Below are 114689 nucleotides of genomic sequence, written 5' to 3' on the forward strand. Positions count from 1 at the left end.
CGCCTCTTCGTGTTCCGAGGGATCAATCAGGGAACAGCGGAGATCCGGACCGGCGCCGCGCTGCGCGCCACCGCCTGCTCGCGCGCCGTGGCGATCGCGCGCCGGGCCTCGGCCTGGCAGCGCAGCGATTCCGGCGCGGGATTGATGAAGCCGGGGCGCACCTTGCCGCAGACTTCGTCGAGCGCGCGGGCAATCCGGCGGTCGAGCGCCTTGCGGTCGGCGGCACGGGAAAGGTCGAGATCGGCGTAGCTGACACGCGCGATATTGGTGCGGTCCTGCGCCTTCGCGGCCAGCGGGATCAGCGCCGGGGAAAGGATCAGGGCGAGGGGGATGAGCATCTTCAGCATGGCTTGGTTCCTTTGGATGCGCGCCATGTTCGGCACCCCCTCCATCTGCGCCCGAAGCCGCGCCGGGACCAACTAATCCTTGGCTAACAGGCATAAGCTGTGCTTGTATATGGAAATGCGCCGCCTTCCGCCTCTCGCCGCCGTTCGCGTCTTCGAAGCCGCCGCGCGCCACGGCAATTACACGCGCGCCGCCGAGGAACTGGGCATGACCCAGGCTGCAGTGAGCTATCAGATGAAGCTGCTCGAGGAGCGGCTGGGCGTGGCGCTGTTCGCACGCAGCGGCCGCGGCATCGCGCTCACCGAGGTCGGACAGCGGATCGCGCCCCAGCTCACCGGCGCGTTCGATGCGATGGGCAAGGCCTTCGCATCGATCCATGCCGAGACCGAGAGCGTGATCAGCATCACCGCGCCGCGCACGCTCGCCACCAACTGGCTGGCGAGCCGCCTGGGCTCGTTCCAGCTCGCCCGGCCCGACCTGGCGGTGCGCCTCCATGTCGGCGACGAGATGATCGACCTGCTCGCCGGCGAGGCGGATATCGCGCTGCGCGGCGCGCCCGGGCCGATGCCGGGCCATTGCTGCCACTTCCTGATGCGGATGCCGGTCACGCCGATGGCCAGCCCGGCTTTCCTGGCCAAGCATCCGCCGGTGCGCACGCCGCAGGACCTGCTCGAGCTGCCGCGGCTTACCTATCGCGACGATTGGTGGGACTTGTGGTTCGCGGCCGCGCTGGGCGAGGCGCCCGATACCAGCCAGATGCCCGGGCTGCGCTTCGATTCGCAGATCCTTGACGGCAATGCCGCGATCGCGGGGCACGGCTTCGCGATCCTCAGCCCGCCTTTATGGCAGCCGGCGATCGATGCCGGCCAGCTCGTCCAGCCGCTGCCGCAGGTGGCGCATTACCGCAATGCCTTCTGGCTGATGTATGCCGAGAGCAAGCGCAACCAGCCCAAGATCCGCGCCTTTCGCGACTGGCTGCTGGCCGAAGTGAAGCTCTCGCTGCGCGACGATCGCTGGGGGGCGGGGGTGCCGCCCGAGGGGGTGCAGGCCTGACGCTTTCAGTTCCCCGGGCGAAGGCCGGGGAACCGCTTGCTGACGGAACAGGGGGACGGGGACAAGCCGTCCCCCTGCCGGCGTCACGCCTTAGAAGCGCACGCCGATGCCGGTGAGCAGCTGGTGGCGATCGTTCTTGAGGTTCCCGACATCGCTGTAGCTGGTGTAGCGATATTCGGCCTTGGCATAGACGTTCGAGGTGAGCTTCTGCTCGAGGCCTGCGCCGAGCCGCAGTCCGTCGGACTTCCTGTCGAAGGACGGGCCGGCGCTGCTCGCGATATTGTAGCTCTGGCTGGCCCAGCCGACCTTGCCGTAGATCAGCGTCTTCGGGCTCAGCGCATAACCAAGGCGGCCGGAGACATCGATGTCGCGGCCGGCGCTGACCTTGTAGCTGTTGGGGTCGCCGGGCGGGAAGGGGCCGACCTTGGTGTTGCCGGCGACCATCCAGCCGATACCGGCTTCCACGCCGAGCGTGACACGCTTGCCGACCGCTACGTCGAATCCCGCGGCGCCGCCGGCACGCATGCCGGTCAGTTCCTGGCCGGCAATAGCGTCGTCGCCGCTCTGGTCGAGGCCGATCGTTGCTTCGACGCGCGGGCCGGCAAAGGCCTTGGCCGGCGCCTGTTCGGTTTCCTGAGCAAAGGCAGTGTTCGCGCCGGCGAGGCAAGTCGCGGCGGCGAGTATCAGGATCGAGTTACGCATGTTGCTCACTTTCGTTCAAATTCCCCTGTGTTTCGGGGACGGAACGACGATGATGATCCCGCAATGATCCGTGAGAATTTGTAATGCTGCGGTGAGATTTTGCGAGAAAATGCGAAATGCGGCAGGGTTCGTGTTTTAATACTGACTCTATTGTGGCGATTTTAGGATTTTATGGCGGATTTGCCTTTTTTATTGCTGCGGCGGAGGGCGATTTATGCAGCCGCCCTCCGCCGGGTATTGCGCTAGAAGCGGACGCCCAGGCCGGTGAGCAGCTGGTGGCGGCTCGTGCCCGATGCGTTGCCCAGCGGGTCATAGCGAGAGTAGCGATATTCGGCCTTGGCGTAGATGTGCTTGCCCAGCATCTGCTCGACGCCGGCGCCCAGGCGAAAGCCGTTGTCGGTACTGCCATGGCCGGTCGCAGGGGTCGGCGAATAGACGATGTAGCGATAGGTCGCGTCGGCCCAGCCGGCCTTGCCATAGACGAGTGTACCCTTGCCGACCCTGGCGCCGAGGCGGACCGAAGCGTCGATATCGCGTCCGGTGCTCAGCTGGAATTCGAAGAGCTGGCCATTGGGGAAGCCGTACCCCATCCGCTCCTTCCCGGCGGCCACGCCCCAGCCGATGCCGGCCTCTACGCCAAGCGTCAGGGTTTTGCCGATCGCGAAGTCATAGCCGATCGCGCCGCCGACGCGCGCGCCCCGGATATCCATCCCGAGCTCTTCCTCGTTGGTCTGGTCATAGCCGATCGTGGCTTCGATGCGGGGGCCGGTGAAGGGATTCCGGCCGGTGTCCCGGGGTTCGGCGCTGTCCTGGGCGGCGGCGGTGGAGGCGCCGAAGGCAGTGAGGGCGAGGGCAGTGAGCAGGAGGGGCTTGCGCATGGAGTATCCTTGTTCTGGAACGACGTCTCGCGTCTGGCCCGAACACGGAGGTGCTTCCGGTCGCCCGCAGAAACCTGCGACCAGGGTCGACCGGCATGCGACCGGGGCCGCCCGCGCCTGGTGCATGCGGAGCGAAATAGATTGTGCCGCGGGCTGGAAAAGTTGGAAATGTTCTGCTTTGGTTCCGGAATGCCTGTCTGCTCCGAACCCTGGCTTCGATCATCGGCTTCGTTGCCGCTCCCGCGTGTGCGTGGGGATTCAAGGGATTCAACATTTTTTGGCGAGGGATTCGGCAAAAGCGTGGAAAATTCGTGGTTTAGGGATTCAACCAATCGGTTGAGCATCGAAATGCCCGACGACATGGTTGAATGTCGCCGCCACCCGGCTTGGCGCTTTGGCTTTGCTGCTGCTATCCGGGGTGGGAAATGAGCCTAGACACCGATCTCCAAGACCCCGGCGCGCCTTCCGATGTCCCCTTCGACAGCGCGCTTTCCGAGCGCTACCTGGTCTATGCGCTCTCTACGATCACCGCGCGCTCGCTGCCCGATGTCCGCGACGGGCTGAAGCCGGTCCACCGCCGCCTGCTCTGGGCGATGCGGCTGCTGCGGCTCGATCCCGCGAGCGGCTACAAGAAGTGCGCCCGCGTCGTCGGCGACGTGATCGGTAAATACCATCCGCACGGCGATCAGTCGGTCTATGACGCGATGGTCCGCCTCGCCCAGACCTTTGCTCTCAGATACCCGCTGGTCGACGGCCAGGGCAATTTCGGCAATATCGACGGCGATAACGCTGCGGCCTATCGCTACACCGAGGCACGGCTCACCCAGGTCGCCATCGACCTGATGGACGGGCTCGACGAGAATGCCGTCGATTTCCGCCCCACGTACAACGGGGAAGACGAGGAGCCGGAGCTTTTCCCGGGCCTGTTCCCGAACCTGCTCGCCAATGGCGCGGCCGGTATCGCGGTGGGCATGGCGACGAGCATCCCGCCGCACAACGCCGCCGAGCTGATGAACGCCGCGGTGGCGCTGATCGACAATCCCCAGGCCAATGTCCTCGACTATGTCCAGGGTCCGGATTTCCCGACCGGCGGCATCATCGTCGACAGCCCGGCGGCGATCGCCGAGGCCTATAGTACCGGCCGTGGCGGCTTCCGGGTGCGGGCGAAGATCGAGAAGGTCACCGAGAAGGGCGGGGGCTGGCACCTTGTCGTCTCGGAGATCCCCTACGGCGTCCAGAAGGGCAAGCTGATCGAGGGGATCGCCGATCTCATCAACGAGAAGAAGCTGCCGATCCTTGGCGATGTCCGCGACGAGAGTGCCGAGGATATCCGCATCGTGCTCGAGCCGCGCAGCCGCACGGTGGTGGCCGAGGACCTGATCAACAGCCTCTACCGCCTCTCGGACCTCGAGACGCGCGTGCCGCTCAACCTCAACGTGCTCGACAAGCACCGCACGCCGCGGGTTATGAGCCTGCAGGAAGCGTTGCTCGGCTGGATCGAGCACCAGTTCGTGGTGCTGCGCCGCAAGTCCGAGCACCGCGTGGCGAAGATCACCGACCGGCTGGAGCTGGTCGGCGGCTATATCATCGCCTTCCTCAACCTCGACCGGGTGATCGAGATCATCCGCACCGAGGATGAGCCCAAGCCGGTGATGATGGCCGAGTTCGAGCTGACCGACCGCCAGGCCGAAGCGATCCTCAACATGCGTCTGCGCTCCTTGCGCAAGCTCGAGGAGATGGAGCTCAAGCGCGAGCGTGACGCGCTGGAGAAGGAAAAGGCCGATCTGGAGACGCTGCTCTCCTCCGATGCGCGCCAGCGCACCCGGATGAAGCGCGACCTTGCCAAGATGATCGAGCGCTACGGGCCGGAGACGGTGCTCGGCAAGCGCCGCACCGTGGTCGAGGAAGCGGCGCCGGCGCGCGAGATCCCGCTGGAAGCAATGATCGAGCGCGAGCCGATCACGGTGATCCTGTCGGCGCGCGGCTGGATCCGCGCGATGAAGGGGCATGTCGAGGATCTGTCGGGCGACGCGCTGAAGTTCAAGGAAGGCGATGCTGCCTATCTCGCCTTCCACGCCCAGACCACCGACAAGCTGCTCCTCGCCGCCGATAATGGCCGTTTCTACACGCTGGGCGCGGACAAGCTGCCCGGCGGGCGCGGATTCGGCGAACCGGTGCGCCTGATGATCGACCTGGAAGGCGAGCGGAACATCGTTGCGCTGCTGCCGTCCAGCCTCGCACCGAAGCTGCTGGTCGCCGCCGATGACGGGCGCGGCTTCGTCGTGAAGGTCGAGGATGTGATCGCCGAGACCCGCAAGGGCAAGCAGGTCGTGACGCCGCGTGCGGGCGCGCATCTCAAGCTGGTCCGGCCGATCGGGGCCGAGGACGATGCGGTGGCGGCGGTTGGCGACAATCGCAAGCTGCTGGTCTTCCCGCTCTCCGAAGTGGCGGAGCTTGGGCGCGGCCAGGGCGTTCAGTTGCAGCGCTACCGCGACGGTGGCCTGAGCGACGTGCGGACGTTCAGGATGGTCGATGGCCTGAGCTGGGCGATGGGCGGCGAGAGCGGCCGGACGCGGACGGAAAGCGACCTCTCGCCCTGGCGCGCTACACGCGGCGCGGCGGGGCGGATGGCGCCCAATGGCTTCCCGCGGGACAATCGTTTCTGACCCGCGGATAAAAGTCTGTTGTTTCAGGTGGTTTTAACCAATCGGGGCTAGGCCGGTCACGATGGTGTTCGCCAGAGCAAAGAAGAAACGAGTCGAGGCACCGCTGCCCCCGCCGCAGCCGGCGGACCCGCTTGTCTTCGGCCCGGGCGTCTCCGCGATGATGCTGGACATGCTGCCCGTGCCCGCGGCGATCATCGAATTGCAGGAAGACGGCTTCGTCTTCGACGCGGTCAACCGCCCGTTCCGCCTCGCCGGGCTCGGCACCATCGCCAGCGAGTCGCCGCTGATTCGGCTGCTCGGTCCGCGGCTCAAGAAGTTCGTCGAATCGAACGAGATGCAGTGCGAGATCGGCTGGCAGTTCGGCGACGAAGTCGATGCCCGCCACTTCCGGGTCATCATGGCCAAGCGTGCCGACCGTCGCTCCGCGCCGCGCTGCATGGTCACGCTGATCGACCACACTTCGGAACTGCGCACCGAATACAGCCTGCGCCGCGAGATGGCGACGGACAGCCTGACCGGCCTGCCCAACCGCGCTGGTTTCTCCGATGCGCTCGAGCATGCGATCACGCCGGAGAATGCCCGGGATTTCGCGGTGCTGGTGGTCAATCTCGACCGGTTCAGCCGCGTCAACGCCTGCATGGGCGGCCTGGCCGGCGACGAGCTGCTCATCACCGTGGCACGCCGGGTCAAGGGCGCGCTGCGCAGCCGCGACACGCTGGCCCGGATGGGCGGCGACGAGTTCGGCGTGCTGCTGACCCTCGACGAGGGGCCGGGCGACGCGCTCCATGTCGCCAAGCGCATCCAGGCGGCGCTGGCCAACCCGTTCCGCCTCTCCGACTTCGAGATCCGGGTCGATTGCTCGATCGGCATCGCGCTCGGCGCCGACAATGACGGCGATCCCGAGGATCTGGTGCGCAACGCCCAGTTCGCGGTGAAGCGCGCCAAGAAGAGCGGCCGCACCGAGATCTACCAGACCCACACCTTCGACATCGCCCGCGAGCAGTTCGGCATCGAGACCGAGCTGCGCCGGGCGATCGAGAACGGGCAGATGACACTGTGCTACCAGCCGATCTGCGACCTCGCGAGCGGCCGGATCACGTCGTTCGAGGCGCTGGCCCGCTGGACGACCGAGGACGGCGTCCGCCTGTCGCCCAATGATTTCATCCCCGTCGCCGAGGAATCGGGCCTGATCATCCCGCTCGGCCGCTGGGCGATGGAAGAGGCGGCGCAGACCATCGCGGCCTGGGACCGTACCGCGGGCGGCGATTGCGGCGTCAAGGTCGCGGTCAACCTCTCGGCGATCCAGCTCCAGCGCGATCACATCCCGGCAATGGTCAAGAACGCGCTCGACCGGCACGGCGTCGACGGCAGGCGCCTGACGCTGGAGCTTACCGAGAGCGCGATCGTCACCGATCCGGACCGCATCGCCCAGACGATGAACGCGCTGAAGGACCTCGGCGCCACGCTGGCGATGGACGATTTCGGTACCGGCTATTCGAACCTCGCCTATCTCCAGAAGCTGCCGATCGACCTGCTCAAGATCGACCGCAGCTTCGTCTCCGGGATGCTGGCCGATCGCGACAAGGTCGCCATCGTCCGCGCGATCCTCAGCCTTGCCCAGGCCCTGGGCATGCAGACCACGGCCGAGGGCATCGAGACCAACGAACTGGCCCAGACGCTGGCGGCGCTGGGCTGCACCTATGGCCAGGGCTTCCTCTATTCGCGCGCGCTCGAGCGCGACGATGCCTATCAGTTGCTGACCGAACGCAACGCCTGAGCCACGGCTTCATCGGCCAGCGCCGATACGCGCTGCTCGTCCGGAAAGCCCTCGTCTATCCAGCGCCGCTCAACTTCCTTCATCAGCCGCGCCACTTCCGGCCCGGCCTTCACCCCCCGTGAGACGATCGCACCGCCGCCCAGCGGGAAACGGGGCGGCTGCCAGTCGCGGATTCCCAGCGCATCGGCGAGGGGACGATCGGACAGCAGCAACTGGTCGAGCGCCGTCACGACGCCGGTACGATAGGCCAGGGGGCGGGGCTCGTCTTCTGGCGCAATCACTGCCGCGGCCAGGCGCTTGCGCTGGACGTTGGACAGCTTGAGCCGGGCAGCGATCAGTTCGGCAAGCATGGGGTCGGCCGGGATCAGCGATGCCAGGCGTCGGATCGCGCTTGGTGCGACTCCAGCTTCGGTCTCGCGCGCGGCGAGGTGGGCGAAACGATTGGCGGACGTGATTTCCGGCAGCACCGACAGGAAGATGCCGCGCTCGATCATCAGCGCCACGACACGGACCGCGTCCCTGGCGACGAGCAGCTTGAGCAGCTCATCGGCGATGCGTTCGCGGCTGAGCGCCATCAGGTCGTTGGCGCGATCGGTGCAGGCCTCCAGCCCGGCCGGGTCGGCGATGTCGCCGAAGCGCGCGAGGAAGCGGAAGAAGCGCAGGATGCGCAGATGATCCTCGGCGATGCGCTGGAGCGGATCGCCGATGAAGCGGACATGGCGTGCCTCGAGGTCCGCCAGCCCGCCGAAATAGTCGAAGATCGCGCCGGTAGCGGGATCGGCATAGAGCGCGTTCATCGTGAAATCGCGCCGGGCGGCGTCCTCGCGCCAGTCATCGGTGAAGGCGACCGTGGCGCGGCGGCCATCGGTGGAGACGTCCCGGCGCAGCGTGGTGACTTCGACCGGACCGCTCTCCAGCACCACGGTGACGGTGCCATGGTCGATGCCGGTAGGCACGACGCGAATGCCCGCGGCCTTCAGCAGCTCGATCACGCGCTGGGGCGACAAGGGGGTCGCGACGTCGAGATCGGAGACGGGCAGGCCAAGCAGGGTGTCGCGCACCGAGCCGCCGACGAAACGGGCGTCGCCCAGCACGTCGATCAGCCGGTCCAGCCCCTCGCGGTGGCGCCATTCGGCATCGGGCAGAATCATGCCGCCCATTTCAGCCGCCTCGACAAATTTACCAGCATCGCCGCCGTTGCTCCCCAGATCCGGCGATCCTGCCAGAGTATCTCGTAATAATGCCGATCCCGGCCCTGATATTGCGTCACCTGCTGGCGTTGATTGGCGCTGTCGAGCAGGAAATCGAACGGCACCTCGAACACGCTGGCGACCTCGGCCTCGGAAGGGGTGAGGAGGAGATCGGGCGGAACGACGCCGATCACCGGGGTGACGACATAGTTGGTGACCGTGCGATAGTCGTCGGTAGTGCCGACCACTTCGACCAGGGCAGGTGGCAGCGCGATCTCTTCCTGCGCCTCGCGCAGCGCCGCGCCGATCGGGCCGTCATCGCCGGGGTCGATGCGACCGCCGGGAAAGGCGACCTGGCCCGCATGGCGGCGCAGCGTCTCGGTGCGCTGGGTGAGGATCACGCCCGGCGAAGGGCGATCCGTCACCGCGATCAGCACTGCTGCAGGATTGCCGCGCACTTCGGGATCGAAATCATAATGGTCGCCCGGCAGCAGCAGCGGCGAATGATCGGCCGCGAGCGCCAGCCGGAGACGATCCGCCAGGTTCACGCAGCTGGCTCCAGCGGGAAGAAGCTGCCATTGCTCCACACGCCCGGCGGCGCGGTGCCATTGGCGAGCGCGATCTCGGCAAGCTCGTAATAGACGGTGCGCGCGACCAGCGCCTCCAGCCCGCGACGGACATGGAGATAGGGCCGGGGGCCGTCCTCGCGTTCCTCGAAGCGCAGGCCGTGCTCGGGGCCGGCGGTCACCAGGTCGCCGGTGTTGAGGCGGAAGGCGAGCTTCATCGCTTCGCCTTCGCCCTCGCGCTTCATCTCCACGGCAACAAAGGGCGCGTCCTCGACATCGATGTCGAGCTTCTCGACCGGGGTGACCAGCACGAACCGCCCGTCGGGCTCATGCCGCAGGATCGTCGAGAACAGCCGGACCATCGGCAGGCGGCCGATCGGCGAGCCCTGGTGGAACCAGGTGCCGTCGCGCGCGATCCGCATATCGCTGTGCCCGCAATGGCTGGGGTTCCAGCTCTCGACCGGGGGCAGGCGATTCTCCTCTGCCAGGCGTGCGATCTCGGCGAGCGAGAGGCTGGCGAAGTCGGGCGGGGGCGGAGAGGGCATCGATTCGCCTCAATCGGCAGCGCGGCCGGGGCCGCGGAAGTTTACGAAACATACGCTACGGGTGGCCCGGCTTCCCGGCTCCGAACGGCTCTGCGAACGAAGGAGGCGAGGGAAAGGCTGCGTGCGATCGGCCATGCCGGGGACCCAAGCAGACAAAATCCAACATGGGAAGCGGCGACATGGCTTTTCCCCGGCGAAAGCCGGGGCCCAGGGTCGCGAGCGATATGGCAGAGAAACCCCGGGCCCCGGCTTCCGCCGAGAACCGGTTTCGATCAGATCAGCGTTCAGGCCGCCCGTCGAAGACGAGCCCCGACCATGCCCGGGCCGACGGGGACGCCAGCACCTCTCGCCAGAAGGCGACGCGGCTCGAACGGGCCGGGGAGACGCCAGCCAGACGTCTTCTCCGCGGTGAAATCGAAGAAGCGGCCATAATATTCGGGGTCGCCGATCAGCATCAGCGCATCGGCGCCCGGCAGCGACGAAGCCTCGGCAGCTTCCAGCATGCGCTCCATCAGCATCCGGCCGATGCCGCCCTGCTGGCGATCGGGCTGCACGGCGACGGGGCCGACCATCACCATCGGCACGCTGCCGCCGCCATCGCATTCGAGCGCGACCGGCCAGGCCTGGATCGAGCCGAGCAGGCTGCCGTCGTCGCCGACCGCGGCGAAGCTGAGCTCGGGAATCTCGGAAGTGCCAAGGCGAACCCTGTAGGCAGTGCGCGCACGTCGGCCCGGACCAAAAGCACGGTCGAGCAAGGTCTCGACGGCCTGAGGATCCACGGTTCCGAGCGGCAGCAATGCGATCACTTCATACATTCCTTTCATAACGCCGAGCACGGACTCGGGGCCGCGCGAGATAGCGACGATCAGCGCTTTCGCAATACTGAATATAACGCAGCCGCTCCGCCGCAGGAGGGGCGGGGTTTCGCGAGCGCGTGCATCTGCTATGGGCCGCGGCCTGTTTCCCCTGAAAAGGCCCAGGCCACTTGTCCGATTCCCTGCAGCTCCAGGTGCACGACCTGGAAGTCGAAGTCCTCACCGGCGTCTATTCGGAAGAGACGCATCTGCCGCAGCCGCTGCGCATCTCGGTGACGGTGGACATCGACATGCCCGAGCGCTTCGAGCCGGATACGCCGCTAAAGGCGTCCAAGAACTATATGGACGTGAAGCACGCGGCGACCGACGGGCTGCCCAAGGACGTGCACTTCACGCTGGTGGAAGCGGTGGCCGAGCATATCTGCGACACGCTGTTCGTCGGCGATCCGCGCGTGCGCCGGGTCGAGGTGCGAATCATCAAGCTGGCGATCGCCGAGCAGGGCGAATCGATCGGGATCACGCTGGTGCGCGGACGGAAATAACCGTCATCCCCGGCGAAAGCCGGGATCTAAGGCCAGGAGCGTGCGCCGGCCGCACGAGACCCCGGCGTTCGCCGGGGCTCGGTTACATCAAGCACATTGTCCCAGCGAGCGCAGGACGAACTGATAGTCCTCGCGCGCCTTGGCGGCGTTCTGGGCGTCGTCCGACTCGACCGCTTCCGCCGGCAGGGTGCGCGGCAGGCCGCAGGCCAGGCGATACCAGAGGAAGGTATTCGCCCGCGGCGCGCCGGCCGATTCGTCGACAATGTCCCCCAATGAAACACTCCAGCGCGTCGTCTCGCCCGGGCGGCGGAGAATCTGGAGCGACACCGGCGCACCGCTGGCGGTCTGCAGGAAGACCTGGGTCTCGCCCTCGCCGGGAAGGCTCCCGGGCACGTGGAAGGCATTGCCGACCCCGGTGATGGCAGGCGGTGCATCGGCGGCCAGCGCGTCCCTGGTGATCGCGCGAACCTGCGCATCAAGCTCGGGCAACCAGTTCATCTGGCTCTGCAATCCGGTGAGCTGCACCATCGCCGGGCGGCCCGGCACGGTGCGGGCGAAGAGCAGCACGCGCTGCTTGGCGAGCTTGGGCGGCTTGCCCTTGGCGTTGAGGGGTACGTCCGCGGTGTAGGTAATGCGCGACGCCATGGCCTGAGTGCCGCGAATCAGGGCGGAAACATCGGCTTCGACCAGGAATCGGGTCATCCCGGGGGCCAGACCGGGCGATTCCTCGGCCTTGAGGCGATCCGCCTTGCGGATGCGCGCATCGATGATCAGCGGAGCACTGGTAACCTGCCGCGCCAAGGTGGCATAGCTGGGTAAAACAGGGCCGGTTTGTGCCTGCATTTGCTGGGGTTTAGCGGCTGCACCTAAGGATGCGGTCAGCGCAATCGCGCAATAAAATATGGCGGGAAAGGTTCGGTTCATGCCGTTCGGGTTACCGGATTGTGGCTCGGCTATACAGAAATAATTCTGTCATTGGGCGATTGTACGCCCCGATTGTCCGACAAAGGGTTTGCGTCCTCCGGGTGCGCGCGATAGAGACTCGCCCGCTGCCGACTAGGACGCATATAGCGCACGGCGGGCAGGCATGTGCACGGGTCGCAAATCCGCCGCACAGGACTGCATGTCAGGGATTAGAGGAGTGACGTTGCCGAATGGCTTACGCTGACCGTAATACAAGTGGCAGCCGTGTAATCGCGATCGTCATGGTCGCGGTCATCGTGGCTGGCATGGGATATGCCTTCGTCACTGGCCTAGCATATCAGTACATCAAGAAGCAGGCGGAGAAGCTGAACACGTTCGACGTGCAGGAGCCGCCGCCCCCGCCGGAGGAAGTGCCGCCGCCGCCGCCGCCGCCAGACACGCCCGTTCCGCCGCCGCCCACCCAGATCGTGGTGCCGCCGGCTCAGGTTCCGGTGCCGACTCAGGCGCCGCCGATTCCGACGACGTCGGTTATTCCGCCGCCTCCGCCGATCACCCCGCCGGCTCCGCCCGCGCAGCCGGCTCCGCCGCAGCCGCCGGCTCCGCCGCGGATCGCAAAGAAGCTGTCTCCGCGCGGTTCGCCGCAGAGCTGGGTTACGGACGATGACTATCCTGCCTCCGCGCTGCGCGCCGAGCAGGCCGGTACCGTGCGTTTCCGTCTCGACGTGGACGCTTCGGGCAAGGTTACCAATTGCACCGTCACCGGCTCGAGCGGCGTGTCCGTCCTCGACAGCACGGCCTGCAATCTCCTCAAGCGCCGCGCCCGGTTCAACCCGGCCGAGGACGAGGGTGGCAACAAGATCCCGGCACCGTATAACGGCAGCTTCACCTGGAAGATTCCGAGCTAGGCCGTGTGATTTGGATGGCGCGCGCCGATCCGGTGCGCGCCGGATTTGGAAACAAAAAGCGCTATTTAGTTAGAGGAAAGAACCGACAATGCTCACCACCATTCTCGCCGCTGCGGCGCCCAAGGAAAATCCGTACGGCCTGATTCCCGCGCTCCGTGAGGGCGGCCTGATCTCGCAGACGGTGTTCGGCATCCTCGTGCTGATGCTCTTCTTCTCGCTCTACATCCTGTTCACCAAGCTGTTCGAGCAGCAGAAGATCCTCAACCAGGCGAAGCGCGTCCGCGCCGGCTTCTGGAACGCCAACAGCCTGCGCGAAGGCGCCGCGAAGCTCGAGAAGAACTCGGCCTATCGCCAGCTGGTCGACGACGGCCTGGCTGCTCAGGAGCAGCACTCGAAGCTGACCGATCCGGTCGAAGCCCATGACTGGCTGCACGGTTCGCTCGCTCGCTCGGAAGACCTGATCAACTCGCAGCTGAAGAGCGGCCTGTCGTTCCTCGCTACCGTGGGTTCGACCGCTCCGTTCATCGGCCTGTTCGGTACCGTTATCGGCATCATCCGCGCACTCGTGAAGATCGGTGCGGCTGGCCAGGCGTCGATCGACGCGGTCGCCGGTCCGGTCGGTGAAGCGCTGATCATGACCGCCGTCGGTCTCGCCGTCGCCGTTCCGGCCGTGCTGGCCTTCAACTGGCTGCAGGCTCGCAACAAGAAGATCAACGAGAGCCTGAACGCGTTCTCGAACGATCTGCTCGGCTACCTGGCTTCGGACGGCCGCGTGCGCCCGACCGCTGCCAAGGCTGCTCCGGCCAAGGCCGCTCCGGCCGCGACCACCAGCACCGCGCCGCGCGCCTAAGCGATCTGGAATATACGGGCCGCGCTCCCTCCCGGGTGCGCGGCCCTCTCCAGCCCCTCGGGGCAGGGGATTGGATTAGAAGAATAGGATAGCGCGCAATGGCGATGAGCGTAGGAGGGGGTGGCGGTGATGACGCCCCCATGTCGGACATCAATACCACGCCGCTCGTCGACGTGATGCTGGTGCTCCTCATCATCTTCCTGATCACGGTTCCGGTCGTGATCCAGACGGTGAAGCTGGAGCTGCCGAAGGTCCAGTTCGAGCCGACGACCACCAAGCCCGAGAACGTCTCGCTCTCGGTCACGGCCAATGGCGGCAAGTGTGAAGTGTTCTGGGGCATGACCCCGGTGACCAGCCAGGAGCTGGTCGAGCGTGGCGCGAAGAAGCTGCGGGCCGAGATCGACAAGCAGGGCGGCATCAACGCTGCCGGCCTCGAGCTCCCCGAAGTGCACATCCGCGGCGACGTGAACACGCCGTACCGCTGCATCGGTGGCACGATCTATGCCATGCAGATGGCCGGGTTCGCCAAGGTCGGCTTCATCTCTGAACCGCCCGCCGGTTCGGCCACGGTTCGTCTCTGACGGCCGGCTCAAAGGAGTTTAGACTATGGGTATGAGCGTGGGCGGCGGCGGTGACGACGGCCCGATGATGGAAATCAACACGACGCCGCTGATCGACGTCATGTTGGTGCTCCTCATCATGATCATCATGACGATCCCGATTCAGACGCATGCCGTGAAGGTCGACCTTCCGCAGAACAGCAACAACACGGCGCCGATCGTCGAAGCGACCAAGAACAAGGTCTATATCGACGCGCAGGGCCAGGTGTTCTGGAACAGCATGCCGGTCGATGATGTGACGCTGCGTCAGTATCTCGACCAGTCGCTGCAGATGTCGCCGGAGCCGGAGCTGCACTTCCAGCCCGATCCGCAGACGCCGTACGACGTTGTCGACCGCATTCTCGCGATCATCAAGCGCGCGAATGTGACCAAGCTCGGCTTCGTCGGCAACGAGCAGTATCGCAACGACTTCTGATCCGCTGCCCCTCGGGGCCTGGATCCGGAAACAGGAAAGGCGGTCCTTCGGGGCCGCCTTTTCTTTTGCCCCGTATATCTACGGATCGGCGCAAATGCGCTTGCAGGGTAGTCATGGAAGTGTAACACTATTGTCTTCAAAGAGTCATGGAAGTGTCTCCGTGACGTAACAGAAGGAGTAGGAGTTATGCGCACCGCGCTCATTGTCCTTGCAGCCGCCCCGTTCGCGCTCGCCGCGCTGCCCGCGCAGGCCCAGCGCCCGGACGGGGACCCTGTAGCAAGTACTGCCATCCAGCATGGCCAATATGCCCAGGCAGAGCGCCAGCTCACCGCCCAGCTGCGCCAGAATCCAGGCGCGCCCGAGCTTCTGCTCAACCTTGCCGCCATCTATGCCGAGACCGGCCGCGCCACCGAAGCCCGCGATCTCTATCGCCAGGTGCTCGCGCAGCGGAATTTCGAGATGGACCTGCCCGGTGACCGGCAGTCGACTTCCTACGCCGTCGCCAACAAAGGCCTCCAGCGCGTCAATGCGCTCCAGTTGACTTCGCGCTAAGGCGCGAACCAGAGTCGGCGACCGCGCATCCCTCTCGCGCGGTCGGCGGCGACAGCCCGGGGGGCTGACAGGCGCCGGCCCATCCCGGCGCCTTTTCCATTTCAGGTCAGAAGCTTAGAGCCGGGGCAGGGTAACGCCGCGCTGGCCCATATATTTGCCTGCGCGATCGGCATAGCTGGTCTCGCAAGGCTGATCGCCCTTGAGGAACAGGAATTGGCAGGCGCCTTCGTTCGCATAGATCTTGGCGGGCAGCGGCGTCGTGTTCGAGAATTCGAGCGTCACATGGCCTTCCCATTCGGGCTCGAGCGGGGTGACGTTCACGATGATCCCGCAGCGCGCATAGGTCGATTTGCCCAGGCAAATCACGAGCGTGTCGCGCGGGATGCGGAAATACTCCACCGTCCGGGCCAGCGCGAAGCTGTTGGGCGGGATGATGCAGACATCGGTCTTGCGGTCGACGAAGCTGTTCGCCGCGAAGTCCTTGGGGTCCACCACCGCCGAATCGACATTGGTGAAGATCTTGAATTCGTCGGCGACGCGCGCGTCATAGCCATAGGAAGAGAGGCCGTAGCTGATGCAGCCCTCGCGGCGCTGCGCCTCGACAAAGGGCTCGATCATCCCGGTGGTTTGGGCCTGTTCGCGAATCCAGCGGTCTGAAAGGATCATGCGCCCGGTTTTGCCGGAAGCGAGCGGCGGGGCAAGTCCCTGTTGCCCGATTGCGATCGGGTGCGCATAACGCAGACAAATAGATACGGGAGAGGGTATGCGCGGATTGGTGGCGGCTGCACTGGCTGCGACGGTGGCTTCGATGCCGGCGCTGGCCTGTGAAGGTGCGGTGACGGTTTGCCCGACGGCCGCCGGGACGAGCTTTGCGCTGATCTCGGGCGGCGAGCCCGCGACCGTGCTGGTCGATCCGGCCGCGGACCCTGCGGTGCGCCATGCCGCTAAGGGGTTTGCCGGCGATCTCGCGCGTGTGAGCGGCACCAGGGCCGCGCCGCGGCTGGGGCAGCCTGGTGCAGTCGGCGCGGTGGTGATGATCGGTGTGCTCGGACAGAGCCCGATGATCGATGCGCTGGTCCGCGACGGCAAGATCAAGGCGCAGGACCTTGCCGGCGAGTGGGAGGCGTTCCGCCAGATCGTGGTCGACAATCCCGCGCCGGGCGTGACGCGCGCGCTGGTGATTGTCGGCTCGGATCGCCGTGGCGCGGTCTATGGCGCCTATGACCTGTCCGAGAAGATCGGCGTTTCGCCCTGGCACTGGTTCGCAGACGTGCCGGTGGCGAAGCGCGCGAACGTCTACCTCACTGCCGGATCGCGCCGCGACCAGCCCAAGGTGCGCTATCGCGGCTTCTTCATCAACGACGAGGCTCCGGCCTTCTCCACGTGGGCGCAGAGAAAATTTGGCGGTGCAAACGCAAAGGCTTATGCGCATATCTTCGAGCTCGAGCTCAGGCTGAAGGGCAATTATCTGTGGCCGGCGATGTGGGCGCCGCGCGCCTTCAACGACGATGATCCGCAAAACAAGATCCTCGCCGACGAGATGGGCATCGTCATGGGCACCTCGCACCACGAGCCGATGACGCGCGCGCAGGACGAATGGCACCGGAACACCGCCGGCGGGGTGACCGGGGGGAAGTGGGACTATACGACCAACGCCGCCAATCTGCGCGCCTTCTGGCGGGGCGGGATCGAGCGGATGATGTCGAAGGGGGACGGCAAGGGCTATGAGAGCCTGGTGACCGTCGGCATGCGCGGCGATGGCGACGAGCCGATGGCGGAGGGCACCGCGACCAGGCTGCTGGAGGGCATCGTCGCCGACCAGCGCGGGATCATCGCCGAAGTGACCGGCAAACCGGCCGACAAGACGCCGCAGGTCTGGGCGCTCTACAAGGAGGTGCAGGATTATTACGACCACGGCATGCAGGTGCCGGACGATGTCATCCTGCTGTTCGCCGACGACAATTGGGGGCAGGTGCGGCGGCTTCCCGATCCTGGCAGCGCCCCGCGCAAGGGTGGGTATGGGGTCTATTACCACTTCGATTATGTCGGTGGTCCCCGCAACTACAAGTGGTTGAACACCAACCAGATCGAGAAGAGCTGGCAGCAGATGGACCTAGCCTGGCAGCGTGGGGCCAGGGCGCTGTGGATCGTCAATGTCGGCGATTTGAAGCCGATGGAATATCCGCTGAGCTTCTTCATGAAGCAGGCCTGGAACCCCGAGGCGATGACCACGGAGGCGCTGGCCGCCTATCCCGCGCAATGGGCCGCGGAACAGTTCGGGGCGGGGCGGGGCAAGGCGATCGGGGCGTTGCTGACGCGCTATTCCCAGCTTGCCGCGCGGCGGAAGCCGGAGCTGATCGATGCCGGGAGCTTTGGGCCGGCGGAGTTCGGGGCGATGGTTGCCGAATGGGACCAGCTGGAGAAAGCCATGCTGGCCGAAAAATTGCGCGTCGGGCCGCGGGGGAGGGATTCGTACTTCCAGCTGGTCGAACACCCGATCGCGGCCATGGCGAACCTGTACCGGCTCTACTACGCGGTCGCCCGCAACCGCAGCCTCGCCGCCGCCAACGACCCGCGCGCCAACGACTATGCCGACCAGGCCGAGCAATTCTTCGCCCGCGACCAGCAGCTGAGCGACCGCTACCACGCGATCGCCGGCGGCAAATGGGACGGGATGATGCTCCAGACCCATATCGGCTACACCAACTGGCAGCAGCCCGAGAAACAGGTGATGCCCGAAGTGAAGCGGGTGACCGGCGGCCCGCGCATCACCGCGATCGACCTGCACAAGGTCGGGACCGACGCCGCGACGATCGAGGCGGGCGACTATGCCCGCGCGGTGGGCGGCAAGGGACTGGCCTGGCGCACGATCCCGCACCTGGGACGCACCAAGGGCGCGGTGCTGGCACTGCCCCAGGGCCAGCCGGCAACGACGCCCGAGGACGGCGTGCGGCTGGAATACGCGGTCACCGCCCGCAAGCCGGGCCCGCTGGCCGTGCAGCTGATCCTGGTGCCGACGCTCGGCACCGGCGCGGACGGCAAGCTGCGCATCGGCGTGTCGATCGACGATGGCCCGGTGCAGCTGCTGAGCGACCTGCTCACTCCGGCACCCAACGCCGCCGACAGCCAGCCCAAGCGCGACTGGAACCGCGCGGTGGAGGACAATGCCCGCACGCTCACCGCGCGCTTCCCGGACATCGCCGCGGGCAGGCATGTGCTCAAGGTCTGGCGGATCGACGACAATGTCGTGCTCCAGAGGATCGTGGTGGGCACCGGCGAGCTGCCGGGGAGCTATCTGGGCGGGCGGTAAGGTTCGCCAACGAAGTCAAGGAGCGGCCGCGGTCGCACGCGGGCCGCGTGAACCAAGCAGGTGATATCCTACATTTCAAGGGTGCCGGATTGGTGAGTTGAGTGGTGAGGGAGGGATTATCTTTCCGTCGTCATCCCCGCGAAGGCGGGGATCCATTGGCGCTGTGGGCAATTGGGACTCACTTCGGTCAGCCAGAATGGATCCCCGCCTTCGCGGGGATGACGGAGTGGGGCGGGGATGACGGGGTGGGGTGGCGATGACGAAGGGCGCGCAGACGATGTTAGGGAGCAGATGACGTTGGAGGGCACAGGCGTCCTGATCGGGCGCATTGCAACTGGGCCCCGGCCTTCGCCGGGGAACTGAAGCGGGGGGTGCCGGAGGGCGCCGGCAGGCGAAGGCCTGCTTCCCCCGGTATCGCCGGATCGCGGCCTTACCCCTGCACCACGTGCCACAGCTCGCCGCAGGGGCCGAACACATAGGCGAGGGTGAGGCCCCAGGGCATCAGCGCGGGGGGCTTGGGCTCGGCGACGCCGAACTGGCCGGGCAGGTCTAGCGACTGGATATGCGCCCACCAGGCGTCGAGATCCTTGACGATGAGCTGCATCATGAAATTGTCGCCCCAGCCCTGATGATAATAGTCCTGGAGCAGGAAGCTGCCGGAATCGCAGGCGAAACCGGCCACGCCGCCCGCTTCGAAAGTCAGCTCGAAGCCGAGCGCCTGGTAGAAGCGCTTGGAGAGAGCGAAATCCTTGCCGCCGGGGACGAAGGGGCGGATCGTGGTGGTCGCGAGAGTCGTCATGCGCGCAACATCCCGATCCGGGGCGAGGCTGCAAGAGCCTCGTTCGGGGGGATCAGGCCGCGCCGCGCAGCGGCCTGGGGCCGGGCGCCGGTATCGCCGGGGCTTCCACCTGCCATTGCATCACCGCGTTCCGGCCACTGCGCTTGGCGCCGTAGAGCGCCGAGTCGGCCATGGCGAGCAGCTCGGCCGGTTCGCTCGCCGCATCCGGGACAAGCGCGGCGAGGCCGATGCTGACGGTCACGATCCCGCCCGGGGCCGGGGACGCAAGGCCCAGCCCGGCAATGTCCCGGCGCATCCGCTCCGCGAGATCGGCCGCGATGTTCGCATCGATGCCGGGCAGGATCGCGGCGAATTCCTCACCACCATAGCGCGCGACCAGATCGCCGCCGCGCGTCGCGGTGGCGGCCAGCGCCTCGGCGACCGAACGCAGCCGGGCATCGCCGACCGGATGGCCAAGCCCGTCGTTGAGCTGCTTGAAATGATCGATGTCGATCAGGGCGAGCGCGATCGGGGTTCCCGAGCGGCGTGCGCGGTTCCATTCGGCAAGCAGCGTCTCGTCGAACTGGCGACGATTGGCGAGGCCGGTCAGCGCGTCGATCCGCGAAAGCCGGGTGAGGCGATCGCGCTCGTCGAAGCTGCGCATCTGGACGAGGATGTTGCGCAGGCCGTAGCCGAGCAAGGCGGCGATGAAGCCGCCCACCGCCAGGCCCGGCGCGCGCGAGATCAGCGGCCCGGATACGGCGAGCAGCGTCAGCGGCAGCATCAGCGGGCTGCCGGCATGGACCAGCAGCGAGAAGCGCGGCGAGGATGCGCGCCTGCGCTCGAGAGAGGATGGCGCGGGGCGGAGGGCCAGCCAGGCGAGCAGCAGGAAGGGAAGACCGATAAGGACATCGGGGAGCTGGCCGAAATCCGCTTCCATCTGGAAGTGATTGATATAGCCGGCGACCAGCAGATAGGCGCCGGCGAACAGCGCCAGCGTGCCGAACAGGGCGCGGCGCTGCGGATCGGTGCTCGCCCGGTGGCGGACCAGCGCGAACAGCAGCACGAACAGGTTCTGGATGTCGAACATCAGCCGCAGGTTGAGCACGCCCTCGGCGCTGGCATCGGTGATCGTCGCGAAGGTGAAGGTATGGACCCAGAAGATCCAGCCCAGCGCCGCGGCGAGCAGCCCATCGACCAGCCGGGCCGGCCAGGGATCGCGCGCGGGGCTGGCGACCAGGAAGGTGAGCGGCACGCCGTACAGGACATAGAACAGGATGCTGAGCCCGGTGATCGGCCCGGCATCGGCGAGCAGCAAATCGGCGCACATGTTCACCGTCATGCCGCTTGCCCAGAGCAGCATCGCCAGCGCGAGTGCGATCCAGCCATCGGAATTGCGCCGCCGCCGGGCGCGCAGGCCGCAGGCAAGCGCGGCGGCGAGCGGGGCGAGGATCAGGAAGGCGAAGGAAAGCGGCTTGGCCTGGGCGGGAACGAGCAGCAGTGCGGCGAGATGGACGAGCGGCCAGGCAAGCAGGATCGCCGCCAACGGGGCCGCCGGGCGTCGATTTCCCTGCTTTGCGATCGATACACCATCCATTGCGAGCGCTCCGCCAGCCGGACGAGCCGGGATAGCGGGATCGTAGCTAAGATCCGGTTACGCGCCGATTGCGGGCAATGCCGGAGGTGGGGAGCTGTTGCTCCCCGCCCTTGCGGGGAGGGGAATGCATGCAGCGAGGGGAGCGCGATGTTGACACTTGCGCTTCCACTTCCCGTTCCCCGGCGAAGGCCGGGGCCCAGTTTCGATGCCGTTCGTGAGGTTCCCGCGCCTTTGTTGGTGCGCCGAAACTGGGCCCCGGCCTTCGCCGGGGAACCAAGAAGGGGCTGGATGTCGATCCAGTCTAGGCCAGCCCGAGGTCCTTCGGCCCGAAGGCCGCGGGGAGGAGCTGGGAGAGCGTGTATTCGGCGATCTCGTCGCCGGTCGCGCCGCCGCAGAATACCGGCAGGTCGCGGCCCCCGAGCTGGGCGGCTTCGTTGATGATCTGGCGGCAGCGGCCGCAGGGGCTGACCGGTGCGGTGTCGGCGTGGCCCATCCGGCCGCCGATCACGCCGATCGCGACCACGTCCTTGAGGCGGCCGTCGCTGCTGGTCCTGGCCAGCGCCACCGTCTCGGCGCAGAGCGACAGGCCGTAGCTGGCATTCTCGAAATTCGCGCCGGTCACGACGCTGCCGTCCGACAGCAGCACGGCGGCGCCGACGGCGAAGTTCGAATAGGGGGCATAGGCGTTCTTCGAGGCTTCGCGCGCGGCCTCGATCAGCGCCATGGGGTTCACTTCGCTCATTTCGCCATCACATCCCAATTGACCGGTTTGCCCACGCCCTCGATCCGGCGGTGGCGGTTTGCCTGCCATATCGACCATGGCCGCGCGAAATACGAGGGGGGGAAGAAGCCCTGGCGCGCCCAGAGCAGGCGCGGGAAGGCGTCGCTGAGGCGGTACTGGTCCTCGAAGCGGCTCGAGACCAGCAGGATCGCCGGCTTGCCGATATGCGTCTCGACGTCATGCAGGAAGCGGCCGAGCTCGCCGATCACCACCTGGCGCTCGGGCCGGGCGCGGCATTCGGCCTGGAAATCAATCTCGACGGCGGGCGGCAATTGGTCATCCGAGCGCGGCACCGTACTCATGAAATTGCCCGACTGGTCGGCGGCGAGCTGGCAGAGCGAATAGACGTGGAGCGCGCCGCGGCGGATGCCGGCCTCGAAGGTCCAGCGCCAGTTCTCCGGGAAGCGCAGGTCGCGCGCCTGGGCGCCGCTGGTCGCGCGGATATAGGCGAAGTCGATGCCGGCCTTCTTGGCGGTCCACCATTCGATCGGGCCGGTTTCCTCCGACACATCGACACCCTGGACCGGGAAATCGGTGGGCGAGGGGCGCCAGCGCGAGGCGAACAGCCAGGCACTCCAGCCGAGCAGGGCCAGAAGCAAAAGCGCCGGCACGACGAAGCGCAGCCGGCGTACGAGAACGCGGATGTGCAACGTCCCTAACCTTTTATGTGGAGCACGCAGATCAGCGTGAACAGGCGGCGGGCAGTGTCGAAATCCACGTCGATCTTGCCTTCCAGCCGTTCCTTGAGCAGCGACGCCGCGTCATTGTGTATGCCGCGCCGTGCCATGTCGACGGTTTCGATCTGGGCGGGCGTGGCGTTGCGAATCGCGGCATAATAGCTGTCGCAGATCGCGAAGTAATCGCGGATCGGGCGGCGGAATGCCGCCAGGCCGAGGACAAGCGTCTCCTGCTGGGACCCGTCCTCGCGCTTGATCTCGAGCGCGAGCCGGCCTTCCTGCACCGCGAGGTGGAGCTTGTAGGGGCCGGCATAGCCGTCCGCGTGGTGCCGCTGGGGGGCGAAGTGATTGTCCTCGAGCAGGTCGAAGATCGCGATCCGGCGCTCCTGCTCGATATCGGCCGAGCGCCACAGAATCGTGCGCTCGTCGAGCGTGACGTCGATGATGCGCGGATCTGCGGACATATCGGCCTTGCTTTGGGACCTATTACCGTTTTCCACAAGCTGTGCGGTTGCCGGAAACGCCGGGCGGTGCGCATAGGATGGGGATGGCGCAACCGATCCCCCTTCCGATTCCCGATTCTCCCGAAGGCCTGAGCCTGCCCGCGAACGTGGAGGCGGAAGCGGCGCTGCTCGGCGCGATGATGATCGACAACCGAGTCGCGGAAGACGTGCTGCAGAAGCTGCGCCCGGAGCATTTCTTCGAGCCGCTGCACGGGCGGATCTATGACGCGATCGCGACGATGGTGGGCGACAACCGGCTGGCGACGCCGGTGACGCTCAAGCCGCTGTTCGCGGCGGACCCGGCGATGAAGGAGCTGGGCGGCCCGGCCTATCTCGCGCAGCTGACCGGCAACCCGGCCAGCCTGATCGGCGCGCGCGCCTTCGCCGACCAGGTCTATGACCTGGCGGTGCTGCGCGCTCTGGTGGGCGTGGGGCGCCACCTGGTCGACAATGCGCTCGATACCAGCCAGGAGATCAATCCTGCCAAGCAGATCGAACAGGCCGAGCTAAAGCTTTACGAAGTCGCGGAAAAGGGCGGCGAGGATACGGGCGCGAAGAGTTTCAACCGCGCCGCGGTCACGGCGGTGCGGCATACCGAGCGGGCGATGAATTCGGGCGGCAGCGTATCGGGCATCACCTCGGGCCTGACCGACTTCAACGCGATGACCGGCGGTCTCAACCGCTCCGACCTTCTGATCCTTGCCGGCCGCCCGGGCATGGGCAAGACCTCGCTTGCCACCAACATGGCGTTCAACGCGGCCAAGCGCTACCTCGACGATATCGAGGCGGGGATCCCCGAGGAGAAGTCGATCGGCGCGCCGGTGGCGTTCTTCAGCCTCGAAATGTCGGCCGACCAGCTGGCGCTGCGTATCCTTTCCGAACAGTCCGAAGTGTCGTCGGAGAAGCTGCGTACCGGCAATATCTCCGGGCCGGAGTTCATGAAGTTCGCGCGGGCGGCGGGCGATCTCGAGCGGCTGCCGCTCTATATCGACGATACGCCGGGCCTGACGATCGCGGCGCTGCGCACGCGTGCGCGGCGTCTCAAGCGCCAGTACAAGATCGGCTTCGTCGTGGTCGACTATCTCCAGCTGCTGACCGGCTCGGCCAAGGCATCGGGCGACGGGCGCGTGCAGGAAATTTCGGAAATTAGCCGTGGTCTCAAGACCTTGGCGAAGGAACTTCATGTGCCGGTGCTGGCGCTGTCGCAGCTCAGCCGCGCGGTGGAAAGCCGCGAGGACAAGCGCCCGCAGCTCTCCGACCTTCGTGAATCGGGCTCGATCGAGCAGGACGCCGATATCGTGCTGTTCGTGTACCGCGACGAATACTACCACGATTTCAAGGCGCCCAAGGTGCCCGACGGCAACTCGACGCCGGACGAGATCGCGAAATACCAGGCCTGGCAGGACCACCAGCTGCAGGTGGCGAACAAGGCGAGCGTGATCATCGCCAAGCAGCGTCACGGCGCGACCGGCACGGTCGACCTGCGCTTCGACCGCCAGTTCACCAAGTTCAGCGACCTGGCGCCGGGCGGTTATTGATGGTTTCGGTAGCGCATCGAAACCAAATCGCCCGCCAAGCGTCTAGCAGCTAGCGTCGCGGTCCCGCGGCGTGGTGGAGAGAGCGGTTTCCCCGGGTCGATGACAGAGAACATGGCGGAAGGGCGCGAGCGGCAAAGGCTCGAGGCGCTCGCGGCCTATGACATATTGGATACCGAGCCCGAGGCGGCGTTCGACGAGATCGCGCGCCTGGCGGCGGACATCTGCGGCACGCCGATCGCGGTGGTGAACCTGGTCGGCGAGGGCCGGCAGTTCTTCAAGGCCGAAGTGGGGCTGGGCGTGCGCGAGACGCCGCTGGAGACCAGCTTCTGCGCGCATGCGATCCTGGAGGCGGATTTCCTCGAGGTGCCGGACGCCACGCGGGACGGGCGGTTCGACTGCAATCCGCTGGTGACCGGCGAGTCGCACCTGCGCTTCTATGCGGGCGCGCTGCTCAAGTCGGCGGAAGGCTGGCCGATCGGGACGCTCTGCGTGCTCGATACCGTGCCGAAGCAGCTGAGCGAGCTGCAGCAGCGCACGCTGAAGGTGCTGGCGCGCCAGGTGATGGCCCAGCTCGACGCCCGGCGCGAGCTCCGGCGGCGCGACGAGGCGGATTTGCGCTACCGCACGCTGTTCGATTCGATGGACGAGGGCTTCTGCGTCATCGAGTTTCTCGACGGGCCGCAGGGTCCCTTGAGCGACTATGTCCATGTCGAGGCGAACGCCGCCTATGCGCGCCATGCCGGCATCCCCAATGTCGTGGGGCAGAAGGTGCGCGAGATGGTGCCCGACGAGGCGGGCGACTGGGTGGCGCGCTACGGCGAGGTGCTGCGCACCGGCGTGCCGATCCGCTTCGAGCGCGAGCTGGAGGCGACGCGGCGCTATTTGTCGCTCTCCGCCTTCCGGATCGAGCCGGCGAGCCGCAGGCAGGTGGCGGTGCTGTTCGAGGACGTGACCGAGCGGCGGCGGGCCGAGATCGATCTCCAGCGGCTCAACGAGACGCTGGAGGCCCGCGTCGCCGACGCACTGGCCGAGCGGCGGGTGCTCGCGGACGTGGTCGAGGGCACCGCCGCGTTCATCCAGGTGGTCGACATGGACCGGCGCTGGGTGGCGATCAACGGCGCGGCGGCGCGCGAGTTCGAGACGGTATTCGGCGTCTATCCGCGCGTGGGCGACCGGATGGCCGACCTGGTGGTCAACCATGCCGAGCTGCGCGCCTCGGTCGATGCGCTCTGGGCGCGGGCGCTGGCGGGCGAGAGCTTCACCGAAATCGTCGAGACTGGGCAGGGCAGCGACGAGGAGCATTTCTACGAAGTGCGCTTCAGCCCGCTGCACGATGCCGCGGGCAAGCAGATCGGCGCCTATCAGTTCGCCTATGACGTGACCGACCGGCTGCAGGAGCAGACCCGGCTGCGCAATGCCGAGGAAGCGCTGCGCCAGGCGCAGAAGATGGAAGCCGTCGGCCAGCTGACCGGCGGGATCGCGCACGACTTCAACAACCTGCTCGCCGGCATCTCGGGCGCGTTCGAGATGATCGGGACGCGGCTGTCGCAGGGGCGCAACCGCGACGTCGACAAATACCTTACCGCCGGGCAGGGCGCCACGCGGCGGGCGGCGGCACTGACCCACCGGCTGTTGGCCTTCTCGCGCCGGCAGACCTTGTCGCCCAAGGCCGTGGTGATCAACCGGCTGCTCACCGACCTAGTCGAGCTGGTGCAGCGTACGGTGGGCCCGGCGATCGAAGTCGAGACGATCGCGGCAGGCGGGCTGTGGCCGACCCTGGTCGATGCCAACCAGCTCGAGAATGCGATTCTCAACCTGTGCATCAACGCCCGCGACGCGATGCCGGGCGGCGGCAAGATCACGATCGAGACGGGCAATAAATGGCTCGACCACCGCACGGCGCGCGAGCGCGGGCTCGATCCGGGGCAATATGTGACGGTGTGCGTGAGCGACACGGGCGTCGGCATCCCGCGCGACATCCTCGACCGGGTGTTCGATCCCTTCTTCACTACCAAGCCGCTGGGCGAGGGGACGGGGCTGGGCCTGTCGATGGTCTATGGCTTCGCGCGGCAGAGCCATGGCCATGTGCGGATCTATTCCGAACTCGACCAGGGGACGATGGTGTGCATCTACCTGCCCCGGCACCTGGGCGAGGAAGACGCGCCCGCGCCTGAACTGGGCGGCGGTGCCGTGGCACGCAGCCATGCCGGCGAGACCGTGCTGGTGGTCGATGACGAGCCGACCGTGCGGATGCTGATCGTCGATGCGCTGGGCGAACTGGGCTATTCCTGCATCGAGGCCGCCGACGGACCGGCGGGCCTGCGGCTGCTGGAGGGGGCCGAGCGGATCGACCTGATGATCACTGATGTCGGCCTGCCGGGCGGGCTCAACGGCCGGCAGGTGGCCGATGCGGCGCGAGTGGCGCGGCCGGAACTCAAGGTGCTGTTCGTCACCGGCTATGCCGAGAACGCCGTGCTCAACCACGGCCATATCGAGCATGGCATGGAAGTGCTGACCAAGCCCTTCGCGGTGGACGACCTGACCAACCGGGTCGAGCGGATCATGCGCGAGCGCTAACCGGGTATAGGCGCGTCGCGTTCTGCTGCGGGTAGGACTGTTGCGACGTCGTTCGAGAGGTTTGACCGTTCCAACCAGCTGCGCCGAGACTGGGCCCCGGCCTTCGCCGGGGAACCAAGCCGGCGAAGATCTGCATTGGATTGAGATATTCTGTCGACGCGGTTCGATACGCCGGCGTATCAAACAGGCATGTTCCTGGCATTTGCTCTTGCGATCGCCTGCCCGGCCGGCCAGCTCACGCCCGAACAGGCGCGGGAGGATCTCGAACTGGCGATCTCCGCGGCCGAGGCGGGGCTCCCGGATATCCATTGGCGGCAAAGGCCCGAGGACTGGGCGCGGCGCAAGGCCGTGGCGCGCGCGCAAGCGGCTAAAGCGACGAGCGAGGAGGAACTGTTCCGCGCGCTGAGCCCGTTGCTGCGCGGGATCGGCGAGGGGCATCTCTCGGTCGCGCGCAGCGACGGGATGAATTGCCGGTACCGGGAATCGGCGCGGTTGTTCCCGCTAGACCTGTTTTGGGCCGACAATGGGGCATTCGTCACGGCGGGCTATGGCGAAGCCGCGGATATCCCGCCGGGCACCCAGCTGACCTGGCTGAACGGCACCTGGGATTCCTCGATGATCGCCGAGATGATGCAGGTGAGCCCGCATGACGGCGACAACCGTACCGGCGTGATGCGCGACCGGGAGGGGCGCGGCTATGCGGTGGCGCGGTGGTGGCTGCGCGGCAACGAGCCCGACTATCTGGTGGAGCTCAAGCTGCCCGACGGCAAGCTGATGACGCGGCGGCTGAAGCCGGTGCCGGTCAGCGCCCGCCCGGCGCCGCCGGCGGATCCCGATCCGGTGGCGACGCTGAGCTGGGTCAATGCCGATACCGCCTATCTCTACGTCCCGACGTTCAGCAACCGGCGCTACCGGGCGGCGGGGGCCGACTATCGCAAGACGATCCAGGCGATCTTCGAGCAGCTTGCCGCGCGGGGCGCGAAGAAGCTGATCCTCGACCTGCGCGACAATGGCGGCGGATCGGAGCCGAACGAGAGCATCCTCTTGTCCTATCTGGTCGAGGAGCCGTTCCAGAAATACGCGTCGGTCCGCTCGCGGCCGAACAAGCTTCGGGTGACCAGCCTGTCGGGCAAGGTGTTCGAGCAGGAAATCTACGGCGCGGACGAGCTGAAGACGGTGGAGGCGGCGCCCAACGGCGACCTGCTGCGCATCAACGCGCCGCCCGAGGGGCTGATGACGCGCTGGGAAAAGGCCAGCCCGGTCTACAAGGGGCAGCTGGCGGTGCTGGCCGGCGGCTACACTTTTTCAGGCGGTGCCGAACTCGCATCCATGCTGTTCGCGACCCGGCGCGGGCTGCTCGTCGGCGAGGAAGTGGGCGGCACCCATGGCGGCAACACCAGCGGCTATAAATGGGAGCTGACCCTGCCCAATTCGGGAATGGAGATCGGCATCCCGTTGCTCGCCTTCCGCTTCACCTGGAAGGAGAGCCCGGAAAATCATGGGCTGTGGCCGCAATGCCTGGTTCCGCCGCGGATGGGCGAGGTGCGGGTAACCCGCGATCCGGCCTATGATCGGGCGCTGCGCGCACTGGACGAGGGGTGGAGCGAGCCGGTGGGATATAGCTGCCCGGTTCAGTAACCCAGCCGCTTCAGCTCCTGCTTCACCGCGGCGATCGTCTTGAAGCGATAGTGGGTGTCGCCGCCCTCGCGCGAACTGCACTCGCAGCCGACGCCGCCGAACTTCTTGCTGACGCCTTCGAGATAGGCCAGCGCTGGCTTGCCGGCGGCGGGCGTGTCGAACAGGCGGACCTCGTAGAAGGCGCCGCTATAGTCGTAATGCTGCTGCGGCCATTTGAGGATGACGATCAACTCGCGGTCCGCATCGCGATCGGCATTGGCGAAGCCGACCGCCGCGACTTCCGCCTCGCCGCCTTCTTCCTCTCCGGTGGTGACGGCGATCTTCCGCCAGTCACCGGCCGGCTGCCGCACGAGCGCAAACAGCTCGCGATAGGTGACGTTGTAGTCCTTCTCGCGTTCGATGCGCTGATAGTCGGTGAAGATCGTGCGGCGGGTGTTCCAAGCCGCATCGACGATGTTCAGATCGCCTTCGGATCGGCCGAGGATACGGGCGGCGAAATGCGCCGGGGCCTCGCCGGGTCCAAGGCGCCAGTCGGGAGCGGGGGCGTTCGCGGTGGCGAGCAGCGCGAACAGCGGAAGCAGGGGACGAATCGACATCGCCCCCAGGCTATCAGAAGCTCGGCTGGTTGGGGTCGCCGTCTTCCACCGGCGTGTGGATGCCGCACTCGGTCTTGTCCCAGCCACGCCAGCGGCCCGAGCGGGGGTCTTCGCCCGGCTTGACCACGCTGGTGCAGGGCGCGCAGCCGATCGAGAGATAGCCCTGCGCCTCCAGCGGGTGGCGGGGCAGGTCGTGCGTCTCGAACCAGGCCTCGATGTCCTGCTTGGTCCAGCTGGCCAGCGGGTTGAACTTCATCCGGTCGCCGTCGAGCTCGAAGCGGGGCAGGGCGTTGCGGGTGGAGGCCTGGAATGCCTTGCGGCCGGTGATGCTGGCATCGAAGCCGGCCAGCGCCTTTTCGAGCGGGATGACCTTGCGGATCTCGCAGCAGCCGTCCGGATCATAGGACCAGCGGAGACCCGTGCCGTCGCGCTTCTCGATCGTCTCGGCATCGGGCGCGATGATCTGGAGGTTGGTGAGGCCGATGAAGTCCGCAAGCTCGCGTACATAGGCCAGCGTCTCAGGGAAATGCTTGCCGGTATCGAGGAAGATCACAGGGGTGTTGGGATCGGCCTGGGCGACGAGATGGAGCAGGGCCGCGCTCTCGGCGCCGAAGGAGGAAACGAGCGCGACGTCGCCGAGCATGTGGTTGCCCAGCACTTCGCGCAGCATCTCGGGCGTGTCGGTGCCGCGGAACAGGTTGTTCAGGCGGATCGCGTCGGCCGCCGTCCAGCGCGGGGCGACGTCGATGCGGTCGATCTCCCGGTCCACCTTGCGCGCGGCCTCAGCCATGCCGGCGTTTCCATACCGGCACCGCCGGATCGGCGGCAGCCTGATAGTGGAACTCGTAGCGGGCGAGGCTGGCGGCGAGCACGGCTTCGTCGACCGGTGCCTCGGGCGCGAAGCTGTCGAAGCCGCAGCGGCGCATCAGTGGGATCTGGTCGACCAGCACATCGCCCTGGGCGCGCAGCTCTCCCTGATAGCCTGCCTCACGCAGGATGCGGCCGGTGGAATAGCCGCGGCCGTCGCGGAACTTGGGGAAGCTCACTTCGACCAGCGCGATGCGATCGAGATAGGGGAGGAGGACGCGGGCGTCCTCGCCGCTCTCGATGCGGACGGCCGTGGCGTTGGACTGGCCGAGGAACGCGTCGAGCGTGACCGCGGGCTCCTCATGCGCCTCGTCGTCGCGGTAGCGCAGTAGATCACCCATAAATCGCCTCCTTGAACGGGGCCATGCCGAGGCGGCGATAGGTGTCGAGGAAGCGCTCGCCGTCCTCGCGCCGGGCGAGATAGACGTTGGTGGCCTTCTCGATCGCGTCGACGATCCCGTCCTCGCTGAAACCGGGGCCGGTGATCGTGCCGAGCGACACGTCCTCCGCGCCCGAGCCGCCGAGCAGCAGCTGGTAGTTCTCGACGCCCTTACGATCGACACCGAGGATGCCGATATGGCCGGCATGATGGTGGCCGCAGGCATTGATGCAGCCGCTGATCTTGAGCTTGAGCTCGCCGAGTTCGCGCTGGCGGCCGATGTCCGAGAAGCGCGTTGCGATCTTCTGCGCCAGCGGGATCGAGCGGGCGTTGGCGAGGCTGCAATAGTCGAGGCCCGGGCAGGCGATGATGTCGCTGATCAGGTCGAGATTGGCCTCGGCCAGGCCGGCGTCGCGCAGCTGCTGCCAGAGCGCGTAGAGATCGGCCTTGCGGACATGCGGCAGCACGATGTTCTGGGCGTGGGTGACGCGAAGCTCGTCGAAGCTGTGGGCCTTGGCGAGATCGGCCATCAGGTCGATCTGGTCGGCGGTGGCGTCGCCGGGAATGCCGCCGATCGGCTTGAGGCTGATCGTGACGACCGCATAGCCCGGCTGCTTGTGCGCCGAGACGTTCTGGTCGAGCCAGACGGCGAAATCGGGATCGCTGCGATCGAGCGTGTCGGGCGCGTCCGCGTCATAGGCGGGCGGCGCGAAATGGGCGGCGATGCGGTCGAACTCGGCCTGGGGCGGATCGATGCCGAGCGCCTTCACCGCGGCGAACTCCTCCTCGACCTCGGCGGCGTATTTGTCCGCGCCGAGCTCGTGGATCAGGATCTTGATCCGCGCCTTGTACATGTTGTCGCGGCGGCCATAGCGATTGTAGACGCGCAGGCAGGCCTCGAGATAGCTGACGAAATCGTCGAAGGGCACGAAGTCCTTGATCAGCGGGGCGATCATCGGGGTGCGGCCCATGCCGCCGCCCACGTAAATCGCGGCCCCGAGCTGGCCGTCCTTCTCGACGATCTGGATGCCGATATCGTGGAGGCGCATCGCCGCGCGGTCTTCCTCGGCGGCGATCACGCAGATCTTGAACTTGCGCGGCAGGTAGCTGAACTCGGGGTGGAAGGTGCTCCACTGGCGCAGCAGCTCGGCCCAGGGGCGCGGATCGGTCAGCTCGTCGGCGGCCGCGCCGGCGAACTGGTCCGAGGAGATGTTGCGGATGCAGTTGCCGCTGGTCTGGATGGCATGCATCTCGACCGTCGCCAGCTCGGCGAGGATGTCGGGCGCGTCCTCGAGCTTGATCCAGTTGTACTGGAGGTTCTGGCGCGTGGTGAAATGGCCATAGCCGCGATCGTACTTGCGGGCGATGTGCGCCAGCATGTGCATCTGGCGGCTGTCGAGCGTGCCATAGGGCACCGCGACGCGCAGCATGTACGCATGGAGCTGGAGGTAGAGGCCGTTCATCAGCCGCAGCGGCTTGAACTGGTCCTCGGTGATCTGGCCGGCGAGGCGGCGGGTCACCTGGTCGCGGAATTCCTCGACGCGCGCGGCGACGATGGAATGGTCATATTCGTCGTATTTGTACATGTCAGATCACCCAGCTGCCGGCATTGGGGTCGGCGGGCTTGAGGGTCAGGTCCGGGCGGACGGTGGGGCCGAGCGCGCGGATGCGGTCCTTGATATGCGCGGGGCGCGGGCCCTCGGGCGTAAGGGTCGCGTCGATCACATAGGGGCCGTTGACGCGGCGCGCGCCCTCCTCGGCATGGGCGATCGCCTCGCCCTGGTCGCCGACATCGACGGCGTCCTCGACATGGCGCGACCAGCCCGAGCCGGTCCACCAGGTGACGTCGCCGCTGGCGAGATCGTTGCCGGTGAGCAGCTTCATGCCAGCGCCTCCGCCGCCTTGGCCCATTGGCCGAGCTTGTCCTGGGCGTCGGCCAGCATGACGACTTCGCCGACGATGATGATCGCGGGGCTCTTGACCTTCTCGCGGCTCACCATCGGCCCAAGATCGGCGAGGATGGTGCGCAGCGCGCGGCTGCCCTCCAGCGTGCCGCGCTCGAGCACGGCGACGGGCATGTCGGGCGAAACGCCGTCGTTCATCAGCTTCTCGCTGATGTCCGGGCAGGTGGCGACGCCCATGTAGATCACCAGCGTGCGGCCTTTGCCGGCCAGGCCGGACCAGTCCTGCTCGGACAGGCCCTTGCACTGGCCGGCGACGAAGCTGACCGCGCTCGACCAGTCGCGGTGGGTGAGCGGCAGGTTGACCTCGGCGGCGGCGCCGAGCGCGGCGGAGATGCCGGGGATGACTTCCACCGGGAGCCCGGCGGCGCGCACGGCTTCGACTTCCTCGCCGCCGCGGCCGAAGATGAACGGGTCGCCGCCCTTGAGGCGCACGACGATCGCGCCTGTCTTCACATGCGCGACGATCAGCGCGTTGATCGCGTCCTGCGGCACGGTGTGCTTCGAGCGCGACTTGGCGACCGAGATGCGGTGGGCCTGGGGCGCGAGATCGAGGACGCGGGGATCGACAAGGCCGTCATGGACGAGCACGTCCGCCTGCTTGAGCGCCTCGATGGCGCGCACGGTGAGCAGGCCCGGATCGCCCGGGCCGGCACCAACGAGAATCACGCGCCCGCGCGCGGTTGGATCGAGAAGGGTCGCCATCAGTGGCAGATGCGCCCCGACACCTTTTGCTTCAACCGACGCTTGCTTGGCCCCGGCCTAGCCAAACTATACCGGGGCGAGGGCTTTCGCATGGGCGGCCACCACCGCCCGTGTGCTCGCATCGCTGTCGAACACGCCGTACCAGCCCTGCGGTTCGTGCGGCGGGTCGCCGAGCCAGGCGGTGTCGCCGGGCTTGAAGCGGTGGTCGCCGTGCACCGGGCGGCCTTCGCCGTTCCATGCCCAGAAGTTCGAGCCGGCGATGATGCCCGGATTGGCCTCCACCGCGTCGTAGATCAGCTTGTAATAGCCGTCCTTGAAGCTGGTCGCGCTCTCCGGATCATAGCCGCCACCGTCGCGGGGATAGCCGAATTCCTCGATCACCAGCGGCTTGCCGATCTCGGTCGCCAGCGCGATGTGCTGAGCGATATACTCGCGCACTTTGGCGAAGCTGGCGTCGTTGGTGCCGGCAATGTTCCTGGCATCGACCCAGCCCCAGTTGAGCGGCCAGATATGCGCGGTGAGATAGTCGATCTCGGCGAAGGCATGCGCGGCCTTGTAGACATCGGCGCGCTCGATCGAGCCCTTGAGGCCCTCGCTGCCGGTCGAGACGAGGTGCCTGGGCGAGAGCGACTTGATGAGCTTCGCGGTGCCCTGGATCCAGCCATTATACGCAGCGAGGAAAGGCTCGGCGGACTTGGGGCTGCCGCCCGGGCGCGGTTCGTTGGCGAGCTGCCAGGCCATGATCGTGGGGTCATCGGCATGGCGCTTCACGGTGGCGCGGACATAGTCGTGGAAGAGGCCGACCGCCTCGCTGTTCGCGTAGAACTGCGCGGTCATGTCCGGGAATTCGGGCCAGGGATGCGCGGGGTCGTTCATGTCGAGATACTTCCCGCCATTCACCCAGGACAGGTAGGTCATCATCCCGCCCGACCATTCCCAGAAATTGGTGAGGTAGAGCACGGCCTTGATGTCGCGCTTGCCCATCTCGGCGAGCGCATAGGCCAGGCCATCGACCAGCGCTGGGTTCCAGGCGCTGCCCTTGGTGCGGAAGGCGGGCTTCACCGAGTTCTTGAGCGGCGAATCCTCGGCCGAGGCGGCGATGCGGAGGTTGCGCACGCCGATGCCAGCCAGCGTGTCGAGTTCGCGGCGGAGGCGGTCGCGATTGCCCCAGGGCGCGTCGGCACCCAGCCATGCGGCGTACCACATGTTGCTGCCGGCGAAGCGATAGGGCTTGCCGCCGAAAAGGAGGCCCTTGCCCTTGCGGGTGACGAAGTCGCCGGGGGCGCTTGCGGTTGCGGGAAGGGGGAGTGCGGCGGCGCCCAGGGCGGCAGCGGTCGATCCGAGCACGGACCTGCGGGTAATCATGGTCTTCCTCCCCTGTTAGCGATCACATGATAGCCAGTGTGGCGCGGGGAGGAAGTGGGGTTGGACGGGGCGCGACCCTCGCAGGTGAGGGGGTGGAAGGGCCGCGCTCCCGTCCGCCCGTGTGACTGCGCCGTGCACACGGGCTGGGAAAGGATCAGTCGAACAGTTCCTCGAGGAACGACTTGCGGCGCTTCGGCGGATATTTCCCGCCGCCATGGCCGTAGCCGGCACGATCGTCGTAGCGCGGGCGCTCTTCGCGATATTGCGGCTGTGGCGCCTGGGCCTGAACGGGTGCCGCCGGAACGGCGCTCCGCTCGATGATCTTGTCGAGCTCGCCGCGATCGAGCCACACGCCGCGGCAGCTGGGGCAATGGTCGATCTCGATCCCCGAGCGCTCGACCGGCACCAGCACGGTGCCGTCGACGGGGCAGGTGAAGCTGGCCATGCCGGTTACTCCCTCTCGCCGACCAGGTTCAGCAGCAGCTGGAACATGTTGATCAGGTTCAGGTAGAGCGAGAGCGCGCCCATGATCGCCAGCTTGTCGGCGGCTTCGCTGCGGCCGTAATAGGCATATTCGCTCTTCAGGCGCTGCGTGTCCCAGGCGGTGAGGCCGGCGAACACGCCGATGCCGACGATCGAGAGCAGGGTCTGCAGCATCGTCGAGCCGATGAAGACGTTGACGATGCTCACCAGCACCACCGCGATCAGGCCGACGAACAGGAAGGTGCCCATGCCGGTCAGGTCACGCTTGGTGGTGTAGCCGAACAGGCTGAGCGCCAAGAACATCGCGGCGGCGGCGAAGAAAGCCATGGCGATGCTCTGCCCGGTGAAGACCAGGAAGATGCTTGCCATCGACACGCCCATCACGCCGGCAAAGGCGAAGAAGGCGGTGCGGGCGCCGGCGGTGCTCATCCGCTCGATGCGGAACTGGAAGAAGAAGATGAAGGCGAGGGGCGCGAACATCGCCACCCACTTGAGCGGCGTGCCGAAGATCAGCGCGACCAGCACCGGCGTGTTCGCCACGGCGAGCGCGACGAGGCCGGTGATCGCCAGACCGATCCCCATGTTGCGATAGATGCCCAGCATGTGCTGGCGCAGTCCCTCGTCAAAGCGCGCCGCGGCAGCGCCGGTGCGGGGGATCTGGTAAAGAGGGTTCACGTGCGAAAACTCCAATCGAAGCAAGTTCGATCGAGCGGCACCCGGCTCAGGCTTGGTGGGGAGGGAAGGGGGAGTACCGTCCAAACCTGCACCGAGCGCGCTCGATGCGGTCCGACATCACGAGGGCTTTGAAAGCCCTCGCCAGAGGGGCCCGGTCCGCAAGGGATAATCTAGGGGGCGGTTATGGCCGCTTCAACGACGCGACGGTAACAAAGTGTTGCTGGGTGCGGCCCCTTGAGGTGGCTGTGCTCAGCCTTGTTGTTCCCCGGCGAAAGCCGGGGCCCAGGGTAATAGAGCGGCACGGCAGAGAAACCCTGGGCCCCGGCTTTCGCCGGGGAACCAAGAAGTCCAGCCGGCTCAGGCGTCGCGCAGGCCGATGCCCATCGAGGCGCGGGAGGATTCGCTCTCCGAGGAGACCACCGGATAGGCGCAATAGTCGGCGGCGTAATAGGCGCTGGGACGGTGGTTGCCCGACCAGCCCACGCCGCCGAACGGCGCCGCCGAGGACGCGCCGTTGGTCGGGCGGTTCCAGTTGACGATGCCGGCGCGGATGTTCGCCCAGAACTGATCGTAGAGCTTGGGATCCTGCGAGACCAGGCTGGCGGACAAGCCGTAGCGCGTGTCGTTCGCCTCGACGATCGCCTGCTCGAAGCTGTTCACCCGGAAGACCTGGAGGATCGGGCCGAACAGCTCGACATCGACCTTCTCCTTCGCCTCGGTCATGTCGATCATGCCAGGGGTGAGGAAGGGGCGGCCCTCGATCGGGCGCTCCATGTGGCGCAGCGGCCGGCCGCCCATGGTGGAGAGGGCAAGGAAGCTCTCGGTGAGCATGTCGGCGGCGTCATTGTCGATCACCGGCCCCATGAACGGGGCGGGATCGGCATGCGGCTCGCCGATGATCAGACGGCCGATCAGCTTGTTGAGCTCGGCCATCAGCGGATCGTAGAGCTTCTCGTCGACGATCAGCCGGCGGCCGGCGGTGCAGCGCTGGCCGGCGGTGGTGAAGGCGGACTGCACGACGAGCACGGCGGCCGAATAGAGATCGGGCGTGTCCCACACGACAATCGGATTGTTGCCGCCCATCTCGAGCGCGAGGATCTTCTCGGGCCGGGTGGCGAACTGGCGGTTGAGCGCGATGCCGGTATTGGCCGAGCCGGTGAACAGCAGACCGTCGATATCCGGGTGGCCGGCCAGCGCCTTGCCCTCGTCCGGACCGCCGATCAGCAGGCGGACACAGCCCTCCGGAATGCCGGCGGCGTGATAGCAATCGACCAGGAAAGCGCCCGAGGCCGGGGTCTTCTCCGACGGCTTGAACACCACTGCGTTGCCCGCGAGGAGCGCCGGGACGATATGGCCGTTGGGCAGGTGGACCGGGAAATTGTACGGCCCGAGCACCGCCAGCACGCCGTGCGGCTTGTGGCGCAGCGCCAGCCGGGTGTTCATCGGCGCATCGATGCGGCGCTGGCCGGTGCGCTCCGAATAGGCGGTGATCGAGATATCGACCTTGGCGATCACCGTCTCGACTTCGGTGCGCGCTTCCCAGAGCGGCTTGCCGGTCTCACGCGCGAGCAGGTCGGTGAAGGCATCCGCCTTTTGCCGCACCACGTTCGCGAAGCGGCGCAGCGCTTCGATCCGATAGGCAAGGGGATGGGCGGCCCAGGCGGCCCAGCTGGCGCGCGCAAGGGCGACTTCCTTGTCGGCGTCTCCGCTCATCTGGCGCCACAGCACGGCGCCGGTTGCGGGTTCGGTCGAGATGATTTCCGTGCCGGGCATCGATGTAGGGGAACTTGGTCTTTCAGGAAGGTTCAGGCGCTCTTGCACCAATTTTCGCGGCGAGGCCAGTGCCAGGCCCCGGCACGTTTCTGACGATGGCTATGCCTTATCGGAACCCCCAAGGGCCTCCGCCATCCGGCGGATCGCCGCCACCTTGGCGTGGAGAGGCCCCCAATCGTCCGACTCGGCGATCGACGCCCAGATCGTCTCGACTTCGTCGATCAGCATCGAGCAGGGCGTGCCGCTCCAATAGGCGTGATCGCGGGCCTTGCGGGGCTGGTAGAAGGCGAGCTGGCCGCGCAGATCGTCGAATGCTTCGCCATATTCCTCGGGCAGCGTGCCGCCGAACGCATCGAAGAAGAACTGGTCGATCGGCGTGAGCGTCTCCGCCAGTGCCTTTTCGAGCACGCCGGCGAGCACCCGGTCGGCCTCGGCGCTGCGCGGGGCGACGCCGAGCCGCCAGAGCAGCGCGGCGGTCACTTCGCGCTGATAGACTTCGGCAAAGCCCTCCATCGCCGCGATCAGTGGCTCCTCGTCGGCGATCTGGCGCAGCGCGATGGCGAGCTGCATCACGTCCCAGTAGATCGCCTCGGGCTGGCGCCCGAAGGCGTAGAGCCCGGCATGGTCGAAATAGGCGGCGGTGAAGCCCGATTCCCAGAAGGGAGCGAAGCGCCACGGGCCGTAGTCGAAACTCTCGCCGGCGACGTTGATATTGTCGCTGTTGAGCACGCCGTGGACGAAGCCGGCGGCCATGAAGCGTGCGGCCATCGTCGCGGTGCGCCTGGCGACATGGGCGAGCAGCCGGGCGGGAGCGTCCTCGCCGGGTTCCTCGCCATAATAGTGGCGCAGCACATAGGCGACGAGGCGCTCCATCGCCTCGGTCTCCTGGAAATGGGCGAGGCGCTGGAAGGTGCCGATGCGGATATGGCCGTGGCTCATCCGGACCAGCACCGAGGAGCGGGTGGGCGAGGGCTCGTCACCGCGGTGCAGCTCCTCGCCGGTCTCGATCAGCGAGAAGGTGCGGCTGGTCTCGACATTCAGCGCCTCTAGCATCTCGGTGGCGAGGATCTCGCGGACACCGCCCTTGAGGGTGAGTCGGCCGTCGCCGAAGCGGCTGTACGGCGTCTGGCCCGATCCCTTGGTGCCGAGGTCGAGCAGCCGGCCCTGCACGTCGGTCATCTGCGCGAACAGGAAGCCGCGGCCGTCGCCGATCTCGGGGTTGTACACGCGGAACTGATGGCCGTGATAGCGCAGCGCCAGCGGAGTCGGGAGACTGCCCTTCAGCGGTTCGAAGCGGCCGAAATGAGCGATCCATTGCTCGTCCGACAGGCCGTCCAGCCCGACCTGCGCCGCCGCGCGATCGTTGCGGAAGCGCAGGATGGTCTGGGGAAAGCGCGCGGCTGCTACGGGATCGTAGAAGCTGTCGCCGAGTTCGAGGATCGCCTGTTGCGGAGTGAAGTCCATGCAGCGATATGGGGAAGGATGGCCGAGCGACGCAACTATTCCGACGGTTTCTGGTGGTCGCGGGACGGGATTCGTCTCCACTATCGCGAATATGCAGGCCCGGCGGACAAGCCGCCGGTGCTGTGCTTCCCGGGGCTGACCCGCAATGCGCGCGACTATGAGGCGCTGGCCGAGCGGCTGGCCGGGCAGTGGCGCGTGCTGTGCGTCGAGTTCCGCGGGCGCGGCGAGAGCGGCTATGCCAAGGACCCGATGTCCTATGTGCCGCTCACCTATTTCCAGGACGTCGAGGCGCTGCTCGAGGAGCTGAAGGTCGAGAAGTTCGTCGCGGTCGGCACCTCGCTGGGCGGGCTGGTGACGATGCTGCTCGCCGCCACCGAGCGCGACAAGCTGGCGGGCGTGGTGCTCAATGACGTGGGCCCCGAGATCAATCCGGCCGGGCTGGCGCGGATCCGCACCTATGTCGGCAAGGCGGTGTGGTACCCGACCTGGATGCACGCGGCGCGCGGCGTCGCCGAGGGCAATGCCGATGTCTATCCGGACTATGGGATCGAGGACTGGCTGCGCATGGCCAAGCGGCTCTACCGGGTGAACAGCTCGGGGCGGATCGTGCTCGATTACGACATGAAGATCGCCGAGCCCTTCCGCGTGCCGGGCAACGAGACCGGGCCGGACATGTGGCCGACGATCGAGGCGATGAACGGTCGCCCGCTGCTGATCGTGCGCGGCGAGCGCTCGGATATCCTGAGCGAGGATACCGCCGAGCGGATGGTGGCGCGGGTGCAGGGTGCCGAGCTGGTGACGGTGCCGGGCATCGGCCATGCACCGACGCTGGAGGAGCCCGAGGCGGTGGCGGGGATCGAGCGGCTGCTGGCGAAGATTTGATCGCCGTCACGACGCGGGCCGGGATTCTGTGGCACGTGTCGAACTCTTGCCGCGCGATATCCTGGCTTTCGCCGGGATGACGGATTGACTATCGAGCCATTCCAACGATGCCCATCCACATCCTCCATCTCCATTCGACCTTCAACCTCGGCGGCAAGGAAGCGCGCGCCGTGCGGCTGATGAATGCGTTCGGCGACAAGGCGCGGCACACGATCGTCTCGGCGATGCCCGACCAGCTCGAGGCGCGGGCGATGATCGCCCAGGGGATCAAGTACGAGATCGCGCTGGATCCGCCGCCGCTCTCGGGCAAGCCTTCCGCGAAGCGCTATGAGGCGATCGCGCGCTACATGCGCCGGTTCGACCTGGTGCTGACCTATAATTGGGGCGCGATCGACGGGGTGATGGCGGCGCGCGTGTTCGGCAAGGGCCTGCCGCCGGTGATCCACCACGAGGACGGGTTCAACCAGGATGAGGCCGAGCGGCTCAACCCGGTGCGCAACATGTATCGCCGGATCGCGCTGCCCGCCGCCAACGCGCTGGTGGTGCCTTCCGAAGTGCTGGAGCGGATCGCGCTGAAGCACTGGCGCCAGCCGGCCGAACGGCTGTTCCGCATTGCCAACGGCATCCCGACGATGCAGTTCGCCGGCAAGCCCGATGTCGAGCTGATCCCCGAACTCAAGAAGAAGAAGCCCGGCACGCTGGTGGTCGGTGCCGTGGCGGGGCTACGGCCGGTCAAGGACCTGCCGATGCTGGTCCGCGCCGTCGCCGGGCTCAACACGCGCTTCAAGCTGGTGATCGTGGGCGAGGGGCCCGAGCGCCAGGCCATACTCGATGCCGCCGAGGCAATGGCGATCGAGGATGACGTGATCCTGCCCGGATTCCTGCGCGAGCCGCATCGCTATATGGGGCTGTTCGACGTGTTCGCGCTCTCCTCGAAGAGCGAGCAGGCGCCGCTTTCGGTGCTCGAGGCGATGGCCGCCGGATTGCCGGTGGTCGCGCCGATGGTGGGCGACATCCCTTCGATGGTCGGCGACCGCAACCGCCACTTCCTGCCCCCCGAGCGCAGCGAAGTGGTGCTGCGCGACCGGATCGACATGTTCGTGAAGCATCCCGAGGAGCGCAAGCTCGTCGGCGAGGAGAACCGCGCGCGCGCCCGTGCGTTCTACGATGAGAGCGAAATGATCGCCGCCTATGCGCGGCTCTATGGCGCCGCAATGGGACGACCTGACGCACTGCAATAACGAATGTTGCTCGCTTGTTGCGTCCAATGCGTCTAGCGTCGCCCGAATTTTTAGTCTGGAGGTTCTGTGTTCAAGGGTCTGTCGCCCATCCTGTACAACGGCCGCGAGGTCTGGCCGATCGTCGAGGGGGGCAAGGGTGTGGCTGCCACCAACCACGCCAGCGCAGGCGCCTGGGCCGCCGCGGGCGGCATCGGCACGGTCTCCGCGGTCAATGCCGACAGCTATGATGCCGACGGCAAGATCATCCCGCAGATCTACAACGCACTAACGCGCCGCGAGCGCCATGAAGAGCTGATCGCCTATGCGATCGAAGGCGCCGTCCAGCAGGTCAAGAAGGCCTTCGAGATCGCCGGCGGCAAGGGTGCGATCAACATCAACGTGCTGTGGGAAATGGGCGGTGCGCAGCGCGTGCTGCACGGCGTGCTCGAGCGCACCCGCGGCATGGTGGCCGGCGTCACCTGCGGCGCGGGCATGCCCTACAAGCTCAGCGAGATCGCGGCGTCGTACAACGTCAACTACCTGCCGATCGTCAGCTCGGGCCGCGCCTTCCGCGCGCTGTGGAAGCGCGCCTATTCCAAGGCGAGCGAATGGCTGGCGGCGGTGGTCTATGAGGATCCCTGGCTTGCCGGCGGCCATAACGGCCTGTCGAATGCCGAGGACCCGTTGCAGCCGCAGGACCCGTATCCGCGCGTCAAGGAACTGCGCGCGGTGATGCGCGAGGGCGGCATCTCGGACGATGTGCCGATCGTGATGGCCGGCGGCGTCTGGTTCCTGCGCGACTGGAACGACTGGATCGACAATCCCGAGCTCGGCAAGATCGCCTTCCAGTTCGGCACGCGCCCGCTGCTGACCCAGGAAAGCCCGATCCCGCAGGGCTGGAAGTCGAAGCTGACCCAGATCGAGGAAGGCGAAGTGCTGCTGCACCGCTTCTCGCCGACCGGCTTCTATTCGAGCGCCGTGCGCAACCCGTTCCTGCGCAATCTCGAAGCGCGCTCGGAGCGCCAGATCCCCTATTCGACCGAGGAAGCGGGCGACCACACCTTCCAGCTCGATGTGGGCGTGAAGGGCAAGAATTTCTGGGTGACGCGCAACGACCTGCTGCGCGCGCGCCAGTGGTTCGGCAACGGCTTCACCGCCGCGCTCAAGACGCCGGACAACACTTTGGTGTTCGTCACGCCCGAGGAGCAGCAGATCATCCGCACCGACCAGAAGGACTGCATGGGCTGCCTTAGCCAGTGCGCCTTCTCGTCCTGGGCGGATACCGAGACCAACTCGACCGGGCGACTGGCGGACCCGCGCAGCTTCTGCATCCAGAAGACGCTGCAGGACATCGCGCATGGCGGCCCGACCGACGAGAACCTGATGTTCGCTGGGCACGCTGCCTATCACTTCAAGCGGGACCCGTTCTATTCGAACGGTTTCGTGCCGACGGTGAAGCAGCTGGTGGACCGGATCCTGACGGGCGACTAGGGGCGATCGAGGGGTTTCCTGCGTGGCTTAGGCCACGTCTTGGAAAGTCGTCAGGAAGCTTCGGTCAAATCCGCCGTGGCGGTGTCGCGGCGGCTCTGGCCGCGGATGAGGTCGATGCCGGCACGCAGCCAGCTCTGGAAGATGCCTGGTGAGGTATCGGCCGGCAGCGCCGGGGCCGGTACCTGCGGCTCGTTGTTCCGCGCCGTGCGGTTGCTGCTGATGGCCAGGGTTTCGTTGGCGGCGCGTAGCAGGGCGTTGAAGTTCAGCCGCTCGATCAGCTGGATGCCGAGCGTCTTGCCCTTCACCCACACGACCCGGCCGACCATCGCCAGCGAGGCCCGGCGGACCTCGACATAGGTTCCCGGCCTGGGCGGGAACGGCGCCAGCAACATCATGCCATGCGGCGAGATGTTGCGGATGGTTACGTCAGACCATCCTCGCTTGCTGCGCATCTGGGCGGGAATGACGACCTCCCGCCTCGATTCTCTCGGCTGCATTCAAGTCCCCCTTGCGGTGCACCCTATAGGTGGCTTTGCGTAGGGTATAACTACGTGGAAATGCGTTTACCGAGGACTTGCTGACCTTGGTTAATTGGACGGAAGATGCTCCGGATTGGAGCTATTGTTCCAGATAATGCAAAGTATTTATAAGATAAACTACACCCAGCCATCGAGTACTTGGTCGGGCGGGCGATGTCCGTCGGACCAGGCACGGATATTCGAGATCACCTTCACGCCCATGTCCTCGCGGCCCTCGAAGGTGGCTGAGCCGAGGTGCGGGAGCAGCACGACATTATCCAGCGCGATCAGGCGCGGATCGACGGCGGGCTCGCCCACATAGACGTCGAGCCCGGCACCGGCGATGCGGCCCTCGGTCAGCGCCGCGATCATTGCTTCATTATCGACGATTTCGCCGCGGGCTGTGTTGATCAGCCAGCCTTTGGGGCCAAGCAGGTCGAGCCGGCGCGCGTCGATCAGGCCACCGGTGGTATCGGTATGCGGGGTGTGGATGGTCAGGATGTCCGCCGCCTCGATCATCGAATCGAGTTCGCCATGCCAGGTGGCGCCGAGCTGTGCCTCGAGCACCTGGGGCAGGCGGTGGCGATTATGGTAATGGATCTGCAGGCCGAAGGCACGGGCGCGGAGCGCGACGGCCTGGCCGATCCGCCCCATGCCGAGGATGCCGAGCTTCTTGCCGCCGATGCGGTGGCCGCGCATCGAAGTGGGTGCCCAGCCCTTCCACGCGCCCTGGCGGACCAGTTCATCGCCCTCGACCAGCCGGCGTGGCACGGCGAGAACCAGCGCCATCGCCATGTCGGCAGTATCCTCGGTCAGTACGCCGGGAGTGTTGGTCACGGTGATCCCACGCTCGCGGGCGGCCTTGAGATCGATATGGCCGACGCCGGCGCCGTAATTGGCGATCAGCCGGAGGCGATCGGGCGCGGCCTGGATCAGCGCGGCATCGACCCGGTCGGTAACGGTGGGAACGAATACGTCGCAATCGGCCATCGCGGCGGCGAGCTGATCGCGGGTCAGGGCCACGTCACCGGGATTGGTCGCCGCATCGAACAATTCGGCCATGCGCGCCTCGATGCTCTCGGGCAGCGCGCGGGTGACGATCACCCGGGGGCGGGAAGGGCGCGGGCCTTGTGCCATAAAAGGCGGCTTGGCCGGTGCAGGGGCGCCAGTCAACGGTTGATGGCGAGGGGCTGCTCAGGGTAAACGGTTCCCACACACAATATTCATTGGGGGTCGCATGCGTTTCGGGAAATGGGTCGTGCTCGGCGTCGTCGCGCTGGGGCTGGCCGTTCCTGCATTCGCACAGCGCAAGACGCCCTATTTCGTTTCGATCAAGGCCGAGAAGGCGCGGATGCGCACCGGGCCGGGGCGCAACTATCCGTCGAACTGGCTCTACCAGCGCCGCGGGCTGCCGCTCAAGGTGATCGACATCTATGGCGAGTGGCGCAAGGTCGAGGATCCCGACGGCACCCAGGGCTGGATGCTGGCGAACCTGCTCGACGATGTGCGTACCGCGATGGTGATCGGTACGGTGAGCGAGATGCGTGACGCACCGCGCTTCAATGCCCGAGTAAGCTGGCGCGCGGCACCGGGCGTGGTCGGCCGGGTGAGCCGCTGCGCCAGCGGCTGGTGCTGGTTCGACGTCGCCGGACGCGGCGGCTATATCGAGCAGAGCCATATCTGGGGCACCGATCCGGGTGAGGCGGTTAACTGATCTCGCGCCGGATTATGCTTCAGATCTATTTGCGATGAGAAAGAACCTGACGAGCGTGTCAGGCAAAATCCTACATTGGAAGAGGCTAAATCACGCCAGCTTGTAAGGCGTCGGATCGCCGCGTTCGGCGATCAGCTGGCGGCGGGCTTCGGTTCGGGCTTCGTCATACCAGGCGCGGGCGGTTTCGGGGAGCGAGGCCAGGATCGCTTCGTCGGGCTCCACGGCGATGCGGGCGACCAGCTGGTCGGGCTCCACACCCATCAACGGCGCGAGGAGGCGCATCGTACGGGCGCGCAGACGGAATTCGAAATCGTCGAGGCGCGCCGATTCGACCTCGGCCTTTTTGAGCAGCGCGCCTCGCAAGTCGAAGACCATTATACCTCCTGGTTCCCCGGCGAAAGCCGGGGCCCAGGGCCAGGAACGATGTCGCTTGTGACCCTGGGCCCCGGCTTTCGCCGGGGAGCAGTTCAAGTTCAGTCCAGCAGCTCCACTGCCATCGCGGTGGCTTCGCCGCCGCCGATGCAGAGCGAGGCGAGGCCGCGGCGGGCGCCGCGCGTCTCCAGCGCCGAGAGCAGGGTGGCGAGGACGCGGGCGCCGCTCGCGCCGATCGGATGGCCGAGCGCGCAGGCGCCGCCATTCACGTTGAGCACGGCGTGATCGAGGCTCAGCTCCTTCATCGCGATCATCGCGACCGCCGCGAACGCCTCGTTGACTTCGAACAGGTCGACATCGCTGATCGCCCAGCCGGCCTTTGCCAGCGCCTTCTTCATCGCGAAGACCGGGGCGGTGGTGAAGCGGGCCGGGGCATGGGCATGGGCGGCATGCGCGACGACGCGGGCGACGGGCGTGAGGCCGAGCTTCTCGGCGACGCTCAGCCGGGTCATCACCAGCGCGGCGGCGCCGTCGGAGATCGACGAGGCGTTGGCGGCGGTGATCGTGCCGTCCTTCGAGAAGGCGGGCTTGAGCGTGGGGATCTTGGCCGGATCGCCCTTGGCGGGCTGCTCGTCGGCGGCGACCTGGACCACGCCCTTGCGGGTCTTCACCTCGACCGGCACGATCTCGCGATCGAAGGCGCCGCTCGCCTGGGCGGCCTTGGCGCGCTCGAGGCTGGCGATGGCGAAATCGTCCTGCGCCTGACGGGTGAACTGATATTCCTGCGCCACTTCCTCGGCGAAATTGCCCATCAGCTTGCCGGGTTCATAGGCATCCTCGAGCCCGTCGAGGTACATGTGGTCCTTGAGCACGTCATGGCCGATGCGCGCGCCGGCGCGGTGGCGCAGCGAGAGATAGGGGGCGTTGGTCATGCTCTCCATGCCGCCCGCGATCAGCATGTCGACCGAGCCGGCGGCGAGCGCCTCGGCGGCCATGATCGCCGCCTGCATGCCCGAGCCGCACATCTTGTTCACCGTGGTCGCCTCGATGTGATTGGGCAGGCCGGCCTTGAGCGCGGCCTGGCGGGCCGGGGCCTGGCCGAGGCCGGCGGGGAGGACGCAGCCCATGTAGATCCGCTCGATCGCCTCGCCCTTCAGCCCGGCGCGCTGGACCGCGGCACCCACCGCGGCGGCGCCCAGATCGGTGGCGGAAGCCTCGGTCAGCGCCCCCTGGAAGCTCCCCATCGGGGTGCGGGCATAGGAGGCGATGACGACGTCGTCGGCGGACATTTGGGATCCTCTCATTGGTTTGGGTCCATCTAGTATCGGAAGTGATCGTTTGCAAAAGTGACACGCTGCGGCATGACGGGGCCATGGAGCGGATCGGGGTGGCGAATGACGATTGACCCGGTCTGGGGATGGGCCGTGCTGCTGGGGGTGCTGGGGCTGATCTTCGGCAGCTTCATCGCGACGCTGGCGATACGCTGGCCCGCCGGAAAAGCGATCACTACCGGACGCTCTGCCTGCGATGTTTGCGCCAAGGGGCTGCGCGCCGGTGAGCTGATCCCGGTCCTGAGCTATCTTCTCCAGCGCGGGCGCTGCCGGGGATGCGGTGCACCGATCCGCGTACAACATGTCCTGACCGAGCTGGTGGGGGGCGCAATCGGCGTTGCCGCGGCCATCGCCTCGCCCGATCCGGCGGGAGCCGCCGGTGCCGTGTTCGGCTGGCTGCTGCTGACGCTGGCGGCGCTCGACATCGAGGCATTGTGGCTGCCCAACAAGCTGACCGCGACGCTGGCGATCGTCGGATTGGCCACGGGAATCATCGGGTTACAGCCAATGTTGCAAGACCGGTTGATCGGCGGCGCGGCGGGCTTCGGGGTGCTGTGGATCGTCGCCTGGAGCTACCGGAGACTGCGCGGGCGCCAGGGACTGGGCGGCGGCGACCCCAAATTGTTCGGCGGCATCGGGCTGTGGCTCGGATGGCAGGCGCTACCTTTGGTGTTGCTTGCAGCCTGTTTGATCGGACTGGCGGGCGTGCTGGGGCTGATGCTGGGCGGGCGCAGGATCACCGCGACCGACCGGCTGCCCTTCGGCGTGATGCTCGCGACGGCCGCATTCGCGGTGTGGCTGGGGCAGGCGATCAACCCGCCGCCGCCATCCGCCGTTAGTGTCATACTGCAACACGATAAAGGGGAGGATCGATAGATGCGCGACCTGCTTGACGCCCAGCGTGCGGCCTTCATGGCCGAACTGCCCGTTTCGCTCGACAGCCGGCGCGACCGGCTGAAGCGCGCGATCGCGATGGTCTCCGACAATGCCGACAAGCTCTGCGACGCGCTGAGCGAGGATTTCGGGCATCGCAGCCGCGAGCAATCGATGATCACCGACATCGCTGCTTCGGTGGGGCCGCTCAAGCATGCGCTCAAGCATCTGGCGCGCTGGGCGAAGCCGGCACGCAAGCCGGTGCTGTTCCCGCTCGGGCTGCTCGGCGGACGCGGGCATATCGAGTACCAGCCCAAGGGCGTGGTGGGGATCATCGCGCCGTGGAACTTCCCGGTGCAGCTGGTGGTGAGCCCGCTGGCCGGCGTGTTCGCCGCGGGCAACCGGGCGATGGTGAAGACCAGCGAATACACGCCGGTGACCAGCGAAGTGATGGCCGAGCTGGCGGGGCGCTATTTCGACGCGACCGAGCTGGCCTTTGTCAGCGGCGGGCCCGAGGCGGGCAAGGCCTTTGCCGAGCTGCCCTTCGATCACCTGCTGTTCACCGGCGCTACCGGCATCGCCAAGCATATCCTGCACGCAGCGGCGGATAACCTCGTGCCGGTGACGCTCGAGCTGGGCGGCAAGTCGCCGGTGGTGGTGAGCCGCTCCGCCGACATCGCCCAGACGACCGAGCGGGTGGCACTGGGCAAGATGCTCAACGCCGGCCAGATCTGCCTGGCGCCCGATTACATGCTGGTGCCCGAGGAGAAGGAAGCCGAAGTGGTCGACGGCCTCGTCGCCGCGGCCACGCGCATGTATCCGACTTTGCTCTCCAACCCCGACTATACCGCGGTCATCAACGACCGGCATTATGAGCGGCTGACCGCCTGGATCGACGATGCGCGGGCCAAGGGTGCCGAAGTGATCGCGGTCAATCCGGCGAACGAGGATCTGGGCAGCTCCAATTCGCGCAAGCTGCCGCTCCACATCATCCGCAACCCGACCGACGACATGACGGTGATGCAGGAGGAGATCTTCGGGCCGGTGCTGCCGGTGCGGCGCTACGTGAAGGTCGAGGACGCGATCGGGGAGGTCAACCGGCGCGACCGGCCGCTGGCGCTCTATTATTTCGGCAAGGATGAGGGCGAGAAGCGCCAGGTGCTCGACCGGACGATCTCGGGCGGGGCGACGATCAACGACGTGATCTTCCATGTCAGCCAGGAAGAGCTGCCGTTCGGCGGCATCGGCCCGTCGGGGATGGGCGCCTATCACGGCGAGATCGGCTTCCGGACGTTCAGCCATGCCAAGGCGGTGTACAGCCAGCCGAAGCTGGACGTGGCCGGGCTGGCGGGGCTCAAGCCGCCTTATGGCAAGAAGACGCGGGCGGCGATCGCGCGACAGATGAAGTAGGCGAATCCAATCCTCCCCCGGAGGGGGAGGGGACCAGCCGCAGGCTGGTGGAGGGGTATTCTCCACGGGCCATGTCGCTTGAGGCGCGCTACCCCTCCACCACCAGCTGACGCTGGCGGTCCCCCTCCGGGGAAGGATGGGGAATGGTCCACTTCGCCGCGAACTGAAGCGAGAGAGTGCCTTGTGCTATCGATCGGCGCGGGGATGTTGATCCGCCCGCCCGTTACGCGCAAAAAAAAGGCCGCCCCGAAGGACGGCCGTGAAAGTCTTAGGAGAGGATGCCTGAAAGGCCCGATCTTTGTGCATCGCAGCGGTTCATATCGCAAGTGCGTAATGTTACCGGTAGCATTGCAAAAAATGCAATTGGCCAACGTTGTCAGTTGCGAAAGCAGAAATACGATAAATGAGTGTGCGCCATGACCGTGCTTAAGCTGGACGACTTTCTGCCCTATCGCCTGTCGATCGCTTCGAACGCGGTGTCGGACGCAGTGGCCAGCGCCTATCGCGCGCTGTTCGGGCTCAAGATTCCCGAGTGGCGACTCGTGACGATCCTGGCCGAGGGCGGGGCGATGAGCCAGCAGGCGCTGTGCGGGCGGACGCGGATGGACAAGGTGACCGTAAGCCGGGCGGCGATCGCGCTGTCCGAGCGCGGGCTGATCAGCCGGGCGAGCAATCCGGGCGACCAGCGTTCCCATCTGCTGACGCTGAGCAAGGCAGGCTGGGAACTGTACGAGGAAGTGGCGCCCAAGGCGATCGAGCTGGAGAAGCAGGTGTTCGCCGGGTTCACCCCGGAGGAGCGCGTACTGCTGCGCGCGATGCTGGACCGGATCGAGGGCGCGGTGCAGGATCTGGAGCATAAGGCTTGATCCGGGGGACAGCTATCGCCTAAGCCGGGCGGGCCCTCCCCAGGCGAACACTTGAGTATCGTGTCGCAGGAGGATTTTCATGACCGTCATTCGTTCCGGCCTGTCCGTCGCCGAGCCGCTCGCGCGCTTCGTCGAGGAGCAGGTGCTGCCCGGGCTCGACATCGCGGCCGAGGGGTGGTGGGCCGGCGTGGCGGAGATCTTCGCCCGGTTCGCGCCGGAGAACCGGGCGCTGCTGGCCAAGCGCGATGCGCTGCAGGCGATGATCGACGTGAATCCGGGGCTGTCGGGCGACGAGAAGTTCCTGCGCGAGATCGGCTATCTGGTCGACGAACCGGCGCCGTTCGAGATCGGCACGCGCAACGTCGATCCCGAGATCGCGACCATGGCCGGGCCGCAGCTGGTGGTGCCGGCGCTCAATGCGCGCTTCGTGCTCAATGCGGCCAATGCGCGCTGGGGCAGCCTGTATGACGCGCTGTACGGGACGGATGCGCTGCCGGGCGCGGCGAAGCCGGGCGGCTATGATGCTGCGCGCGGGAGCGAGGTGATCGCCTATGCCAAGGCGTTTCTCGACAAGGCGGTGCCGCTGGCGAACGGGAGCTGGGAGGAACTGAGCGGAGAGCCGGTGCTGGCCGAGCCGGTGCAGCAGGTCGGGCCCTGGCTGTTCCGGCACAATGGCCTGCACATCGAAGTGGTGATCGACCGGGAGCATCCGATCGGGCGTGACGATCCCGCCGGCATCGCCGATGTCGTGCTGGAAAGTGCGCTGACCGCGATCGTCGACCTGGAGGACTCGATCGCCGCGGTCGATGCCGAGGACAAGGCTGCCGCCTATGCCAATTGGCTGGGGCTGATGCGCGGCGACCTGGAGGAAAGCTTCGACAAGGGGGGGCGGACGCTGACCCGGCGGCTCAATCCCGATCGCGGCGCGCTGCCCGGCCGGGCGCTGCTGTTCGTCCGCAATGTCGGGCATCTGATGACTACGCCGGCGCTGCATCTTGCCGATGGCAGCCAGGCGCCCGAGGGCGTGCTCGACGCGATCCTGACCAGCACGATCGCGCTCTACGACATTCGCGGCATGGGCCGGTATCGCAACAGCCGGACGGGCTCGATCTACATCGTGAAGCCCAAGATGCACGGGCCCGAGGAATGCGGCTTCACCAACGATCTGTTCGATGCGGTCGAGGACCTGCTCGTGCTGCCGCGCCACACGATCAAGGTGGGCGTGATGGATGAGGAGCGGCGGACCTCGGCCAATCTTGCGGCGTGCATCCATGCGGTGAAGGACCGAATCGTCTTCATCAACACCGGCTTCCTCGATCGCACCGGCGACGAGATCCATACCAGCATGCGCGCCGGGCCGATGATCCCCAAGGGCGAGATGAAGGGGGCGGACTGGATCAAGGCCTATGAGGACCGCAATGTCCGCATCGGGCTGGCGTGTGGGCTGAGCGGCAAGGCGCAGATCGGCAAGGGGATGTGGGCGGCGCCGGACCGGATGGCCGACATGCTCGCCCAGAAGATCGCGCATCCGATGAGCGGAGCCAACACCGCCTGGGTGCCGAGCCCGACCGCGGCTACGCTGCATGCGCTCCACTATCACCAGGTCGATGTCTTCGCCCGGCAGGAGGCGATTGCCGGCGAGGCGATCCCGCCGCTGGCGCCGCTGCTCAGCGTGCCGCTGGCCGAGGGGCGCAACTGGCAGGCCGAGGAAGTGACGCAGGAGCTCGACAACAACGCCCAGGGCATCCTTGGCTATGTCGTGCGCTGGATCGACCAGGGGGTGGGGTGCTCCAAGGTGCCCGACATCCATGACATCGGGCTGATGGAGGACCGGGCGACGCTGCGCATCTCCTCGCAGCACATGGCCAACTGGCTGCTCCACGGGGTGGCGCAGGCGGCGGATGTCGATGCGGCGCTCAGCCGGATGGCGGCCAAGGTCGACGCGCAGAATGCGGGCGATCCGCTCTACCTGCCGATGGCGGGGAACGAGGATACGAGCCTTGCCTTCCAGGCGGCGCGAGCGCTGGTCTTCGAGGGGCTGGAGCAGCCGAACGGCTATACCGAACCACTTCTCCACAGGTTTCGCGCCGAAGCGAAGGCTGTAGCGCGCTGAAATCGCTCGCTATTCGCAAAAAGGGGGACCCAAAGCGCATTTGGGTCGTTACGCTTGCGAGAGGGCCGGGGTAGGAACGCGGCTCGAAAGGGAGCGCGTTGCGTAGAGGGGTGAAGCGGATTTGGCTGGCGGCGCTCGCCGGTACGGCATTCGTGCCGGGGCTTGCGCATGCGCAGATCTCCGATCCGAAGCCGGGCCAGGGTGCACCGCCCTCCGGTCCCGCACCTGCGCCTTCGGCAAGCCCGACGCCTGCGCCGACTCCCGGGCAGAGCGGAACGGTCGTCGTCGCGCCGGTGGACGAGAGCCCGATCGTGCCCGATGCCGATTTCGAGGCGGCGATGCCCAAGATCGAGGGCGACATCAACGCGCCGCTGGAAGCGATGCCGTCGCCGACGGGTGGAGAGGCCAAGCCCGTGCCGACGACGCAGGGCCAGGCTACCCAGCAGATCCAGCAGCAGGCCGAGGAGACGTTCGCGGCGGCGCCGGCGGAAGATCCCGAATTCGCCAAACCGCTGCCGCCGCTTGCCGAGTTCAAGGTCGAGCCCGCGCCCGAGGACAAGGTCGCTGACAAGAAGTCGGTGACGATCCGCTATGTGACGCGCGAGGAAGGGCTGTCGGCGGTCGGGCTCGAGGGGCTGTTCGAGGATCTGTCGGCGCTGGAGAATGGCGGCGGGAAGGCGGCGAACGCCGCGATGGTCGCGGCGCGGGCGCGCGAGGACGAAAGGCTGGCGATACGGCTGCTCAATTCGCGCGGCTATTATGACGCGACCGCGCTCTCGACGATCGACCAGAACCCGAAGACCCCGGGCACCGTGACCGCGACGATCAGCGTGACGCCGGGGCCGCTCTACCGGCTGGGCGATGTGAAGGTGCAGAGCGATCCGACCATCCCGCCGGGACTGCTGCTGCGCGAGCTCAACCTCAATCCGGGCGATCCGATCGAGGCGGAGCGTGTGCAGGGCGCCGAGGCGAATGTGGCGCTGCGGCTGCCGCAACAGGGCTATCCCTTCGTCAAGGTCGGGCAGCGCGACATCCTGCTCGATGAGGAAAGCCATATCGGCGACTATACGCTGCCGGTGTCGCTGGGGCCGCGGGCGGTGTTCGGCGATATCCGCACCGAAGTGGGCACCGGCACGCTGGCCGAGCAGGCGGAGCGACGGGCGCAGCGCGGCGACGGCAGCGGGGCGAATGGCGAGCGGCGGCAGCGGCGCCAGCGCCGGGCGCGCAAGGTGGTGTTCGACACCAAGCACATCGAGGTGCTGCGCCGCTACAGGCCGGGCGACCTGTACGACGTGCGCGCGGTGGACGACCTGCGCGAGGCGATGATCGCGACCAGCCTGTTCTCCACCGTCTCGGTCGAGCCGGTGCGGACCGACAAGGCGGGGCCGGACGGGACCGAGGTGGTCGACCTGCTGGTGCGCCAGAACCCCGGCCCGGCGCGGACGCTGGCGGCGGAGCTGGGCTATTCGACCGGGCAGGGCATCCGCCTGACCGGCAGCTGGACGCACCGCAACCTGTTCCCACCCGAAGGCGCGCTGATCGTCGCGGGTGTGCTCGGCACGCAGGAACAGGGGCTGACCACCACCTTCCGCCGATCGAACGCCGGGCAGCGCGACAGGACCTTCCAGATAGCCGCGCAGCTCAACCACCAGGATTATGACGCGTACGAGAGCTACACCGGCACGCTCTCGTTCCGCTATTCGCGCGATTCCACGCCGATCTGGCAGAAGCGCTGGACCTATTATTACGGGGCCGAGCTGGTCGGATCGAACGAGGATCGCTGGAACTACAACAGCAACCAGCGCGACCGCGGCACCTGGCTGATCGCCGCCGCGCCGCTGTTCCTCGGCTATGACAGCTCGGACAATCTGCTGAACCCGACGCGAGGCTTCCGGATCAAGGGGAATGCCAGCCCCGAGACCTCGGTGCGCGGCGCGGCGCGGCCCTATGCGCGGTTCATGCTGGAAGGGACCTATTACCAGCCGGTTTCGACCAACATCGTGGTTGCCGGGCGGGCGCGCGTCGGCTCGATCGTGGGCATCGCACGCGACGACCTGCCGCCCTCGCGGCGCTATTATGCAGGCGGCGGCGGATCGGTGCGCGGCTTCGGCTACCAGGAGCTTGGCCCGCGATCGCCCGACGGCAAGCCGGTGGGCGGGCGGAGCTTCAACGAGTTCGCGATCGAAGCGCGGTACCGCTTCGGCAATTACGGCATCGTGCCGTTCATCGATGCCGGCCAGGTCTATGAGGGCATCTACCCGACGGGGCAGAATATCCGCTTCGGCGCGGGTATCGGTGGGCGGCTCTACACCAATTTCGGCCCGATCCGCGTTGATGTCGCCACGCCGATCAAGCGCAAGCCGGGTGAATCGAAGATCTCGCTCTACATCTCGATCGGGCAGGCCTTCTGATGGCGGAGGATACGCCCGAGGCTGTGGTGACGGCTGAGCCCGAGGTTGTGGTGGTTCGGCGGCCGCTGTGGCAGCGCGTGGCGAAATGGACTGGGATCGCGCTCGCCGGGCTGGCATTGGCTGTGGGCGCGTTGGTGCTGGGGATCAACACCCAGCCCGGCCGGCGCTTCGTTGCCGACCGGATCGCGGCGCTGACGCTGGGATCGGGGCTCAACTTCCGGATCGGGCGGATCGACGGATCGCTCTACGGCGCGATGGTCCTGCGCGACGTGCAGGTGCGCGACATCAAGGGCGTGTTCGCTACCACCCGCGAGATCCGGATGGACTGGCGGCCGTTCGCCTATCTCAATAACCGCGTGGATATCCGCAGCCTCACCAGCCCCGAGCTGAAGCTGCTGCGCATGCCGGCGCTCAAGGCCTCGGGCGACCCCAACGCGCCCCTGCTGCCTGACCTCAACATCGATATCGGCCGGCTCGACGTGGCGCGGATCGACATCGCCAAGGAAGTCGACGGGCGTGCCCGCTATCTCGGGCGGCTGGCGGGCAAGGCGCATCTGGCCGATGGCCGCGCACAGCTGGTGCTCGACGGCGCGACGCTGACCGCGCCGGGCGTGGCCGGCGGCGACAAGCTGGCGCTCCGGCTCGACGCGACGCCGGACAAGAACCGGTTCGACATCGACATGAAGCTCGATGCGCCGGCCAAGGGGCTAGTCGCCGGGCTGGCGGGGCTTGAGGCGCCGCTGGGGCTGACGGTGAACGGCAAGGGCGACTGGGCGCGCTGGCAGGGCAAGGCACTGGGCACGCTGGGTGGCGCACAGCTCGCCAATCTCGACCTGATCGCGACCAATGGCCGCTTCCAGCTGCGCGGGCCGCTGCATCCGGGCGTGTGGCTGAAGGGGCCGGTCGAACGGCTGGCCTCGCCGCAGCTCGATCTCGACCTCGACGCCAAATGGGCCGACCGTGTCGCCGATGGCGTGGTCAAGCTCCACTCCGATGCGCTGTCGGTCGAGGCCAAGGGCAAGATCGACTTGGGGCATAACCGGTTCGATGACTTCATGGTCGACGGTATCCTGCTCAAGGCCGGGGCGATCGCGCCGAACCTGGTCGGGCGATCGGTGCGTGCGTCGCTCGCGCTGGACGGCGCGTTCAATCGGCCGGTGGTCGACTACGAGCTGAGCGCGGGTGCGATCGGCTTTGGCGAGACGGTGGCCGAGCAGCTCTATGCCGAGGGCCGGGCGCAGGTGGATGCCAATCGCATCCTCGTGCCGGTGCGGGCGCGGGCGAAGCGGGTCTCCGGACTGAACGCCGCGGCGGGCGGGCTGGTGACCAACCTGACGGTGAATGGCGATCTCGCGATCTCCGGCCAGCAGGTGCTGTCCGACAATCTCCGCATCCGATCGGACAAGATCGATGCGACCGCGATCATCGCCGCCGATGTCGGCAAGGGCCGCTATACCGGCGCGCTCAAGGGGCGAGTGAACGACTATCAGATCGACGGGGTCGGTATCGTCGACCTGCGGACCGATGCCGAACTCTATGCGGCGCCGGGCGGCGGCTGGGGCATCAAGGGCCATATCGCCGGCAATTCGCGCAAGATCTTCAACGATGGCGCGCGCGAGTTCCTGGGTGGCAATGCCGTCGCCTCGGCGCGGCTGGTGCTCGATCCCAAGGGCGTGATCAGCATCAGCGACGTCAAGATGAAGGCGCCCAAGTTCCGCGTGCTGCGTGGCTCCGGGCGCTATGATCCGGCGGGGCCGATCCTGATCAATGCCGATGCGGTTTCCGACGATTACGGTCCGCTGACCGCGCGGGTTACCGGCACCCTGAACGCACCGGTGGTGCTGTTGAAGGCGGCCAAGCCGGGGCTGGGCATCGGGCTCGCCAATCTCGAGGCGCAGGTGCGCGGGCGCGGCAATGCCTGGGCGGTGCTGGCCAGGGGCGACACCGATTACGGGCCGTTCAACGCCGATGTGCTGGTGCGCACCGGCAACCGGCTGGCGATCGACATCAATTCGGGCCGCTTCGCCGGCATGGATATCACCGGCAAGATCGCGCAGACCGCCGCCGGGCCGTTCGAGGGCGCGCTGGCGTTCAACGGATCGGGCGTGGTCGGCCGCGCGGCGCTGTCCGCGCAAGGCAAGCTGCAGCGGGCGGACGTGAAGGCGACGGCGTCCAACGCGAAGATACCGGGGGCTGCCGGGCTGACGATCGGGCGCGCCCTGATCGACGGCAATATCGTGCTGGCCGATACGCCGGAGATCAACGGCGACGTGCAGGTGGCGAATCTGCGCCAGGGCAATTTCGTGCTCAAGACCGGGCGGGCCAAGATCGCCTATGCCGGCGGCAACGGCACCGCGCAGCTCTTCGCCAATGGTTCGACCGGCGTGCCGTTCCAGATCGCCGCGAACGCGAAGCTGGCGCCGGACGACTGGCTGGTGGCGGTGCAGGGGCAGGGCAGCGGGATCGGCTTCAAGACCGCCCAGCCGGCGCGGATCGAGCGGCGCGACGGCGTGTATCACCTGCTGCCGACCAAGCTGGATTTCGACAAGGGCAGCGCGCGCATCGCCGGCAGCTATGGCAAGGGCATGGTGCTGCAGGCGCGGCTCGACAGTCTCGATATTTCGGTGGTCAATGCCTTCGTTCCCGATCTCGGTATCGGTGGCACCGCGACCGGCAGCCTGGATTTCGCCCAGACTTCGCCCGAGGCTTTTCCGAGCGCCGATGCGCGGCTGGAGATCAGCGACTTCACCCGGGCCAGCCTGGCCAGCGTGTCAACGCCGGTGAACGTCAGCTTCGTCGGCAAGCTGCTGCCCAATGGCGGCGACGCGCGGGCGCTGATCCGCCGGGGCAACACGACGATCGGCCGCGTGATCGCGACGCTGAGCCCGCTCGGGCCCGACGCGGGCAGCTGGACCGAGCGGATGTTCGCCGCGCCGCTCTCGGGCGGCATCCGGTATAACGGGCCTGCGGCAGTGCCTTTCTCGCTGGCGGGGCTTTCGGGCCAGCAGCTCGACGGGCCGATCGGGATCGCGGCGGACTTCTCGGGCAAGGTCGAGGCGCCGCAGCTGGCCGGTGTCGTGCGGGCCAGCAACCTCACCTACGAGAACGAGAATTTCGGCACCCGGCTTACGGGCATGCAGATCGACGGCACCTTCTCGAACGACGAGTTCCTCCTCAATTCGCTGACCGCCAGGGCCGGTGAGGGGACGGTGAAGGCGCAGGGCAAGGTGAGCCTGTCTTCGGCGAACGGCTATCCGATCGCGATCACCGCCGATCTCGATAATGCCCGGCTGGCGCGCAGCGATGCGCTGGGAGCGACCGCGACGGGCCGGATCACGATCACCAAGAACCCGCAGGTCTCGCGGATCGACGGACGGCTGACCGTGCCCGAGGCGCATTACCAGATCATCCGCCAGGGCGCCGCCGAAGTGCCCGAATTGACCGGCGTGCGCCGCAAGAACCCCAATGGCCAGGAGGATACGCCGGCACAGGTGATCCGCCGCTCCTTCGGCGATTTCGACCTCAACCTGCGCATCAACGCCGACAACCGGCTGTTCGTGAACGGCATGGGGCTGGAGAGCGAGTGGCGGGCACAGGTGACGGTGCGCGGCACGACGCTGGCGCCCGATGTGCGCGGCACGATGGAGATTGTGCGCGGCACCTACAGTTTCGCCAGCCGGCGCTTCGACATCAGCCGCGGCACGATCCGCTTCCAGGGATCGACGCTGACCAATCCCTCGGTCGATATCCAGGCGAGCACGACGGCGGAGGGGATCACCGCGATCCTGACCGTGTCGGGCACCGCGCAGCAGCCGCAGATCGCATTCAGCTCGACGCCGACGCTGCCGCAGGAGGAAGTGCTGGCGCGGCTGTTCTTCGGGACGAACGTGACGAACCTGTCGGCGACCGAGGCGATCCAGCTGGCGGCGGCGCTCCAGTCGCTGAGCAGCACCGGCGGCGGGCTTAATCCGCTCGGCCAGCTCAAATCGGCCACGGGCATCGACCGGCTGCGAATCCTGGGCGCTGATGACGTGACCGGACGCGGCATGGCACTGGCGGCGGGCAAGTATCTGACCGATGACATCTATGTGGAGATCATCACCGACGCGCGGGGCTTCACCGCCACGCAGCTGGAGATCTCGCTGAGCCGCACGCTGAGCCTGCTCTCGCAGGCCGGGTCGTTCGGCGGATCGAGCGTCAGCCTCAAATATTCGCGGGATTATTGAGCCTGCCCGTTTCTCTGCTTACAGTGATGTAAACAGAAGATCGGGAGAGGACATGGCCGAGCATTTCGACGTGGTGATCGTAGGCGCCGGAATCTCCGGCGTCGGCGCGGCCTGGCACCTGCAGAAGAACAGCCCGGACCGCTCCTATGTCGTGCTCGAGGGGCGCGAGCGGCTGGGCGGGACCTGGGACCTGTTCCGCTATCCGGGCATCCGATCGGACTCGGACATGTTCACGCTCGGCTTCTCCTTCCGGCCCTGGACCGAGAGCAAGGCGATCGCCGACGGTCCCTCGATCCTCAACTATCTCGACGAGGCCGTGAAGGACTACGGCATCGACGAGCATATCCGCTATTCGACGCGGGTGACGGGGGCGAGCTGGTCTTCAGCCGACGCATTATGGACCGTCACCGCCGAACGGGGCGGGGAAGCGGTGACCTTCACCTGCGCCTTCCTGTTCCTGTGCACCGGCTATTATAATTACGCGCGGGGCTACACGCCCGATTTCGCCGGCGTGGCAGACTTCAAGGGGCGGGTGGTCCATCCGCAATTCTGGACGCCGGAGATCGACTACAAGGACAAGCGCGTCGTCGTGATCGGCAGCGGCGCGACCGCGGTGACCCTGGTGCCCGAGTTGGCCAAGCAGGCGGCGCATGTGACGATGCTGCAGCGCTCGCCGACCTACATCGTCTCGCGGCCCTCGCAGGACGCGGTGGCGAACTGGATGCGCAGCTGGATGCCGGCGAAGACCGCCTATGGCATCACGCGGTGGAAGAATGTGCTGCTCCAGCAATTCTTCTACGGGCTGGCGCGCAAGAACCCGGACAAGGCCAGGGAACGGATCGTCCAGATGGTCCAGGACGAGCTGGGGCCGGACTATGACGTGGGGACGCACTTCACCCCGCGCTACAATCCCTGGGACCAGCGCGTATGCCTGGTGCCCGATGCGGACCTGTTCGCTTCGATCAAGACCGGCAAGGCCGAGGTGGTGACCGACACGATCGATCACTTCACGGCGGACGGGCTCAAGCTCGGCTCGGGCAAGGAGATCGCGGCCGACCTGGTGGTGACCGCGACGGGGCTGGAGATCCAGCTGTTCAGCGGGATGCCGATCCGTGTCGATGGCAAGGCCTTCGATCCCGGCAAGGCGATGACCTACAAGGGCATGATGTTCGCGGACGTGCCCAATTTCGCGATCTCGTTCGGCTATACCAATGCGAGCTGGACGCTGAAGAGCGACCTGACCGCGAACTATGTGACGCGGCTGCTCAATGCGATGAAGAAGCGCGGGATGCGCCAGGTGACCCCGCGGATCGCGGCGCCGGTGGAGGAAGTCCCGTTCCTCGACTTCACCTCGGGCTATGTCCAGCGCGCCAACGACAAGCTGCCGCGCCAGGGCTCGCGCAAGCCGTGGCGGCTGAACCAGAATTACGCGCGCGACGTGATGGCGCTCAAGTTCGGCGGGATCGACCAGGAGATGGAGTTTTCCAATCCTGTGGCGCGGGGGAAGGCGGCCTAGAGCAGCGCCTTCGCTGCCGCGACGCCGGTGTTGTAGGCGCCGTGGGCGGTGGAGAATTCGCCGTCCGAGGTCGCTTCGCCGGCGAAGCGGATGCGCGGGTCGGCGCCGGCGCGCAGCACCGCGCGCGCGGCGTGCTGGCCGGGGCGGGCGTGGCTGTAGCCGCCCAGGACATAGGTCTCGCGGCCCCAGGCCGAGCCGGCGACGAACCGGAGCTTCCTGCGCCAGTCGCTGCCGAGCAGGTGGACCAGCTCGCCGATCGCGAAATCGGCGGCGCCGTTCAACCCTGCCTTCTCCATCGCCCGCGCGCCTTCGCCGCCGAGCATGCACTCGACCAGCGGCCGGCCGAGCGGCTTGAGCGTATAGGTGCCGGTCAGCGCGCTGCGTGGATTGCCGAGGAGATGGGCGTTGTCGTCGACATCATCCGCGTCCTCCAGCGTGAAGAACAGCTTGTCGGCCAGGCCGAGCGGGAGCTGGGCGGCGGCGTGGAGGATCGCGTCGTGCCCCGGCAGGCGGATCGCGCCGCTGGCGAGGACGTTGCTCGAGACGGTGATGATCGCGGAATTCGCGGTGATGCTCCCGCGCGGGGTCTCGATGCGGAGCTGCCGGCCCGAGGTGTCGATCGCGGTGACCGGAGTGCCGAGCACTAACGGCAGCCAGGCGGCGTGCGAGGAGACCAGCGCGCCATAGCCCTGCTCGACGCGCCAGTTCACGTCGATCGATTCGTCTTCATAGGCCTGCCAGTCGATCGCCGACATCTCGCGCATCGGGGCGCCGTTGATATAGCCGGAGAGCGCGTCGAGCGCGGGGTTCCATTCGCCGTTCGGAGGCAGGAGATCGGCGGCGCAGTCGCTGGGCGGTGGGGTGCGCATCGCCTCCATGAAGGCTTCGAATGCGTGCCACAGCGCCTGCTGCTCGGCCTTGGTCGCGCCGATTTCGCGCCATTGCTCGCCCCAGCGGGCCGGGGCGCGATAGACGGTGAAGCCGCGCGCCTCCGCAATGCCTACCCACGGGTTCTTCGGCGCCGAATGGAGCCAGCCCGCGCCCATGTCGATCGGCATGCCGGCGATATGGACGGTATGGGCGCGGCCGCCGAGCCGGTCCTGCGCCTCGAGCAGCAGCACGTCTCTTCCGGCATCGGCGAGGGTGCGCAGCGCGCCGACGCCCGCCGCACCGCCGCCGATCACGACGATGTCGGCATGGTCCGTCATGCCGCCGGCCGGCTCTTGAGCAGGGCCGAGCGCAGGCATTCGCAGACCAGTTCGCCGCGCTGGTTGAGCATGCGGTGCTGCCAGGTGACGATGCCCTGGCCGGGGCGCGACTTGCTGGGGCGCAGCTCGACCACTTCGCTCTCGGCGTGCAGCGTGTCGCCGATGAAGACGGGCTTGGGCATGCGTAGCTGGTCATAGCCGAGATTGGCGACCAGCGTGCCGGCGGTGGTGTCGCCTACGGTGATGCCGACCATCAGGCTGAAGGTGAAGGTGCCGTTGACGAGGATCTGGCCGAACTCGCTCGCCTTCGCCGCCTCAGCATCGAGGTGGAGCGGCTGGGTGTTGTGGGTCATCGTCGAGAACAGCAGGTTGTCGGTCTCCGTCACCGTGCGGCGGAGTTCGTGGGCGACGGTGTCGCCGACCTGCCATTCGTCGTAGAACCTGCCTGCCATTCGATCCGCCTTCTTCTTCGTCATGCTGAACTTGTTTCAGCATCCAAGGCACCACAAGCGGTATCGCCCGTGGAAGGTTGGACCCTGAAACAAGTTCAGGGTGACGGTTGGGGTTAGTCCGCCTTCTCGACCTTCACCAGCAGCGTACCTTCGCTCACCTGGCTGCCTTGCGCCACGGTGAGCTCGGCGACGATGCCATCGAACGGGGCGGTGAGGCCATGTTCCATCTTCATCGCCTCCAGCGTTACCAGGCGCTGGCCCTTGGCGACGCTGTCGCCCGCCGCGACTTCGACCGAGGTCACGCGGCCCGGCATCGGGGCGAGGATCGCGCCGTCGCCGGCCGAGGCACTGCCCTGGGCGACATTCGACGACGGCAAGGTGAAGTAATGCGCAGCCAGGCCATCCTCCGCCTGCACCCAGACAGCGTCCCTTTCGATGTCATAATGGTCAGGCTCGAGCGGCCCGGTCGCATCCAGGTCGATGTCCATTGTCTGCCCATCGACCGCGAGCCTGACGGTATGATTGGCGGCAGCGTTCAGCCGGAAGCCGAACAGCGGATTCCAGGACGTCGAAGCGGACGCCACCCATTCGCGGCCGCCGTCGCTCGAAAGAACGGGCTGCTCGGCAAGCCGCTTGTCCGGATGGGCCAGCAGCAGCAATGCCCCGGCCGAGAGAATGCGCGCGTCCGGCACCTCCCGTTCCACCAGGCTGTCGAGCCTGCGCTCGATCAGGCGGGTATCGACGTTGCCCATAGCGAATTCGTGCGTTGCCAGCAGCTTGGCCATGAACTCGGCATTGGTGTGCACCGGCTGGATGCGAACCTCGCGACACGCATCATAGAGCCGCACGCGCGCTTCCTCGCGGTCGTTGCCGTGCACGACGAGCTTGGCGATCATCGGATCGTAGAAGGAACTGACCGCGCCGCCGCGGATCACGCCAGTCTCGATGCGGATGCCGTAGGGCAGCGCGAACGTATCGAGCTGTCCGATGCTCGGCAGGAAGCCCTTGGCCGGGTCCTCGGCATAGAGCCGCGCTTCCATGGCGTGGCCGTCGATCTCAAGCTCGTCCTGGCGGAGCGGCAGCGGCTCGCCCGAGGCGACGCGCAGCTGCCATTCGACCAGGTCCTGGCCGGTGATCTCCTCGGTCACCGGATGCTCGACCTGGAGGCGGGTGTTCATCTCCATGAACCAGATACGGTCGGCGCGCAGGCCTTCGCTGGCGTCGGCGATGAACTCGATCGTGCCGGCGCCGACATAGTCGACCGCCTGCGCGGCGCGGACGGCGGCAGCGCAGATCGTTTCGCGCGTTTCTTCGTCCATGCCCGGCGCGGGGGCTTCCTCGATCACCTTCTGGTGGCGGCGCTGGAGCGAGCAGTCGCGCTCGAACAGGTGGACCACATTGCCGTGCGTGTCGCCGAACACCTGCACTTCGATATGGCGCGGCGAGAGAATGTACTTCTCGAGCAGCACCCGGTCGTCGCCGAACGAGCTGGCGGCCTCGCGCTTGCAGGAAGCGAGGGCGTCGAGGAACTCCCCCGCAGCCTCGACCAGCCGCATGCCCTTGCCGCCGCCGCCGGCCACGGCCTTGATAAGCACGGGATAGCCGATCGCGTCCGCCTCTGCCTGGAGCCGGTCGGGAGACTGGTCCTCGCCGAGATAGCCGGGGGTGACGGGCACGCCGGCGGCGATCATCCGTGCCTTGGCGGCATCCTTCAGGCCCATGGCGCGGATGCTGTCGGGCTTCGGGCCGACCCAGACCAGCCCGGCAGCGATCACCGCTTCGGCGAAGTCGGCATTCTCCGACAGGAAGCCATAGCCGGGGTGGATCGCCTCTGCCCCAGTCGCCTTGGCAGCTGCGATGATCTTGTCGCCGACCAGATAGCTCTCGCGGGCGGGCGAGGGGCCGATATGGACGGCCTGATCCGCCTGGCGAACATGGAGCGCTTTCGCGTCGGCATCGGAGAAGACCGCGACGGTGCGGATGCCCATCTCGCGCGCGGTGCGGATGATGCGGCAGGCGATCTCGCCGCGATTGGCGATAAGCAGGGACCGGATCATCGATATTCAACCATCTGGTTGTGCATTATCTTGAATCCCTTGAATCCCCACGCATGTGCGAGCGGCCGACATTGGGGCGCTCCAGAATCTCGTTTCAACATGGAAAATCCTACATTTCCAGTGCTCAAGGGTGGCGCTCCGGGAAACCATGACGTTCGGCGAGAGCCGCCAGCAACGCTTCGATGTCGTTGGCGAAGCCACCGTCCCAAACCAGGGCCGGCAGGTTCTGGTTGTCCGCGCCGATTGCCTCCACCACCGCCGCGCGGGGGCGCGGCCAGGCGACGCGGACGACGTCGATGTCCTTCGCGCGCTCGGGGAAGGTGGCGAGCAGGCCTTCCACGATCATGCATTCCTTGCAGTAGAAATGCCGCTCGCCGCCATGGGCCGGATCGGCCCAGTCGGGGTCGAGCAGGAAGAGGGTGTCGCGGCTCATTGCACGGTGCACCCGGTGGTGCGCTGCGACCAGGTGACGTTGAGCACCTTCCAGCTGCCATTCTCGCGAAGCAGGTCGAAATGGTTGATGCCGCAATGGTGCGCCTTGCCGTCGATCAGGAAGACATAAGGCGCCCAGACCATGGCGATGTCGCCATCGACTTCGATCGCGGGGGTGGAGATGCGCTCCTCCAGCTTCTCCGGGCCGGGCTTGATGCCGCCGGCGAAATCGGCCCAGCTGAGGTGGCGGATCGCGCGGCTGCCGTCGGGCTTCTCGACCGCGACGGTGGCACCGCCCTCGGGGCGCGTCTGGGCAAGGATCGCGGCGCCGTCATGCGCGGCGAGCCCGGCGAACATGGCGTTGATCGGGGCGAGCACCGCGGCGGCTTCCGCGTCCTCATAGGGGAGCGGGTTGGCGGGGGGGAGCTTGGGGGTGGGGGTGGTCTGTGCCAGCGCGGGGAGTGGGGCGAGGAGGAGGGCGGCTGCGACAACAAGCTTCATAGCGGACCTTTCAATTCCTCCCCGAGCTAGTCTCGGGGAGGGGGACCATGCGAAGCATGGTGGAGGGGCAGGTGCGATGTTCAAGGATCATGCGCCGAAAGGGAGCAAGCGCGCCGTGCAGCGGGCGCGAGCGCGGCGACGTGAGATGAGTTTGCCGGAGGGGCTGTTGTGGCGGGAGCTGCGCAAGCGACCGGCCGGGCTCAAGTTTCGTCACGAGCATGCCACGGGTGTGTTCAGTCTTGATTTCTACTGTAGCGATGCGCGGCTTGCCATTGAGGTGGATGGCGAGGCGCATGGATTTGGCGAGCGGCCTGATCGGGATGCTCGGCGGGACGCATGGTTGGCGGAATGCGGGATCGTGACGTTGCGGGTTCCGGCGGTGGAGGTCTTGCGGGATCTGGATGCTGTACTGCGCGGGATCGTTGCGGAAGCGCTTGCGCGCTTGCCCCTCCACCACCCGGCTTCGCCGGGCGGTCCCCCTCCCCGAGACAAGCTCGGGGAGGAATGAAGATGGGGCTTCTGATCGCATCACATCCGGAACACGCCGAACGCGGGCCGCTCCGGGATCGGCGCGTTGAGCGTTGCGGCCAGCGCGATGCCGAGGACGTCACGGGTCTGGGCCGGGTCGATGATGCCGTCGTCCCATAGCCGCGCGGTGGCGTGCCAGGGGTTGCCTTCGTCCTCGTAGCGCTGGCGGATCGGGGCCTTGAAGGCTTCCGTCTCCTCCGGCGTCCATTTGTCGGCATCGCGGTGGACTGTGGCGAGCACCGAAGCGGCTTGCTCTCCGCCCATCACCGAGATGCGGCTGTTGGGCCAGGTGAACAGGAAGCGGGGCGAATAGGCGCGGCCGCACATGCCGTAATTGCCGGCGCCGAAGCTGCCGCCGATCAGCACGGTGATCTTGGGTACGGTCGCGGTGGCGACAGCGGTGACCAGCTTTGCGCCATGTTTTGCAATGCCTTCCGCCTCATACTTGCCGCCGACCATGAAGCCGGAGATGTTCTGGAGGAAGAGCAGGGGGATGCGGCGCTGACAGCATAGCTCGATGAAATGCGCGCCCTTCTGCGCGCTCTCGCTGAACAGCACGCCGTTATTGGCGATGATGCCGACCGGCATGCCCCAGATATGCGCAAAGCCGCAGACCAGCGAGCTGCCGTAGAGCGCCTTGAACTCGTGGAATTCGCTGTTGTCGGTGATCCGGGCGATCACCTCGTGCACGTCATAGGGTGCGCGGACGTCTTCGGGGATGATCCCGTAAAGCTCTTCGGCTTCGTATTTCGGCGCGCGGGGATCGAGCAGCTTGAGGTCCGGCTCGCGATCGGCGGGGAGGTGGCTGATAATGTCGCGGACGATGGTCAGCGCATGCTCGTCATTCTCGGCGAGATGATCGACCACGCCCGACTTGCGCGCATGCAGGTCGCCGCCGCCCAGGTCCTCGGCGCTGATCACTTCGCCGGTGGCGGCCTTCACCAGCGGCGGGCCGGCGAGGAAGATCGTGCCCTGCTCGCGGACGATCACCGTCTCGTCGGACATGGCGGGGACATAGGCGCCGCCCGCCGTGCAGCTGCCCATCACACAGGCGATCTGCGGGATGCCCTTGGCCGACATGTTCGCCTGGTTGAAGAAGATCCGGCCGAAATGATCGCGATCGGGGAAGACCTCGGCCTGGTGGGGCAGATTGGCGCCGCCCGAATCGACCAGGTAGATGCAGGGCAGGCGGTTCTGCTCGGCGATCTCCTGGGCGCGGAGATGCTTCTTCACCGTCATCGGATAATAGGTGCCGCCCTTCACCGTGGCGTCGTTGCAGACGATCATCACGGTGCGGCCGGAGACGCGGCCGACTCCGGCGATCATGCCGGCGCCGGGGACTTCGCCCTCGTACATGTCGCAGGCGGCGAGCTGGCCGATTTCGAGGAACGGCGCGCCCGGATCGAGCAGCCGCTCGACGCGTTCGCGGGGCAGCAGCTTGCCGCGACTGGTGTGGCGGGTGCGCGAAGCCTCAGAGCCGCCGAGCGCTGCCTGGGCGACATCGGCGCGGAGCTGATCGACCAGCGCGCGGTTATGGGCGGCACGCGCGCGGAATTCCGCGCTGTCGGCCGCAACCCTCGAATCGAGCACCGGGGCGCTCATAGATAGGGCATCCTTCCTGTCCTAGTTTTCTTCTCCCTACACCGCCGGAGCGGGCATGGGAAGGTGCTGGCGAAAAGGGAAACGCAGGAGTAGCACCCCTGCCATACAGCAATACAGGAGAGTCGCCTTGAAGACCCATGCACTCCTCGTCGCGGCACTGCTCGCGACCACCGCATGCACGCCCTCCGGCAATGGCGCGGGCACCAGCGTTTCGGCCGGCACCGGCGTCGGCGTCGACCTGGTCGGGCTCGACAAGCAGGTGAAGCCGGGCGACGATTTCGAGGAATATGCCAATGGCGGCTGGCGCGCCAAGACCGAGATCCCGGCCGACCGCACCGCGACCGGCATGTTCCTCGACGTGTTCAACAAGTCCGAGGCGAACAACAAGGCGATCATCGATGCCGCGCTGAAGGCCAATGCGGCGGCGGGCACTGACACGCGGCGGATCGCCGACTGGTACAATGCCTATACCGATACCGGCGCGATCGAGGCGCGGGGGATCACGCCGCTCAAGCCGACCCTGGATGCGATCGCGGCGATCAAGGACAAGAAGGCGCTTTCGGCGATGCTCGGCGGCAATGTCCGCGCCGACGTCGATCCGCTCAACGCGACCAACTTCCACACCGAGAATCTGTTCGGCCTGTGGGTGAGCCAGGCGCTCGACAAGCCTGACGTGACCGTGCCCTATGTGCTGCAGGGCGGGCTGGGGCTCGAGGACCGCGACTATTATCTCTCGCAGACCGAGGAGATGAAGAAGGCGCGCGAGGGCTACAAGGCGTATCTGGTCAAGATCTTCACGCTGGCCGGAATGAGCGATCCGGCGGCGCGTGCCGGGCGGGTGTTCGACCTAGAGACGAAGATCGCGACCGCGCATACCGACCTGGTCGCCAGCCAGGACGTGAAGAAGGCGGATAACTGGTGGAAGAAGGCCGACTTCGCCGCCAAGGCGCCGGGGATCGACTGGGACGGCTTCTGGGCCGCGGCGGGCCTCGGCTCGCAGCAGGAATTCATCGTCTGGCAGCCCGATACCACGGTGAAGCTGGCCAAGCTGGTCGAGAGTGAGCCGGTCGAGGCGTGGCAGGACTGGCTGGCCTTCCACCAGATCAACCAGGTCACCTCGGTGCTGCCGAGCCGGTTCGACCAGGCGAGCTTCGACTTCTTCGCGAAGCAACTGCGCGGCCAGCAGGCGATGCGTCCGCGTGACAAGCGCGCGATCGCCAGCGTGAACAACAATCTGGGTGATGCGGTCGGCCAGCTTTATGTGAAGGACTATTTCCCGGCCTCATCCAAGGCCGACATCCAGAACATGGTGGCCAACATCAAGGCGGCGTTCGACAAGCGCGTCGCCGGGCTCAGCTGGATGGACGAGGCGACCAAGGCCGAGGCGCGCAAGAAGATCGAGACGATGCGCGTCGGTGTCGGCTATCCCGAGACGTGGCGCAGCTATGCGTCGCTCGACGTGAAGGCGGACGATCCGGTCGGCAACCTGATCCGCGCGGACAAGGCCGAAACGGCGCACCAGCTCGCCAAGATCGGCAAGCCGGTTGACAAGGGCGAGTGGTGGATGACGCCGCAGACCGTCAACGCGGTCAACCTGCCGTTGCAAAACGCGCTCAACTTCCCGGCGGCGATCCTGCAGGCACCGTTCTACGATCCCAAGTCCGATGCGGCGGCGAACTATGGCTCGATCGGCGCGACGATCGGACATGAGATCAGCCACAGCTTCGACAATACCGGTTCGAGTTTCGACAGCGCGGGCAAGCTGCGCAACTGGTGGACGCCCGAGGATCTCAAGCATTTCGAGCAGGCGAGCGCGGCGCTGGCGGCGCAGTATAGCGCCTATGAGGTGCTGCCCGGGCTGTTCCTCAACGGCAAGCAGGTGCTGGCCGAGAACATCGCCGACGTGGCGGGGCTGACCGCGGCCTATGAGGCGTATCACGCTTCGCTCAAGGGCAAGGAAGCGCCGGTAATCAACGGGCTGACCGGCGACCAGCGCTTCTTCCTCGCCTTTGCCCAGAGCTGGCGCGAGAAGCAGCGCGACCAGGCGCTGCGGGCCGAAGTGGCGACCGATGCGCACGCGCCGGGTCGCTGGCGTGCCTTCACCGTGCGCAATCTCGACGCATGGTATCCGGCGTTCAATGTCCAGCCGAACGAGAAGCTGTACCTGACGCCCGACAAGCGCGTGAAGATCTGGTGAAATTGGCGTCGTGCTCACTCCTTTGAGTGGGCACGACACCCCAAGGCCAGATTGATCGAACCGCCGATCCGCCTCCAGGCTGGCACCGTCGCCAATCCGGTGACGCCTGCCTGGAGTGAAGATCATGGATAGCAAAGCCGACACGCCAACGGTCGTTCTGGTGCACGGCGCCTGGGCGGACGGATCGAGCTGGCAGCGGGTGATCCCGTTGCTGCAGGCTGAAGGGCTGAGCGTGGTCGCGGTGCAGAACCCCACCAATTCGCTGGCCGACGATGTCGCGGCGACGCGGCGCGCGCTGGATGCCGTGGCCGGGCCGGTGGTGCTGGCCGGCCATAGTTGGGGCGGAGCGGTCATCACCGAGGCCGGGGCGCACGACAAGGTGAAGGCGCTGATCTATGTCGCCGCCTTCGCGCCCAAGGCGGGCGAGACGCTTGGCGCGCTGGTCGGCGCGTACCCCGCACCGCCGGCGCTGGGCCGGATCAGCGACGACGGCAACGGCTATCTCAAGATCAGCGAGCAGGGTTGGATCGAGGATGTCGCCAATGACCTGCCCGAAGCCGAGGCGCGGGTGCTGGCGGCCGTCCAGCCGCCGCTCGCCGCCAGCACCTTCGGCGACACGGCGACTATTGCCGCCTGGGAAAGCCTTCCATGCTGGTATCTGGTCTCGGCCGAGGACCGGGTGGTGAACGTCGATCTCGAGCGCCAGTTCGCGGCGCAGATGAACGCCAGGACCACCGAGCTGAAGGCCGGGCATCTTTCGCTGCTGTCGCAGCCCGAGGCCGTCGCGGCGGCGATCCTCGAGGCGGTGGAGACCGTGAAGGCAGGGTGACCGGATGCGCCTCCCCGGGCAACGCTCGGGGAGGTTTATCGGTGCGGGCCGGGCAGCACGATGCTCGCCACCAGCCCGCCGATCGCGATGACGAAGGCGGCGCCGACCAGCCAGGTCAGCAGGCCGATCGAGAAATTGCCCGGGTTGCTGCTCGCCGGATCGTAGAGCTTCCCGAAGAAGCTGCCGTAGAGCATGCCGACCGCCACGCCCCAGCTTGCCGCGAAGAAGCTGCGGGTGGCGAAACTCTGGCGGCCGATGAGAATCGCGGCGGCGATCATCATCGCGCCGGCGAGCATGTCGTCCATCCAGAAAACCGCCGGGCGGCCCGCATCCCAAGAGCGATAACCTTCGCCCGCCATCAGCAGGATCGCGCCGATCACGCCCAGGATGCGCAGCGCCTTCAAGCGCCGATCAGCTCCCGGCCGATCAGCATGCGGCGGATTTCGTTGGTGCCTGCGCCGATGTCGAGCAGCTTGGCGTCGCGGGCGAAGCGCTCGACCGGCCAGTCCTTGGTATAGCCGGCACCGCCCAGCGCCTGGATCGCCTCGAGCGAGACTTTCACCGCGCTCTCGGACGCGAGCAGGATCGCGCCGGCGGCGTCGAAGCGGGTGGTCTTGCCCGCGTCGCAGCTCCTCGCCACGGCATAGACGTACGCACGCGCGCTGTTGAGCGCGACGTACATGTCCGCCACCTTGGCCTGCATCAGCTGGAAATGGCCGATCGCCTGGCCGAACTGCTTGCGCTCGCGGATATAGGGCAGGACCACGTCGAGACAGGCCTGCATGATGCCGAGCTGGATGCCCGAGAGCACGGTGCGCTCATAATCGAGGCCGGACATCAGCACGCCGACGCCGCCGTTGAGCGGGCCCATGACGTTTTCCTCGGGCACTTCGCAATCGTTGAACACCAGCTCGGCAGTGGGCGAGCCGCGCATGCCCATCTTGTCGATCTTCTGGCCGATCGAGAAGCCGGGCATGTCCTTCTCGATCAGGAAGGTGGTGATGCCGCGCGAGCCCTCGCCGGTCTTGGCGTAGACCACCAGCGTGTCCGCATAGGCCGCGTTGGTGATCCAGAACTTGGTGCCGTTGAGGACGTAGCCCCGATCGGTCTTCTCGGCGCGCAGCTTCATCGAGACGACGTCCGAGCCGGCGCCGGCCTCCGACATGGCGAGGCTGCCGACATGCTCGCCCGAGATCAGCTTGGGAAGGTACTTCGCCTTCTGCTCCGGGTTGGCCCAGCGGCGGATCTGGTTGACGCAAAGGTTTGAATGGGCGCCGTAAGAGAGGCCAATCGAGGCCGAAGCCCGGGCGATTTCTTCCTGCGCGATGACATGCTCGAGATAGCCGAGGCCCAGGCCGCCAAACTCTTCCTCGACGGTGATGCCGTGCAGGCCGAGCTCGCCCATGGCCCGCCAGAGCTCGTCGCGCGGGAACCAGTCCTCGGCATCGATCTTCGCGGCAAGCGGCTCGATACGCTCCTTGGCGAAGCGCTGCGTCGTCTCGCGGATCATGTCCGCGGTTTCGCCCAGGCCGAAATCGAAATCGGGGGTCATGGCCACTCTCCAAAGATGGTCAGTATTGCTGACTTATTATCGCCTCTAATCCCGCATTTCGCGAGCCCGCGCAAGGACGATCAGGCAGTGACGATCTTGCCGTCGATCACCGTCACCGGCCAGGGGCGGAGCTTCGCGCCAGTGCACGGGCCGCCGACGCAGACGCCATCCTCGATCCGGTAAAGCGCGCCGTGCCAGCTGCACTGGATATGGCTGCCATCGGGGGTAAGGTAGTCGTCGAGCTTGTTCGACAGCGGCAGCGCCATGTGTGCGCAAAGGTCGAGATAGCCGCGCACGGTTTCGCCCCGGCGGACGACGAAGCCGTGGAAGCGGCCGGCGCGCATTTCGAGGACGAAGTTGCGCGCCTTGCCGTCGGCGATCAGGTCGAGCGGGCCGAGGGTGACGTTGGGAGGCGTTTCGGTGAGGCGTTCACTCACTTGGGCAACTGCGCCTTTGGGAACCCCTCCCACGCCGCGTCATAGTCGGGCTGGGCGCGGTCGAGGGCGTAGCGGGTCGGTTTATAGGGCCAGCAGGTCTCGACCATGAAGGCCATGGTACCGGCGATCTTGTGCGGCTTGAGGTCCGCGTTGGTCGCACCCTGCCAGCTCGTCACGTCGGGGCCGTGGCCGGCCATCAGGTTGTGCAGCGACAGGCCGCCGGGCGCGAAGCCTTCGGCCTTGGCGTCATAGGCGCCGGTGATCAGCCCCATCGCCTCGGACATGATGTTGCGGTGGAACCAGGGCGGGCGGAACGTGTCCTCGGCGACCATCCAGCGCGGCGGGAAGATCACGAAGTCCGCATTGGCGCGGCCCGGCACGTCCGAGGGCGAGGTCAGTACCGTGAAGATCGAGGGATCAGGGTGGTCGAAGCTCACCGTGTTCATCGTGTTGAACCGGGAGAGGTCATAGCGCCAGGGCGCGAGATTGCCGTGCCAGGCGACCACGTCGAGCGGGCTGTGGGGCAGGGTGGTGGTCCACAGGTGGCCCAGGTGCTTCTGGATCACTTCGAACGGCTCGTCCCGATCCTCGAACCAGGCGGCGGGCGTCTCGAAGTCGCGCGGATTGGCGAGGCCGTTCGCGCCGATCGGGCCGAGATCGGGCAGGCGGAACAGCGCGCCGTGGTTCTCCGCGACATAGCCGGTCGCGCTGCCATCGGGCAGCAGCGCGCGGAAACGGACGCCGCGCGGGATCAGGGCGACCTGGCCAGGGGCGACATCGATGCGGCCGAGCTCGGTCAGCAGGGCCAGCCGGCCCGCCTGCGGGATGAAGAGCAGCTCGCCATCCGCGTCGAAGAAGACGCGGGTCTCCATGTCCTTGTTGGCGGCATAGACATGCACCGCCACGCCCTCGAGATCGGCGGGATCGCGGTTGGCTAGCATCGTGACCATGCCATCGACCAAGTCGGTGCCCGGGGCGGGTGCCTCTACCGGGTTCCAGCGCAGGCGATTGGGGGGCAGGGGCTCGCCGGGCAGGTCAGCTGCGAAATGCGGCGCGCCCTGATAGCGGGTGAAGGGCGGATGCTCGGCGGTGGGGCGCAGGCGATAGAGCCAGGACCGGCGGTTCTCATGGCGCGGCGCGGTGAAGGCCGTGCCCGAAAGCTGCTCGGCATAGAGGCCATAGGCCGGCTTTTGCGGGCTGTTGCGCCCAACCGGCAGGGCGCCGGGGACCGCCTCGGTCGAAACATGGTTGCCGAAGCCGGGGAAATAGTCGGTCATCGCATCCTCTCCATGCCGGACTCTCTGTAGCGGCGCACATAAAGTGTCAAATGTTACTATCTGGCGACGGGGCAGCTTTAGGGGCGCGAACCTAAACTTTGTTGGGCGGCAGCGGGTTAATTCCTACTTCTTTAGTGGGTTTAATTCCGGAGTCGTAACCAATGGCCACCACCAGCGCAGCCGCACCCCCGCGGCGCCTACCGAGCTTCGGCGTGCAGGTTGCGATCGGCATGGTTGCCGGGCTGGCGCTCGGGCTGGCGGCGCGCTCGATCGGCGGCGACGGCGAGACGGCCAATGGCCTGGCCCAGGCGCTGCAGACGATCGGGCAGATTTTCGTGCAGCTGCTCAAGGTGCTGGTGCCGCCGCTGGTGTTCACCGCCATCGTCGCGTCGATCGCGGCGCTGCGTGATCTCAACAATGCCGCGCGGCTGGTGGTGCGAACCTTGCTGTGGTTCGCGATCACCGCGGGCGTCGCGGTGGCGATCGGCATCACCTTGGGGTTGGTGCTCCAGCCAGGGCATCATAGCGCGGTGGCGGCTGCCGCTGCCGCGGCGCCTTCGAGCACGGGCAGCTGGCTGGACTTCCTCAAGGGGCTGGTGCCGGCCAATTTCCTGGGGATCGCCGCTTCGACCAAGCTGAATGACGGCGGCGCTACCACCGGGCTTTCGTTCAACGTGCTCCAGATCATCGTGCTGGCGGTCGCGATCGGCGCGGCGGCGGTGAAGGCGGGCGAGGCGGGGCATCGCTTCCTCGACTTCAACGCCTCGGCGCTCTCCGTGTTCAGGCTGCTGCTGCGCTGGGTGATCCGGCTGACCCCGATCGGCACCGCCGCGCTGATCGGCGACGCGGTGGTCCGCTATGGCTGGGAGTCGCTGGCGGCGCTCGGCACCTATGCGGGCGCGGTCTATCTCGGGCTCGGGCTGGTGCTGCTGGTCGTCTATCCGGTGCTGCTCGCGGCGCATGGCCTGAGCCCGCTGCGCTTCTTCGCCTCGGCCTGGCCGGCGATCCAGCTCGGCTTCGTCTCGCGCTCCTCTGTCGGCACCCTGCCGGTTACCGAGGAGATCACCGAGCGCGCGCTGGGCGTGCCGCGGGCCTATGCCGCCTTCGCCGTGCCGCTGGGTGCCACCACCAAGATGGATGGCTGCGCGGCGATCTATCCGGCGATCTCGGCGATCTTCGTCGCGCAATTCTACGGCATCCCGCTTGGGCTGGAGCATTATGCGCTGATCGCGATCGTATCGGTGCTGGGCTCGGCCGCGACCGCGGGCCTGACCGGCGCGACGGTGATGCTGACGCTGACCCTGTCGACGCTCGGCCTGCCGCTGGACGGGGTGGGGCTGTTGCTCGCCATCGACCCGATCCTCGACATGGGCCGGACCGCGACCAATGTGGCGGGGCAGATGCTGGTGCCGGTGATCGTCGCCAAGCGCGAAGGACTGCTCGACGAAGCGCGGTTCCGGGAAGGGGCCGGGGACGAAGTGCGGGGCGAGCCCGCCTTTGCCTGAAGGTTGTGGCCGGGGTGGAGCAGCGCGTTACGCTACAAGCGTCGCTCCCCCCGGTCTCCCTCTCCAAACTTCCGTCCACCCTAACGCGGGTGGCATGAAATGGTTCACTCAGGCCGGCGCATTACGCTACGGAATGCGGCTACGCAATCGCGGCCGTTTTCGCGAGCCTGCGTGAAGAAAGCGTTCAGGCGTCGACCTTGATTACGCCGCGGCGGATCTGGTCTAGCTCGATGGATTCGAACAGCGCCTGGAAGTTGCCGTTGCCGAAGCCTTCATTGCCCTTTCTTTGAATAATTTCGAAGAAGATCGGGCCGAACATGTTCTCGGTGAAGATCTGGAGCAGGATGCCCTCGTCGCCGACATTGCCGTCGATCAGGATGCGGTTCTTGCGCAGGCGCTCAAGGTCCTCGCCATGGCCGGGGACGCGCTTGTCGACCAGCTCGTAATAGGTCTCGATCGTGTCCTGCAGCTTCACGCCGCGGGCGCGCAGCCGCTCGACCGTGTCGAAGATGTCCGGGGTGGTCAGCGCGAGGTGCTGGATGCCTTCGCCCTTATACTCGCGAATGAACTCCTCGATCTGGCTCTTGTCGTCCTGGCTCTCGTTGAGCGGGATGCGGATCGCCTTGTCGGGCGCGATCATCGCCTGGCTGAACAGGCCGGTAGCCTGGCCCTTGATGTCGAAATACTTCTGCTCCTCGAAGGCGAAGAGCGTCTTGTAGAACTCCGACCACACCCGCATCTGGCCGCGGCGGACATTGTGGGTGAGGTGGTCGAGCAGGTCGAGCCCGACATTGTTCTCGGCCTCGGCGGCTTCCCAGCCGTCGAACGCCGCCCAGTCGGCATAGAGATCGGTGCCGTCCTGGATGAAATAGAGGTACGAGCCGCCGATGCCCTGGATGACGGTGTCGTCCTCCTCGGTCGGCTTGGCGCCGTGCGCGAGCGCCCACTCCATCGCCTTGGCCGGATCGGCGACGCGGAAGGCCATCGCGCTGGCCGAAGGGCCGTGCTCGCCGCGGAACGCCGCCACGCGGCCGGCCTCGTCGCGGTTGAGCATCAGGTTGATGCGGCCCTGCTTGTAGCGGGTGATGTTCTTGGTCGGGTGCCGATGCGTCGGCACGAAGCCGAGCTGCTCGAACTGCTTCCCCATCGCCTCGGGATCGGGCGAGGTGAATTCGACGAATTCGAAGCCGTTGAGGCCGAGCGGATTTGCAGGATCGGTCATGGGGCACGCTCCAAGATTATGGGCGTGGGCTAGTCGCAAGCGGATGTAGTGTCAATTGATACTAGTTGCTCGGTGCAAACAGCCGTCATCCCGGCGAAAGTCGGGATCTCAGGCGAAGTCACAGGAAAAGAGCCGCACGAGATCCCGACTTTCGCCGGGATGACGGAGTGTTACAGCCCTTCGCCGCCGACCCAGTGCGCGTTGGAGAGCCGCCGGGCGACGCTCCAGGTCTGGGTGCGGATATCGGGCACCGCGACGATTTCCCAGAAGGCGCCGCGGGTCATCGGGCCGAGCGCGTAGAGATTGCCGTTGGGGCCGCCAGCGGCGTTGATCGTCTGGCCCTGGTTGTCGACATCGATGCCGAGATGCGCCGCATCCGGGCGGATCATGCCGCGCGCCGCGAGCTTCTGGAGCAGCGGCTCCTCGGTGCGGTTGAGATCGCCCAGCGGGCCGGTGCAGTTGACGATGCGCTGGACCGTCATGGTCTCGGCCGCATCGGCACCGCGGCGGCGCAGCCTGACCTCGATGCCTTCGGGCTTCTCCTCGAAGCCGAGCGTCTTGCCGGCGATCACCTCGAGCTGGCCGCGCTCGATCACTGCCATCAGCCGGGCATAGACCTCGGGCGCGAGACGGTGGCGATGCACGTCCCACCAGGGACGGAGATGGCGCAGGAAGCGGCCGCGCTCGGCTTCGCTGGCATTGCCCCACATCGCCTGGGTGAAGGGGCGCAGCTCATCGACCGCGTTGCGCCAGCCGATCTCCTCGCCGCGGTTGCGGACGGCCTGGAGCAGGCGCGAGGCGGTGGTGGCGGGGCGTTCCTGCAGCTTCTTCCAATCGCTGCCCGGGGCATGGCTGCGCGGGAGCAGGCCGCGGCGGGAGAGGGCGACGATCTTGCCCTGGAAGCCGCGCGCATCGAGCAGCAGGACGACGTCGATCATCGTCAGGCCGGTGCCGATCACCAGCACGGTATCGTCGGGGCCGAGACCCTCCGGCACGCTCGCGTCCCAGGGATCGCCCTTGTAGCGGCTGCCCGACAGCGCTTCGGGATCGAGGCCGGGCGGATCGTGCGGGGGCAGGTTGCCGACCGCGAGCACGGCGGCATCGGCTTCGATCGTCTGGCCCTTGAGGCGCACGGTCACGCCATCGGCGAATTCCAGGTCGTCGACCTCATCGCGCACCAGCCTGAGCCGGTCGGGATGGTCGAGCAGCGCGGCATCGAGCAGCTCGCGCAGATATTCGCCATAGGTGACGCGGGGGATGAAGGCGGTCGCCGCATTCTCGACGCCGCGCGCTTCGAGCCAGCGGACGAAGTGCGAGGGATCGTCCGGAAAGGCGCTCATATTGGCGGCGCGGACGTTCAGCACATGGCTGGGATGGGCGGCGCCATAGGCGAGGCCGAGGCCCGCCACCGGTGCGCGTTCGATCAGGGTTGCGCGGGGGCCTTCGTGGCGGAGCAGGTTGATCGCCTGCAACGTACCCGAAAAGCCCGCGCCGATAATGGCGACGTGCTCGATCATGTCAGGCGGTCCCCCCGCTCAGATTTCGTATTCGATCTGCCACTCGGGCTGCTGATGCGCGAGCGGCTTGGCGTTCATGCCCGGCTGGCGCGCCATCATCTGCGCATAGAGCCGCTTCACGGCGTCGCTGGCGGTACGGGCGAACAGCGACGGGAAGATCGAATGGACGACGCAGGCAGCGCCACCGACGATCATGGTGAAGCCGAATCGTGCAGCGGTTGCGGCATGCTCGCCATAGGTCTCGCCGACGGCGCGCGGGTGGGAGAGGAAAAAGCGCTCGAACATGGGCGGACTCTACCGCGCTGCGGCGAAGCTGTGAAGTACAGCTTTTGCGATCACAAGCTGGGCTATCCACGGAAAAAAGCTTGCCCCTGAGAGGCGCTTCGCCGAACCTGTCGGTCAGGCGTGCCAAAGAGCGCGCGAAGCGACGGGGGTTCCAACCACGGCAGGACTGTGGTTGGTTAGCGCTAACAAATAAGGGGAAGATAGCTTGAGCCAGGATCTGACGTCCGACACCCCGTCGGCGCCCGAGGGCGATCATCACACAGCCACGAAGAACGAGAAGATGGTGATCGCGGCATCGTCGCTGGGCACCGTGTTCGAGTGGTACGACTTCTACCTCTACGGCCTGCTGGCGACGACGATCTCGGCGCAGTTCTTCGCCGGGGTGAACGATACCACCGCCTTCATCTTCGCGCTTGCCGCCTTCGCCGCGGGGTTCGCGGTGCGGCCGTTCGGCGCGCTGGTATTCGGGCGGATCGGCGACCTGGTCGGGCGCAAGAACACCTTCCTCGTCACCATGGGAATCATGGGCGGATCGACCTTCGCGGTGGGCCTGCTTCCCAATTTCGCGACTGCCGGCGTGGCCGCTCCGATCCTGCTGGTGACGCTGCGCGTGCTGCAGGGCCTGGCGCTGGGCGGCCAATATGGCGGTGCCGCCACCTATGTCGCCGAGCATGCACCCAACCATAAGCGCGGGCTCTACACGAGCTGGATCCAGACCACGGCGACGCTCGGCCTGTTCGCCTCGCTGCTGGTGGTGATCGGCACGCGTTCCTGGCTGGGCGAGGAAGCCTTTGCGAGCTGGGGCTGGCGCGTGCCGTTCCTCGCTTCGATCCTGCTGCTCGGCGTGTCGCTCTGGGTGCGGCTGCAGCTCAACGAGAGCCCGGTCTATGCCCGGATGAAGGCGACCGGCAACGTCTCCAAGGCGCCGCTGACCGAGGCGTTCCTGCGCTGGGGCAATTTGCGCATCGTGCTGATCGCGCTGTTCGGTGCGGTCGTCGGCCAGGCGGTGGTCTGGTACACGGGGCAGTTCTACGCGCTGTTCTTCCTCGAGAAGACGCTCAAGGTCGACGGGATGACGGCGAACGTGCTGATCGCCGTGGCGCTGGCGCTGGGTACGCCGTTCTTCGTGTTCTTCGGCTGGCTCTCGGACAAGATCGGGCGCAAGCCGATCATCCTGGCGGGCTGCCTGCTCGCCTCGATCAGCTATTTCCCGCTGTTCCACGCGCTGACCCAGGCGGCGAACCCGGCGCTGGCGGAAGCGCAGGCCAAGGCGCCGGTGACGGTCTATGCCGATCTCGCGACCTGCTCGGTACAGTTCGATCCGATCGGCAAGAACAAGTTCGACAAGACCGGCTGCGACATCGCCAAGTCGACGCTTGCCAAGGCCGGTGTTCCCTATAGCACTGAGGCTTATGGCTCGGGCGAAGTCAGCATCGGTGGAGCGACGACAGCGGCGGGCGACCTGAAGACCTATTCCGCGCGGCTCAGCGCGGCACTGAAGGCCGCTGGCTATCCGGCCAAGGCGGATGACGCCCGGATCAACAAGCCGCTGGTGGTGGCGATCCTGTTCGCGCTCGTGCTGCTGGTGACCATGGTCTACGGCCCGATCGCCGGCATGCTCGTCGAGCTGTTCCCGAGCCGTATCCGCTACACCTCGATGTCGCTGCCCTATCATCTGGGCAATGGCTGGTTCGGCGGCTTCCTGCCTGCGACCGCCTTCGCGATGGTCGCGGCGACCGGGGATATCTATTACGGGCTCTGGTATCCGGTGGTGGCCGCGGCCTGCACCTTCATCCTCGGCCTGTTGCTGCTCCCCGAGACCTTCAGGAAGAAGATCGAGGATTGACCGTAGAAACCGTACGCACGTGGCTTGCCGAGCATGCGCCCGATCTCAGCCTGATCGAGCAATCGGCAAGCACCGCAACGGTGGCGGAAGCGGCGGCGACGCTCGGGGTGGAGCCCGGGCGCATCGCCAAGACGCTGGCGCTGCGGGTGGGTGAGGGCGTGCTGCTCGTCGTCGCCCGCGGCGACGCCCGGCTCGACAATCCGAAGACCAAGGCCGAGTTCGGCGGCAGGGCCTCGATGCTTGGCGCCGAAGAGGCGGAGGTGTTGACCGGGCATCCGGTGGGCGGCGTCTGCCCCTTCGGACTGGCGACGCCGCTGCCGGTCTATTGCGACGTGTCGATCCGCGGGTTCGATACGGTGTTCCCCGCAGCCGGATCGCGCACGGCATCGGTGGAAGTCGAGCCCGAGCGGCTGGCCGGGCTGGTTTCGCAGCGCTGGGTGGATGTCTGCAAGCTGGCCTGAGGCTGGTTCAGAGTTTGTGAGACAAGGCGTCGCTGTTCCCCGGCGAAGGCAGGGGCCCAGTCTCGGCGAACCTGGTTTGGCTCAGGAATCTCTCGGACGGCATTGCAACTGGGCCCCGGCCTTCGCCGGGGAACAGCTTTCTTGAAGCGCGCCGCTATTTCGACTTGGTCGACCCCTCCCAGGCCGGGGTCGGCTTGCGATAGTCGAGCGCGGGCGTACGCGTGCCGAGCAGCGCGTTGTACTTGAAGTCCGGGCCGCGCGCCTTGTCGAGCTCTGCCCGGGCTTCCTTCAGAACCTCGGGCGACAGGAACAGGTCCGCGCCGGTGAGCGCGATCGTCTTGGCGGCGACGGTGGCGCCCTTGATGCCGATCGACGAGCCCGAGGCGGCGACCGCCTGCCAGCTGTGCGCCGGGGTGCCGGGCACCCAGGTCGCGGTGCTGAGGCCGATCGTCGGCACGGTCCAGCTGATGTCGGACACGTCGGTCGAGCCGCCGCCGTCCGGCCCGCGCTCGCGCGAGCTGGTCTGCTTCACCGAGTCGAGCGACTTCTGCGTCGGCAGGCTCTTCTGCAGCTCGGTCGCCCAGGCGATCTCCTCGGGTGTCCAGGTCTCGCCGCCGACCGCGTTGAGGTTGCTGCTCATCACCTTGGCGAGCGTCTCGCTCGCGAGCATCGAATAGACACCGCCGGTGATCTCGTAATCGACCGTGGTGCCGGTCGCCATCGCCGAGCCCTCGGCGGCCTTGACCACGCGGCCCCACACGTCGCGGACGATCAGCGGATCGACGTTGCGGACATAATAATAGCTCTCGGCGAAGTCGGGGACGACGTTCGGGGCTTCGCCGCCGGCGGTGATGATGTTGTGGATGCGCGTGGACGAGGGGATGTGCTCGCGCATGAAGTTCACCGCGACGTCCATCACCTCGACGCCGTCGAGCGCGGAGCGGCCCTTGTCCGGCGAGGCGGCGGCATGGGCGCTGACCCCGTGGAAGCGGAACTTGCCCGAGATGTTGGCCATGCTCTTGCCGGTCGACACCCCATTGGCGTCGCCGGGGTGCCAGTGGAGCACGGCCGAGACATCGTCGAACAGGCCGGCGCGGACCAGATAGACCTTGCCCGAGCCGCCTTCCTCGGCCGGCGAGCCATAGACGCGCAGTTCGCCCTGGACCTTGTTGGCGATCATCCATTCCCGGATCGCGATCGCCGCCTCGACGCTGGCGGCGCCGAACAGATTGTGGCCGCAGCCATGGCCGGCGGCCTTGCCGGCAATCGAGGTCTTGGTGGGGGCATTGGTCTGGGCGAGGCCTGGCAGCGCGTCATATTCGGCGAGGATGCCGATCACCGGGCCGCTGCCCTGCTTGAAGCTGGCGACAAAGGCGGTCGGCATGCCGGCGACGCCGGGGGTGACGGTGAAGCCCGCCTTTTTCAGCCGTGCCTGGAGCAGGGCGGAGGACTTGGTTTCCTGGTAGCCGACTTCGGACCAGCCCCAGATCGCCCTGGCGGTGCTTTCCAGATCGGGCGCGCGCTTGTCGATGCCCGCCAGGATCGCGCCGCGCTGCGCCTCGGGCACGGCCTGGGCTTGGGCGGAAAGCGGCGCGAACATGCTTGCCAGCAGCAGCGCGGTCCTGATCTTCATGTCCTGCATTCTCCCCTTATTTCGCGCCAACAGCCGCGGCGTCGGGACGGCGCGTGTCGGCCGACCCCAGGAACTTGTCGCCTTCGACCATGATCGACTGGACCGATCCCATGGTGTTCGAGCTGCGCACCTTGTGCCCCTTTGCCTCGAGCAGGGGAATGATGTCCGGCGAGAAGCCTTCCTCCAGCTCGATCGGGCCGTCGCCGCCCGACTGGTTGATGCGCGGACGCTCGGCGGCTTCGGCGACGTTGAGGCGGTGATCGATGACGTTGGAGAGCATCTGCACCATCGTCGCGATGATGTAGCCGCCGCCCGGCGTGCCGGTGACCAGCCAGGGCCTGTCGTCCTTGAACACGATCATCGGGGTGATCGTGGAGCCGACGCGCTTGCCCGGCACCGGCTGGGTCGCCTTGCTGTCCGGGCCGCTGCGGCCCCAGGCGAGGTTGCCGAGCGAGTTGTTTAGCAGGATGCCGGTGCCGGGTGCCACGACATGCGCGCCATAGGAGGCGGAGAGGGTATAGGTGTTGCTCACCGCGTTGCCGCCGGCGTCGACCACCGAGAAGTGCGTCGTGTCCTTGCTCTCGAACGGATAGGGATTGCCGTCCGGCAGCGCCTTTGCGTCGAGCGACGCGCCCGGCCGGATCAGCTTGGCGCGCTCCGCCGCATATTCCTTGCTCGCCAGACCCTTGGCGGGCGTCCGCCAGTCCGGGCCGCCGCCGATCAGCTTGCGGTCCGACCAGACGATCTTGAGCGTCTCGGCGAGGAGATGGAGGTTGGCGACGCTGCCCCAGCGCTGCTCGCGCACCGGGAAGCGCTCGAGGATGTTCATCGCCTCGGCGACGCTCACGCCCGAAGCGGTGGGCGGCATGTACGCGATCGGCATGCCGCGATAGCTCGACCAGATCGGCTCGGAGATCACCGGCTGATAGGCGGCGAGGTCCTGTTCGTCGATCACGCCGCCGCCGGCCTTCATGCCCGCGGCGATATTCCGGGCGATGGCGCCGGTGTAGAAGCCGTCGCGCCCCTTGGCGGCGATCAGCTGCAGCGTCGCGGCAAGCTCGGGCTGCTTCCAGCGCTCGCCGGGGGCATAGGCGCTGCCGTCGGGCTTGAAGAAGACGGCGAGGGCGGCCGCGTCGTCATGCATCGCCTTCTTCTGGTCGGCGTTTGCTTGCGCTTCGTCGTCGGACAGGATCACGCCGTCGCGGGCCATGGCGATCGCCGGGGCGATCAGCGTGCCCCAGGGCAGCGAACCGAAGCGCTTATGCGCTTCCCACAGGCCCGCGACGGTGCCGGGGATCGCGACCCCCTTCATCGAATAGCCCTTGGCGGCATCGAACTTGCCGTTCGCGCCGAGCAGCAGGTCGGGCGTCGTGTTGCGCGATGCCTGGCCATAATAGTCGATCGCGATCGTCTGGGCGGGCTTGCCGTCCTTCGCCGCCATGTGGATCAGCATATAGCCGCCGCCGCCGACATTGCCGGCGCGCGGCAGGGTGACGGCGAGCGCGAAGGCAGTGGCGATCGCGGCATCCACCGCATTGCCGCCCTTGCGCAGGATCGCCGCGCCGACATCGGCAGCGATCCGGTTCTGGCTGACGACCATGCCGCCGCGCCCGATCACCGGCTTGTGGATCTGGTCATAGGCGACGATGTCGCCGCCAGAGACGCGCTGCGTGGCGGGCGCCTCCGGGGCTTCCTGGGCGAAGGCCGGCGTCGCGAGCGACGCCAGCGCGAGGATCAGGGCGATCCGCATCAGAAGCTCGCCCGCATGTTGGCGTACCAGTAGCGGCCATAGGGGCTGTAGAGCGAGCCGAGGAAGCCGCCCGAGCTGAGCGGCGGCGCCTCGTTGGTGAGGTTGCGCACGCCGATGCGCAGCCGGTAGCGGCCGCCATCGCTGCGCTTGCCCACCGTGACCTGGCCGTAGAGGTTGAAGGTCATCCGGTCCTCGATCAGCCAGGCGGCGCCGGCGGAATCGAGCAGGCCGGTATCATCGACGTCGCTGGTGTACTGGGTGAAGCCGCCGATCTGGAACGGACCCTTCTCCCAGGTGATCGAGCCGGTGACCTTCCAGCGCGGCTTGCCGTTCTGGCGGACGAGATCGCCGGCATCGGCGATGTTGGTGCCGGCGTTGATCGTCCCCGCGGTACGCGCGGCGATCAGGTTCTGGATCGGCGGCGAGGGCTCGAGGAAGAACTTGTCGAGATAGGCGGCATTGGCGTTGAGGCTGATCTTGCCCGCGCCGAAGTCCGGCAGGCGCCAGTTGAAGCCCAGGTCGACGCCGGCGACTTCCTGCGGCAGCAGGTTGACGTACTTGTCGTTGACGTAGAGCACGCGGCCGACGGGGGCGAGGCCCGAGCCCGCGAACAGCGCATTGTCCTCCGCCGTGGGCGCGGCGCGGATCACGTTCGGATCGCTCGAGCCCTGCACGCGCAGCAGATAGTCGTTGATCAGCGCATTGCCCTCGCCGAACAGGCCGACGATCCCCTTCTGGTCGACATGCCAGTAATCGGCGGTGAAGGTCATCCGGCCGATCGCGGAATCGAGGAAATGCGGCTCCAGCACCACGCCGACGGTCCAGGTCTTGGACTGTTCGGGCTTCAGGTCCGGATTGCCCGAGCGCCGCGCGGTGGTGGCGAAGCCCTGCGAGCAATTGGCGAAGCTGGAGATCGCACCGGTGCGCAGCTGCGCCTCGCAGCGGACATAGTCGGTGCGGGTATTCGAGCGGGTGACCAGGGTGGCGTTGATCTGCTCGAGGTTCGGCGCCTTGAAGCCCTCGGCATAGGAGCCGCGCACGCGGATGCCGCGGACGATGTCCCAGGCTGCGGCGATCTTGGGCTTGGCGACCGAGCCGACATCCGAATAATGCTCGAAGCGGCCGGCGAGCTGGAGCTCGATGTTGCGGATCAGCGGGATGTGCATGTCCGGCGAGATCACCGGCACCGCCAGTTCCATATAGGCCGCGGCGACGGTGCGGCGGCCGCTCGTGTCTGGCGAGGGGCTGGTGCCGATCAGGTCGGAGCCGTTGACCGCGCCGGTGATCGAGTCGGTGAACTGGATCGTGCCGTCGACACGCCCGTCGCGGTCGTCATTCTGGGTCTCGCGGCGCACTTCGCCGCCGATCGCCATGCCGACATTGCCGCCGGGCAAGCTGATCAGGTTGGTGGTCGAGCCCTTGATGTCCCACATCGCCAGCGTCGACTTGCTGATGCGGGTAGTCTTCACCTTGACCGCGTTGATCGCGGCCAGGCTGCTCGGCACATTGTCCGAACCGCTCGGCGGGGTGAGGCCGCTGCCGTTGAACGGGTTGTACGCGTCCGGCGTGGTCAGGTTGATCTGGCGCTGGAGCAGGGTCTGGCTGATGCCGTCGGAGGTATCCCGTACCCGCGCTTCCGAATAGACCGCCGCGCTTTCCCACTGCAGGCCCAGCACGTCGAAGCGCACGCCGCCGAGCAGGCGGAACTGGGTATTGAGCACGTCGACATGGTTCGGGCCGACATCGGCGAAATTGTAGCTCGACAGGGTGATCGCCTGGCCTGCGGCTGCGGCGTTGATGCCGGGCAGGCGGTTGGCGCTGCCGGTGGGGCCGAAGGGATTGTAATAGGCATTGGCGGCGATGGTCAGCGGGCCGGAGGACAGCGTGCCGGTCGAGGCCTGGGTGCTGTTGCTCTTGCCGTTGTAATAGCCAGCCTCGCCGAACAGCTCGACGCCGCCGCCCAGCTCGTAATGCCCGTTCATGAACAGGTTGATGCGGCGGATGTTCGGCGTGACGTTGGTGTTGAAGGCAAGCGGCGCGTCGAAGCGCAGCTCGCGGATGCCGGCCGTCGAGCTGGTGCCGGTGGCGACGCAGTTGGTGCCGTTGATGATGCCGGCATTGCCCGCCGGGCAGCCGGTGAAGCTGGTCGGCTGGATGTGGAACTGGCCCGAGGTGTTGGTGAGCGCGGTCGTGCCCTGGCGGACGACGACGTTGCCGACGGTCTGGAACGAGCCCCAGGGCGTGATCGTCGAGCGGCCGTCGAGCGAGGTCGATCCGGCGAAGCGCGTATCGGCGAACAGCGCGCGCAGGTCGTTGGTGCGGGTATAGTCGAAGTCGTTCGCCATCACGCCCTGGCGCTTGTCGTAGCTGGCGAACAGGGTGATGTTGCCGTGATCGCCGAGGTTGCGCCCGGCGAGCAGATGGGTGTTGGTCTCGAACAGCTGCGAGCCTTCGCCCCAGCCGACCTGGCCTTCGAGCTCGACGCCATTGTAATCGGTCTTGAGCACGGTGTTGACCACGCCGGCGACCGCGTCCGATCCGTAGATGGCGGCGGCGCCGTCGCGCAGCACTTCCATCCGCTCGAGGCCGAAGACTGGGATGGCATTGGTGTTGACGGTGAGCACCGGCACGAGATTGTCGTCGGCGCGGCTGGTCGGGTGGTTGACGACGCGGCGGCCGTTGAGCAGCACCAGCGTGTTGCCGACGCCGAGGTTGCGCAGGTTGATCGAGCCGACATCGCCGCGCGCCGAGTTCGAGCTGTTCGGCAGGTAGGAGCTGTTGAAGCTGACATCGCCGAGCTGCGGGATCGAGCGGAACAGCTCGTCGCCCGAGGTGGCGCCCGTCGCGCCGATCTGGGCTTCGTCAACCACGGTGACGGGCAGGGCGGCGGTCACCTTGCTGCCGCGGATCTGCGAGCCGACCACGACGATCTCGGCCGGGGGCGGACCGTCGCCATTGACGGCCTGCTCGACCGCGCTGGTCTCGGCCGAGGCCTGCTGGTCCCCGCTCGGCGTGGGCGTGGGCGCGTCCTGATACAGCGCGACCGGCCGGGCAGTGGCGGGTACGTCGCTGCGCGGCATCACCCGGACGCTGTTCGGGCCGGTGAAGCGATAGGTGTAGCGGCTGTTGGCGAGCAGCAGCTCGAGTGCGTCACCCACCGTGTAGCGGCCATCGAGGCGCGGCGCCTTGAGGCGGGCGATGGCGGGATCGGTGAAGACCAGCTGCACGCCGGTCTGCTGCGCGACCTGCATCAGCGCGGTATCGAGGCGACCGCCGGCGAAATGGATTTCGTGGCGCAGCGTCTCGCGGGCCTGGGCGCCGGCGGGAACCGCGGCGAAAACGGCAACGGTGGCGAGAAGCAACTGGCGTGTGTTCATGATTATCGACCCCCCTGAATCGATGCCTGGACGCGGCAATCACGGTTTATGACGCTGGTGCGACACACACGCGAACCAGAACGGATCAATTTTTTTCGAGTGTTGCGCGCTTGCACGGTTCGCCTTTGCGATAATGGCGCGTCATGGCAGGAGGAAAGCGCGCATTCGCGCAAATGGGGGAGGCGCGGAATTGTCCGCCGGACGATCGGAAATGCAGCGGGTGCCGCAGGGCGAGGAAGGCGCGTTCGACGCCTATCGTGCCGCGCTGCGGGCATTCGTCGCGCGTCGGATCGACAATCCCTCCGAGGTCGAAGACCTGGTGCAGGAAGCCTGCGCCCGGCTGGTCGCCAGCGCGCGCGAGCGGACGGTTGACGAGCCGCAGGCCTATCTGTTCCGCATCGCCGCGAACCTGATCGCCGATCGCCACCGCCGCGCGCTGCCGGTGGTGCCGCTGGGGCCGGAAATCCACCCGCCGGTGCGTCCGGTGCAGGAGGATCGCCGCCGGGTGGCCGATCTCCAGTCCGCGCTCGAGGGGGCGCTGGCGGAATTGTCGCCGCGCTGCCGCGAGGTGTTCGTGATGCGCCGCTTCGACGAGCGCGGCACCGGCGAGATCGCGCGCGAGCTCGGCATCTCGCCGCGCATGGTGCAGAAGCACCTCAATCACGCGGTCGCGCATCTCTACGATCGGCTTGCGCATCTTATGGAGCGCGGAGCATGAGCGAGCGCGATCTCGGCAAGCGCGCCCCCGCGGTCTTCGAGGCGTTCCTGGATGGGCGCGAAGGTGATCTCCATCCGGCGGACCGCGCGGAGGCATCCGAGTTCTGGAACTGGCTTGGCGATTTCGAGCGGCCCGGCCCCGTGCCGGTGCCGGTGCGCCAGCGGTCGGTGTGGATCGGCCGGGCGATCGCGGCGAGCGTCGCGGTGCTGCTCGCGTTCGGCGGAACGCTCTGGATGACGCATCCGCAGCCCACCCACGAAACGGTGCAGAGCATCGCGACCGGCCATGCCGAGCGTCGCCGCATCGCGTTCAGCGACGGGTCGGTGGTGACGCTCGCGGCCGACAGCCGGGTAGACGTCGCCTATATCGCGAAGGAACGCCGCTTGCGGCTGGTCGCGGGCGAGGCGCTGTTCAAGGTCGCGCATGACAAGAGCCGCCCTTTTGTGGTCGAGACACGACACGGCGAGGTGATCGCGGTCGGCACGATGTTCGATGTCAGTGTCGGCAGGCGCGAAGCCGAGGTGACGGTGGTCGAGGGCGTGGTGCGGGTCGCCCTGTCCGAGCCTGGCCGGCCGGGCGCCGCCGAGCCGATCGAGAAACTGGCGCACAAGGGTGAGCGGCTGTCCTTCGGCATTGCCAAGGGGACGAGCGGCGATACCGGCTTCATCCGCCAGGCAGCCGACATCGACGCGGACAGCGCGGTTGCCTGGACGCGGGGCCGGCTGGTCTTCCAGGGCGAGCCGTTGAGCGAAGTGATCGAGGAAGTGAACCGCTATTCGCGCGACCGGCTGGTGCTGACCGATCCCAGGGCTGGATCGGTGCGCGTCTATGGCGTGATCAACCAGGGCGACACTGCGGCGATCCGCGACCTGGTCGCCAATCCCGGCGCAGTCGCGGTCGAGCCGCGCGAGCCCTGATCGGGCCTTACGCCGGCGCGTCGATGTGATATGGGGCGGCGATGCGCGCGTTGCTGCCCTTCCTGGCCTGTCTGATGCTGGTGCTCACCAGCCTGACGTCGATCGCGCATGCGACCGAGGCGCCGGACGGGGGCGTGTCGACGGCGGAAATGGCGGCCTGGCACGCGCCGGGCGATGCCGATGAAGTGCAGGGCGATCCGGACAAGGATACGCCGCACCACCATTCGATCTGCCACGGCCATGATCTTGCGGCCTCCGCGAAGATGCCCGCGGCACCGGTTGCATACCGCCCATTGGGCATGCTGCGCCCGGCTGTGACCGCCGTGCTGGTCGCGCGGATGACCGATACGCCGCTTCGGCCACCCATCGCCTGACAGCGACTGCCCGCGCCCGTGCGGCGCGTCTGTCCCTGTCAGGAGTTTTCGAGAATGAACCGAATTGCAGCGGCGCTTTGCGTCGCGACGCTCGTTGCCGGCTGCGGCAAGCCCGCGCCCGAGCCCGAGAAGGAAGCCGCCGAGGCGCATGCCGACGGCGCAATAACGCTTACCGCCGAACAGATCGCGGCGGCCAACATCACCCTTGCCCGGCCCGATCGCGCCGGCGCTGGCGCGGCGATCGAGGCGCCCGCGCTGATCGAGAGCGATCCCGATGCCACCCGCGTTGTGGCGGCGCCGCTCGAGGGGCGCGTCGTCTCGCTCACCCGCAACATCGGCGATCCGGTGCGGCGCGGCGACGTGCTGGCGGTGATCGAGAGCCGCGAGGCGGCGAACCTGCAGGCCGAGGTAGAGAAGGCGCGCAGCCGCCTGACCCTTGCCAGCGCCACGCTGGCACGCGACGAGGCGCTCTATGCGCGGGGCTTCCGCCCGCTGCGCGAAGTCGAGATATCGAAGGCCGCGCATGAACAGGCGGCGACCGACCTGCGGCTTGCCCGTCAGCGGGTTGCCGCCTCGGGCGTGCGGGGCGGTTCGCTCAACCGCATCGTCATCACCGCTCCGATCTCGGGGCGGGTGGTGGCTCGCACCGCGTCGCTGGGCCAGGTCTTCGCCGCCGACGCGGCCGAGACCGAGCTGTTCCGCATCGCGGCGCTCGATCGCCTGAATGTGGCCCTGTCGATCGCCGCCGCCGATGCCGCGCGCGTTCGTCCCGGTGAGACGATGGAAGTGACCGGCGCGGGGCGGATGGCGGTGGCGCGGGTGCGCCTGGTCTCGCCGGCGCTCGATCCGCAGACGCGGCTGGTGCGCGTGATCGCCGATCTCGACAACCGGCGCGGCCAGTGGCGTGTCGGCGAGCCGGTGCAGGCGCGGATCGCGATCGGCGGGGCGGGCAATGCGCCGCTGATGGTCCCTGCCACTGCGGTGCAGACGCTCGAGAACCGGCCTGTGCTGTTCGTTCGGACCGCGCAGGGCTTCCGGGTGGTGCCGGTCACGCTGGGCGCCCGCGACGGGGCGATGGTCGCGATCCTTTCGGGGATCTCCGGCGACGACCGGGTCGCGACGACCAATACCTTCACGCTCAAGGCCGAACTCGGCAAGGGCGAAGCGAGCCACGAGGACTGAGCATGATCGCCCGCATCACCAGCTGGGCGGTCGACAAGCGCTGGCTTGTCGTCCTGCTCACCGCCATCGCCGCGATCGTCGGCGCCTCCGCTTTGTACCGCTTGCCGATCGACGCGGTGCCGGACATCACCACCAACCAGGTCCAGATCAACGTTCGCGCGCCGGCGCTCTCCACCGAGCTGGTCGAGAAGCAGGTTGCCTTTCCGATCGAGACCGCGCTCGCAGGCATTCCCGGCCTCGAATATACCCGCTCGCTCAACCGCAACGGCTTTGCCCAGGTCACCGCGGTCTTCTCCGATGCGACCGACATCTATTTCGCCCGCGCCCAGGTGAACGAGCGGCTGGGCGGTATCGACGATGCCTTGCCGCCCGGCGTGCGGCCCGAGATGGGGCCGATCGCGACCGGGCTGGGCGAGGTCTATATGTGGACCGTCCGGCTCGATCATCGCAAGGAAGACACCCACAAGCCCGGCGAGCCCGGCATGCAGCCCGATGGCAGCTACATCACCCCGGAGGGCGAGCGGCTGGCCAGCGAGACCGAGAAGGCAACCTATCTGCGGACCGCGCAGGACTGGATCGTGGCGCCCTTGCTCAAGAACGTGCCGGGCCTTGCCGGGATCGACTCGATCGGCGGCTATGCCCGGCAATATCTGGTCGTGCCGGACGTGGCGAAGCTTGCCTCGCTCGGGCTGACGCTGACCGACCTCGCGACCGCGATCGAGCGCAACAACCTCAGCAGCGGCGGCGGCTCGATCGACCGGAACGGCGAGGGGCTGGCGGTGCGCGCCGATGCCCGGATCCGCAATGCCGCGGAACTCGCCCGGGTCGTGGTCGCGAGCCGTGGCGGCGTACCGATCACGCTCGAACAGGTCGCGAGCGTGCGGACCGGGCAGGCGGTGCGGATGGGGTCGGCGTCGGAGAACGGCACCGAGGTCGTGGTCGGCACCGCGATCATGCGGATCGGCGAGAACAGCCGGACCGTGGCGACTGCGGTGTCGGACAAGCTCGGGGCGATCAATGCCTCGCTGCCGCCCGACGTCGTCGTCCAGCCGGTGCTGGATCGCACCGCGCTGGTCAACGCGACGATCCAGACGGTGGGACGCAACCTGGGCGAGGGCGCGCTGCTGGTGATCGCGGTGCTGTTCCTGCTGCTGGGCAATTTCCGCGCGGCGCTGATCGCGGCGGCGGTGATCCCGGTGACGATGATGCTGACAGGCTTCGGCATGCTGCGCGTCGGTGTGTCGGCGAACCTGATGAGCCTGGGGGCGCTCGACTTCGGCCTGATCGTCGATGGCGCGGTGATCATCGTCGAGAATACGTTGCGCCGGCTGGCCGAGCGCCAGCATGATGCCGGGCGGCCGCTGCTGGAGAGCGAGCGGCTCGAGACCGTCTCCGAGGCGGCACGCGAGATGATCCGCCCCTCGGTCTATGGTCAGGCGATCATCATGCTCGTCTATGTGCCGTTGCTCACCCTGAGCGGGGTGGAGGGCAAGACCTTCGTCCCGATGGCGCTGACCGTGCTGATCGCGCTCGCCTGCGCCTTCATCCTATCGCTCACCTTCGTGCCGGCTGCGATTGCGATCTGGCTGTCGAAGCGGGTGGAGGAGAAGGAAGGTCGGATCCTTGGCTGGCTGCGCCGACGCTATCAGCCGGGGCTGGGCCGGGCGATGGCACATCCCCGCATCACCATCGGTGCGGCGCTGGCCAGTCTGGGCGTGGCGGCGCTGGCCTTTATTTCACTCGGCCAGGTGTTCCTGCCGCAGCTGGATGAAGGCGATCTGCTGATCCAGGCGTTGCGCATCCCGGCGACTTCGGTGCAGCAGAGCCAGGCTATGCAGGTGCCGATCGAGCGGCTGGTCGCGCGCCAGCCGGAAGTGAAGTTCGCCTTCTCCAAGACCGGCACGGCGGAGCTCGCCTCCGATCCGATGCCGCCCAACGCCACCGACATGTTCGTGATCCTCAAGCCGCGTGACCAATGGCCCGATCCTGGCCTCTCCAAGGAGGCGCTGGTCGAGCGGCTGGAGGGGCAGCTCGCGAAGATCCCGGGCAATGCCTATGAGATCACCCAGCCGATCCAGATGCGCTTCAATGAGCTGATCGCTGGGGTCCGCGGCGACATCGCGGTGAAGGTGTTCGGCGACGACTTCCCGGCGATGAACGCGACCGCCGAGCGCATCGCCGCGATCCTGCGCCAGACCCGGGGAGCGACCGATGTGAAGGTGGAGCAGACCGGCGGCCTGCCGATGCTCGACATCAGGGTCAATCGCGATGCGATGGCGCGGCTCGGCGTCACCGCGCAGGATGTGCAGGACACGATCGAGGCGACGCTGGGCGGGCGCGAGGCGGGGATGATCTTCGAGGGCGATCGCCGCTTCCCGGTGGTGCTGCGCCTGTCCGAGGAACAGCGCGGCGACTTCGAGGCGCTGCGGCAGGTGCCTGTGCCGGTGGCCGCAGGCGGGTTCGTGCCGCTCTCCAGCGTTGCCGAACTCGCGGTGGTCGACGGGCCTAACCAGATCAGCCGCGAGAATGGCAAGCGCCGGGTGGTGGTGCAGGCCAATGTGCGCGGGCGCGACGTGGGCGGCGTGGTGGCCGATGCCCAGGCGGCGGTGGCGCGCGAAGTGCGGTTGCCCCCCGGCAACTATCTGGAATGGGGCGGGCAATTCGAGAACCTGGCTGCCGCGAGCCAGAGGCTGGCGCTGGTCGTGCCGGCCTGTTTCGCGCTGATCCTGCTGTTGCTCTACGGCGCGCTGGGATCGATCCGGGATGCGGGAATCGTGTTCACCGGCGTGCCGCTGGCGCTGGTCGGCGGTGCGCTGGCGCTGGCGCTGCGGGGCATGGACTTTTCGATCTCGGCGGCGGTGGGGTTCATCGCACTGTCCGGCATCGCGGTGCTCAACGGGCTGGTGATGGTCTCCTCGATCCAGGACCTGGTCCGCTCCGGCATGGACCGGGTCGAGGCGGCGCGGGCCGGGGCGATGCAGCGGTTGCGGCCGGTGGTGATGACCGCGCTGGTCGCCAGCCTGGGCTTCGTGCCGATGGCGCTGGGGCATGGCGCGGGGGCGGAGGTGCAGAAGCCGGTCGCGACGGTGGTGATCGGCGGGTTGATCTCGGCGACCTTGCTCACCCTGTTCGTGCTGCCGACGCTCTATGCGCGCTTCGGACGGCCAAGGGCGAGCGAGGCGACATGAGGGGGCGGCGGTCGGGCTGCGTAAGGGATCGTGGCGGCGCTGGTGCCGCTGGCTGGAGACCCCTAGATGCGTAGCCTGATTTCCGCCCTTGCCGCCACCACCCTGATCGTCGCGGCGCCGGCGCTTGCCCATCCCAAGCTGCTCGCCTCGACCCCGGCGGCCAACGCCACCGTCAAGCCGCTGGCCAAGGTGGAGCTGTCCTTCTCCGAGGTGCTGGTCGCCCGGCTCTCGACCGCGCAGCTGGCAATGACCGCGATGCCTGGCATGGCCGACCACCCGGCGATGCCGATGCAGGGCCGGGTGGCGATCGGGCCGGACGGCAAGAGCCTGATCGTCACCTTTGCCCGGCCGCTGGCGGCGGGGAGCTACAGGCTGAGCTATCAGGTCGTTTCCGCCGACACCCACAAGGTGGAAGGCGCGATCGAATTCAAGGTCCGCTAAGCCCTTGGAAGCGCTCGCTATCTCGGTTCGCTTCCTGCTCTATCTCGACCTGATGGCGCTGTTCGGGCTGGGGGCCTTCGCCCTCCACGCCCTGCGCCGGGACGAGCGGGTTTCGGGGGCGGTGCTGCCGTTCAAGGCGCTGTTCCGGCTGACCGCGGGGCTGGGGCTGGCGCTCTCCCTGCTGGGGCTGGGGGTGCTGGTGGCGAGCCTTGGAGGGACCGGGTTGCTGGCCCCGGACCGCGAGGTGCTGGGGGCGGTGCTGTTCGGGATGAGCGGGGGGACGGCGTGGCTGGTGCGGGTGGCTGCGCTGGCCGTGGTCCTGCTGCTTGGGCGGGGAGGCTTGCCCTTGGGCGGGGTCGCGCTGGCGAGCCTGGCCTGGGGCGGGCACGGGGCGGCGGGGAGCTGGCTGCAGCTCGGCGCCGACATCGCCCATCTGCTGGCCGCCGGCATCTGGATCGGCGCGCTGATCGCCATGGTCTGGCTGGCCTGGCGGTCAAAGCAAGAAGCGGATTTATGGCGCCTGCACAGGGTGTTGCGGGGCTTTTCGGGCACCGGAACTGCGGTGGTCGGGGTGCTGATCGTGACCGGGATCGTCAACCTGATCGGGGTTACCGGAGGGGCGCTTCCGGGTGTGCTCTATGGAAGCCTGATATTGGCTAAGGTTGCGCTGTTCGGCCTTATGCTGGGGCTGGCCGCCGCCAACCGCTGGCGGCTGGTGCCGGGGTTCGAGAGGGCCATGGCAGAGGGGGATGCAGGGAGGGCATTGGGGCGCTTGCGGGCCAGCCTGGTGGTTGAGGCCGGGATCGGGGCGAGCATACTCCTGATCGTCGGCTGGGTTGGCACTCTTGATCCCTTTGGTCTCGGATAGTTGCACAAGGGTGCAACGACATTCGCCTTTTCAGTTCCCCGGCGAAAGCCGGGGAACCGCTAAGAAGCCTAGCCCCGTGCCAGCGACTCCAGGATCGGGCAATCGGGGCGGGCGTCGCCGTGGCAGCGGCCCGCCAGGTCGAGCAGGGTGCGGCGCATCGCCTCGAGCGCCTCGGCCTTGCGGCGCAGCTCTTCCGCCCGGGCGGTGGCCAGCGCCTTGACCTCGGCGCTGGAGCGGGCGCGGTCGTTCCACAGATCGAGCAGCTTTCCGATCTCGTCGATCGGGAAGCCGAGATCGCGGGCATTAGCGATGAAACGGAGCCTGTGAACATCGGCGTCCGAATAGTCCCGATAGCCGCTTTCCCGGCGCGAAGCCGCCGGGATCAGGCCGATCTTCTCATAGTGGCGGATCATCCGCTGGGAGACGCCGCTGGCCTGCGCGGCCTGGCCGATGTTCATCGTGCACTCCTTCGCGTTACAAATGGACCAGACGGAGACGGAGCGCGTTGCTGATGACGCTCACGGAAGAGAGCGCCATCGCCAGCGCCGCGATCGCCGGCGAGAGCAGGATGCCGGTGAACGGATAGAGCAGCCCCGCCGCGATCGGCACGCCCGCGATATTGTACGCGAACGCGAACACCAGGTTCTGGCGGATGTTGCGCATCACCGCGCGCGACAGGCGGCGGGCGCGGACCAGACCGTTCAGGTCGCCCTGAAGCAGGGTAACCCCCGCGCTCTCGATCGCGACGTCCGAACCTGCGCCCATCGCCACGCCGACTTCGGCGGCGGCGAGCGCGGGGGCGTCGTTCACGCCGTCGCCGGCCATCGCGACGGCGCGGCCTTCCGCCCGCAGCTTCTGGACGACTGCCGCCTTGTCCTCGGGCAGGACTTCGGCTTCGACCTCGTCGATGCCGATCTTCGCGGCGACCGCCAGCGCGGTGGTGCGGTTGTCGCCGGTCAGCATGACGACGCGGATGCCCTCGGCCTTGAGGGCGCGGACCGCTTCGGGGGTGCTGGCCTTGATCGGATCGGAGACGCCGATGAGGCCGGCGAGCGCGCCGTCGATCACGACGAAGATCGCGGTGCCGCCTTCGCCGCGCAGCGCCTCGGCCGGATCGGCGAGACTGGCGAGATCGATGCCGTTCTCGCGCATCAGACGGGGGCCGCCGAGCAGGAGCGCGTGGCCCTCGATCGTGCCGGTTACGCCGCGACCGATCGGGGCGTCGAAATCGGTGACTTCGGCGAGGGGGAGGCCACGATCGGTTGCGGCGCGGACGATCGCTTCGCCGAGCGGATGCTGGCTGGCGCGCTCGACACTGGCGGCGAGGCGGAGCAGCTCGGCTTCGTCCTGGCCGGGGGCGGGGCGGACCAGCGTGACTGCCGGGCGGCCTTCGGTGAGGGTGCCGGTCTTGTCGACGATCAGCGTGTCGATCTTCTCGAACCGCTCCAGCGCTTCGGCATTCTTGATGAGTACGCCGGCCTGGGCGCCGCGACCGACGCCGACCATGATCGACATCGGGGTGGCGAGACCGAGCGCGCAGGGGCAGGCGATGATGAGGACCGAGACGGCGGCGACCAGCGCATAGGCGAAGCGCGGCTCGGGGCCGACCAGCGCCCAGGCGAGCGCGGCGGCGAGGGCTACGGCGATGACGGTGGGGACGAACCAGGCCGAGACCTTGTCGGCCATGCGCTGGATCGGCGCGCGGCTGCGCTGCGCCTCGGCGACCATCTGGACGATGCGGGCGAGGAGGGTGTCGGCACCCACCTTGTCGGCGCGCATGACGAAGGCGCCGGTGGTGTTGAGCGAGCCTGCGATAATCTGGGCGCCGGGCTCCTTGGTGACGGGCATCGACTCGCCGGTGACCAGCGATTCATCGATCGCGACGCGGCCTTCGAGCAGTTCGCCATCGACCGGCACCTTCTCGCCGGGGCGGACGCGGAGCCGGTCGCCGACCTGGATCAGGTCGAGCGTGACTTCCTCGTCGCTGCCATCGTCGCGGAGGCGGCGCGCGGTGCGCGGGGCGAGATCGAGCAAAGCCTTGATCGCGCCCGAGGTGCGGTCGCGGGCGCGCAGTTCCAGCACCTGGCCGAGCAGGACGAGGACGGTGATGACCGCGGCGGCCTCGAAATAGACCGGGACGGCGCCATCATGCCCGCGGAACGCGTCGGGGAAGATGCCGGGGGCCAGCACCGCCACGACGCTATAGGCATAGGCGACGCTCACCCCCATCGCGATCAGGGTGAACATGTTGAGGTTGCGCGTGCGGAGCGAGGCCCAGCCGCGCTCGAAGAAGGGCCAGCCCGCCCAGAGCACGACCGGAGTGGCGAGGGCGAACTGGATCCAGTTGGACAGCTGCTGGCCGATCGCCATGGTCAGGCCGAACAAATGGCCGCCCATTTCGAGGACGAAGACGGGGAGGGCGAGCGCGAGGCCGAACCGGAAGCGCCGGGTCATGTCGGCCAGCTCGGGATTGGGGCCGCTGTCGAGCGTGATCGTCTCCGGCTCGAGCGCCATGCCGCAGATCGGGCAGGAGCCGGGGCCGACCTGGCGGATCTCGGGGTGCATCGGGCAGGTGTAGATCGTGCCGGCCGGGGCTTCCGGTTGCGGTTGGGGAGAAAGGTAGCGCTCGGGATCGGCGAGGAACTTCGAGCGGCAGCCGGCGCTGCAGAAATGGAATTCCGCGTCGTGGTGGAAAGCGTGGTGCGGGGTGGTTTCGGGATCGACGGTCATGCCGCAGACCGGGTCCTTCACGGTGTCGGGCTGGGCGTGGGCGCTGCCGCAACAGGCGTGGTGCTGGTGGTCGTGGCTGGCATCGTGGTGGGTGTGGCTTGGCATGACGTTCCTCCGATGCCGGGCTATGTAGAGGTTGACATCATGTCAGGGTCAAGGGGTGGTTTTGGGGGAGTCATGCGACGCGTACTTCGCTTCCCCGGCTTTCGCCGGGGAGCGGTATGGGTGAATTCGGCAATCCTCCCCCTGTGGGGGGAGGATTTGGGAATTTTTCGCTTTGCTTTGAGGGCAGGCGGCGCGCAGTGCGTAAGGGGCTGGGGAGAAGGCCAGGACTATGGGTGACGATCTGGACGAAATGCTCGGGCGGCTGGCGGCGCGGCCGGTGCATCCGGGGCTGGAGGATATGTCGGCGTCGGTGCTCGACCGGATCGCCGCGCCCCGGCCGCGGCAGGACCGCTTCGCGGTGACCGGCGCGCTGGCGGCAGTGCTGGCGGTGGGCATGGGCCTGGGCGGCAGCTGGGCGATGCAGGCGCCGGCGCACAAGGTCGCGACCTTCGACAGCAGCCTGGCGCTGGCGCCCTCGACCCTGCTGGGCGGCAGCTGATGGGCGCGCGGCGGGTATTGCTGATCGCGCTGATCGCCTTCGTCGCGGCGCTGGGCGGCGTGGCGGCGGGGCGGTTCCTGTGGCCGGCGGCGCAGCCGCCGGGCGGCGAGTTGCATGCGCTGCTCCATTCGGGGCTCGACCTCGATGCCGCGCAGCATGCGAAGATCGAGACGCTGGAGCGGCAGTTCGCGCTGCGCAAGCAGGCGCTGGAGATGGCGCAGCGCGCCGACAATGCCCGGCTGGCCGCGGCGATCGAGAGCGAGCATTCGGCCGGGCCGGACGTGCGCGCGGCCGTCGACCATATCCATGTGACGATGGGCGAGATGCAGAAGGAGACGCTGGCGCATATCTTCGCGATGCGCGCGGTGCTGCGTCCCGACCAGGCGGCGAAGTTCGACAAGGCGGTGGTGAAGGCGCTGACCGCCGAGACCCGGTGAGCCTGGATTTCGCCAGCCTGAGCGACGGCGAGCTTGCCGCGCTGAGCCTGGCCGGGCGGACGGCGGCGTTCGCCGAGATATTGCAGCGGCACCGCGAGGCGATCTACCGGATCGTGGCGGGGTCGATCGGCGATCCCGACGAGGCGCTCGACCTGGTGCAGGAGACGTTCCTGGCCGCGCATGGCGCGCTGCGCCGCTATGATCCGGCGCGGCCGATGCGGGCCTGGCTGACCACGATCGCGATCAACAAGTGCCGGGACTGGGGCAGGCGGCGCGCGGTGCGTCGGCTGATCGCCTTTGCCTTGCCGATCGACGATGCGGCCGAGCGCGTGGCGGAGGACCGGCCCGGGCATGATGTCGAGATCGCCGATCGTGAGGCGCTGGCACGGACGTCGCGGGCGATCGCTGGGCTGCCTTCCTCGTTGCGCGAGGTGATCGTGCTGCGGACGATCGAAGGGCTGTCGCAGGCCGAGACGGCGGCGGCGCTGGGGGTCAGCGAGAAGGCGGTGGAGACGCGGCTGCGGCGGGCGCGGATACGGCTGGGGGAGGTTTTGGGTTCGTGAATTCCCCTCCCTGGAAGGGAGGGGTTAGGGGTGGGTGGATGACCGCGAGATAGCTCGTGTTAGGCGAGCCTCATCCGTATCGCCAGGCCGCCACCCACCCCCGGCCCCTCCCTTCCAGGGAGGGGAGCGAAAAATCGCATGCCGCGGGAGGGCAATCCCGATCTCCCGCGTAACTCCGGGTAAGCGCGGTTCTCGCGCATGGGAGATAGACGTGTTGGATCGGCGGCAGTTGTTGATGGCCGGGGGCGGGGTGGCGCTGGGGGGCTGGTTCCCGGCCTGGGCGCAGAGCAACACACCGGGCGCACTGCCCGAGGTCTCCGGCGAGGACATCCACCTCCGCATCGCCCACCAGATGCTCAGCGTCGACGGGCGCGAGAGCCATGCGATCGGGATCAACGGCACCGTGCCGGGCCCGTTGCTGCGGTTGCGCGAGGGGCAGAAGCTGCGCGTGCATGTCGAGAATGCGCTCGACGAGGACAGCTCGATCCATTGGCACGGGCTGCTGCTGCCCTTCCAGATGGACGGAGTGCCCGGGATTTCCTTTCCGGGGATCAAGCCGCGGTCGCGCTTTATGTACGAGTTCCCGGTCGTGCAGGCGGGGACATACTGGTATCACAGCCATTCGGGGCTGCAGGAGCAGGTCGGGCTGTTCGGGCCGATCGTGATCGCGCCGCGCGACGCCGACCCGGTGCGCTTCGATCGCGAGCATGTCGTGATGCTGTCCGATCACAGCCCGCTGCATCCGCATGCGATCTTCCGCAAGCTCAAGCAGCAGCCGGGCTATTTCAACCGGCAGAAGCAGACGCTCACCGGCGCCGGAGGACAGACGGCGAAGGACCGGTTCGACTGGGGCGGGATGCGGATGGACCCGACCGACATCTCCGACGTGACCGGATCGACCTATAGCTATCTGGTCAACGGGCATGGGCCGAAGGACAATTGGACGGCCTTGTTCCGGCCGGGCGAGCGGGTGCGGCTGCGGATCATCAATGCCTCGGCGATGACGATCTTCAATGTGCGCATCCCGGGGCTGAAGCTGACGATCGTCGCGGCGGACGGGATGAACGTGCGGCCGGTGGCGGTGGACGAGTTCCAGATCACCGTGGCCGAGACCTATGACGTGATCGTCGAGCCGGAGGACCGGGCGTACACGCTCGTCTCCGAGGCGGTGGATCGCTCGGGCATGGGCCGGGCGACGCTGGCGCCGCGGGCGGGGATGGTTGCCGAAGTGCCGGCGCTGCGGGCGCGGCCGATCGCGACGATGAAGGACATGGGGATGGACATGTCCGGCATGGACCACGGCGCGATGGGCGGCATGGCCGACATGCCGGGCATGGATCACGGATCGATGAGCATGAAGATGCGCGATCCGGCCAATGCGCCGCAGGTGACGATGGGGCCGGGGGTGCAGACGATCGCGCCGATGCCGGTCGACCGCACCGGCGAGCCGGGGCAGGGACTGGGCGATGTCGGGCACAGGGTGCTGGTCTATCGCGATCTCGTCGCGCTGGAGCGCAATCCCGATGTACGGGCGCCGGGGCGCGAGATGGAAGTGCACCTGACCGGCAATATGGAGCGCTTCATGTGGGCGTTCGATGGGGTGAAATTCTCCGACGCGAAGGTGCCGCTGGCGTTCGAGACGGGCGAGCGGGTGCGGGTGACGCTGATCAACGACACGATGATGGCGCATCCGATCCATCTGCACGGCCATTTCTTCGAGCTGGTGACCGGGCATGGCGATCATGCGCCGCGCAAGCACACGGTCAATGTCGCGCCGGGGGGCAAGGTGAGCTGGGACGTCACCGCCGAGCCGGGCGACTGGGCGTTCCACTGCCATCTGCTCTACCATATGCATGCCGGGATGATGCAGACCGTCCAGGTCCGCCCGCTCGCGGGGGACGCGGCATGAAGGCGCGGTGGCTGACGGGCGCGGCGGCGCTGGTGCTGGCGGTGCCGGCGATCGCGCAGGACCATAAGGGGCATGACATGTCGTCGATGCCGATGCCCGCGCCCACTCCCACGCCTGCGCCGGCCGATCCGCATGCCGGGCATGACATGGCGGGCGAGGGGGGGAAGGTTGGGACCGACCTGCCGGCGGGCAATGCGACCGCGCCCGCTCCGGTGCCGGGGCGCGCGGCGGACCGCTTCTGGGGGGCGGAGGCCATGGCCGCGTCCCAGCGCGCGGTGCGGATGGAGCATGGCGGGATGCAGCTGAGCAAGGTCATGCTCGATCTGGCCGAGGTGCAGGTGCGGAGCGGTGAGACCGGCTATCGCTGGCAGGGCGAGGCCTGGTGGGGTGGCGACATCAACCGGCTGTGGGTCAAGTCGCAGGGCGAGGGCGTGTTCCGCAAGGGCATCGACGGCGCCGAGGTGCAAGCGCTCTATGGCCGGGCGATCGATCCGTACTGGAACCTGCAGGCGGGCGTGCGGCAGGACGTGGGGCGCGGGCCGCGGCGGACCTGGGCGGTGCTCGCGGTCGAGGGGCTGGCGCCGTACTGGTTCGACCTGGAGGGTTCGGTGTTCCTCTCGGACAAGGGCGATGTGCGCGCCCGGGTCGAGGGGAGCTACGACCAGCGGATCACCCAGAGCCTGATCCTCCAGCCGCGCGCGGAGCTCAACCTGTCGGCGCAGGACATGAAGGCGAACGGGGTGGGCGCGGGGCTGTCTAGCGCCGAACTGGGGCTGCGGCTGCGCTACGAGCGGGTGCGCGAGTTCGCACCCTATATCGGCGTGAGCTGGGAGCGGAGCTTGGGGCTGACCGCCGACTATGCGCGGGCGCGCGGCGACGGGACGGGCGGGGCGAGCTTCGTCGCGGGCGTGCGGGCCTGGTTCTGAGGAGACCCGGCGCACCCAAATACCGGCCTGTGGGATTTTTGTGCGTTTAATGCCCGATTGTCACAAAATATCCACGCAGCGCGCCTAGTGCCCCGGCTGCGGCACGGTAACCCGCCGGTCGCAGCAATTTCGATCACCATTGGGGGTCCCATGCTCGCCCATACGCGACTTTCGTCGCGCGCAGTCCTGCGCGCGCTGTTGATGCTCAGCACCACGGCTCCGGCCGTGATCCTCGCCGCTCCGTCCGCCCATGCGCAGGACTATACCAACATCGCCGCATCGGGCCGGGTGACCGCCGAGGACGGCACGCCGCTCGCCGGCGCCGAAGTGAAGATCACCTCGTCGGACAAGGGCGTCAGCCGCACGGTCACCACCGACAGCTCGGGCGCCTACACCTTCCCGCAGCTCACCCCGGGTAACTACGACTTCACCGTCACCGCCCAGGGCTATGCGACCTACACCGAGAACGCGATCGCGCTGACCCGCGAGACCGGCGGCGCCAACAGCTTCCGCCTCGCCCCGGCGAGCCAGGACGGCAACGAGATCGTCGTCAACGGATCGCGCCAGCGCACCGCGGACTTCCAGGACACCACCGTCGGTGCGACGATCAACCTCGCCTCGCTCACCCAGCGCGTGCCGATCGGCCGCTCGCTGCGCGACGTGATGCTGCTGACCCCGGGCACCGTGCAGGGCAGCTCGCCCTCGAACGGCGGCTTCGCCAACCAGGTCTCGGTCGCCGGCGCGGCATTCACCGAGAACGCCTTCTTCATCAACGGCCTGAACGTCACCGACTTCGTCTCGGGCGGCCAGCCGACCGAAGTACCGTTCGACTTCTACGAGACGGTGGAAGTGAAGACCGGCGGCGCCCCGGCCGAGTTCGGCCGCGCGACCGGCGGCTATGTCGTCGCCACCACCAAGTCGGGCTCGAACCAATATCATGCCAGCGTGACCGGCATCTGGGAGCCGAACGACCTGCGCAGCACTTCGCCCTCGACCCGCACCACCGACTATCGCCACGCGACGGCGAGCCGGCAGGAGCTGATCTTCCAGGCGAGCGGGCCGATCATCAAGGATCACCTGTTCGTCTACGGCCTCTACAATTTCCGCAACATCCGCTCGATGACGCCCTCGGCGAACCAGAACAACGCGACCAGCGTGGTCAACACCAGCCCGTTCTGGGGCGGCAAGGTCGATGCGTACATCACCGGCGACCACCACCTTGAGTTCACCTATTTCGACACCACCAACGACACCCGCAACCGCAGCCAGAACTGGGATCGCACCAATTTCACGCTGGGCGGCAAGACCGGCGGCACCGATGCTCGCTCGGGCGGCGCCAACTATGTTGGCCGCTACACCGGCACGATCACGCCCTGGCTGACCGTGTCGGGCGCCTACGGCGTCAACAAGCTGCGCTCGGGCAACGTGCCGCTCGACATCACCAACCCGCAGGTGACCGATTACCGCACGGATCCGGCCGGCATCCAGATCGGCGCCAACAAGGTGACCGACGCCTACAGCAAGACCGACAATGAGCGCGAATTCTATCGCGGCGATGTCGACCTGCAGTTCCACCTGCTCGGCAGCCACCATGTCCGCATCGGCTATGACCATGAGAAGGACACGCAGCAGCAGACCTTCGAGACGATCGGCGGCGGTGCGTACAAGATCTACACCGTCACCGCGGAATCGGCGGCGCGGATCGGCCAGGCGGTCGGCACGCAATATTACACCACCCGCGTCTATGCGCAGAACGGCACCGCGCACGTGCGCAACGAAGCCTTCTACATCCAGGACCAGTGGTCGCTGTTCGACAACCGGTTGCGCCTCGACCTCGGCCTGCGCAACGACCGCTTCAGCAACCAGGGCGTGAACGGCAAGTCGTTCTTCGAATCGGGCAACCTCTGGGCACCGCGCGTCGGCGCCTCGTTCGATCCGCTGGGCGACGGGCGCACCAAGATCTTCGGATCCTATGCGCAGTACTACCTGCCGATGGCCGGCGACCTCAACCTGAACGTCGCGGGGAGCCTGATCACCTATACCCGCTACAACCTGTTCACCGGCACCAGCGGCGCGGGCAATGTGCCCAACGCGGGCGCGGCGATCCTGACGGTGGCCAACACCACGGCATGCCCGGACACCAAGGTGAAGAATTGCGAAGTCTCGGCCGATGGCTCGGCGTTCAACCCCTCGGGCGCGATCGCGAGCAACATCAAGCCGCAGTCGGACAATGAGTTCATCTTCGGCGCCGAGCACCAGTTCGCCGACCATGTCCGCATCGGCGCCTATTTTACCCATCGCCGGCTCAAGGACGTGATCGAGGACATCTCGGTCGACATCGGCGCCCGCGCCTATTGCATGACCAAGGGCTTCACCGCGGCGCAGTGCCAGGCGTCGTTCCCGGGCGGCCGCCAGTTCGTCATCGCCAATCCGGGCCGCGACGTGACCGTGCAGCTCGCTTCGCTGCCGGACGGCTCGACCCCGACGGTGACGCTGAAGGCATCCGACCTCGGCTATCCCAAGCCGAGCCGCAACTATGACGCCGTGACGCTCACCTTCGATCGCACCTTCGACAAGAAGTGGAGCCTTTCGGCCTCGTACACGCTCGCGTTCAACAAGGGCAATTATGAGGGCGGCGTCCGCTCGGAGAACGGCCAGCTCGCGATCAACCGCACCGCGGACTTCGACTCGCCGGGCTTCGTCAACGGCGCCTATGGCTATCTGCCGAGCGATCGCCGGCACAACTTCAAGGCCTATGGCAGCTACCGCCTCAACGACATGATCGACCTTGGCGCCAATGCCGTGGTCCAGTCGCCGCAGCATTACAGCTGCATCGGCGCGGTGCCGCTGAGCGTCGACGCCTATGCCAACACCTATCGCGGCTATGGCTATTACTGCCAGGGCAAGCTGATCCCGCGCGGGACCGCGTTCAACGGCGACTGGCGCACCCAGATCGACGTCAGCGCGTCGCTCCGCCTGCCGCTGCCGTACAGCGTGGATGCGTCGATCCGCATCGACATCTTCAACCTGCTGAACAGCAAGTCGGTGACGTCGTACAACAATTTCGGCGAGCAGGGGGATGGCTCGACCAACCCCGACTATCGCTCGCCGGTCAACTACCAGGCGCCGCGCTCGATGCGGCTTACTGCCCGCCTCGGCTTCTGAGGTGGTTCGCCGGGGCCGGTTTCACGCCGGCCCCGGCATTCCTGCTTGCAAATTACCGGGTGCCCAGCATGTCTCTCCGCGCAACCAGCGGAGACAGCGATGGAGGGAGCGATAGAGAAGAGGTCACAGCGCCAGCGCGAGATCATCTCGCGGCTGCGCAGCGGACGAACCCTGTCGGTGACGGCGCTGGCAACGGATCTCGCGGTGTCGGACGAGACGATCCGCCGTGAGCTGCGCGCGCTCGAGGATCAGGGTGTCATCATCCGCGAACATGGCGGCGCGCGTATCGCCGCGCCAGTGCTCGAAGGGCCGCTCCACCAGCGGATGGAGGAGAATGCCGATGCCAAGCAGCGCATCGCAGCGGTCGCGGCCGAGTTCGTGCCCGATGGCGGGATCGTGTTCATCGATTCCGGCACGACGAGCTGCTTTATCGCGCGCCAGCTGGTCGAGCGGCGCTCGCTCACGGTCATCACCAACTCGCTGCGCGTGGCGAACGACCTGGGCGGGATCAACAACAACCGGCTTTTCCTGGCCGGGGGGCAGATGGATTACGACTATCGCGCCTTTTCCGATCACAGCGCGCAGGACTATGTGCGCGGCTTCTCGCCGCATCTCTCGATCCTGTCGGTCGGCGGGATCAGCATCGAGCGCGGGCTGATGGACTTCCATCCGGGCGAGGCCGAGATGAGCCGGATCGCCTATGCGACCTCCAAGCGCGTGCTGCTGGCGGCGGACTCGTCGAAGTTCGGCCGCTATGCGCTGGTACAGACCGCGGCGCTGACCGATGTCGACATCCTGGTGACCGACCGGCCGCTCGACAGCGACTATGCCAGGGCCTTTGCGCATGCCGAGGTGGTGGTCGCCTGACGGGCGCGGACGGCGCGTAGCAGCGGCAGGCCGGCGGCGAGCATGAGCAGCGCCCCGGCCGCCGCGACGCCAGCGTGGAGCAGCCAGAACTGGCCCGCGGGCATCCGCTCGTAGAACACGCCGCTGAACCCTACCCACAGGCTGGCGAAGAAGCCGTGGAGATAGAAGAGCCCCATCCATAGCCCGACCAGCCGGCCCGGCGCGATCTCGGCGATCAGGCTGAGGCCCGAGGGCCAGATCAGCACGATCGCCATGTCGATCAGCAGCAGATAGGCGAGCGCCCAGGCCAGGGGCATAGCGCCGCCGGTCAGGGTGGTGCCGAGGGCGAGGACGAGATAGCCCGCCGCGCAGAACAGACAGCCGATCAGGATCTGGGTGGCGGCGCTGATCGTGATCCCGCCGCGCTCAAGCATTCGCATCGCCAGTTGCGACACCGCGATCAGCGCGAGGGTGAAGGCGCCGTCGAGCGAGAGGAACCAGGCGACGGGCATCGCCCAGCTGCCCAGCCTGAGGTCGAGATGTGCGCGGGCCCAGACCAGGAAGATGTTGCTGAGCTGCTCATAGGCCGAATAGCAGAGATAGATCGCGGTCAGGGCGACGATCAGCAGCGCGGTGGCGGCGAGCGGGCCGGCTTTCGTGCCGGTGGCGGCGTGCGCCCTGGCATGGACGGGCTCGGTGCCGTTGCGGGCGTAGAAGACCAGGCCGACCAGCAGCGCCAATGCCGCCGCGCCGATCGCATAGGCCGGGCCGGCAAGGGCGGCGAGCGTGCCGCAGACCAGGGGCCCGCAGATGATCCCGGCGTTGAGGAAGCCGAGATAGAGCGCATAGCCGCGCCGGCGCTGCGCCTCGTCCTCGAACAGCAGCCCGACCTGGGCGGACAGGTTGCCCTTGAGCAGGCCGGTGCCGATCGCGAAGGGGACCAGGCCGATCAGGAAGCTCCGGTTGCTCAGCATAAGCATCAGCCCGAGCAGCATCAGCGCGCCGCCGCCCGCCACCATCCGCCGCCGGCTGCCGACCAGGTCGCCGACCAGCCCGCCGAGCGGGATCGAGAGATAGATCAGCGCATTGGCATAGCCATAGAGCTGCGAGGCGAGCCCGGTGGTCGAGACCGGGCCGAAGAGCGCGGTGCTGGCGTCGCGGACGGCGGCGGCGCCGAGGATGCGCGAGAGATCGCCGGCGAGGACGTGATCGACCAGGATCAGCACGAGCAGCGACTTCATGCCGGACATGGCGAAGCGCTCCCAGAACTCCATCGCCGCGAGGACGAGGAAGCGGGGGCTCAGCAGTTTGTCCGTTGCAGCGCCCGATTCCATCTCGCCCGCCTTTGTCCGGCGGTGCTGCTAGGGGCGGTTCGCAACAGGGTTATGACAGTCTGCGATCATGGGCGCGCGCATATCAGCTGTTCCCCGGCGGAAGCCGGGGTCCAGGGTCACGAGCGGGACGGCAGAGAAACCCTGGGCCCCGGCTTTCGCCGGGGAAGCAGAAAGGGGGGGCTCAAGCCTTGTGCGGGAAGGCGGCCGCCGGTTCGCTGGTGCCGGGCTTGCCGGTCTCGACGTGGCCGGCGAGGCGCAGGCGGGTGCCGTCTGCGCCGGTGAGCAACAGGTCGTACCAGTGATGCTCGGCAAGTGGCACCGGCGCCTGGACCTCGGCGCCGGGCGCGAGGTCGTGGCTGGCCCGCGCGTCGCTATGGGCGCAGTGGCTGGCCAGGGTCAGCGGGGCAGAGCCGCGATTGGCGAGGTGGAGTGTGCCGGTGGTGCCCTGCCAGGCGATCGTCGCTTCGATCCGGGCGGCGCCGTTCGCGCGATATTCGCGGTGGAAGCCGTTCGGGCCCTGGACCACCAGCGCATGCGCCCGGTCGCGGCGGAGCGGCCAATGCTCCTCGAGCTTCGACTGGGCGGCGACGGTGAAATAGCGCCAGCCGGGAAAGGCGGTCTCATCCTGCACGCCGAACACGATCCCCTCGGGGCCTTCATTGACGAAGCGCAGGGTCAGCCCGGCATCGGACCAGATCGGCTCGACGGTGAAGCGATAGGGCAAAGCGCGGGCCGGGCGGGTACCGGGCTCCTGGGCCGGGACGCCCTTGCCCGTCGCGATCTTCGGCGGCGGGGCGGTCTTGCAGAGCTTTTCGGTCTCCTCGAAATAGCTGGCGACCGAGGGCAGAGCGGCGGCCCAGCGCGTGTCGAGGCGCTGGCGCTCGGTCACATCGAAATCGAACATCGAGGTGAGGTCGCCGCAGATCGCGCGGCGCCAGGGCGAGATGTTGGGCTCGGCGACGCCGAAGCGCTTCTCGAGGAAGCGCAGCACCGAAGTGTGGTCGAACAGTTGCGAATTGACCCAGCCGCCGCGCGTCCAGGGCGAGATCACCATCATCGGCACGCGCGGGCCGAGGCCGACCGGCTCGCCCTGGTAGGTCTCGCTGCGGACATCGACATTGCTCGCGCCATATTGGGGGGCGATCGCCGGCATCGGGGCGGGGACATGGTCGAAAAAGCCGTCATTCTCGTCATAGTTGAGGATGAAGGCGGTCTTGGCCCAGACCTTGGGATTGGTGGCGAGCGCGGCGACCAGGCTGGAGATCAGCACTTCGCCGAAGGGGACGGGCGCGTCGGGATGCTCGCTCATCTCCATCATCGGGACGATCCAGGAGACGGCGGGCAGCCGGTCGGCGGCGACATCGGCGGCGAAGGCGGCGATCAGGTGCTTCGCACGGGTCTTCTCCGGGTTCTTCGGCGCGATGCCGTCGACCCAGTCGACATAGGCGCGGCCGCGCTTGTAGAGCGACGAGGCGCGGTCGAGCTTACGGAATTCCTTGAAGTAACCCAGCGGGTTGTCCGAATAATTTGCGATCTCCTGATAGAGCTTCCAGGAGATGCCGGCTTCCTCGAGCCGGCCGGCATAGCTGCGCCAGGGCAGGCCCTCGCTGGCGTCGTCCTTCGCCATGTCGGCGCCCGGATTGGGATCGGTGCCGCCATTGGTGACGCAGTACTCGCCCTCCTGGCCGACGCTCAGGCCGTTGGTCCCGCTGAAATGATAGAGGCGGTTCGGGCCGGTCGGCCCCTGGAGCGAGCAGTGATAGCTGTCGCAGATCGTGAACTGGTCGGCGAGCGCGTAATAGTAAGGGATGTCCTCGCGGGTGAGGTGGGCCATGGTCAGCGGGCCCTTCTGGTCGGCCCAGACGTCCCAGTTGCGCCAGCGCGCCTGGCTGTCCTTCCAGCTGTGGTCGAGCCCGGTGAAGCAGCGGGCGTTGCTGCCGTTATAGTCGAGGCGGAAGGGCCAGGCGACCTGGCCGCCGTCGCGATCGGCGCGGCGCTGCGCCCAGACGGGCTTGCCGCCGGGCAGCGCGATCGGGCGCGGATCGCCAAAGCCGCGGACGCCGCGCAGCGTACCGAAATAATGATCGAAGGAGCGGTTCTCCTGCATCAGGATCACGACATGCTCGATATCCTGGATCGAGCCCTTCCGGCCCTTCGCCGCGCGGGCAAGGCCGGTCGCGGCGCCCGTCTCGGCGGCGGCAACGCCCGAGGCGCCGAGGATGAAGGTGCGGCGATCGATCGGCATGACTACTCCCGTACGCATTGGTCCCGGCCCGGCGGCGTGCCGGCGAGACTTGGTCGCGCCTAGGCGCGCTATGTGCAAGGGATGTGACGAAAATCGGGTTTCGCGAAGTTTTTGCGGGATGCGGGCATAATATCCACATGCCGTGCGGCGAGTAGCTCAGCCGAGCACGTCGGTGAGCAACCGGCGCCAGTTGCCGCCCATGATCTTGTCGACTTCGCGTGCGCGGAAGCCCGAGGCGGTGAGGGCGGCGGCGATGCGCTGCATGCGATCGATGCGGTTGAGCTCGGGGATCACGACATGCTCGGGCGTCCATTCGAAGCCGGGCACGCCCTGCCGGCGCAGCGCGCGCCACCATTCGAGATATTCCTCGACGCCCTTGGCATTGTCGTTGTTCAGCTTGATGAGATTGGTCTGGCCGGCCATCGGGAAGTCGTTGGCGACGCCGACCGCGTCGATCCCGCCGACCCGCGCGACATGGCGGATCTGCGCGACATAGTCGGCGACGGTCGGCACCTTGTTGCGGGTGAGCCAGAAGCTCATCATGAAGATGCCCATTACGCCGCCGCGCTCGGCGATCGCGCGGATCACTTCATCGGGCGCGCAGCGCGGGTGGTCGACAATGGCGCGCGCGGCGCCATGGCTGAGCGCGATCGGGGTCTTCGAACGACGCGCCGCCTCGAGCATCGTCGGCACTGATCCGTGCGATACGTCGGGCAGGATGCGCAGGCGGTTCATCTCCGCCAACCCCTCGATCCCCAGAGGCGTGAGCCCGGTCTGCACCGTCTCGAGCGCGCCGCCGGCGTACTGCGTGTTGTTGTGATGGGTAAACTGGAGGACGCGCAGGCCCTTGTCGTGGAAATGGGCGATGCGCGAGAGATCGTCGCCCATCATCTCGGTCGACTGGAATTGCAGGAACACCGCGCAGCCGGGGCAGGTGCCGATCTCGCTGCCCTTGCGCGCGAGCCAGGCGACCTTGGAGTCCTTGAGCTTCGCCACGGCACGGTCGATCGCGGGATCGTTCGCCGCGAAGTTGCGGCTGTAGCGCGGCACGCCGTCCGCGCCGCGCACCTCGATCAGGTCGGAGACGTCGGCGATCATCCCGCCCAGCCCCGCGGCGGTGATCTCGTTCAGGTCTTCGGGCAGGAAGCTCAGCGAATCGAAGAACAGCCGGGGCGCCCGCGATGCCCGGGCCAGCATCGGCGCCGCCAGAGCCGTCGTCGCCATTCCGATCACTGCGCCGCGCCGCGTCACCATGCATTTTTCTCCCGAGGAACTGCCCGACTCGATGCCGCCGGACCGGCGCAAGGATGCGCAAGCGGCTGCGACCGGGCAGCAATCAATTGTTTCGAACCCGAAAACAATCGTTCACAAAATACCATATTAATCCAGTGGGATTTGACCTAGCCTTGTTTCAACCGCGTTACCACGGTGTGTCGGAGCCGTGCGCGCGGGGTTTCGGGTAATGGCATCAACAGGAGGAAACATGCGTCAATTTCCTAATCGACAGGCTCTGTTCCGGGCGGTCTCGCCCGTGGCGACCGCGCTTGCGCTTTGCGCGGGCGGCGTCGCCCATGCGCAGCAGGCCGATGGTCCCACCGCGCCTGCGGATGCCCAGGAAGCACAGGGTGACATCGTCGTCACCGGCTCGCGCATCGCGCGTTCCGATCTTGCAGCATCGGTTCCGGTGGCAGTGGTGAGCAGCGCGGATATCGCGCGCACCGGCGCCGCCAACATCCAGGACGTGCTGGCGGACCTGCCGGCCGTGGGCCAGAACATCAGCCGTACCTCGACCAATTTCTCGACCACGGGCAACGGCCAGGCTTCGGTGAACCTGCGCAGCCTCGGCTCGTCGCGCACCCTGGTGCTGGTGAACGGCCGTCGCTACGTCGCCGGTATTCCGGGCACGTCGATCGTCGACCTGAACACCATCCCCACCGACCTGATCAAGCGCGTGGACGTCGTGACCGGCGGCGCTTCGGCCGTCTATGGCTCGGAAGCGATCGCGGGCGTGGTCAACTTCATCCTGGACGACGAGTTCGTCGGCCTGCGCCTGCACGGACAGGGGACGGTCAGCGACAAGGGCGATGCGCCCCGCCAGCTGGTCTCGGCCGTGGCCGGCGCCAGCTTCGCGGATGGCCGCGGCCATATCGTGCTGTCGGGCAGCTATGATTTCGACCATGGCCTGCGCTCGCGCGACCGCAGCTTCTCCGCGACGGACAATCCCAACCGCAGCTCCTTCTCGGCACAGGGCCTGTTCAGCCCGAGCGGCACCTTCGCGCCCGGCGCGGGCACCTTCACTTATGACGCGCTGAACAACCTCAAGCAGTATCAGAGCGCGAACATCGACGGCTATAACCGCAACTTCGATCGCTATCTGGCGCTGCCGGTGGAGCGCTATCTCGGCTCGGCGCTCGCCAAGTTCGAGATCGCGCCCGCCGCGACCGTCTATGGCGAATTCCAGTACGCCAAGTCCAAGTCGCAGAGCTCGCTTGAGCCGCAGGCCGTGGCCTCGACCGACCTGGTCTATGCCGATGGATCGGCCTTTGCCGGCATCCCGATCACCAACCCGCTGATCCCCACTCAGATCCGCAATGCGATGATCACTGCCGGCGTAACCGCGCTGCCGTTCCGCCGCCGTTCGAACGACATCTTCGATCGCAGCAACCGCAACGACCGCGAGACCTGGCGCGGCGTCGCCGGCGTGCGCGGCGAACTGTCGCCCACGCTGCGCTATGACGTCTATTACACGCATGGCGAGACCCGCGACGTCACCCAGTCGGGCACCGTCTATGGCCCGAACTACGCCAATGCGCTGAACGCGGTGGCGGGGCCGAACGGGCCGGTCTGCGCGATCAACGCGGATGCCAATCCGAACAACAACGACGCTGCCTGCGTGCCGATCAACATCTTCGGCTTCAACACCGTCTCGGCCGCGGCCGCGGCCTATGTGACGCGCAATGGCGAGCAGACCCGCTATGAGGCGCGGGTGAAGCAGGACGTCGTCTCGGCGACGGTCTCGGGCGACCTGTTCCGCCTGCCGGGCGGTCCGCTCGGCTTCGCGATCGGCGGCGAGTATCGCCACGAGAAGAGCACCGAGGATTTCGACGAGGCGACCAATCTGGGTCTGACGCTGGGCAACCAGCTGAGCGACACGCGCGGTTCGTACAACGTCAAGGAAGCCTTTATCGAGCTCAACGCGCCGATCCTGAAGGACAAGCCCTTCTTCCACAGCCTGAGCATCGAAGGTGCTGCGCGCTATGCTGACTATTCGACGGTCGGCGGCGTGTGGAGCTGGAAGGCCGGCGCGGAATGGGCGCCGATCCCCGACATCCGCTTCCGCGGCGTCTATTCGCAGGCGACGCGCGCGCCGAACATCTCGGAGCTCTATTCGGCGCAGAACGAGACCTTCCCGGCGGTGATCGATCCGTGCGACCAGCGCGCGGGCAATGGTGACGGCGCGCCGATCTCGGTGACCAACCTGTCGGCGGCGTGCCGCGCGGTCCCGGCGATCGCCGCGGCGGCGGCTGGCGGCGGCTTCGTCTACTCGACCGCGCAGATCCAGACGATCAACGGTTTCACCGGCGGCAATCCGAACCTGCGCGAGGAAACCGCCAAGACGCTCACCCTGGGCGGCGTCTTCCAGCCCCGCTTCGCGCGCGGCTTCAGCCTGTCGGTCGATTATTACCAGATCAAGGTCGAGAACGCGATCGGCATCATCGGCCAGCAGACCTCGCTCGACGAGTGCTACACCGGCGGCGGCGAGGCGATCTTCTGCAACAACATCATCCGCGACAACACCGGCCACCTGACCAGCGTCAACGCGATCAACTTGAACACCGGCTCGTTCGAAGTCTCGGGCATCGACACCCAGGCGCAATATTCGACCAAGCTGCCGTTCGCGAAGATCGACTTCAACCTGCGCTGGACGCACCTGCTTAAGCAGGAGCAGACCTCCTATCCGGGCGGTCCGACCCAGGACGAACTAGGCCAGCTCGGCTGCTATGCCTGCGGCCGCCTGGGCACCGGCTTCCGCGACAAGGTCAATGCGTCGGCAACGCTCGGCTTCGACGGCGTGTCGGTCAATTGGCGGGTCAATTACCTGTCGTCGGTGGTCGATGACCTGACTTCGGCGACGCCGCGGCGGACCGGCGATTTCTGGTACCACGACGCGCAGGTGCGCTTCGAGCCGCTGGGCACGCGCTACGCCTTCTATCTCGGCGTGGACAACGTGTTCGACAAGAAGCCGCCGATCTTCAGCGACACGAGCCTGGTGACCTTCCCGGGTACCCAGACCTCGGCGACCACCTATGACCTCTATGGCCGCCTGCTCTATGCAGGCGTGGACTTCCGCTTCTGACGCGGCATCCCCGGGGAGCCCTCGCGGCTCTCCGGGGATATCCGAAGACGGCGGAGCGATTGTATCGGACGGGCCGCTCGCGCATAGAGCGGCGCCATGCTTTCGCAGAAGACCCGCTATACCATCCGCGCGCTCCAGCATCTCGCCGATCGCTATGGCCAGGGGCCGGTGCCGCTGGCCGAGATCGTCGAGAAGCAGAACATCCCGGGCAAGTTCCTGACGGTCATCCTTTCCGAGATGAACCGCGAGGGCCTGGTCAATTCGCAGCGGGGCAGGGACGGCGGCTATATGCTCGCGCAGCCGCCCGAGCAGGTCCGCATCGGCGATCTGGTCCGCAAGACGCATGGCTCGCTGGCGCTGGTGCCCTGTGCGAGCCGCTTCGCCTATGAGAAGTGCGACAATTGCGTGGCCGAGGAGGAATGCCGGCTGCACCACCTCATGCTCTATCTGCGCGACGAGACCGCGCGCATCCTCGACGGCGTCACCCTGGCCAATCCGCTGCCCGAGGCACTAAACTCTACTTATAATGTAGACAATTAATCCTGCTTTGCCGATCGGCGGCGGAAAGGCTGGTCTGTGCGCTCCATCCCAAGGGCAGGAGTGACGGCCATGGCGGGTTTCATCGGTGCAGGTGCGGCTGAGCGCAGTCCGCTCAATTTCCTCTGGTTCATCCCGTCGGGCGGCGACAATCGCCGGCTCGCCTGGCCCGAGGGGGAGCGCGCGCCCGATCCCGAATATCTGCGCCAGGTGGCGGTGGCGGCGGACAGGCTCGGCTATTATGGCGTGCTGATGCCCACCGGCGCGATGTGCGCCGATGCGTGGATCACCGCTGCCTCGATCGCGCCCTTTACCGAGAACCTCAAGCTGCTGGTGGCGTTGCGCCCGGGCCTGACCGCGCCGGCCGAGGCGGTGCGCCAGGCGGCGGCGCTCGACCGGCTGTCGAACGGCCGCGCGCTGCTCAACGTCGTCACCGGCGGCAGCCCCAAGGCGCTGGCGCAGGATGGCATCTTCCTTGACCACACCCAGCGCTACGAGCAGACCGCCGAGTTCCTCGACATCTGGCGCAGGCTAGCCCGCGGCGAGACGGTGACGCAGCAGGGCGAGTATCTCAGCATCGAGGACGGGCGGCTGATCTTCCCTTTCGTCCAGGAGCCGCATGCGCCGATCTGGTTCGGCGGATCCTCGGAGATCGCGCGCGAGATCGCGGCCGAGCATGTCGATGTCTATCTCGCCTGGGGCGAGCCGCCGTCGCAGCTCAAGGA

Annotated in this window: 97 protein-coding genes (1 of these 97 cut by a window edge); 47 read left to right on the forward strand and 50 right to left on the reverse strand. The window is 67.2% G+C overall.

Going from position 1 to position 114689, the window contains the following annotated elements; all coding sequences use genetic code 11:
• Positions 1-26: 26 nt before the first annotated feature.
• Entirely contained in the window at positions 27-347 is a 321-nt protein-coding gene (locus AC1RJ5_RS00585) for a UrcA family protein (RefSeq protein WP_269575554.1), read from the reverse strand.
• A 115-nt stretch (positions 348-462) separates the two neighbouring features.
• Between AC1RJ5_RS00585 and AC1RJ5_RS00590 the strand changes: the two genes are divergently transcribed.
• Complete coding sequence (locus AC1RJ5_RS00590) at positions 463-1398, forward strand: LysR substrate-binding domain-containing protein (protein WP_269575553.1); 936 nt, start codon at positions 463-465, stop codon at positions 1396-1398.
• Between the two features lie 90 nt (positions 1399-1488).
• Here AC1RJ5_RS00590 and AC1RJ5_RS00595 read toward each other — a convergent pair whose 3' ends face one another.
• Together AC1RJ5_RS00595 and AC1RJ5_RS00600 are read right to left on the reverse strand one after the other, a co-directional pair.
• Positions 1489-2100: an outer membrane protein gene (locus AC1RJ5_RS00595; protein ID WP_269576467.1), complete on the reverse strand. Its 612-nt coding sequence runs from the start codon at positions 2098-2100 to the stop codon at positions 1489-1491.
• Positions 2101-2342: 242 nt separating this feature from the next.
• Positions 2343-2978 (reverse strand): outer membrane protein, encoded by a 636-nt coding sequence (locus AC1RJ5_RS00600; RefSeq protein ID WP_493111130.1) that lies wholly within the window; start codon positions 2976-2978, stop codon positions 2343-2345.
• A gap of 425 nt (positions 2979-3403) precedes the next feature.
• On the opposite strand from AC1RJ5_RS00600, the gene parC reads away from it, so the two are divergent.
• Positions 3404-5644 carry a DNA topoisomerase IV subunit A gene (gene parC / locus AC1RJ5_RS00605; RefSeq protein WP_493111132.1) on the forward strand — a complete coding sequence of 747 codons (2241 nt, stop codon included), beginning with the start codon at positions 3404-3406 and terminating at the stop codon, positions 5642-5644.
• 160 nt (positions 5645-5804) lie between these two features.
• Entirely contained in the window at positions 5805-7421 is a 1617-nt protein-coding gene (locus AC1RJ5_RS00610) for a putative bifunctional diguanylate cyclase/phosphodiesterase (RefSeq protein ID WP_269576466.1), read from the forward strand.
• Here the strand turns inward: AC1RJ5_RS00610 and AC1RJ5_RS00615 are convergent.
• The 4 genes from AC1RJ5_RS00615 to AC1RJ5_RS00630 all read right to left on the reverse strand — a co-directional run bounded on the left by AC1RJ5_RS00615 (position 7394) and on the right by AC1RJ5_RS00630 (position 10528).
• A complete protein-coding gene (locus AC1RJ5_RS00615; protein ID WP_269575550.1) occupies positions 7394-8581 on the reverse strand; it encodes a CCA tRNA nucleotidyltransferase in 1188 nt (395 codons plus the stop codon). The two genes, AC1RJ5_RS00610 and AC1RJ5_RS00615, sit on opposite strands and share 28 nt — an antisense overlap.
• Positions 8569-9159, reverse strand: a complete 591-nt coding sequence (locus tag AC1RJ5_RS00620; RefSeq protein ID WP_446746022.1) for a CoA pyrophosphatase — start codon at positions 9157-9159, stop codon at positions 8569-8571. Before AC1RJ5_RS00620 ends, AC1RJ5_RS00615 begins: the two co-directional genes overlap by 13 nt.
• Entirely contained in the window at positions 9156-9722 is a 567-nt protein-coding gene (locus tag AC1RJ5_RS00625) for a DUF1285 domain-containing protein (RefSeq protein ID WP_493111135.1), read from the reverse strand. Before AC1RJ5_RS00625 ends, AC1RJ5_RS00620 begins: the two co-directional genes overlap by 4 nt.
• A gap of 284 nt (positions 9723-10006) precedes the next feature.
• A complete protein-coding gene (locus AC1RJ5_RS00630) occupies positions 10007-10528 on the reverse strand; it encodes a GNAT family N-acetyltransferase (RefSeq protein ID WP_493111137.1) in 522 nt (173 codons plus the stop codon).
• Positions 10529-10707: 179 nt separating this feature from the next.
• On the opposite strand from AC1RJ5_RS00630, the gene AC1RJ5_RS00635 reads away from it, so the two are divergent.
• Positions 10708-11079 (forward strand): dihydroneopterin aldolase, encoded by a 372-nt coding sequence (locus AC1RJ5_RS00635; RefSeq protein ID WP_184165498.1) that lies wholly within the window; start codon positions 10708-10710, stop codon positions 11077-11079.
• 87 nt (positions 11080-11166) lie between these two features.
• Here the strand turns inward: AC1RJ5_RS00635 and AC1RJ5_RS00640 are convergent, their stop codons facing one another.
• Positions 11167-12003: a hypothetical protein gene (locus AC1RJ5_RS00640; RefSeq protein ID WP_260396027.1), complete on the reverse strand. Its 837-nt coding sequence runs from the start codon at positions 12001-12003 to the stop codon at positions 11167-11169.
• Positions 12004-12233: 230 nt separating this feature from the next.
• On the opposite strand from AC1RJ5_RS00640, the gene AC1RJ5_RS00645 reads away from it, so the two are divergent.
• The 5 genes from AC1RJ5_RS00645 to AC1RJ5_RS00665 all read left to right on the forward strand — a co-directional run bounded on the left by AC1RJ5_RS00645 (position 12234) and on the right by AC1RJ5_RS00665 (position 15345).
• Positions 12234-12908, forward strand: coding sequence for an energy transducer TonB (locus AC1RJ5_RS00645; RefSeq protein ID WP_184165500.1), 675 nt, complete (start codon positions 12234-12236; stop codon positions 12906-12908).
• A gap of 88 nt (positions 12909-12996) precedes the next feature.
• A complete protein-coding gene (locus AC1RJ5_RS00650; protein ID WP_184165503.1) occupies positions 12997-13758 on the forward strand; it encodes a MotA/TolQ/ExbB proton channel family protein in 762 nt (253 codons plus the stop codon).
• A gap of 98 nt (positions 13759-13856) precedes the next feature.
• The gene (locus AC1RJ5_RS00655) at positions 13857-14339 is read left to right on the forward strand and encodes an ExbD/TolR family protein (RefSeq protein ID WP_269575547.1); all 483 of its coding nucleotides are present in this window, start codon (positions 13857-13859) and stop codon (positions 14337-14339) included.
• Positions 14340-14370: 31 nt separating this feature from the next.
• On the forward strand, positions 14371-14793 hold the full coding sequence (locus AC1RJ5_RS00660) for an ExbD/TolR family protein (RefSeq protein WP_184168252.1): 423 nt from the start codon (positions 14371-14373) through the stop codon (positions 14791-14793).
• A gap of 186 nt (positions 14794-14979) precedes the next feature.
• Positions 14980-15345 (forward strand): tetratricopeptide repeat protein, encoded by a 366-nt coding sequence (locus AC1RJ5_RS00665; protein ID WP_269575546.1) that lies wholly within the window; start codon positions 14980-14982, stop codon positions 15343-15345.
• 114 nt (positions 15346-15459) lie between these two features.
• Here the strand turns inward: AC1RJ5_RS00665 and dcd are convergent, their stop codons facing one another.
• Positions 15460-16011: a dCTP deaminase gene (gene dcd, locus AC1RJ5_RS00670; protein WP_184165512.1), complete on the reverse strand. Its 552-nt coding sequence runs from the start codon at positions 16009-16011 to the stop codon at positions 15460-15462.
• A 97-nt stretch (positions 16012-16108) separates the two neighbouring features.
• Here dcd and AC1RJ5_RS00675 point away from each other — a divergent pair, with 97 nt between their 5' ends.
• Positions 16109-18655 carry a glycosyl hydrolase 115 family protein gene (locus tag AC1RJ5_RS00675; protein ID WP_493111142.1) on the forward strand — a complete coding sequence of 849 codons (2547 nt, stop codon included), beginning with the start codon at positions 16109-16111 and terminating at the stop codon, positions 18653-18655.
• 430 nt (positions 18656-19085) lie between these two features.
• Here AC1RJ5_RS00675 and AC1RJ5_RS00680 read toward each other — a convergent pair whose 3' ends face one another.
• The 5 genes from AC1RJ5_RS00680 to AC1RJ5_RS00700 form a co-directional block, all read right to left on the reverse strand.
• Positions 19086-19454, reverse strand: coding sequence for a VOC family protein (locus AC1RJ5_RS00680; RefSeq protein ID WP_269575544.1), 369 nt, complete (start codon positions 19452-19454; stop codon positions 19086-19088).
• Positions 19455-19506: 52 nt separating this feature from the next.
• Positions 19507-20979, reverse strand: a complete 1473-nt coding sequence (locus AC1RJ5_RS00685) for a GGDEF domain-containing protein (RefSeq protein WP_493111145.1) — start codon at positions 20977-20979, stop codon at positions 19507-19509.
• A 352-nt stretch (positions 20980-21331) separates the two neighbouring features.
• Complete coding sequence (locus tag AC1RJ5_RS00690; RefSeq protein ID WP_493111147.1) at positions 21332-21772, reverse strand: cytidine deaminase; 441 nt, start codon at positions 21770-21772, stop codon at positions 21332-21334.
• Positions 21769-22461: a GH25 family lysozyme gene (locus AC1RJ5_RS00695; RefSeq protein ID WP_269575541.1), complete on the reverse strand. Its 693-nt coding sequence runs from the start codon at positions 22459-22461 to the stop codon at positions 21769-21771. The genes AC1RJ5_RS00690 and AC1RJ5_RS00695 overlap by 4 nt, the downstream gene beginning before the upstream one ends.
• Positions 22462-22466: 5 nt before the next feature.
• A complete protein-coding gene (locus AC1RJ5_RS00700) occupies positions 22467-22952 on the reverse strand; it encodes a UPF0262 family protein (RefSeq protein ID WP_493111149.1) in 486 nt (161 codons plus the stop codon).
• Between the two features lie 83 nt (positions 22953-23035).
• On the opposite strand from AC1RJ5_RS00700, the gene AC1RJ5_RS00705 reads away from it, so the two are divergent.
• From AC1RJ5_RS00705 to AC1RJ5_RS00715, 3 genes are all read left to right on the forward strand, one after another.
• Positions 23036-24529 (forward strand): replicative DNA helicase, encoded by a 1494-nt coding sequence (locus AC1RJ5_RS00705; protein ID WP_184165533.1) that lies wholly within the window; start codon positions 23036-23038, stop codon positions 24527-24529.
• Between the two features lie 99 nt (positions 24530-24628).
• Positions 24629-27106: a PAS domain-containing protein gene (locus AC1RJ5_RS00710; protein WP_493111151.1), complete on the forward strand. Its 2478-nt coding sequence runs from the start codon at positions 24629-24631 to the stop codon at positions 27104-27106.
• Positions 27107-27295: 189 nt separating this feature from the next.
• Positions 27296-28744 carry a S41 family peptidase gene (locus tag AC1RJ5_RS00715; RefSeq protein ID WP_493111153.1) on the forward strand — a complete coding sequence of 483 codons (1449 nt, stop codon included), beginning with the start codon at positions 27296-27298 and terminating at the stop codon, positions 28742-28744.
• Here AC1RJ5_RS00715 and AC1RJ5_RS00720 read toward each other — a convergent pair.
• The 11 genes from AC1RJ5_RS00720 to AC1RJ5_RS00770 form a co-directional block, all read right to left on the reverse strand.
• Positions 28738-29340 carry a hypothetical protein gene (locus AC1RJ5_RS00720; protein ID WP_493111155.1) on the reverse strand — a complete coding sequence of 201 codons (603 nt, stop codon included), beginning with the start codon at positions 29338-29340 and terminating at the stop codon, positions 28738-28740. The genes AC1RJ5_RS00715 and AC1RJ5_RS00720 overlap by 7 nt on opposite strands.
• A gap of 13 nt (positions 29341-29353) precedes the next feature.
• Entirely contained in the window at positions 29354-30130 is a 777-nt protein-coding gene (locus AC1RJ5_RS00725) for a phosphoadenylyl-sulfate reductase (RefSeq protein WP_493111157.1), read from the reverse strand.
• Entirely contained in the window at positions 30123-30548 is a 426-nt protein-coding gene (locus tag AC1RJ5_RS00730) for a DUF934 domain-containing protein (protein WP_184165541.1), read from the reverse strand. The genes AC1RJ5_RS00725 and AC1RJ5_RS00730 overlap by 8 nt, the downstream gene beginning before the upstream one ends.
• The gene (locus AC1RJ5_RS00735; protein WP_342251222.1) at positions 30541-32172 is read right to left on the reverse strand and encodes a nitrite/sulfite reductase; all 1632 of its coding nucleotides are present in this window, start codon (positions 32170-32172) and stop codon (positions 30541-30543) included. The genes AC1RJ5_RS00730 and AC1RJ5_RS00735 overlap by 8 nt, the downstream gene beginning before the upstream one ends.
• 1 nt (position 32173) lies before the next feature.
• The gene (locus tag AC1RJ5_RS00740) at positions 32174-32470 is read right to left on the reverse strand and encodes a DUF2849 domain-containing protein (protein WP_269575535.1); all 297 of its coding nucleotides are present in this window, start codon (positions 32468-32470) and stop codon (positions 32174-32176) included.
• Positions 32467-33252 (reverse strand): uroporphyrinogen-III C-methyltransferase, encoded by a 786-nt coding sequence (cobA, locus tag AC1RJ5_RS00745; RefSeq protein WP_493111161.1) that lies wholly within the window; start codon positions 33250-33252, stop codon positions 32467-32469. Before cobA ends, AC1RJ5_RS00740 begins: the two co-directional genes overlap by 4 nt.
• A gap of 66 nt (positions 33253-33318) precedes the next feature.
• Positions 33319-34617: a glycoside hydrolase 5 family protein gene (locus AC1RJ5_RS00750; protein ID WP_493111163.1), complete on the reverse strand. Its 1299-nt coding sequence runs from the start codon at positions 34615-34617 to the stop codon at positions 33319-33321.
• 154 nt (positions 34618-34771) lie between these two features.
• Complete coding sequence (locus AC1RJ5_RS00755) at positions 34772-35062, reverse strand: TFIIB-type zinc ribbon-containing protein (protein WP_269575532.1); 291 nt, start codon at positions 35060-35062, stop codon at positions 34772-34774.
• 5 nt (positions 35063-35067) lie between these two features.
• Positions 35068-35775 (reverse strand): Bax inhibitor-1/YccA family protein, encoded by a 708-nt coding sequence (locus AC1RJ5_RS00760; RefSeq protein WP_269575531.1) that lies wholly within the window; start codon positions 35773-35775, stop codon positions 35068-35070.
• Positions 35776-36132: 357 nt separating this feature from the next.
• Complete coding sequence (gene astD, locus AC1RJ5_RS00765) at positions 36133-37548, reverse strand: succinylglutamate-semialdehyde dehydrogenase (protein WP_269575530.1); 1416 nt, start codon at positions 37546-37548, stop codon at positions 36133-36135.
• Between the two features lie 99 nt (positions 37549-37647).
• The gene (locus tag AC1RJ5_RS00770) at positions 37648-39012 is read right to left on the reverse strand and encodes a protein adenylyltransferase SelO family protein (RefSeq protein WP_493111167.1); all 1365 of its coding nucleotides are present in this window, start codon (positions 39010-39012) and stop codon (positions 37648-37650) included.
• Positions 39013-39030: 18 nt separating this feature from the next.
• On the opposite strand from AC1RJ5_RS00770, the gene AC1RJ5_RS00775 reads away from it, so the two are divergent.
• The 3 genes from AC1RJ5_RS00775 to AC1RJ5_RS00785 all read left to right on the forward strand — a co-directional run bounded on the left by AC1RJ5_RS00775 (position 39031) and on the right by AC1RJ5_RS00785 (position 42605).
• Positions 39031-39894 (forward strand): alpha/beta fold hydrolase, encoded by an 864-nt coding sequence (locus tag AC1RJ5_RS00775; protein ID WP_269575528.1) that lies wholly within the window; start codon positions 39031-39033, stop codon positions 39892-39894.
• 107 nt (positions 39895-40001) lie between these two features.
• Positions 40002-41135 (forward strand): glycosyltransferase family 4 protein, encoded by a 1134-nt coding sequence (locus AC1RJ5_RS00780; RefSeq protein ID WP_269575527.1) that lies wholly within the window; start codon positions 40002-40004, stop codon positions 41133-41135.
• 66 nt (positions 41136-41201) lie between these two features.
• Positions 41202-42605 carry an NAD(P)H-dependent flavin oxidoreductase gene (locus AC1RJ5_RS00785; protein ID WP_269575526.1) on the forward strand — a complete coding sequence of 468 codons (1404 nt, stop codon included), beginning with the start codon at positions 41202-41204 and terminating at the stop codon, positions 42603-42605.
• 50 nt (positions 42606-42655) lie between these two features.
• On the opposite strand, the gene AC1RJ5_RS00790 is transcribed toward AC1RJ5_RS00785, so the two are convergent.
• Positions 42656-43102: a PilZ domain-containing protein gene (locus tag AC1RJ5_RS00790; RefSeq protein ID WP_342251577.1), complete on the reverse strand. Its 447-nt coding sequence runs from the start codon at positions 43100-43102 to the stop codon at positions 42656-42658.
• A 159-nt stretch (positions 43103-43261) separates the two neighbouring features.
• Entirely contained in the window at positions 43262-44260 is a 999-nt protein-coding gene (locus tag AC1RJ5_RS00795) for a 2-hydroxyacid dehydrogenase (RefSeq protein WP_269575524.1), read from the reverse strand.
• A 100-nt stretch (positions 44261-44360) separates the two neighbouring features.
• On the opposite strand from AC1RJ5_RS00795, the gene AC1RJ5_RS00800 reads away from it, so the two are divergent.
• The gene (locus AC1RJ5_RS00800; protein ID WP_184165581.1) at positions 44361-44837 is read left to right on the forward strand and encodes an SH3 domain-containing protein; all 477 of its coding nucleotides are present in this window, start codon (positions 44361-44363) and stop codon (positions 44835-44837) included.
• A gap of 90 nt (positions 44838-44927) precedes the next feature.
• On the opposite strand, the gene AC1RJ5_RS00805 is transcribed toward AC1RJ5_RS00800, so the two are convergent.
• Positions 44928-45212, reverse strand: a complete 285-nt coding sequence (locus AC1RJ5_RS00805; protein WP_342251576.1) for a hypothetical protein — start codon at positions 45210-45212, stop codon at positions 44928-44930.
• 98 nt (positions 45213-45310) lie between these two features.
• On the reverse strand, positions 45311-46498 hold the full coding sequence (locus AC1RJ5_RS00810) for an acetyl-CoA C-acyltransferase (protein ID WP_342250497.1): 1188 nt from the start codon (positions 46496-46498) through the stop codon (positions 45311-45313).
• A gap of 105 nt (positions 46499-46603) precedes the next feature.
• Between AC1RJ5_RS00810 and AC1RJ5_RS00815 the strand changes: the two genes are divergently transcribed.
• The 7 genes from AC1RJ5_RS00815 (at position 46604) to AC1RJ5_RS00845 (ending at position 59955) form a co-directional block, all read left to right on the forward strand.
• On the forward strand, positions 46604-47416 hold the full coding sequence (locus AC1RJ5_RS00815) for a prepilin peptidase (RefSeq protein ID WP_493111173.1): 813 nt from the start codon (positions 46604-46606) through the stop codon (positions 47414-47416).
• Entirely contained in the window at positions 47417-48823 is a 1407-nt protein-coding gene (locus tag AC1RJ5_RS00820) for a coniferyl aldehyde dehydrogenase (protein ID WP_269575520.1), read from the forward strand. It abuts the gene before it with no gap.
• A gap of 416 nt (positions 48824-49239) precedes the next feature.
• Positions 49240-49689 (forward strand): MarR family winged helix-turn-helix transcriptional regulator, encoded by a 450-nt coding sequence (locus AC1RJ5_RS00825; RefSeq protein ID WP_269575519.1) that lies wholly within the window; start codon positions 49240-49242, stop codon positions 49687-49689.
• A gap of 79 nt (positions 49690-49768) precedes the next feature.
• Positions 49769-51802 carry a malate synthase G gene (locus AC1RJ5_RS00830; RefSeq protein ID WP_493111176.1) on the forward strand — a complete coding sequence of 678 codons (2034 nt, stop codon included), beginning with the start codon at positions 49769-49771 and terminating at the stop codon, positions 51800-51802.
• A gap of 110 nt (positions 51803-51912) precedes the next feature.
• Positions 51913-54213, forward strand: coding sequence for an autotransporter assembly complex protein TamA (locus tag AC1RJ5_RS00835; protein ID WP_493111178.1), 2301 nt, complete (start codon positions 51913-51915; stop codon positions 54211-54213).
• The gene (locus AC1RJ5_RS00840) at positions 54213-58439 is read left to right on the forward strand and encodes a translocation/assembly module TamB domain-containing protein (RefSeq protein WP_493111180.1); all 4227 of its coding nucleotides are present in this window, start codon (positions 54213-54215) and stop codon (positions 58437-58439) included. Before AC1RJ5_RS00835 ends, AC1RJ5_RS00840 begins: the two co-directional genes overlap by 1 nt.
• Before the next feature lie 52 nt (positions 58440-58491).
• Positions 58492-59955: a flavin-containing monooxygenase gene (locus AC1RJ5_RS00845; RefSeq protein ID WP_269575515.1), complete on the forward strand. Its 1464-nt coding sequence runs from the start codon at positions 58492-58494 to the stop codon at positions 59953-59955.
• Here AC1RJ5_RS00845 and AC1RJ5_RS00850 read toward each other — a convergent pair.
• From AC1RJ5_RS00850 to AC1RJ5_RS00870, 5 genes are all read right to left on the reverse strand, one after another.
• The gene (locus AC1RJ5_RS00850; RefSeq protein WP_493111182.1) at positions 59952-61163 is read right to left on the reverse strand and encodes a flavin monoamine oxidase family protein; all 1212 of its coding nucleotides are present in this window, start codon (positions 61161-61163) and stop codon (positions 59952-59954) included. The genes AC1RJ5_RS00845 and AC1RJ5_RS00850 overlap by 4 nt on opposite strands.
• Entirely contained in the window at positions 61160-61615 is a 456-nt protein-coding gene (locus AC1RJ5_RS00855) for a MaoC family dehydratase (RefSeq protein WP_269575513.1), read from the reverse strand. Before AC1RJ5_RS00855 ends, AC1RJ5_RS00850 begins: the two co-directional genes overlap by 4 nt.
• Before the next feature lie 113 nt (positions 61616-61728).
• Positions 61729-63672 carry an acetyl/propionyl/methylcrotonyl-CoA carboxylase subunit alpha gene (locus AC1RJ5_RS00860; protein WP_493111185.1) on the reverse strand — a complete coding sequence of 648 codons (1944 nt, stop codon included), beginning with the start codon at positions 63670-63672 and terminating at the stop codon, positions 61729-61731.
• A gap of 124 nt (positions 63673-63796) precedes the next feature.
• Positions 63797-64105 carry a DUF3088 family protein gene (locus tag AC1RJ5_RS00865; protein WP_269575511.1) on the reverse strand — a complete coding sequence of 103 codons (309 nt, stop codon included), beginning with the start codon at positions 64103-64105 and terminating at the stop codon, positions 63797-63799.
• Complete coding sequence (locus tag AC1RJ5_RS00870) at positions 64102-64605, reverse strand: nuclear transport factor 2 family protein (RefSeq protein WP_493111187.1); 504 nt, start codon at positions 64603-64605, stop codon at positions 64102-64104. Before AC1RJ5_RS00870 ends, AC1RJ5_RS00865 begins: the two co-directional genes overlap by 4 nt.
• A 76-nt stretch (positions 64606-64681) precedes the next feature.
• On the opposite strand from AC1RJ5_RS00870, the gene AC1RJ5_RS00875 reads away from it, so the two are divergent.
• On the forward strand, positions 64682-65113 hold the full coding sequence (locus AC1RJ5_RS00875) for an endonuclease domain-containing protein (RefSeq protein WP_493111189.1): 432 nt from the start codon (positions 64682-64684) through the stop codon (positions 65111-65113).
• 20 nt (positions 65114-65133) lie between these two features.
• On the opposite strand, the gene AC1RJ5_RS00880 is transcribed toward AC1RJ5_RS00875, so the two are convergent.
• The gene (locus AC1RJ5_RS00880) at positions 65134-66735 is read right to left on the reverse strand and encodes a carboxyl transferase domain-containing protein (RefSeq protein ID WP_342250487.1); all 1602 of its coding nucleotides are present in this window, start codon (positions 66733-66735) and stop codon (positions 65134-65136) included.
• Between the two features lie 127 nt (positions 66736-66862).
• Here AC1RJ5_RS00880 and AC1RJ5_RS00885 point away from each other — a divergent pair, with 127 nt between their 5' ends.
• Positions 66863-68932 (forward strand): M13 family metallopeptidase, encoded by a 2070-nt coding sequence (locus AC1RJ5_RS00885; protein ID WP_493111192.1) that lies wholly within the window; start codon positions 66863-66865, stop codon positions 68930-68932.
• A gap of 124 nt (positions 68933-69056) precedes the next feature.
• Positions 69057-69761: an alpha/beta fold hydrolase gene (locus AC1RJ5_RS00890; protein WP_493111194.1), complete on the forward strand. Its 705-nt coding sequence runs from the start codon at positions 69057-69059 to the stop codon at positions 69759-69761.
• A 35-nt stretch (positions 69762-69796) separates the two neighbouring features.
• On the opposite strand, the gene AC1RJ5_RS00895 is transcribed toward AC1RJ5_RS00890, so the two are convergent.
• The 4 genes from AC1RJ5_RS00895 to hmgA form a co-directional block, all read right to left on the reverse strand.
• Entirely contained in the window at positions 69797-70165 is a 369-nt protein-coding gene (locus AC1RJ5_RS00895; protein WP_493111196.1) for a hypothetical protein, read from the reverse strand.
• On the reverse strand, positions 70162-71313 hold the full coding sequence (locus AC1RJ5_RS00900) for an isovaleryl-CoA dehydrogenase (RefSeq protein ID WP_493111198.1): 1152 nt from the start codon (positions 71311-71313) through the stop codon (positions 70162-70164). Before AC1RJ5_RS00900 ends, AC1RJ5_RS00895 begins: the two co-directional genes overlap by 4 nt.
• An 80-nt stretch (positions 71314-71393) precedes the next feature.
• Positions 71394-71750 carry a Rieske (2Fe-2S) protein gene (locus AC1RJ5_RS00905; protein WP_269575503.1) on the reverse strand — a complete coding sequence of 119 codons (357 nt, stop codon included), beginning with the start codon at positions 71748-71750 and terminating at the stop codon, positions 71394-71396.
• On the reverse strand, positions 71747-73027 hold the full coding sequence (gene hmgA, locus AC1RJ5_RS00910; protein ID WP_493111200.1) for a homogentisate 1,2-dioxygenase: 1281 nt from the start codon (positions 73025-73027) through the stop codon (positions 71747-71749). Before hmgA ends, AC1RJ5_RS00905 begins: the two co-directional genes overlap by 4 nt.
• Positions 73028-73188: 161 nt before the next feature.
• Here hmgA and AC1RJ5_RS00915 point away from each other — a divergent pair, with 161 nt between their 5' ends.
• A complete protein-coding gene (locus AC1RJ5_RS00915) occupies positions 73189-74532 on the forward strand; it encodes a dicarboxylate/amino acid:cation symporter (protein ID WP_493111202.1) in 1344 nt (447 codons plus the stop codon).
• 184 nt (positions 74533-74716) lie between these two features.
• On the opposite strand, the gene hppD is transcribed toward AC1RJ5_RS00915, so the two are convergent.
• From hppD to AC1RJ5_RS00930, 3 genes are all read right to left on the reverse strand, one after another.
• Entirely contained in the window at positions 74717-75754 is a 1038-nt protein-coding gene (hppD, locus tag AC1RJ5_RS00920) for a 4-hydroxyphenylpyruvate dioxygenase (RefSeq protein WP_184165644.1), read from the reverse strand.
• A gap of 170 nt (positions 75755-75924) precedes the next feature.
• A complete protein-coding gene (locus tag AC1RJ5_RS00925) occupies positions 75925-77271 on the reverse strand; it encodes an FAD/NAD(P)-binding protein (protein ID WP_493111204.1) in 1347 nt (448 codons plus the stop codon).
• An 18-nt stretch (positions 77272-77289) separates the two neighbouring features.
• Positions 77290-77556, reverse strand: a complete 267-nt coding sequence (locus AC1RJ5_RS00930; protein ID WP_184165650.1) for a DUF6356 family protein — start codon at positions 77554-77556, stop codon at positions 77290-77292.
• Positions 77557-77836: 280 nt separating this feature from the next.
• On the opposite strand from AC1RJ5_RS00930, the gene AC1RJ5_RS00935 reads away from it, so the two are divergent.
• Together AC1RJ5_RS00935 and AC1RJ5_RS00940 are read left to right on the forward strand one after the other, a co-directional pair.
• Positions 77837-79402, forward strand: a complete 1566-nt coding sequence (locus AC1RJ5_RS00935) for an MFS transporter (RefSeq protein WP_493114603.1) — start codon at positions 77837-77839, stop codon at positions 79400-79402.
• Positions 79399-79863, forward strand: a complete 465-nt coding sequence (locus AC1RJ5_RS00940) for a YbaK/EbsC family protein (protein ID WP_342250482.1) — start codon at positions 79399-79401, stop codon at positions 79861-79863. The genes AC1RJ5_RS00935 and AC1RJ5_RS00940 overlap by 4 nt, the downstream gene beginning before the upstream one ends.
• A 154-nt stretch (positions 79864-80017) precedes the next feature.
• On the opposite strand, the gene AC1RJ5_RS00945 is transcribed toward AC1RJ5_RS00940, so the two are convergent.
• The 3 genes from AC1RJ5_RS00945 to AC1RJ5_RS00955 are packed head-to-tail and all read right to left on the reverse strand — an operon-like array spanning position 80018 to position 86623.
• Complete coding sequence (locus AC1RJ5_RS00945) at positions 80018-81496, reverse strand: amidohydrolase (protein ID WP_353739222.1); 1479 nt, start codon at positions 81494-81496, stop codon at positions 80018-80020.
• A gap of 16 nt (positions 81497-81512) precedes the next feature.
• Positions 81513-83246 (reverse strand): gamma-glutamyltransferase, encoded by a 1734-nt coding sequence (gene ggt, locus AC1RJ5_RS00950; protein WP_493111207.1) that lies wholly within the window; start codon positions 83244-83246, stop codon positions 81513-81515.
• On the reverse strand, positions 83246-86623 hold the full coding sequence (locus AC1RJ5_RS00955) for a TonB-dependent receptor (protein WP_493111209.1): 3378 nt from the start codon (positions 86621-86623) through the stop codon (positions 83246-83248). The genes ggt and AC1RJ5_RS00955 overlap by 1 nt, the downstream gene beginning before the upstream one ends.
• Before the next feature lie 190 nt (positions 86624-86813).
• On the opposite strand from AC1RJ5_RS00955, the gene AC1RJ5_RS00960 reads away from it, so the two are divergent.
• From AC1RJ5_RS00960 to copD, 7 genes are all read left to right on the forward strand, one after another.
• Positions 86814-87341 (forward strand): RNA polymerase sigma factor, encoded by a 528-nt coding sequence (locus AC1RJ5_RS00960; RefSeq protein ID WP_269575494.1) that lies wholly within the window; start codon positions 86814-86816, stop codon positions 87339-87341.
• Positions 87338-88258: a FecR family protein gene (locus AC1RJ5_RS00965; protein WP_493111211.1), complete on the forward strand. Its 921-nt coding sequence runs from the start codon at positions 87338-87340 to the stop codon at positions 88256-88258. Before AC1RJ5_RS00960 ends, AC1RJ5_RS00965 begins: the two co-directional genes overlap by 4 nt.
• A gap of 41 nt (positions 88259-88299) precedes the next feature.
• Positions 88300-88632, forward strand: a complete 333-nt coding sequence (locus AC1RJ5_RS00970; RefSeq protein ID WP_269575492.1) for a hypothetical protein — start codon at positions 88300-88302, stop codon at positions 88630-88632.
• A 54-nt stretch (positions 88633-88686) separates the two neighbouring features.
• Positions 88687-89814, forward strand: a complete 1128-nt coding sequence (locus AC1RJ5_RS00975; protein ID WP_493111213.1) for an efflux RND transporter periplasmic adaptor subunit — start codon at positions 88687-88689, stop codon at positions 89812-89814.
• A 2-nt stretch (positions 89815-89816) separates the two neighbouring features.
• Positions 89817-93002 carry an efflux RND transporter permease subunit gene (locus AC1RJ5_RS00980; RefSeq protein WP_493111215.1) on the forward strand — a complete coding sequence of 1062 codons (3186 nt, stop codon included), beginning with the start codon at positions 89817-89819 and terminating at the stop codon, positions 93000-93002.
• Between the two features lie 66 nt (positions 93003-93068).
• Positions 93069-93443: a copper homeostasis periplasmic binding protein CopC gene (gene copC, locus AC1RJ5_RS00985; protein WP_493111217.1), complete on the forward strand. Its 375-nt coding sequence runs from the start codon at positions 93069-93071 to the stop codon at positions 93441-93443.
• A 4-nt stretch (positions 93444-93447) separates the two neighbouring features.
• Positions 93448-94311 carry a copper homeostasis membrane protein CopD gene (gene copD / locus AC1RJ5_RS00990; protein WP_493111219.1) on the forward strand — a complete coding sequence of 288 codons (864 nt, stop codon included), beginning with the start codon at positions 93448-93450 and terminating at the stop codon, positions 94309-94311.
• Positions 94312-94379: 68 nt separating this feature from the next.
• Here the strand turns inward: copD and cueR are convergent, their stop codons facing one another.
• Both cueR and AC1RJ5_RS01000 read right to left on the reverse strand, forming a co-directional pair.
• The gene (cueR, locus tag AC1RJ5_RS00995; protein WP_342250472.1) at positions 94380-94769 is read right to left on the reverse strand and encodes a Cu(I)-responsive transcriptional regulator; all 390 of its coding nucleotides are present in this window, start codon (positions 94767-94769) and stop codon (positions 94380-94382) included.
• Positions 94770-94785: 16 nt separating this feature from the next.
• Positions 94786-97146 (reverse strand): heavy metal translocating P-type ATPase, encoded by a 2361-nt coding sequence (locus tag AC1RJ5_RS01000; protein ID WP_493111222.1) that lies wholly within the window; start codon positions 97144-97146, stop codon positions 94786-94788.
• Positions 97147-97375: 229 nt separating this feature from the next.
• On the opposite strand from AC1RJ5_RS01000, the gene AC1RJ5_RS01005 reads away from it, so the two are divergent.
• The 7 genes from AC1RJ5_RS01005 to AC1RJ5_RS01035 all read left to right on the forward strand — a co-directional run bounded on the left by AC1RJ5_RS01005 (position 97376) and on the right by AC1RJ5_RS01035 (position 105512).
• Positions 97376-97645: a hypothetical protein gene (locus AC1RJ5_RS01005; RefSeq protein WP_269575486.1), complete on the forward strand. Its 270-nt coding sequence runs from the start codon at positions 97376-97378 to the stop codon at positions 97643-97645.
• Positions 97642-98082, forward strand: coding sequence for a Spy/CpxP family protein refolding chaperone (locus AC1RJ5_RS01010; RefSeq protein WP_269576463.1), 441 nt, complete (start codon positions 97642-97644; stop codon positions 98080-98082). Before AC1RJ5_RS01005 ends, AC1RJ5_RS01010 begins: the two co-directional genes overlap by 4 nt.
• Entirely contained in the window at positions 98079-98645 is a 567-nt protein-coding gene (locus AC1RJ5_RS01015) for an RNA polymerase sigma factor (RefSeq protein ID WP_342251565.1), read from the forward strand. Before AC1RJ5_RS01010 ends, AC1RJ5_RS01015 begins: the two co-directional genes overlap by 4 nt.
• A 235-nt stretch (positions 98646-98880) precedes the next feature.
• A complete protein-coding gene (locus AC1RJ5_RS01020; RefSeq protein ID WP_493114606.1) occupies positions 98881-100554 on the forward strand; it encodes a copper resistance system multicopper oxidase in 1674 nt (557 codons plus the stop codon).
• Entirely contained in the window at positions 100551-101480 is a 930-nt protein-coding gene (locus AC1RJ5_RS01025; protein ID WP_493111225.1) for a copper resistance protein B, read from the forward strand. Before AC1RJ5_RS01020 ends, AC1RJ5_RS01025 begins: the two co-directional genes overlap by 4 nt.
• 150 nt (positions 101481-101630) lie before the next feature.
• The gene (locus tag AC1RJ5_RS01030; protein ID WP_493111227.1) at positions 101631-104645 is read left to right on the forward strand and encodes a TonB-dependent receptor; all 3015 of its coding nucleotides are present in this window, start codon (positions 101631-101633) and stop codon (positions 104643-104645) included.
• Positions 104646-104744: 99 nt separating this feature from the next.
• The gene (locus AC1RJ5_RS01035; RefSeq protein WP_342251569.1) at positions 104745-105512 is read left to right on the forward strand and encodes a DeoR/GlpR family DNA-binding transcription regulator; all 768 of its coding nucleotides are present in this window, start codon (positions 104745-104747) and stop codon (positions 105510-105512) included.
• On the opposite strand, the gene AC1RJ5_RS01040 is transcribed toward AC1RJ5_RS01035, so the two are convergent.
• From AC1RJ5_RS01040 to AC1RJ5_RS01050, 3 genes are all read right to left on the reverse strand, one after another.
• Positions 105470-106825 (reverse strand): POT-type proton-dependent oligopeptide transporter, encoded by a 1356-nt coding sequence (locus tag AC1RJ5_RS01040; protein WP_493111230.1) that lies wholly within the window; start codon positions 106823-106825, stop codon positions 105470-105472. The two genes, AC1RJ5_RS01035 and AC1RJ5_RS01040, sit on opposite strands and share 43 nt — an antisense overlap.
• Before the next feature lie 181 nt (positions 106826-107006).
• On the reverse strand, positions 107007-109070 hold the full coding sequence (locus tag AC1RJ5_RS01045; RefSeq protein ID WP_493111232.1) for a phosphocholine-specific phospholipase C: 2064 nt from the start codon (positions 109068-109070) through the stop codon (positions 107007-107009).
• Positions 109071-109226: 156 nt separating this feature from the next.
• Positions 109227-110324 carry a membrane dipeptidase gene (locus AC1RJ5_RS01050; RefSeq protein ID WP_493111234.1) on the reverse strand — a complete coding sequence of 366 codons (1098 nt, stop codon included), beginning with the start codon at positions 110322-110324 and terminating at the stop codon, positions 109227-109229.
• 229 nt (positions 110325-110553) lie between these two features.
• Here AC1RJ5_RS01050 and AC1RJ5_RS01055 point away from each other — a divergent pair, with 229 nt between their 5' ends.
• From AC1RJ5_RS01055 to ssuD, 3 genes are all read left to right on the forward strand, one after another.
• Positions 110554-113427: a TonB-dependent receptor domain-containing protein gene (locus AC1RJ5_RS01055; protein WP_493111236.1), complete on the forward strand. Its 2874-nt coding sequence runs from the start codon at positions 110554-110556 to the stop codon at positions 113425-113427.
• Between the two features lie 96 nt (positions 113428-113523).
• Complete coding sequence (locus tag AC1RJ5_RS01060) at positions 113524-113967, forward strand: RrF2 family transcriptional regulator (protein ID WP_184165713.1); 444 nt, start codon at positions 113524-113526, stop codon at positions 113965-113967.
• A 69-nt stretch (positions 113968-114036) separates the two neighbouring features.
• Positions 114037-114689 carry the 5' portion of an FMNH2-dependent alkanesulfonate monooxygenase gene (gene ssuD / locus AC1RJ5_RS01065; RefSeq protein ID WP_269575477.1) on the forward strand. The gene runs 556 nt beyond the window's last position, so the window shows 653 of its 1209 coding nt (coding positions 1-653); its start codon is at positions 114037-114039; its stop codon lies off the right edge, out of view.

The organism is Sphingomonas sp. GW822-FHT03G08 (assembly GCF_058801135.1).

Excerpts from the sequence above, each read along its gene's own strand:
- AC1RJ5_RS00585 (WP_269575554.1), bottom strand. The coding sequence starts at position 347 with ATGCTGAAGATGCTCATCCCCCTCGCCCTGATCCTTTCCCCGGCGCTG.
- AC1RJ5_RS00590 (WP_269575553.1), top strand. The coding sequence starts at position 463 with ATGCGCCGCCTTCCGCCTCTCGCCGCCGTTCGCGTCTTCGAAGCCGCC.
- AC1RJ5_RS00595 (WP_269576467.1), bottom strand. The coding sequence starts at position 2,100 with ATGCGTAACTCGATCCTGATACTCGCCGCCGCGACTTGCCTCGCCGGC.
- AC1RJ5_RS00600 (WP_493111130.1), bottom strand. The coding sequence starts at position 2,978 with ATGCGCAAGCCCCTCCTGCTCACTGCCCTCGCCCTCACTGCCTTCGGC.
- parC (WP_493111132.1), top strand. The coding sequence starts at position 3,404 with ATGAGCCTAGACACCGATCTCCAAGACCCCGGCGCGCCTTCCGATGTC.
- AC1RJ5_RS00610 (WP_269576466.1), top strand. The coding sequence starts at position 5,805 with ATGCTGGACATGCTGCCCGTGCCCGCGGCGATCATCGAATTGCAGGAA.
- AC1RJ5_RS00615 (WP_269575550.1), bottom strand. The coding sequence starts at position 8,581 with ATGGGCGGCATGATTCTGCCCGATGCCGAATGGCGCCACCGCGAGGGG.
- AC1RJ5_RS00625 (WP_493111135.1), bottom strand. The coding sequence starts at position 9,722 with ATGCCCTCTCCGCCCCCGCCCGACTTCGCCAGCCTCTCGCTCGCCGAG.
- AC1RJ5_RS00640 (WP_260396027.1), bottom strand. The coding sequence starts at position 12,003 with ATGAACCGAACCTTTCCCGCCATATTTTATTGCGCGATTGCGCTGACC.
- AC1RJ5_RS00645 (WP_184165500.1), top strand. The coding sequence starts at position 12,234 with ATGGCTTACGCTGACCGTAATACAAGTGGCAGCCGTGTAATCGCGATC.
- AC1RJ5_RS00650 (WP_184165503.1), top strand. The coding sequence starts at position 12,997 with ATGCTCACCACCATTCTCGCCGCTGCGGCGCCCAAGGAAAATCCGTAC.
- AC1RJ5_RS00655 (WP_269575547.1), top strand. The coding sequence starts at position 13,857 with ATGGCGATGAGCGTAGGAGGGGGTGGCGGTGATGACGCCCCCATGTCG.
- AC1RJ5_RS00660 (WP_184168252.1), top strand. The coding sequence starts at position 14,371 with ATGAGCGTGGGCGGCGGCGGTGACGACGGCCCGATGATGGAAATCAAC.
- AC1RJ5_RS00665 (WP_269575546.1), top strand. The coding sequence starts at position 14,980 with ATGCGCACCGCGCTCATTGTCCTTGCAGCCGCCCCGTTCGCGCTCGCC.
- dcd (WP_184165512.1), bottom strand. The coding sequence starts at position 16,011 with ATGATCCTTTCAGACCGCTGGATTCGCGAACAGGCCCAAACCACCGGG.
- AC1RJ5_RS00675 (WP_493111142.1), top strand. The coding sequence starts at position 16,109 with ATGCGCGGATTGGTGGCGGCTGCACTGGCTGCGACGGTGGCTTCGATG.
- AC1RJ5_RS00680 (WP_269575544.1), bottom strand. The coding sequence starts at position 19,454 with ATGACGACTCTCGCGACCACCACGATCCGCCCCTTCGTCCCCGGCGGC.
- AC1RJ5_RS00690 (WP_493111147.1), bottom strand. The coding sequence starts at position 21,772 with ATGAGCGAAGTGAACCCCATGGCGCTGATCGAGGCCGCGCGCGAAGCC.
- AC1RJ5_RS00700 (WP_493111149.1), bottom strand. The coding sequence starts at position 22,952 with ATGTCCGCAGATCCGCGCATCATCGACGTCACGCTCGACGAGCGCACG.
- AC1RJ5_RS00705 (WP_184165533.1), top strand. The coding sequence starts at position 23,036 with ATGGCGCAACCGATCCCCCTTCCGATTCCCGATTCTCCCGAAGGCCTG.
- AC1RJ5_RS00710 (WP_493111151.1), top strand. The coding sequence starts at position 24,629 with ATGACAGAGAACATGGCGGAAGGGCGCGAGCGGCAAAGGCTCGAGGCG.
- AC1RJ5_RS00715 (WP_493111153.1), top strand. The coding sequence starts at position 27,296 with ATGTTCCTGGCATTTGCTCTTGCGATCGCCTGCCCGGCCGGCCAGCTC.
- AC1RJ5_RS00720 (WP_493111155.1), bottom strand. The coding sequence starts at position 29,340 with ATGTCGATTCGTCCCCTGCTTCCGCTGTTCGCGCTGCTCGCCACCGCG.
- AC1RJ5_RS00725 (WP_493111157.1), bottom strand. The coding sequence starts at position 30,130 with ATGGCTGAGGCCGCGCGCAAGGTGGACCGGGAGATCGACCGCATCGAC.
- AC1RJ5_RS00730 (WP_184165541.1), bottom strand. The coding sequence starts at position 30,548 with ATGGGTGATCTACTGCGCTACCGCGACGACGAGGCGCATGAGGAGCCC.
- AC1RJ5_RS00735 (WP_342251222.1), bottom strand. The coding sequence starts at position 32,172 with ATGTACAAATACGACGAATATGACCATTCCATCGTCGCCGCGCGCGTC.
- AC1RJ5_RS00740 (WP_269575535.1), bottom strand. The coding sequence starts at position 32,470 with ATGAAGCTGCTCACCGGCAACGATCTCGCCAGCGGCGACGTCACCTGG.
- cobA (WP_493111161.1), bottom strand. The coding sequence starts at position 33,252 with ATGGCGACCCTTCTCGATCCAACCGCGCGCGGGCGCGTGATTCTCGTT.
- AC1RJ5_RS00750 (WP_493111163.1), bottom strand. The coding sequence starts at position 34,617 with ATGATTACCCGCAGGTCCGTGCTCGGATCGACCGCTGCCGCCCTGGGC.
- AC1RJ5_RS00755 (WP_269575532.1), bottom strand. The coding sequence starts at position 35,062 with ATGGCCAGCTTCACCTGCCCCGTCGACGGCACCGTGCTGGTGCCGGTC.
- astD (WP_269575530.1), bottom strand. The coding sequence starts at position 37,548 with ATGCCCGGCACGGAAATCATCTCGACCGAACCCGCAACCGGCGCCGTG.
- AC1RJ5_RS00770 (WP_493111167.1), bottom strand. The coding sequence starts at position 39,012 with ATGGACTTCACTCCGCAACAGGCGATCCTCGAACTCGGCGACAGCTTC.
- AC1RJ5_RS00775 (WP_269575528.1), top strand. The coding sequence starts at position 39,031 with ATGGCCGAGCGACGCAACTATTCCGACGGTTTCTGGTGGTCGCGGGAC.
- AC1RJ5_RS00780 (WP_269575527.1), top strand. The coding sequence starts at position 40,002 with ATGCCCATCCACATCCTCCATCTCCATTCGACCTTCAACCTCGGCGGC.
- AC1RJ5_RS00790 (WP_342251577.1), bottom strand. The coding sequence starts at position 43,102 with ATGCAGCCGAGAGAATCGAGGCGGGAGGTCGTCATTCCCGCCCAGATG.
- AC1RJ5_RS00795 (WP_269575524.1), bottom strand. The coding sequence starts at position 44,260 with ATGGCACAAGGCCCGCGCCCTTCCCGCCCCCGGGTGATCGTCACCCGC.
- AC1RJ5_RS00800 (WP_184165581.1), top strand. The coding sequence starts at position 44,361 with ATGCGTTTCGGGAAATGGGTCGTGCTCGGCGTCGTCGCGCTGGGGCTG.
- AC1RJ5_RS00805 (WP_342251576.1), bottom strand. The coding sequence starts at position 45,212 with ATGGTCTTCGACTTGCGAGGCGCGCTGCTCAAAAAGGCCGAGGTCGAA.
- AC1RJ5_RS00810 (WP_342250497.1), bottom strand. The coding sequence starts at position 46,498 with ATGTCCGCCGACGACGTCGTCATCGCCTCCTATGCCCGCACCCCGATG.
- AC1RJ5_RS00815 (WP_493111173.1), top strand. The coding sequence starts at position 46,604 with ATGACGATTGACCCGGTCTGGGGATGGGCCGTGCTGCTGGGGGTGCTG.
- AC1RJ5_RS00820 (WP_269575520.1), top strand. The coding sequence starts at position 47,417 with ATGCGCGACCTGCTTGACGCCCAGCGTGCGGCCTTCATGGCCGAACTG.
- AC1RJ5_RS00825 (WP_269575519.1), top strand. The coding sequence starts at position 49,240 with ATGACCGTGCTTAAGCTGGACGACTTTCTGCCCTATCGCCTGTCGATC.
- AC1RJ5_RS00830 (WP_493111176.1), top strand. The coding sequence starts at position 49,769 with ATGACCGTCATTCGTTCCGGCCTGTCCGTCGCCGAGCCGCTCGCGCGC.
- AC1RJ5_RS00840 (WP_493111180.1), top strand. The coding sequence starts at position 54,213 with ATGGCGGAGGATACGCCCGAGGCTGTGGTGACGGCTGAGCCCGAGGTT.
- AC1RJ5_RS00845 (WP_269575515.1), top strand. The coding sequence starts at position 58,492 with ATGGCCGAGCATTTCGACGTGGTGATCGTAGGCGCCGGAATCTCCGGC.
- AC1RJ5_RS00850 (WP_493111182.1), bottom strand. The coding sequence starts at position 61,163 with ATGACGGACCATGCCGACATCGTCGTGATCGGCGGCGGTGCGGCGGGC.
- AC1RJ5_RS00855 (WP_269575513.1), bottom strand. The coding sequence starts at position 61,615 with ATGGCAGGCAGGTTCTACGACGAATGGCAGGTCGGCGACACCGTCGCC.
- AC1RJ5_RS00860 (WP_493111185.1), bottom strand. The coding sequence starts at position 63,672 with ATGATCCGGTCCCTGCTTATCGCCAATCGCGGCGAGATCGCCTGCCGC.
- AC1RJ5_RS00865 (WP_269575511.1), bottom strand. The coding sequence starts at position 64,105 with ATGAGCCGCGACACCCTCTTCCTGCTCGACCCCGACTGGGCCGATCCG.
- AC1RJ5_RS00870 (WP_493111187.1), bottom strand. The coding sequence starts at position 64,605 with ATGAAGCTTGTTGTCGCAGCCGCCCTCCTCCTCGCCCCACTCCCCGCG.
- AC1RJ5_RS00875 (WP_493111189.1), top strand. The coding sequence starts at position 64,682 with ATGTTCAAGGATCATGCGCCGAAAGGGAGCAAGCGCGCCGTGCAGCGG.
- AC1RJ5_RS00880 (WP_342250487.1), bottom strand. The coding sequence starts at position 66,735 with ATGAGCGCCCCGGTGCTCGATTCGAGGGTTGCGGCCGACAGCGCGGAA.
- AC1RJ5_RS00890 (WP_493111194.1), top strand. The coding sequence starts at position 69,057 with ATGGATAGCAAAGCCGACACGCCAACGGTCGTTCTGGTGCACGGCGCC.
- AC1RJ5_RS00900 (WP_493111198.1), bottom strand. The coding sequence starts at position 71,313 with ATGACCCCCGATTTCGATTTCGGCCTGGGCGAAACCGCGGACATGATC.
- hmgA (WP_493111200.1), bottom strand. The coding sequence starts at position 73,027 with ATGACCGACTATTTCCCCGGCTTCGGCAACCATGTTTCGACCGAGGCG.
- AC1RJ5_RS00915 (WP_493111202.1), top strand. The coding sequence starts at position 73,189 with ATGGCCACCACCAGCGCAGCCGCACCCCCGCGGCGCCTACCGAGCTTC.
- hppD (WP_184165644.1), bottom strand. The coding sequence starts at position 75,754 with ATGACCGATCCTGCAAATCCGCTCGGCCTCAACGGCTTCGAATTCGTC.
- AC1RJ5_RS00925 (WP_493111204.1), bottom strand. The coding sequence starts at position 77,271 with ATGATCGAGCACGTCGCCATTATCGGCGCGGGCTTTTCGGGTACGTTG.
- AC1RJ5_RS00930 (WP_184165650.1), bottom strand. The coding sequence starts at position 77,556 with ATGTTCGAGCGCTTTTTCCTCTCCCACCCGCGCGCCGTCGGCGAGACC.
- AC1RJ5_RS00935 (WP_493114603.1), top strand. The coding sequence starts at position 77,837 with ATGGTGATCGCGGCATCGTCGCTGGGCACCGTGTTCGAGTGGTACGAC.
- AC1RJ5_RS00945 (WP_353739222.1), bottom strand. The coding sequence starts at position 81,496 with ATGAAGATCAGGACCGCGCTGCTGCTGGCAAGCATGTTCGCGCCGCTT.
- ggt (WP_493111207.1), bottom strand. The coding sequence starts at position 83,246 with ATGCGGATCGCCCTGATCCTCGCGCTGGCGTCGCTCGCGACGCCGGCC.
- AC1RJ5_RS00955 (WP_493111209.1), bottom strand. The coding sequence starts at position 86,623 with ATGAACACACGCCAGTTGCTTCTCGCCACCGTTGCCGTTTTCGCCGCG.
- AC1RJ5_RS00965 (WP_493111211.1), top strand. The coding sequence starts at position 87,338 with ATGAGCGAGCGCGATCTCGGCAAGCGCGCCCCCGCGGTCTTCGAGGCG.
- AC1RJ5_RS00970 (WP_269575492.1), top strand. The coding sequence starts at position 88,300 with ATGCGCGCGTTGCTGCCCTTCCTGGCCTGTCTGATGCTGGTGCTCACC.
- AC1RJ5_RS00975 (WP_493111213.1), top strand. The coding sequence starts at position 88,687 with ATGAACCGAATTGCAGCGGCGCTTTGCGTCGCGACGCTCGTTGCCGGC.
- AC1RJ5_RS00980 (WP_493111215.1), top strand. The coding sequence starts at position 89,817 with ATGATCGCCCGCATCACCAGCTGGGCGGTCGACAAGCGCTGGCTTGTC.
- copC (WP_493111217.1), top strand. The coding sequence starts at position 93,069 with ATGCGTAGCCTGATTTCCGCCCTTGCCGCCACCACCCTGATCGTCGCG.
- cueR (WP_342250472.1), bottom strand. The coding sequence starts at position 94,769 with ATGAACATCGGCCAGGCCGCGCAGGCCAGCGGCGTCTCCCAGCGGATG.
- AC1RJ5_RS01000 (WP_493111222.1), bottom strand. The coding sequence starts at position 97,146 with ATGCCAAGCCACACCCACCACGATGCCAGCCACGACCACCAGCACCAC.
- AC1RJ5_RS01005 (WP_269575486.1), top strand. The coding sequence starts at position 97,376 with ATGGGTGACGATCTGGACGAAATGCTCGGGCGGCTGGCGGCGCGGCCG.
- AC1RJ5_RS01020 (WP_493114606.1), top strand. The coding sequence starts at position 98,881 with ATGGCCGGGGGCGGGGTGGCGCTGGGGGGCTGGTTCCCGGCCTGGGCG.
- AC1RJ5_RS01025 (WP_493111225.1), top strand. The coding sequence starts at position 100,551 with ATGAAGGCGCGGTGGCTGACGGGCGCGGCGGCGCTGGTGCTGGCGGTG.
- AC1RJ5_RS01030 (WP_493111227.1), top strand. The coding sequence starts at position 101,631 with ATGCTCGCCCATACGCGACTTTCGTCGCGCGCAGTCCTGCGCGCGCTG.
- AC1RJ5_RS01035 (WP_342251569.1), top strand. The coding sequence starts at position 104,745 with ATGGAGGGAGCGATAGAGAAGAGGTCACAGCGCCAGCGCGAGATCATC.
- AC1RJ5_RS01040 (WP_493111230.1), bottom strand. The coding sequence starts at position 106,825 with ATGGAATCGGGCGCTGCAACGGACAAACTGCTGAGCCCCCGCTTCCTC.
- AC1RJ5_RS01045 (WP_493111232.1), bottom strand. The coding sequence starts at position 109,070 with ATGCCGATCGATCGCCGCACCTTCATCCTCGGCGCCTCGGGCGTTGCC.
- AC1RJ5_RS01050 (WP_493111234.1), bottom strand. The coding sequence starts at position 110,324 with ATGGTGACGCGGCGCGGCGCAGTGATCGGAATGGCGACGACGGCTCTG.
- AC1RJ5_RS01055 (WP_493111236.1), top strand. The coding sequence starts at position 110,554 with ATGCGTCAATTTCCTAATCGACAGGCTCTGTTCCGGGCGGTCTCGCCC.
- AC1RJ5_RS01060 (WP_184165713.1), top strand. The coding sequence starts at position 113,524 with ATGCTTTCGCAGAAGACCCGCTATACCATCCGCGCGCTCCAGCATCTC.